Origin of the sequence: Streptomyces sp. NBC_00086 (assembly GCF_026343255.1) — a bacterium.
GTDB lineage: Bacteria > Actinomycetota > Actinomycetes > Streptomycetales > Streptomycetaceae > Streptomyces.
In genome coordinates, this window is record NZ_JAPELZ010000001.1 from 6,707,901 (window position 1) to 6,822,581 (window position 114,681).

The 114,681-nt window shown below is 71.6% G+C and carries 105 protein-coding genes (1 of these 105 cut by a window edge); 75 read left to right on the plus strand and 30 right to left on the minus strand.

Features of this window, described 5'->3' with window-relative positions; translation table 11 throughout:
• Nucleotides 1-6 precede the first annotated feature (6 nt).
• Together OG276_RS30430 and OG276_RS30435 are read right to left on the minus strand one after the other, a co-directional pair.
• Entirely contained in the window at nt 7-789 is a 783-nt protein-coding gene (locus OG276_RS30430; RefSeq protein ID WP_266910116.1) for an MIP/aquaporin family protein, read from the minus strand.
• Nucleotides 790-1,118: 329 nt separating this feature from the next.
• Complete coding sequence (locus tag OG276_RS30435) at nt 1,119-1,886, minus strand: IclR family transcriptional regulator (protein ID WP_266910118.1); 768 nt, start codon at nt 1,884-1,886, stop codon at nt 1,119-1,121.
• A gap of 263 nt (nt 1,887-2,149) precedes the next feature.
• Between OG276_RS30435 and metH the strand changes: the two genes are divergently transcribed.
• From metH to OG276_RS30455, 4 genes are all read left to right on the plus strand, one after another.
• The gene (gene metH / locus OG276_RS30440; protein WP_266910120.1) at nt 2,150-5,659 is read left to right on the plus strand and encodes a methionine synthase; all 3,510 of its coding nucleotides are present in this window, start codon (nt 2,150-2,152) and stop codon (nt 5,657-5,659) included.
• A gap of 209 nt (nt 5,660-5,868) precedes the next feature.
• Nucleotides 5,869-6,570, plus strand: a complete 702-nt coding sequence (locus OG276_RS30445; protein WP_266910122.1) for an HAD family phosphatase — start codon at nt 5,869-5,871, stop codon at nt 6,568-6,570.
• 480 nt (nt 6,571-7,050) lie between these two features.
• Complete coding sequence (locus OG276_RS30450) at nt 7,051-8,655, plus strand: ABC transporter substrate-binding protein (protein WP_266910124.1); 1,605 nt, start codon at nt 7,051-7,053, stop codon at nt 8,653-8,655.
• Nucleotides 8,656-8,780: 125 nt separating this feature from the next.
• On the plus strand, nt 8,781-10,361 hold the full coding sequence (locus OG276_RS30455) for an ABC transporter substrate-binding protein (RefSeq protein ID WP_266910126.1): 1,581 nt from the start codon (nt 8,781-8,783) through the stop codon (nt 10,359-10,361).
• A 103-nt stretch (nt 10,362-10,464) separates the two neighbouring features.
• Here the strand turns inward: OG276_RS30455 and OG276_RS30460 are convergent, their stop codons facing one another.
• Together OG276_RS30460 and OG276_RS30465 are read right to left on the minus strand one after the other, a co-directional pair.
• Complete coding sequence (locus OG276_RS30460) at nt 10,465-11,139, minus strand: response regulator transcription factor (protein WP_266910128.1); 675 nt, start codon at nt 11,137-11,139, stop codon at nt 10,465-10,467.
• Nucleotides 11,140-11,232: 93 nt separating this feature from the next.
• A complete protein-coding gene (locus OG276_RS30465) occupies nt 11,233-12,015 on the minus strand; it encodes a PD-(D/E)XK nuclease family protein (protein ID WP_266913250.1) in 783 nt (260 codons plus the stop codon).
• Nucleotides 12,016-12,392: 377 nt separating this feature from the next.
• On the opposite strand from OG276_RS30465, the gene OG276_RS30470 reads away from it, so the two are divergent.
• The 3 genes from OG276_RS30470 to OG276_RS30480 all read left to right on the plus strand — a co-directional run bounded on the left by OG276_RS30470 (nt 12,393) and on the right by OG276_RS30480 (nt 15,384).
• Entirely contained in the window at nt 12,393-13,526 is a 1,134-nt protein-coding gene (locus OG276_RS30470; protein WP_266913252.1) for a site-2 protease family protein, read from the plus strand.
• A gap of 18 nt (nt 13,527-13,544) precedes the next feature.
• Nucleotides 13,545-14,510, plus strand: a complete 966-nt coding sequence (locus OG276_RS30475; protein ID WP_266910130.1) for a tRNA (adenine-N1)-methyltransferase — start codon at nt 13,545-13,547, stop codon at nt 14,508-14,510.
• Nucleotides 14,511-14,757: 247 nt separating this feature from the next.
• Nucleotides 14,758-15,384, plus strand: coding sequence for a hypothetical protein (locus tag OG276_RS30480; protein ID WP_266910132.1), 627 nt, complete (start codon nt 14,758-14,760; stop codon nt 15,382-15,384).
• A 4-nt stretch (nt 15,385-15,388) separates the two neighbouring features.
• Here OG276_RS30480 and OG276_RS30485 read toward each other — a convergent pair whose 3' ends face one another.
• Complete coding sequence (locus tag OG276_RS30485; protein WP_266910134.1) at nt 15,389-15,709, minus strand: ferredoxin; 321 nt, start codon at nt 15,707-15,709, stop codon at nt 15,389-15,391.
• Between the two features lie 265 nt (nt 15,710-15,974).
• Here OG276_RS30485 and arc point away from each other — a divergent pair, with 265 nt between their 5' ends.
• The 6 genes from arc (at nt 15,975) to prcA (ending at nt 22,135) form a co-directional block, all read left to right on the plus strand.
• Nucleotides 15,975-17,741, plus strand: a complete 1,767-nt coding sequence (gene arc, locus OG276_RS30490) for a proteasome ATPase (RefSeq protein ID WP_266910136.1) — start codon at nt 15,975-15,977, stop codon at nt 17,739-17,741.
• Between the two features lie 251 nt (nt 17,742-17,992).
• Entirely contained in the window at nt 17,993-19,504 is a 1,512-nt protein-coding gene (gene dop, locus OG276_RS30495; protein WP_266910138.1) for a depupylase/deamidase Dop, read from the plus strand.
• A 194-nt stretch (nt 19,505-19,698) separates the two neighbouring features.
• Complete coding sequence (locus OG276_RS30500; RefSeq protein WP_133898495.1) at nt 19,699-19,911, plus strand: ubiquitin-like protein Pup; 213 nt, start codon at nt 19,699-19,701, stop codon at nt 19,909-19,911.
• A 204-nt stretch (nt 19,912-20,115) separates the two neighbouring features.
• Complete coding sequence (locus OG276_RS30505; RefSeq protein WP_323182416.1) at nt 20,116-20,535, plus strand: endonuclease VII domain-containing protein; 420 nt, start codon at nt 20,116-20,118, stop codon at nt 20,533-20,535.
• A complete protein-coding gene (gene prcB / locus OG276_RS30510; protein ID WP_266910142.1) occupies nt 20,487-21,326 on the plus strand; it encodes a proteasome subunit beta in 840 nt (279 codons plus the stop codon). Before OG276_RS30505 ends, prcB begins: the two co-directional genes overlap by 49 nt.
• 44 nt (nt 21,327-21,370) lie before the next feature.
• The gene (prcA, locus tag OG276_RS30515) at nt 21,371-22,135 is read left to right on the plus strand and encodes a proteasome subunit alpha (RefSeq protein WP_254384775.1); all 765 of its coding nucleotides are present in this window, start codon (nt 21,371-21,373) and stop codon (nt 22,133-22,135) included.
• A 65-nt stretch (nt 22,136-22,200) separates the two neighbouring features.
• Here prcA and OG276_RS30520 read toward each other — a convergent pair whose 3' ends face one another.
• Nucleotides 22,201-23,202, minus strand: a complete 1,002-nt coding sequence (locus OG276_RS30520; RefSeq protein ID WP_266910145.1) for a LacI family DNA-binding transcriptional regulator — start codon at nt 23,200-23,202, stop codon at nt 22,201-22,203.
• Nucleotides 23,203-23,347: 145 nt separating this feature from the next.
• Between OG276_RS30520 and OG276_RS30525 the strand changes: the two genes are divergently transcribed.
• The 13 genes from OG276_RS30525 to OG276_RS30585 all read left to right on the plus strand — a co-directional run bounded on the left by OG276_RS30525 (nt 23,348) and on the right by OG276_RS30585 (nt 36,445).
• Nucleotides 23,348-24,649 carry an MFS transporter gene (locus OG276_RS30525; RefSeq protein WP_266910147.1) on the plus strand — a complete coding sequence of 434 codons (1,302 nt, stop codon included), beginning with the start codon at nt 23,348-23,350 and terminating at the stop codon, nt 24,647-24,649.
• Nucleotides 24,650-24,774: 125 nt separating this feature from the next.
• On the plus strand, nt 24,775-26,136 hold the full coding sequence (gene pafA, locus OG276_RS30530) for a Pup--protein ligase (RefSeq protein WP_053678744.1): 1,362 nt from the start codon (nt 24,775-24,777) through the stop codon (nt 26,134-26,136).
• 136 nt (nt 26,137-26,272) lie between these two features.
• Entirely contained in the window at nt 26,273-27,211 is a 939-nt protein-coding gene (locus OG276_RS30535; RefSeq protein WP_266910152.1) for an FKBP-type peptidyl-prolyl cis-trans isomerase, read from the plus strand.
• Between the two features lie 48 nt (nt 27,212-27,259).
• Nucleotides 27,260-27,637, plus strand: coding sequence for an FKBP-type peptidyl-prolyl cis-trans isomerase (locus OG276_RS30540; protein ID WP_266910154.1), 378 nt, complete (start codon nt 27,260-27,262; stop codon nt 27,635-27,637).
• 170 nt (nt 27,638-27,807) lie between these two features.
• Nucleotides 27,808-28,764: a YafY family protein gene (locus OG276_RS30545; RefSeq protein ID WP_266910156.1), complete on the plus strand. Its 957-nt coding sequence runs from the start codon at nt 27,808-27,810 to the stop codon at nt 28,762-28,764.
• A gap of 103 nt (nt 28,765-28,867) precedes the next feature.
• Nucleotides 28,868-29,881 (plus strand): YafY family protein, encoded by a 1,014-nt coding sequence (locus OG276_RS30550; protein ID WP_266910158.1) that lies wholly within the window; start codon nt 28,868-28,870, stop codon nt 29,879-29,881.
• 22 nt (nt 29,882-29,903) lie between these two features.
• Nucleotides 29,904-30,116 carry a CpXC domain-containing protein gene (locus tag OG276_RS30555; RefSeq protein WP_243334037.1) on the plus strand — a complete coding sequence of 71 codons (213 nt, stop codon included), beginning with the start codon at nt 29,904-29,906 and terminating at the stop codon, nt 30,114-30,116.
• Between the two features lie 26 nt (nt 30,117-30,142).
• On the plus strand, nt 30,143-30,343 hold the full coding sequence (locus OG276_RS30560; RefSeq protein ID WP_266910160.1) for a hypothetical protein: 201 nt from the start codon (nt 30,143-30,145) through the stop codon (nt 30,341-30,343).
• A gap of 170 nt (nt 30,344-30,513) precedes the next feature.
• Complete coding sequence (tatA, locus tag OG276_RS30565) at nt 30,514-30,813, plus strand: Sec-independent protein translocase subunit TatA (RefSeq protein ID WP_266910162.1); 300 nt, start codon at nt 30,514-30,516, stop codon at nt 30,811-30,813.
• 61 nt (nt 30,814-30,874) lie between these two features.
• Nucleotides 30,875-31,840, plus strand: a complete 966-nt coding sequence (gene tatC / locus OG276_RS30570; RefSeq protein ID WP_266910164.1) for a twin-arginine translocase subunit TatC — start codon at nt 30,875-30,877, stop codon at nt 31,838-31,840.
• Nucleotides 31,841-31,877: 37 nt separating this feature from the next.
• Nucleotides 31,878-32,786, plus strand: coding sequence for a diacylglycerol kinase (locus OG276_RS30575; protein WP_266910166.1), 909 nt, complete (start codon nt 31,878-31,880; stop codon nt 32,784-32,786).
• Nucleotides 32,787-32,851: 65 nt separating this feature from the next.
• Entirely contained in the window at nt 32,852-35,704 is a 2,853-nt protein-coding gene (locus OG276_RS30580; RefSeq protein WP_266910168.1) for an RNA helicase, read from the plus strand.
• A 90-nt stretch (nt 35,705-35,794) separates the two neighbouring features.
• Entirely contained in the window at nt 35,795-36,445 is a 651-nt protein-coding gene (locus tag OG276_RS30585) for a TetR/AcrR family transcriptional regulator (RefSeq protein WP_266910170.1), read from the plus strand.
• Here the strand turns inward: OG276_RS30585 and OG276_RS30590 are convergent.
• From OG276_RS30590 to OG276_RS30605, 4 genes are all read right to left on the minus strand, one after another.
• A complete protein-coding gene (locus OG276_RS30590) occupies nt 36,442-37,434 on the minus strand; it encodes an RluA family pseudouridine synthase (protein WP_266910172.1) in 993 nt (330 codons plus the stop codon). The genes OG276_RS30585 and OG276_RS30590 overlap by 4 nt on opposite strands.
• A gap of 30 nt (nt 37,435-37,464) precedes the next feature.
• A complete protein-coding gene (locus tag OG276_RS30595; RefSeq protein WP_266910174.1) occupies nt 37,465-39,009 on the minus strand; it encodes a serine hydrolase in 1,545 nt (514 codons plus the stop codon).
• A 227-nt stretch (nt 39,010-39,236) separates the two neighbouring features.
• Complete coding sequence (locus OG276_RS30600) at nt 39,237-40,085, minus strand: siderophore-interacting protein (RefSeq protein ID WP_266910176.1); 849 nt, start codon at nt 40,083-40,085, stop codon at nt 39,237-39,239.
• 61 nt (nt 40,086-40,146) lie between these two features.
• A complete protein-coding gene (locus OG276_RS30605) occupies nt 40,147-41,052 on the minus strand; it encodes a 5'-3' exonuclease (protein ID WP_266913253.1) in 906 nt (301 codons plus the stop codon).
• 291 nt (nt 41,053-41,343) lie between these two features.
• Between OG276_RS30605 and OG276_RS30610 the strand changes: the two genes are divergently transcribed.
• A complete protein-coding gene (locus OG276_RS30610; RefSeq protein WP_266913255.1) occupies nt 41,344-41,892 on the plus strand; it encodes a helix-turn-helix domain-containing protein in 549 nt (182 codons plus the stop codon).
• Nucleotides 41,893-41,896: 4 nt separating this feature from the next.
• Complete coding sequence (locus OG276_RS30615) at nt 41,897-42,616, plus strand: helical backbone metal receptor (RefSeq protein WP_266910178.1); 720 nt, start codon at nt 41,897-41,899, stop codon at nt 42,614-42,616.
• On the opposite strand, the gene OG276_RS30620 is transcribed toward OG276_RS30615, so the two are convergent.
• Nucleotides 42,613-43,752 carry a TDT family transporter gene (locus OG276_RS30620; RefSeq protein WP_266910180.1) on the minus strand — a complete coding sequence of 380 codons (1,140 nt, stop codon included), beginning with the start codon at nt 43,750-43,752 and terminating at the stop codon, nt 42,613-42,615. The genes OG276_RS30615 and OG276_RS30620 overlap by 4 nt on opposite strands.
• Before the next feature lie 70 nt (nt 43,753-43,822).
• Here OG276_RS30620 and OG276_RS30625 point away from each other — a divergent pair, with 70 nt between their 5' ends.
• A complete protein-coding gene (locus tag OG276_RS30625; RefSeq protein ID WP_266910182.1) occupies nt 43,823-44,764 on the plus strand; it encodes a LysR family transcriptional regulator in 942 nt (313 codons plus the stop codon).
• Between the two features lie 870 nt (nt 44,765-45,634).
• On the opposite strand, the gene OG276_RS30630 is transcribed toward OG276_RS30625, so the two are convergent.
• From OG276_RS30630 to OG276_RS30640, 3 genes are all read right to left on the minus strand, one after another.
• Nucleotides 45,635-46,327, minus strand: coding sequence for a gamma-glutamyl-gamma-aminobutyrate hydrolase family protein (locus tag OG276_RS30630; RefSeq protein ID WP_266910184.1), 693 nt, complete (start codon nt 46,325-46,327; stop codon nt 45,635-45,637).
• A 45-nt stretch (nt 46,328-46,372) separates the two neighbouring features.
• Entirely contained in the window at nt 46,373-47,845 is a 1,473-nt protein-coding gene (gene eat, locus OG276_RS30635; RefSeq protein WP_266910186.1) for an ethanolamine permease, read from the minus strand.
• Nucleotides 47,846-48,000: 155 nt separating this feature from the next.
• Nucleotides 48,001-48,747, minus strand: a complete 747-nt coding sequence (locus OG276_RS30640; protein ID WP_266910188.1) for a FadR/GntR family transcriptional regulator — start codon at nt 48,745-48,747, stop codon at nt 48,001-48,003.
• Nucleotides 48,748-48,824: 77 nt separating this feature from the next.
• On the opposite strand from OG276_RS30640, the gene OG276_RS30645 reads away from it, so the two are divergent.
• The 4 genes from OG276_RS30645 to OG276_RS30660 all read left to right on the plus strand — a co-directional run bounded on the left by OG276_RS30645 (nt 48,825) and on the right by OG276_RS30660 (nt 53,913).
• The gene (locus OG276_RS30645) at nt 48,825-50,204 is read left to right on the plus strand and encodes a glutamine synthetase family protein (protein ID WP_266910190.1); all 1,380 of its coding nucleotides are present in this window, start codon (nt 48,825-48,827) and stop codon (nt 50,202-50,204) included.
• A gap of 139 nt (nt 50,205-50,343) precedes the next feature.
• On the plus strand, nt 50,344-51,708 hold the full coding sequence (locus OG276_RS30650) for an aldehyde dehydrogenase (protein ID WP_266910192.1): 1,365 nt from the start codon (nt 50,344-50,346) through the stop codon (nt 51,706-51,708).
• A gap of 5 nt (nt 51,709-51,713) precedes the next feature.
• Nucleotides 51,714-52,508 (plus strand): 3-oxoacyl-ACP reductase, encoded by a 795-nt coding sequence (locus OG276_RS30655; protein WP_243334068.1) that lies wholly within the window; start codon nt 51,714-51,716, stop codon nt 52,506-52,508.
• Nucleotides 52,509-52,617: 109 nt separating this feature from the next.
• Complete coding sequence (locus tag OG276_RS30660; protein WP_266910195.1) at nt 52,618-53,913, plus strand: haloacid dehalogenase-like hydrolase; 1,296 nt, start codon at nt 52,618-52,620, stop codon at nt 53,911-53,913.
• 28 nt (nt 53,914-53,941) lie between these two features.
• On the opposite strand, the gene OG276_RS30665 is transcribed toward OG276_RS30660, so the two are convergent.
• Nucleotides 53,942-55,144: an amino acid deaminase/aldolase gene (locus tag OG276_RS30665; protein ID WP_266910197.1), complete on the minus strand. Its 1,203-nt coding sequence runs from the start codon at nt 55,142-55,144 to the stop codon at nt 53,942-53,944.
• Between the two features lie 252 nt (nt 55,145-55,396).
• On the opposite strand from OG276_RS30665, the gene OG276_RS30670 reads away from it, so the two are divergent.
• From OG276_RS30670 to OG276_RS30680, 3 genes are read left to right on the plus strand one after another with little or no spacing between them, the layout of a single operon-like run.
• Nucleotides 55,397-56,257 (plus strand): hypothetical protein, encoded by an 861-nt coding sequence (locus OG276_RS30670; protein ID WP_266910199.1) that lies wholly within the window; start codon nt 55,397-55,399, stop codon nt 56,255-56,257.
• A gap of 11 nt (nt 56,258-56,268) precedes the next feature.
• Nucleotides 56,269-57,438, plus strand: coding sequence for a type VII secretion-associated serine protease mycosin (mycP, locus tag OG276_RS30675; protein WP_266913257.1), 1,170 nt, complete (start codon nt 56,269-56,271; stop codon nt 57,436-57,438).
• Between the two features lie 12 nt (nt 57,439-57,450).
• On the plus strand, nt 57,451-58,191 hold the full coding sequence (locus tag OG276_RS30680; protein WP_266910202.1) for an SseB family protein: 741 nt from the start codon (nt 57,451-57,453) through the stop codon (nt 58,189-58,191).
• A 95-nt stretch (nt 58,192-58,286) separates the two neighbouring features.
• On the opposite strand, the gene OG276_RS30685 is transcribed toward OG276_RS30680, so the two are convergent.
• Entirely contained in the window at nt 58,287-58,667 is a 381-nt protein-coding gene (locus tag OG276_RS30685; RefSeq protein ID WP_266910204.1) for a DUF1844 domain-containing protein, read from the minus strand.
• Nucleotides 58,668-58,990: 323 nt separating this feature from the next.
• On the opposite strand from OG276_RS30685, the gene infC reads away from it, so the two are divergent.
• The 9 genes from infC (at nt 58,991) to OG276_RS30730 (ending at nt 69,284) form a co-directional block, all read left to right on the plus strand.
• Nucleotides 58,991-59,785, plus strand: coding sequence for a translation initiation factor IF-3 (gene infC, locus OG276_RS30690; RefSeq protein ID WP_266913259.1), 795 nt, complete (start codon nt 58,991-58,993; stop codon nt 59,783-59,785).
• A 105-nt stretch (nt 59,786-59,890) separates the two neighbouring features.
• Nucleotides 59,891-60,085, plus strand: coding sequence for a 50S ribosomal protein L35 (rpmI, locus tag OG276_RS30695; RefSeq protein ID WP_215021864.1), 195 nt, complete (start codon nt 59,891-59,893; stop codon nt 60,083-60,085).
• Nucleotides 60,086-60,188: 103 nt separating this feature from the next.
• Complete coding sequence (rplT, locus tag OG276_RS30700; protein WP_214948116.1) at nt 60,189-60,575, plus strand: 50S ribosomal protein L20; 387 nt, start codon at nt 60,189-60,191, stop codon at nt 60,573-60,575.
• Between the two features lie 127 nt (nt 60,576-60,702).
• Nucleotides 60,703-61,563, plus strand: coding sequence for an RNA methyltransferase (locus OG276_RS30705; protein ID WP_266910209.1), 861 nt, complete (start codon nt 60,703-60,705; stop codon nt 61,561-61,563).
• Nucleotides 61,564-61,619: 56 nt separating this feature from the next.
• Nucleotides 61,620-62,924 (plus strand): ATP-binding protein, encoded by a 1,305-nt coding sequence (locus OG276_RS30710; protein ID WP_266910211.1) that lies wholly within the window; start codon nt 61,620-61,622, stop codon nt 62,922-62,924.
• Nucleotides 62,925-63,076: 152 nt separating this feature from the next.
• Nucleotides 63,077-64,204 (plus strand): phenylalanine--tRNA ligase subunit alpha, encoded by a 1,128-nt coding sequence (gene pheS / locus OG276_RS30715; RefSeq protein WP_266910213.1) that lies wholly within the window; start codon nt 63,077-63,079, stop codon nt 64,202-64,204.
• Nucleotides 64,204-66,732, plus strand: a complete 2,529-nt coding sequence (gene pheT, locus OG276_RS30720) for a phenylalanine--tRNA ligase subunit beta (RefSeq protein WP_266910215.1) — start codon at nt 64,204-64,206, stop codon at nt 66,730-66,732. Before pheS ends, pheT begins: the two co-directional genes overlap by 1 nt.
• 583 nt (nt 66,733-67,315) lie before the next feature.
• Nucleotides 67,316-68,653, plus strand: coding sequence for a transcriptional regulator (locus OG276_RS30725; RefSeq protein WP_266910217.1), 1,338 nt, complete (start codon nt 67,316-67,318; stop codon nt 68,651-68,653).
• A 100-nt stretch (nt 68,654-68,753) separates the two neighbouring features.
• Nucleotides 68,754-69,284 (plus strand): NUDIX hydrolase, encoded by a 531-nt coding sequence (locus OG276_RS30730; RefSeq protein WP_266910219.1) that lies wholly within the window; start codon nt 68,754-68,756, stop codon nt 69,282-69,284.
• Between the two features lie 43 nt (nt 69,285-69,327).
• Here OG276_RS30730 and OG276_RS30735 read toward each other — a convergent pair whose 3' ends face one another.
• Entirely contained in the window at nt 69,328-70,224 is an 897-nt protein-coding gene (locus OG276_RS30735) for a 3-hydroxybutyryl-CoA dehydrogenase (RefSeq protein ID WP_266910221.1), read from the minus strand.
• A 151-nt stretch (nt 70,225-70,375) separates the two neighbouring features.
• Between OG276_RS30735 and OG276_RS30740 the strand changes: the two genes are divergently transcribed.
• Nucleotides 70,376-71,665, plus strand: coding sequence for a glycoside hydrolase family 10 protein (locus OG276_RS30740; protein WP_266910223.1), 1,290 nt, complete (start codon nt 70,376-70,378; stop codon nt 71,663-71,665).
• Nucleotides 71,666-71,701: 36 nt separating this feature from the next.
• Here the strand turns inward: OG276_RS30740 and OG276_RS30745 are convergent, their stop codons facing one another.
• Together OG276_RS30745 and OG276_RS30750 are read right to left on the minus strand one after the other, a co-directional pair.
• The gene (locus tag OG276_RS30745) at nt 71,702-71,899 is read right to left on the minus strand and encodes a DUF1918 domain-containing protein (RefSeq protein ID WP_266910225.1); all 198 of its coding nucleotides are present in this window, start codon (nt 71,897-71,899) and stop codon (nt 71,702-71,704) included.
• Between the two features lie 49 nt (nt 71,900-71,948).
• Nucleotides 71,949-72,890: a DMT family transporter gene (locus OG276_RS30750; protein ID WP_266910227.1), complete on the minus strand. Its 942-nt coding sequence runs from the start codon at nt 72,888-72,890 to the stop codon at nt 71,949-71,951.
• Between OG276_RS30750 and OG276_RS30755 the strand changes: the two genes are divergently transcribed.
• From OG276_RS30755 to OG276_RS30765, 3 genes are all read left to right on the plus strand, one after another.
• Entirely contained in the window at nt 72,889-74,322 is a 1,434-nt protein-coding gene (locus tag OG276_RS30755) for a PLP-dependent aminotransferase family protein (RefSeq protein WP_266910229.1), read from the plus strand. The two genes, OG276_RS30750 and OG276_RS30755, sit on opposite strands and share 2 nt — an antisense overlap.
• A 31-nt stretch (nt 74,323-74,353) precedes the next feature.
• Nucleotides 74,354-74,929 carry a histidine phosphatase family protein gene (locus OG276_RS30760; protein ID WP_266910231.1) on the plus strand — a complete coding sequence of 192 codons (576 nt, stop codon included), beginning with the start codon at nt 74,354-74,356 and terminating at the stop codon, nt 74,927-74,929.
• Nucleotides 74,930-75,122: 193 nt separating this feature from the next.
• Nucleotides 75,123-75,821 carry an N-acetyltransferase gene (locus OG276_RS30765; RefSeq protein ID WP_266913261.1) on the plus strand — a complete coding sequence of 233 codons (699 nt, stop codon included), beginning with the start codon at nt 75,123-75,125 and terminating at the stop codon, nt 75,819-75,821.
• A 14-nt stretch (nt 75,822-75,835) separates the two neighbouring features.
• On the opposite strand, the gene OG276_RS30770 is transcribed toward OG276_RS30765, so the two are convergent.
• Together OG276_RS30770 and OG276_RS30775 are read right to left on the minus strand one after the other, a co-directional pair.
• Nucleotides 75,836-76,420 carry a carbohydrate-binding module family 14 protein gene (locus OG276_RS30770; RefSeq protein WP_266910233.1) on the minus strand — a complete coding sequence of 195 codons (585 nt, stop codon included), beginning with the start codon at nt 76,418-76,420 and terminating at the stop codon, nt 75,836-75,838.
• Nucleotides 76,421-76,762: 342 nt separating this feature from the next.
• The gene (locus tag OG276_RS30775) at nt 76,763-77,542 is read right to left on the minus strand and encodes a LysR family substrate-binding domain-containing protein (protein ID WP_266910235.1); all 780 of its coding nucleotides are present in this window, start codon (nt 77,540-77,542) and stop codon (nt 76,763-76,765) included.
• A 58-nt stretch (nt 77,543-77,600) separates the two neighbouring features.
• Here OG276_RS30775 and OG276_RS30780 point away from each other — a divergent pair, with 58 nt between their 5' ends.
• The 3 genes from OG276_RS30780 (at nt 77,601) to OG276_RS30790 (ending at nt 79,011) form a co-directional block, all read left to right on the plus strand.
• On the plus strand, nt 77,601-78,005 hold the full coding sequence (locus OG276_RS30780; protein WP_266910237.1) for a DUF5997 family protein: 405 nt from the start codon (nt 77,601-77,603) through the stop codon (nt 78,003-78,005).
• A 148-nt stretch (nt 78,006-78,153) separates the two neighbouring features.
• The gene (locus OG276_RS30785; RefSeq protein WP_266910239.1) at nt 78,154-78,585 is read left to right on the plus strand and encodes a helix-turn-helix domain-containing protein; all 432 of its coding nucleotides are present in this window, start codon (nt 78,154-78,156) and stop codon (nt 78,583-78,585) included.
• A gap of 9 nt (nt 78,586-78,594) precedes the next feature.
• Nucleotides 78,595-79,011, plus strand: a complete 417-nt coding sequence (locus OG276_RS30790; protein WP_266910241.1) for a VOC family protein — start codon at nt 78,595-78,597, stop codon at nt 79,009-79,011.
• Between the two features lie 35 nt (nt 79,012-79,046).
• On the opposite strand, the gene OG276_RS30795 is transcribed toward OG276_RS30790, so the two are convergent.
• The gene (locus OG276_RS30795) at nt 79,047-79,757 is read right to left on the minus strand and encodes a DUF6215 domain-containing protein (RefSeq protein WP_266910243.1); all 711 of its coding nucleotides are present in this window, start codon (nt 79,755-79,757) and stop codon (nt 79,047-79,049) included.
• Nucleotides 79,758-79,915: 158 nt separating this feature from the next.
• On the opposite strand from OG276_RS30795, the gene argC reads away from it, so the two are divergent.
• The 6 genes from argC to OG276_RS30825 all read left to right on the plus strand — a co-directional run bounded on the left by argC (nt 79,916) and on the right by OG276_RS30825 (nt 85,807).
• Complete coding sequence (gene argC, locus OG276_RS30800) at nt 79,916-80,944, plus strand: N-acetyl-gamma-glutamyl-phosphate reductase (RefSeq protein WP_266910245.1); 1,029 nt, start codon at nt 79,916-79,918, stop codon at nt 80,942-80,944.
• A complete protein-coding gene (gene argJ / locus OG276_RS30805; protein ID WP_266910247.1) occupies nt 80,941-82,113 on the plus strand; it encodes a bifunctional glutamate N-acetyltransferase/amino-acid acetyltransferase ArgJ in 1,173 nt (390 codons plus the stop codon). Before argC ends, argJ begins: the two co-directional genes overlap by 4 nt.
• On the plus strand, nt 82,110-83,087 hold the full coding sequence (argB, locus tag OG276_RS30810; RefSeq protein ID WP_266910248.1) for an acetylglutamate kinase: 978 nt from the start codon (nt 82,110-82,112) through the stop codon (nt 83,085-83,087). Before argJ ends, argB begins: the two co-directional genes overlap by 4 nt.
• On the plus strand, nt 83,084-84,283 hold the full coding sequence (locus OG276_RS30815; RefSeq protein ID WP_266910249.1) for an acetylornithine transaminase: 1,200 nt from the start codon (nt 83,084-83,086) through the stop codon (nt 84,281-84,283). The genes argB and OG276_RS30815 overlap by 4 nt, the downstream gene beginning before the upstream one ends.
• A 22-nt stretch (nt 84,284-84,305) precedes the next feature.
• Nucleotides 84,306-84,842, plus strand: coding sequence for an arginine repressor (locus OG276_RS30820; RefSeq protein ID WP_266910251.1), 537 nt, complete (start codon nt 84,306-84,308; stop codon nt 84,840-84,842).
• A gap of 62 nt (nt 84,843-84,904) precedes the next feature.
• On the plus strand, nt 84,905-85,807 hold the full coding sequence (locus OG276_RS30825) for a hypothetical protein (RefSeq protein ID WP_266910253.1): 903 nt from the start codon (nt 84,905-84,907) through the stop codon (nt 85,805-85,807).
• On the opposite strand, the gene OG276_RS30830 is transcribed toward OG276_RS30825, so the two are convergent.
• The 3 genes from OG276_RS30830 to OG276_RS30840 are packed head-to-tail and all read right to left on the minus strand — an operon-like array spanning nt 85,794 to nt 90,069.
• Nucleotides 85,794-86,462, minus strand: coding sequence for a L,D-transpeptidase (locus OG276_RS30830; RefSeq protein WP_266913263.1), 669 nt, complete (start codon nt 86,460-86,462; stop codon nt 85,794-85,796). The two genes, OG276_RS30825 and OG276_RS30830, sit on opposite strands and share 14 nt — an antisense overlap.
• Nucleotides 86,463-86,495: 33 nt before the next feature.
• Nucleotides 86,496-87,077, minus strand: coding sequence for a pyridoxamine 5'-phosphate oxidase family protein (locus tag OG276_RS30835; protein ID WP_266910255.1), 582 nt, complete (start codon nt 87,075-87,077; stop codon nt 86,496-86,498).
• Nucleotides 87,078-87,120: 43 nt separating this feature from the next.
• Nucleotides 87,121-90,069, minus strand: coding sequence for a hypothetical protein (locus OG276_RS30840; protein WP_266910257.1), 2,949 nt, complete (start codon nt 90,067-90,069; stop codon nt 87,121-87,123).
• Between the two features lie 134 nt (nt 90,070-90,203).
• On the opposite strand from OG276_RS30840, the gene OG276_RS30845 reads away from it, so the two are divergent.
• Both OG276_RS30845 and argH read left to right on the plus strand, forming a co-directional pair.
• Nucleotides 90,204-91,397: an argininosuccinate synthase gene (locus OG276_RS30845; RefSeq protein ID WP_266910259.1), complete on the plus strand. Its 1,194-nt coding sequence runs from the start codon at nt 90,204-90,206 to the stop codon at nt 91,395-91,397.
• Between the two features lie 109 nt (nt 91,398-91,506).
• Nucleotides 91,507-92,937: an argininosuccinate lyase gene (argH, locus tag OG276_RS30850; RefSeq protein ID WP_266910261.1), complete on the plus strand. Its 1,431-nt coding sequence runs from the start codon at nt 91,507-91,509 to the stop codon at nt 92,935-92,937.
• A 55-nt stretch (nt 92,938-92,992) separates the two neighbouring features.
• Here argH and OG276_RS30855 read toward each other — a convergent pair whose 3' ends face one another.
• A complete protein-coding gene (locus OG276_RS30855) occupies nt 92,993-93,502 on the minus strand; it encodes an HAD domain-containing protein (protein ID WP_266913265.1) in 510 nt (169 codons plus the stop codon).
• 121 nt (nt 93,503-93,623) lie between these two features.
• Between OG276_RS30855 and OG276_RS30860 the strand changes: the two genes are divergently transcribed.
• The 3 genes from OG276_RS30860 to OG276_RS30870 all read left to right on the plus strand — a co-directional run bounded on the left by OG276_RS30860 (nt 93,624) and on the right by OG276_RS30870 (nt 97,264).
• Nucleotides 93,624-94,175 (plus strand): TetR/AcrR family transcriptional regulator, encoded by a 552-nt coding sequence (locus tag OG276_RS30860; protein WP_266910263.1) that lies wholly within the window; start codon nt 93,624-93,626, stop codon nt 94,173-94,175.
• Complete coding sequence (locus OG276_RS30865; RefSeq protein WP_266910265.1) at nt 94,172-95,716, plus strand: MFS transporter; 1,545 nt, start codon at nt 94,172-94,174, stop codon at nt 95,714-95,716. The genes OG276_RS30860 and OG276_RS30865 overlap by 4 nt, the downstream gene beginning before the upstream one ends.
• Nucleotides 95,717-95,785: 69 nt before the next feature.
• Nucleotides 95,786-97,264: a membrane-associated oxidoreductase gene (locus OG276_RS30870; protein WP_266910267.1), complete on the plus strand. Its 1,479-nt coding sequence runs from the start codon at nt 95,786-95,788 to the stop codon at nt 97,262-97,264.
• 7 nt (nt 97,265-97,271) lie between these two features.
• Here OG276_RS30870 and OG276_RS30875 read toward each other — a convergent pair whose 3' ends face one another.
• Nucleotides 97,272-97,901, minus strand: coding sequence for a 1-acyl-sn-glycerol-3-phosphate acyltransferase (locus OG276_RS30875; RefSeq protein ID WP_250744673.1), 630 nt, complete (start codon nt 97,899-97,901; stop codon nt 97,272-97,274).
• Nucleotides 97,902-98,208: 307 nt separating this feature from the next.
• Here OG276_RS30875 and OG276_RS30880 point away from each other — a divergent pair, with 307 nt between their 5' ends.
• The 3 genes from OG276_RS30880 to OG276_RS30890 all read left to right on the plus strand — a co-directional run bounded on the left by OG276_RS30880 (nt 98,209) and on the right by OG276_RS30890 (nt 100,612).
• Nucleotides 98,209-99,396, plus strand: a complete 1,188-nt coding sequence (locus OG276_RS30880) for a glycerophosphodiester phosphodiesterase (RefSeq protein WP_266910269.1) — start codon at nt 98,209-98,211, stop codon at nt 99,394-99,396.
• Nucleotides 99,397-99,510: 114 nt separating this feature from the next.
• Nucleotides 99,511-100,068, plus strand: a complete 558-nt coding sequence (locus OG276_RS30885; protein WP_266913267.1) for a sigma-70 family RNA polymerase sigma factor — start codon at nt 99,511-99,513, stop codon at nt 100,066-100,068.
• A 37-nt stretch (nt 100,069-100,105) separates the two neighbouring features.
• Nucleotides 100,106-100,612, plus strand: a complete 507-nt coding sequence (locus OG276_RS30890) for a GNAT family N-acetyltransferase (protein ID WP_266910271.1) — start codon at nt 100,106-100,108, stop codon at nt 100,610-100,612.
• A 41-nt stretch (nt 100,613-100,653) separates the two neighbouring features.
• Here the strand turns inward: OG276_RS30890 and OG276_RS30895 are convergent, their stop codons facing one another.
• Nucleotides 100,654-101,088, minus strand: a complete 435-nt coding sequence (locus OG276_RS30895; RefSeq protein WP_266910273.1) for a hypothetical protein — start codon at nt 101,086-101,088, stop codon at nt 100,654-100,656.
• Entirely contained in the window at nt 101,081-101,449 is a 369-nt protein-coding gene (locus OG276_RS30900; RefSeq protein WP_266910275.1) for a hypothetical protein, read from the minus strand. The genes OG276_RS30895 and OG276_RS30900 overlap by 8 nt, the downstream gene beginning before the upstream one ends.
• A gap of 67 nt (nt 101,450-101,516) precedes the next feature.
• On the opposite strand from OG276_RS30900, the gene OG276_RS30905 reads away from it, so the two are divergent.
• The 9 genes from OG276_RS30905 (at nt 101,517) to OG276_RS30945 (ending at nt 113,685) form a co-directional block, all read left to right on the plus strand.
• On the plus strand, nt 101,517-102,206 hold the full coding sequence (locus OG276_RS30905) for an HAD-IA family hydrolase (RefSeq protein ID WP_266910277.1): 690 nt from the start codon (nt 101,517-101,519) through the stop codon (nt 102,204-102,206).
• A 374-nt stretch (nt 102,207-102,580) separates the two neighbouring features.
• Nucleotides 102,581-103,690 (plus strand): methionine ABC transporter ATP-binding protein, encoded by a 1,110-nt coding sequence (locus OG276_RS30910; RefSeq protein ID WP_266910279.1) that lies wholly within the window; start codon nt 102,581-102,583, stop codon nt 103,688-103,690.
• Entirely contained in the window at nt 103,687-104,355 is a 669-nt protein-coding gene (locus OG276_RS30915; RefSeq protein WP_266910281.1) for a methionine ABC transporter permease, read from the plus strand. Before OG276_RS30910 ends, OG276_RS30915 begins: the two co-directional genes overlap by 4 nt.
• A 101-nt stretch (nt 104,356-104,456) precedes the next feature.
• On the plus strand, nt 104,457-105,320 hold the full coding sequence (locus OG276_RS30920; RefSeq protein WP_266910283.1) for a MetQ/NlpA family ABC transporter substrate-binding protein: 864 nt from the start codon (nt 104,457-104,459) through the stop codon (nt 105,318-105,320).
• A gap of 242 nt (nt 105,321-105,562) precedes the next feature.
• Entirely contained in the window at nt 105,563-106,291 is a 729-nt protein-coding gene (locus tag OG276_RS30925) for a GNAT family N-acetyltransferase (RefSeq protein WP_266910285.1), read from the plus strand.
• A 107-nt stretch (nt 106,292-106,398) separates the two neighbouring features.
• Nucleotides 106,399-107,616: a precorrin-6y C5,15-methyltransferase (decarboxylating) subunit CbiE gene (gene cbiE / locus OG276_RS30930; protein WP_266910287.1), complete on the plus strand. Its 1,218-nt coding sequence runs from the start codon at nt 106,399-106,401 to the stop codon at nt 107,614-107,616.
• A 228-nt stretch (nt 107,617-107,844) separates the two neighbouring features.
• The gene (gene cobT / locus OG276_RS30935; protein ID WP_266910289.1) at nt 107,845-111,048 is read left to right on the plus strand and encodes a nicotinate-nucleotide--dimethylbenzimidazole phosphoribosyltransferase; all 3,204 of its coding nucleotides are present in this window, start codon (nt 107,845-107,847) and stop codon (nt 111,046-111,048) included.
• A gap of 537 nt (nt 111,049-111,585) precedes the next feature.
• On the plus strand, nt 111,586-112,806 hold the full coding sequence (cobA, locus tag OG276_RS30940) for a uroporphyrinogen-III C-methyltransferase (RefSeq protein WP_243334181.1): 1,221 nt from the start codon (nt 111,586-111,588) through the stop codon (nt 112,804-112,806).
• 66 nt (nt 112,807-112,872) lie between these two features.
• The gene (locus OG276_RS30945) at nt 112,873-113,685 is read left to right on the plus strand and encodes an RNA methyltransferase (RefSeq protein WP_266910292.1); all 813 of its coding nucleotides are present in this window, start codon (nt 112,873-112,875) and stop codon (nt 113,683-113,685) included.
• Nucleotides 113,686-113,704: 19 nt separating this feature from the next.
• On the opposite strand, the gene OG276_RS30950 is transcribed toward OG276_RS30945, so the two are convergent.
• Nucleotides 113,705-114,681: the 3' portion of a serine/threonine-protein kinase gene (locus tag OG276_RS30950; protein WP_266910294.1), read on the minus strand. The gene runs 277 nt beyond the window's last position; only the last 977 of its 1,254 coding nucleotides appear in the window; its start codon lies beyond the right edge, outside the window; the stop codon is at nt 113,705-113,707.

Sequence of the window (114,681 nt, forward strand, 5' to 3'; positions counted from 1 at the left end):
TGCTGATCAGGCGAACGCGATGTTGTACAGACCGCCGGCGAGCGCGGCGCCCGCGAGGGGGCCGAGCACCGGGATCCAGGAGTAGCTCCAGTCCGAGCCGCCCTTGTTGGGCAGCGGCAGCAGGGAGTGGACTATGCGCGGGCCGAGGTCGCGGACCGGGTTGATGGCGTAGCCGGTCGGGCCGCCGAGCGAGAGGCCGATGCCGACGACGACGAACGAGGTGATCAGGACGCCGATGACGCCGAGGCCCTTGCCGTCGTCCTGCAGGCCCTGGGTCAGGATGGCCAGGACCAGGACGGCGGTGCCGATGATCTCGGTCGTCAGGTTCTGGACGACGTTGCGGATCTCGGGGCCCGTGGCGAAGATCCCGAGCACCGGGCCGGCCACGTCGTGCGGGTGCGGGTCCTCGGGGCCGAGCTTGGCGTCACGGATGTGCTCCGGGTCGGCCAGGTGCGCCCGGAACTGGCCGTAGTAGGCGAGCCACATCAGCACCGCGCCGATCATGGCGCCGAGCAGCTGGCCGGCGAAGTAGACCGGCACGTCGCCCCAGGCGCCGTCCTTGATCGCGATGCCGACGGTGACCGCCGGGTTGAGGTGCGCACCGGAGAGCGGCGCGGAGACGTAGGCGGCGATCAGGACGGCGAAACCCCAGCCGAAGGTGATCGCGAGCCAGCCGGCGCCCCGGGCCTTGGAGCTCTTGAGCGTCAGTGCGGCGCACACGCCGCCACCGAGCAGGGTGAGCAGGGCGGTACCGATGGTCTCGCCGATGAAGATGTCGGAGCTGGACACCCGCGACTCCTTTGTCGTTCAGGGGTGGTGGCCGCCGGGTCCCTCCGGCGGTCCACGCACTCGGTGAGTGCTGCACCGGTCCTTGGCCTTGCCACACCCTAACGCGTATTGCCGGTAGGTGTTCGGCATTGCCGACCGATGAACGGCAGTTTTCCGCCCAGGTGAAGCGGGCGTCAAGGGTTGACCAGGCCAATGAGCCGGATCGTTACCGGCCGGTGCGATCGAACAAATCACGCCATTCAGTGATCATCAAACGCCAAAAACCACCCAAATGCCACTTTTGTGTGGCCGTTGGGTGGTTCGGGCGGAGCGATGCGGTCAGGCCAAGGTCAGAACCGGCCCGCCCCGAGATCGCGCGAAACCGACCGCGCGCAGTCCCGTACGGACGCCACCAGGGACGGCCGGGGCTCCCCGGACTCCCCGCACACCCGCTCCACCGCGCCCGCGAGGGCCACCGCGCCGACCGGCATCCTGCGGCGGTCGTGGATGGGGGCCGCCACCGAGGCGATCCCGTCCCAGGTCTCCTCGATGTCGCTGGCCCAGCCCCGGGCCCGGATGAGACCCAGGACCTCCTCGAAGCCGTCGCCGTCGGTGACCGTGCGGGGGGTGAACGCCTCCCGCTCCACTTCCATGACCTGCGTGTGCGCCACCGGGTCGTACGCGGACAGCACCTTGCCCAGGGCCGTGGAGTGCAGTGGCTGCATGGCCCCGACCTCCAGCACCTGACGGCTGTCGTCGGGCCGGAACACGTGGTGCATGATCAGCACCCCGCTCTTGTGCAGCACCCCCACGTACACGCTCTCCCCGCTCGCGCGGGCCAGATCGTCCGTCCACACCAGGGCGCGCGCCCGCAGCTCGTGGACGTCCAGATAGCTGTTGCCCAGGCGCAGCAGCTCCGCGCCCAGCTGGTAGCGGCCCGACGCCGGGTCCTGCTCCACGAAACCCTCGGCCTGCAGCGTGCGCAGGATCCCGTGCGCCGTTCCCTTGGCCAGGCCCAGGGAAGAGGCCACGTCCGAGAGCCCCAGCCGGCGCTCGCCGCCCGCCAGGAGCCGCAGCATCGCAGCGGCTCGTTCGAGCGACTGGATGTTCCGTGCCATCGCGCAGCCTCCTGCTGACGTAGTTCGACAATGCTGAACACTATCGGTCGATGCCGACTTTGTGCATGATGAGGGCAGAGTCCACCGATACGAGTGGCCCAGGACACCCCGGCCGGAAGTCGCCATCCCCCGGGCACAGAATGCAGTCCGCCACGTGGGACGGCCTCACCGGGGCCGGGTCTCCCCCGTTACCCTGGCCGCGTGCACCCTTGACACAGAGGGGGTGCAAAGCCGACAGCCGTCGCATCCCAGGGAGCTCACCCATGGCCTCGTTGCCTAACCCGCCCGCAGACACCCAGACCCGGGCCGATGCCCTCCGCCAGGCACTGGCGACCCGCGTGGTCGTCGCCGACGGAGCCATGGGAACCATGCTGCAGGCCCAGGACCCCACCCTGGACGACTTCGAACAGCTCGAAGGCTGCAACGAGGTCCTCAACGTCACCCGCCCCGACATCGTGGCCAACGTGCACCGCGAGTACTTCGAGGCCGGCGTCGACTGCGTCGAGACCAACACCTTCGGCACCAACTACGCCGCCCTCGCCGAGTACGACATCGCGGACCGCAACCACGAGCTGTCGCTCGCCGGCGCCCGGATCGCCCGCGAGATCGCCGACGAGTTCACCGCCTCCACCGGGCAGCAGCGCTGGGTCCTCGGCTCGATGGGCCCCGGCACCAAGCTCCCCACCCTGGGCCACATCGACTACGGAACCATCCGCGACGCCTACCAGATCAACGCCGAAGGCCTGATCACCGGCGGCGCCGACGCGCTCCTCGTCGAGACCACCCAGGACCTCCTCCAGACCAAGTCCTCCATCGTCGGCGCCCGCCGCGCCATGGAGGCCCTCGGCGTGTCCGTCCCGCTGATCTGCTCCGTGACCGTGGAAACCACCGGCACGATGCTGCTCGGCTCGGAGATCGGCGCCGCGCTGACCGCGCTGGAGCCCCTGGGCATCGACATGATCGGCCTGAACTGCGCCACCGGCCCCGCCGAGATGAGCGAGCACCTGCGCTACCTCGCGCGCAACTCCCGCATCCCGCTCTCCTGCATGCCCAACGCGGGCCTGCCGGTCCTCGGCAAGAACGGCGCCCACTACCCGCTGTCCGCGAGCGAGCTCGCCGATGCCCAGGAAACCTTCGTCCGCGAGTACGGCCTCTCCCTCGTCGGCGGCTGCTGCGGCACCACCCCCGAGCACCTGCGCCAGGTCGTCGAGCGCGTCCGCGGGTTGAACCCGGCCGTCCGGGAGCCCCGCCCCGAACCCGGCGCGTCCTCCCTCTACCAGACGGTCCCCTTCCGCCAGGACATCTCGTACATGGCGATCGGCGAGCGCACCAACGCCAACGGTTCGAAGAAGTTCCGCGAGGCCATGCTCGAAGCCCGCTGGGACGACTGCGTCGAGATGGTCCGCGACCAGATCCGCGAGGGCGCGCACATGCTCGACCTGTGCGTGGACTACGTCGGCCGCGACGGCGTCGCCGACATGAAGGAACTCGCCGGACGCTTCGCGACCGCCTCCACCCTGCCGATCGTCCTGGACTCCACCGAGGTCCCCGTCCTGCGGGCCGGCCTGGAGAAGCTCGGCGGGCGCGCCGTCATCAACTCCGTGAACTACGAGGACGGCGACGGCCCCGAGTCCCGCTTCGCGAAGGTCACCCGCCTCGCCCAGGAGCACGGCGCAGCCCTCATCGCCCTGACCATCGACGAGGAGGGCCAGGCCCGCACCGTCGAGCACAAGGTCGCCATCGCCGAGCGCCTCATCGACGATCTCACCGGGAACTGGGGGATCCTCGAGTCGGACATCCTCATCGACACCCTGACCTTCACCATCTGCACCGGCCAGGAAGAGTCCCGCAAGGACGGCATCGCCACGATCGAATCGATCCGCGAACTCAAGCGCCGCCACCCCGACGTCCAGACCACGCTCGGCCTCTCCAACATCTCCTTCGGCCTCAACCCGGCCGCCCGCGTCCTCCTGAACTCCGTCTTCCTCGACGAGTGCGTCAAGGCCGGCCTCGACTCCGCGATCGTCCACGCCTCCAAGATCCTGCCGATCGCACGGTTCACCGGGGAGCAGGTCACCACCGCCCTCGACCTGATCTACGACCGGCGCGCCGAGGGCTACGACCCGCTGCAGAAGCTGATGGCCCTCTTCGAGGGCGTCAACACCAAGTCGATGAAGGCCGGCCGCGCCGAGGAACTCCTCGCCCTGCCGCTGGACGAGCGCCTCCAGCGCCGCATCATCGACGGCGAGAAGAACGGCCTGGACGCCGACCTCGACGAGGCCCTCCAGACCCGCCCCGCCCTCGACATCGTCAACGACACCCTCCTGGAGGGCATGAAGGTCGTCGGCGAACTCTTCGGCTCCGGCCAGATGCAGCTCCCCTTCGTGCTCCAGTCCGCCGAGGTCATGAAGACCGCGGTGGCCCACCTGGAACCCCACATGGAGAAGAGCGACGACGAGGGCAAGGGCACCATCGTCCTGGCCACCGTCCGCGGCGACGTCCACGACATCGGCAAGAACCTCGTCGACATCATCCTGACCAACAACGGCTACAACGTCGTCAACATCGGCATCAAGCAGCCGGTCTCCGCGATCCTCGAAGCCGCGCAGGAACACAGGGCCGACGTCATCGGCATGTCCGGCCTGCTGGTCAAGTCCACCGTGATCATGAAGGAGAACCTGGAGGAGCTCAACCAGCGCAAGCTGGCAGCCGACTACCCGGTCATCCTCGGCGGCGCCGCCCTCACCCGCGCCTACGTCGAACAGGACCTCCACGAGATCTACGAGGGCGAAGTCCGCTACGCCCGTGACGCCTTCGAGGGCCTGCGCCTCATGGACGCCCTCATCGCCGTCAAGCGCGGAGTCCCCGGAGCCTCCCTCCCCGAACTCAAGCAGCGCCGCGTCGCCAAGCGCGACACTCCCGTCCTCGCCGAGGAGACCGACGAGCCCGGCGGCCGCTCCGACACCTCCACCGACAACCCCGTGCCCACCCCGCCGTTCTGGGGCACCCGCGTCGTCAAGGGCATCCCGCTCAAGGACTACGCCTCCTGGCTCGACGAAGGCGCCCTCTTCAAGGGCCAGTGGGGCCTCAAGCAGGCCCGCGCCGGCGGGGCCACCTACGAGGAACTCGTCGAGAGCGAGGGCCGCCCGCGCCTGCGCGGCCTTCTCGACAAGCTGCACACCGAGAACCTCCTCGAAGCCGCCGTCGTCTACGGCTACTTCCCCTGCGTCTCCAAGGGCGAGGACCTGATCATCCTCGACGACGCCGGCAACGAGCGGACCCGCTTCACCTTCCCGCGCCAGCGCCGCGGCCGCCGCCTGTGCCTCGCCGACTTCTTCCGCCCCGAGGAATCCGGCGAAACCGACGTCGTCGGCCTCCAGGTCGTCACCGTCGGCTCCAGGATCGGCGAAGCCACCGCCAAGCTCTTCGAGTCCGACTCCTACCGCGACTACCTGGAGCTCCACGGCCTCTCCGTCCAGCTCGCCGAGGCCATGGCCGAGTACTGGCACGCCCGGGTCCGCGCCGAGCTCGGCTTCGGCGGCGAGGACCCCGCCAAGGTCGAAGACATGTTCGACCTGAAGTACCGCGGCGCCCGCTTCTCCCTCGGCTACGGCGCCTGCCCCGACCTGGAGGACCGCGCCAAGATCGCCGACCTCCTCCAGCCCGAGCGCATCGGCGTCCACCTCTCCGAGGAATTCCAGCTCCACCCCGAGCAGTCCACCGACGCCATCGTCATCCACCACCCCGAAGCGAAGTACTTCAACGCACGCTGAGACCCGCCTCAACGCACGCTGAGGCCCACCTCAACGCACGCGGAGAAGCACCCCCCACGCACACAGACGAATAATCCACCGCACATCGAGACGGACCGGCGTACACTAGTCGGTCCCATACAGGCCGGTCACCTGTCCCCCCGGGCACGCCCCCGGAGGCGAGGTGACCGGCCTTCTCGTCCCCAACGGACCCCCGGAAAGGTGCGCGCATGACGAGCACAGTCCCCGCCCCCGTCGCCCGTACGGCCGACGGACACGCCCTGCAGGCGGTGCTGCTCGACATGGACGGCACCCTCGTCGACACCGAGGGCTTCTGGTGGGAGATCGAAGTCGGCGTCTTCGCCGAACTCGGCCACCGCCTCGACGAATCCTGGCGGGACGTCGTCGTCGGCGGCCCCATGACCCGCAGCGCCGGCTTCCTCATCGAATCCACCGGCGCCGACATCGGCCTCGCCGAACTCACCGTCCTGCTCAACGAGCGCTTCGAAGCCCGCATCGCCGACCGCGTACCCCTCATGCCCGGCGCCGAACGCCTGCTGAGCGAACTGGCCCGGCACAACGTCCCCACCGCCCTGGTCTCCGCCTCCCACCGGCGCGTCATCGACCAGGTCCTCCTCACCCTCGGCCGCGACCGCTTCACCATGACCGTCGCCGGCGACGAAGTCCCGCGCACCAAACCCCACCCCGACCCCTACCTCCTCGCCGCCGGCGCCCTCGGCGCCCACCCCTCCCGCTGCGCCGTCATCGAGGACACCGCCACCGGCGTCGCCGCCGCCGAAGCCGCCGGATGCCGCGTCGTCGCCATCCCCTCCGTCGGCCGGATCGCACCCGCCCCGGGCCGCACCATCGTCCGCTCCCTCGAAGACGTCGACCTGCCCTTCCTGCGCTCCCTCATCACTCCGCTGAACTGACCGCGCACGCTCCGTACCGGGAGATCCGACCCCAGGACCAACGTCCCACGGGCGGATCTCCCGCGCACTTCCCCGGAGGCCGAAATTCCATCCCTACCGGGGGAGTTGTCCCGGGTGACCTTTGTCACCCGCAAAGACCCCTTCGCACCACTGCGCGCCCTCCCAACCCACCCCTTGTGTCCCCATTGATCAGCACCTGACCGAATCTGCGCACCGCCCCGCGCACACCCCGGGTCAACTCCCGCAACGGAGCGACAACACCCCCGATCCACACGGTTCAAGCCACCCCTCCGCAGGCCACTAATGTCGATCCGGGCACTGCGCCGCACCTCAGCCGTCCCGGACACACACCCCTGTTCCGGAACCGCGTGGACCGATCGTCACACCACCGGCCCGATCGTTCCGCCCAGAACGGGCGACCGTCGCAATGCCCTCCACACCAGCTTTGAACAAGTGCCGGGTCGAGGGAGTACTTCCAGCATGAACCGCAAGACCATGGCGCTGACGGCAGCCGCCGGACTGCTCACCCCCGCACTGACCGCCTGCGGCAGCACCAGCGGAGCAGGAGCCGGATCCGGAGCGATCGTCGTCGGCACCACCGACCGGTTCGAGGCGGCCGAATACGCCCCCGCCCCGCTCGACCCCGCCTACGCCTACGACGCCGGCAGCTGGAACATCCTCCGCCAGACCGTCCAGACCCTGATGCACACCCCGCGCGGCGGCGGCAAGCCCGTCCCCGAAGCAGCCACCGACTGCCGCTTCACCGACACCGGCAACGAGAGCTACCGCTGCGTCCTGCGCCCCGGCCTCACCTTCGCCGACGGAAACCCGCTCACCGCCCAGGACGTCAAGTTCTCCATCGAGCGCGTCCTCGCCATCAAGGACGAGAACGGCCCCTCCTCGCTGCTCTCCACCATCGACACCGTCGAAACCAAGGGCACCGACACCGTCGTCTTCCACCTGAAGACCGCCGACGCCACCTTCCCGTACAAACTCTCCACCCCCGCCGCCGGCATCATCAGCTCCAAGAAGTACGACGCCAAGAAGCTCCGCGCGGGCTTCGCCGTCGACGGCTCCGGCCCCTACACCATGAAGGCCGAAGTCAAGGGCAACCGCCTCGTCCACGCCGTCTTCAGCAAGAACCCGAACTACAAGGGCGATCTGAAGCTCCAGAACGACAAGGCCGAACTGCGCACCTTCGACGACTCCGCCGCCATGGGCCAAGCCCTGGAACGCGGCACCGTCCACGTGGTCTCCCGCACCCTGTCGCCGGCCCAGATCACCGAGCTCTCCACCAAGCCCCCCAAGGGCATCAAGCTCGTCCCCCTGCCCGGCCTGGAGATCCGCTACCTCGGCTTCAACACCGACGCCCCCGGAATCAAGGACAAGGCCGTACGCCAAGCCCTCGCCGCCGCCGTCGACCGCAGGGGCCTCATCGACAAGGTCTACGGCAGGTCCGCGCAGCCCCTGTACTCCCTGGTCCCCACCACCGTGACCGGCCACGGCACCCCGTTCTTCGACAAGTACGGCGAGGCCAACACCGCCAAGGCCGCCGACCTGCTGAAGGCCGCCGGGATCAAGACCCCGGTCAAGCTGACCCTCAACTACACCAACGACCACTACGGCGACGCCACCGCGGCCGAGTTCGAAGCCCTCAAGACCCAGCTGAACTCCACCCAGCTCTTCGACATCACCGTCCAGGGCGCCGACTGGGCCGACTTCAGGCCCGCCCAGAAGAAGGGCGACTACGCCGCCTACGGCCTCGGCTGGTTCCCCGACTACCCCGACGCCGACAACTTCCTCGCCCCGTTCCTGGAGCAGGACAACTTCCTGGGCACGCCGTACGCCAACACCAAGGTGCGCACCAAGCTCATCCCCGAATCGCGCCGCGCCATCGACCGCGGCGTCGCCGGTCCGGCGATCACGGAGATGCAGGACATCGTCGCCGAGGACGTCCCCGTCCTGCCCCTGTGGCAGGGCAAGCAGTACGTCGCCGCACGCGACGGCATCACCGGAGTGGAGTGGTCGGTCAACGCCATCTCCGACCTCCAGCTGTGGGAACTCGGCCGCGGCGTCAGCGGCTGACACCCCGGCACCGGGCCCCGGCCCCACGCCGGCCCAGCCCCACCCCCGGCCCGTGACCCCACCACGGGCCGCAACACCAGCCAGACAGAACCAGACGAGCCAGTGAGACTGAGAAGGACGTTCGCGTGAAGACACGGAACCAGTGGTTGGCCGCCCCGCTCGGAGCGGTCACCGCCGCCGCGCTGCTCAGCGGCTGCGGTGCGACGGACGGCTCCACCGCCGGCAGCGCCAAGGGCGTCGTCATGGGCATATCCGACAAGGTGAAGGCCACCGACCCGGCCTCGGGCTACGACCCGGGCTCCTGGCTGCTCTTCAACAACGTCTTCCAGTCCCTGCTCAACTTCCCCAAGGGCGGCACCACCCCCGAACCCGACGCCGCAGAGGCCTGCGGGTTCGAGGGCAGCGGGAGCACGACCTACGTGTGCACCCTGCGCGGCGGCCTGAAGTTCAGCAACGGCAACGCCCTCACCTCCAAGGACGTCAAGCACTCCTTCGAGCGCACGCTCAAGATCAACGACGAGAACGGCCCCGCCGTCATGCTCGCGTCGATCGGCACCATCGACACCCCCGACGACAAGACGGTGGTCTTCCACCTCAAGGCCCCCGACGCGACCTTCCCCAGCAAGATCGCATCCGGTGCGGGCTCCATCGTCGACCACACCGAGTACCCCGCGGACAAACTCCGCACCGACGGCAAGGCCTTCGGCTCCGGCGTCTACAAGCTGGACTCGATCAACGACAAGAGCGCCTCCTTCTCCGTCAGCGACACCTACAGCGGCAAGGCCAAGCCGAAGAACAGCGGCGTCACCATGAAGTTCTTCAACGAGGACCAGGCCGCCCTCAAGAAGGTCCTCGAAAGCGGAGACGTCGACTTCGCCTTCCGCGGCCTCGCCGCCAAGGACATCGCCGGCCTCGCCTCCCAGGCCGGAGACCAGAAGGTCGAGGTCATCCAGGGCGCCGGCGCCGAAGTCGAACACCTCGTCTTCAACACCAACGACCCCGTCGCCGGAAAGCTCCCCGTCCGCAAGGCCATCGCCTACCTCGTGGACCGCGAAGCCCTCGTCAAAGAGGTCTACGACGGCACCGCCACCCCGCTCTACTCCATCGTCCCGGCCGGCATCGCCTCCCACACCACCCCCTTCTTCGACCGCTACGGCGGCACCCCCCAGCCCGAGAAGGCCAAGGCCACCCTCCGCGCCGCCGGCATCAAGGACAAGGTGAAGATCACCCTGTACTCGACGCCCTCCCGCTACGGCCCCTCGACCGACGAGGAATTCCACCTCATCGCCAAGCAGCTCAACGACAGCGGCCTCTTCGAAGCCGACGTCAAGTCCGTCGAGTTCGAGCAGTACGAGAAGGACATCCAGGCCGGCAAGTACGGCGTCTACGTCAAGGGCTGGGTCCCCGACTACCCCGACGCCGACAACTTCACGCAGCCCTTCTTCGGCCCCGACAACGTCCTGCACAACAACTACGACAACAAGGAGATCACCGGGACGATCATCCCGGCGACCTCCGCGAAGTCCGACCGCAGCACCGCCGGCAACGACTACGCCCGCCTCCAGGACATCGTCGCCGAGGAGATTCCGATCCTCCCGCTCTGGCAGGGCAAGCAGTACGCCGTCACCCGCCCCAACGTGACCGGCCTGCAGTGGTCCCTCGACGCCTCCACCGTCTTCCGCTTCTGGGAGATCAGCAAGGGCTGAGCCCCCAGGGGCAACCACAACGGCAACGGGCCCGCCTCCGCACCCAGCGGAAGCGGGCCCGTACCCGTACCTGCGACCTCGACGACAGCGGCCCCGGGGCCGCCTACTGACCGGCCCCCGGACGCACCAGACCGCTCTCGTACGCGTACACCGCGGCCTGCACCCGGTCCCGCAGACCCAGCTTCGTCAGCACATGACCCACATGCGTCTTCACCGTCGTCTCGCTCACGAACAGATCCGCCGCGATCTCCGCGTTCGACAACCCACGGGCCACCAGCTTCAGCACCTCGACCTCACGCTCCGTCAACGAGGCGATCATGTCCGGAACGCTGTCCTCACCCGACGGCAGATGCCCCGCGTACTTGTCCAGCAACCGCCGCGTGATGCTCGGCGCCAGCATCGCCTCGCCACCCGCCACCACCCGGATCGCCTGCACCAGCTCCGCCGCCGGCGCATCCTTCAGCAAGAACCCACTGGCCCCCGCCCGCAGCGCCTCCACCACGTACTCGTCCAGATCGAACGTCGTCAGCACCAGCACCTTCGCCGGACCGTCCCGCCCCGGACCCGTGATCTGCCGCGTCGCCTCCACCCCGTCCATCCGCGGCATCCGGATGTCCATCAGCACCACGTCGGGCTGCAGCGCCCGCACCTGGTCCAACGCCTGCAGACCGTCCCCGGCCTCACCGACCACCGCCACATCCTCTTCGGCCTCCAGGATCATCCGGAAACCGGTACGCAGCAGCGGCTGATCGTCGACCAGCAGTACGCGGATCGCCACGGGGTCTACCTCGTATTCATCGGGTGCATCGGGTGCATCGAGTTCATCGGGACAGCAACGGGAAACCCCGCCCATTCTGCCCTGACCCCAAGATCAGGACTCGCCCCGCCCGGCGGACGGCAGCGCCAGCGGATACACCGGGGGAGTACCACCGAACTCCGGACACACCGCCTGATGATCACACCAGCCGCACAGCTTCGACTGCCGCGGCCGCCAGTCACCCGTCTCCGTCGCCTCACGGATCGCCTCCCACAGCGCCAGCAGCTTGCGCTCCATCCGCTCCAGATCCTCGATCACCGGGTCGTACGTGATCACGTCCCCACTGCCCAGATACACCAGCTGCAGCCGCCGCGGCACCACCCGCTTCAGCCGCCACACCACCAGCGCGTAGAACTTCATCTGGAACAGCGCACCCTCCGCATACTCCGGCCGCGGCGCCTTCCCCGTCTTGTAATCGACGATCCGCACCTCACCCGTCGGCGCCACGTCCACCCGGTCGATGATCCCGCGCAGCCGAAGCCCCGACTCCAGCTCCGTCTCCACGAAGAACTCCCGCTCCACCGGCTCCAGCCGCGTCGGGTCCTCCAACGTGAACCACCGGTCCACCAACGACTCGGCCTCACCCAGCCAGCGCGTCAGCCCCGCCCCGTCGTCACCCGCCGGGAACAGCTCCGTCAGCTCCGGCTTCGACTCCAGCAGCCGGTCCCACTGCCCCGGGATCAACGCCTTCGCCCGCGGCGCCGTCCGCTCCTCGGCAGGGTGATCGAAGAGCCGCTCCAGCACCGCGTGCACCAGCGTCCCCCGCGTCGCCGCCGCACTCGGCTTCTCCGGCAACTTGTCGATCACCCGGAACCGGTACAGCAACGGACACCGCATGAAGTCGCTCGCCCGCGAAGGCGACAGCGAAGAAGGAGCCACGGCCACCGCTTGCGCGGGCACACCACCGGGCACGGGACTGGGTACGGGACCGGTCACTGCATCGTCCGGATCGCCACCGGGGCTCGTCGTCATAGACAAAACCCTACGACCCGCCACCGACAGCACGCGCATACCATCGACGCCGACCCCCCTCGCACTGCATGATCGGAGCATCACACCGCGCAACGGCGCACCCCGACACCACGGGAAAAAGACACCAGAACCACCGGCGCACCACCGCACCGGACAGCAGCGAACGAAGGACAACCGTGGCAGACACCGACGAAACCGGCGAGCGCGCGGGCCGGCGCTCAGGACCGGGCGGCGGACTCCTCATGGGCCGCCCCTTCGGCGTGCCCGTCTACGTCTCGCCCAGCTGGTTCCTCGTCGCCGCCCTCATCACCTGGGTCTTCGGCGACCAGCTCGACCGGATCCTGCCCGACCTCGGCACCCTGCGCTACCTCGTGGCCCTCTTCTTCGCCGTCGCCTTCTACGCCTCGGTCCTCGTCCACGAACTCGCCCACACCATCGCCGCCCTCCGCTTCAAACTCCCCGTACGCCGCATCCAGCTCCAGTTCTTCGGCGGCGTCTCCGAGATCGAGAAGGAATCCGAAACCCCCGGCCGCGAATTCGTCCTCGCATTCGTCGGCCCCCTCCTCTCCCTCCTCCTCGCCGGCGCCTTCTACCTCGGCATGAAAACCGTCGAACCCGCCAGCGTCCCCGGCGTCCTCCTCGCCGGCCTCATGATCTCCAACCTCCTCGTCGCCGCCTTCAACCTCCTCCCCGGCCTCCCCCTCGACGGCGGCCGCATGCTCCGCGCCGTCATCTGGGGCATCACCGGCAAACCCATGACCGGCACCATCGCCGCCGCCTGGGCCGGCCGCGCCCTCGCCGTCGCCGTCCTCCTCGGCCTGCCCCTCCTGAACTACACCGGGACCATCGGCAACCCCACCGACGACATCGGCGGCATGGACACCGTCATGGACGCCCTCCTCGCCGCGATCCTCGCCGGCATCATCTGGACCGGCGCCGGCAACAGCCTCCGCGTCGCCCGCCTGCGCGAACACCTCCCGGAACTCCACGCACGCAAACTCACCCGCCGCGCCATCCCCGTCGAGAACGCCACCCCCCTCTCCGAAGCCCTCCGCCGCGCCAACGAAGCAGGCGCCCGCGCCCTCGTCATCGTCGACGGACTCGGAGACCCCACCGGCATCGTCCGCGAGAGCGCCATCGCCTCCGTCCCCGAACACCGCCGCCCCTGGGTCGCCGCCGGCACCCTCGCCCAAGACCTCACCGACGGCATGAAGGTTTCCGCGGACCTCACCGGCGAAGAACTCCTCGACCACCTCCGCACCACCCCCGCCACCGAATACCTCGTCCTGCAGACCGACGGCGCGATCTACGGAGTCCTCTCCACCCTCGACGTCGAAAAGGCCTTCGTGAAGGCCATGGCGCGGCCCCAGTCCTGAAGCCAATACACTGGTCACATGTCCGAACCGACCGGTGCCGCCCGCCGACGCGGGCCCTTCGAGGTCGGGGACCAGGTACAGCTCACCGACCCCAAGGGCCGCCACTACACGTTCACGCTCGAAGCCGGGAAGAATTTCCACACCCACAAGGGTTCCTTCCCGCACGACGAGCTGATCGGCTCCCCCGAGGGAAGCGTTGTCCGTACCACGGGCAACGTCGCCTACCTCGCGCTGCGTCCCCTGCTCCCCGACTATGTCCTGTCCATGCCCCGCGGTGCCGCCGTGGTCTACCCCAAGGACGCGGGCCAGATCCTGGCCTTCGCCGACATCTTCCCCGGCGCCCGCGTCGTCGAAGCAGGTGTCGGCTCGGGCTCCCTGAGCAGCTTCCTGCTGCGCGCCATCGGCGACCAGGGCATGCTCCACAGCTACGAGCGCCGCCCGGACTTCGCCGAGATCGCCACGGCCAACGTCGAGCGCTACTTCGGCGGCCCGCACCCCGCGTGGCAGCTGACCGTGGGCGACCTCCAGGACAACCTGTCCGACACGGACGTCGACCGCGTGATCCTCGACATGCTCGCCCCCTGGGAGTGCCTGGAGGCCGTCTCCAAGGCGCTGGTCCCCGGCGGCATCCTCTGCTGCTACGTGGCCACCACCACCCAGCTCTCCCGGACCGTCGAATCCATCCGCGAGTTCGGCTGCTACGCCGAACCGCAGCCCTGGGAATCGATGATCCGCAACTGGCACGTCGAGGGCCTGGCCGTCCGCCCGGACCACCGCATGATCGGCCACACCGGCTTCCTCGTCACCGCCCGCCGCCTCGCCGACGGCGTCGAGCCGCCCATGCGCCGCCGCCGCCCCTCCAAGGGCGCCTACGGCGAGGACTACGACGGCCCCGGCAGCCAGTCCGCGGCCAAGACCGCGGAGACCACCGCCACCGCCACGGCCGCCGCCGACACCACCGCCGACACCGGCGACGGCGCCTGAGCAGCTGAGGCCCCGAGCGCCTGAGGACCGCCCCGCCACCCGGCGGGGCGACCCGCACCACCAACACGAAGACGCTGTGCCGCAGTTCCCCGGAACAACCGGGAACTGCGGCACAGCGTCTTTTCGTTGCCCTACGGGACGGACCCGCGCCGGCACCCCGGCCGGCCCGGACCCACCCGTTCCACCCCGGTGTGAGGTGTGGCACGATGCTGGCTCCCCGTCACCCTTCGCACAGGAGACACCCCGCGTGCCGCACAGCCCCGCCGAGCCGGCGCCGAGCACCCCCACCCCGGCGCACCACCGGGCCCGGCCCGTCCACTGGCTCGCCACGGCCTCGGCTCTGGCCGCCGTCATAGCCGGCGCCGGACTCCTGCAGCCCGCCCCGGCCACCGGAGCCTCCGCGCAGCCGGTACGCCCCGCGACCCCCGCAAGCCCGCAGAGCCCCGTGAGCGGCCCCGAGGCGGCCGCCCCCGACGCGCACGCGGTCGCGTACCCACTGGACTGCAAGGGCGCCCCACAAGCCGTCACGGCCACCGCCGAAGGCGACCTCGACGGCGACGGCCGCCCCGAAACCGTGGCCGCCGTCCGCTGCGACGCCGGCTCGGGCACCCCGCCGCACGCCATCTACGTCCTCGCGCAGGACACCGCGAAAGCCGCGAAGCCCCGCGTCGTCGCCACACTCCTCGAAGCCGGCCGCAAGCAGACCGCGACCGACCTCACCATCCGCGACGGGCTCGTCACCGCGACCCTCCTCGGGTACTCATCGCCCGAAGTGCCCCGCTACAGCCCCGACACCGAGCAGCTCGCCAAGTGGCGCTGGACCGGCGGAAAATTCCGCCAGGAGCTTACGGATTCGACGCCCACAGGAGTTTGAACCGTCACTCCGCGTCGGGACCGAAGACTTCCACCCTGTCCGAAACCCGCCTTACGTGGATGCAATCCCCGGGACATTCCTTCGCGGAATCCACCACGTCCTGAAGCAGCACCAGCGGAACCGGAGTGGTCGCCCCCGCCTCCACGAGCAACTCGTCCGCAGGGCTCTTCACGTACGCCAGACCATCGATGTCCAGCTCGAACACCTCCGGTGCGTACTGCACACAGATGCCGTCGCCAGTGCAGAGGTCCTGGTCGATCCAGACCTCGAGCGGCTCTCCGGCCACGCCGGACCCCCCCGCGGACACCTCCTGCTGCACGGTCATATCTCCTGCCGTTCCCTGCCTCGAGTGATCCATCCCGGTCAGATACTCGCGGCAAGTCGCACGAGCTCTGACGGGTGTTGAACAGTTCGACCTTACAACCGGCTGCTTCCCGAGTTTGATGGGTGGGTATTTCCTTGACGGGAGGGAGTACGCAAGGGTGAAGATCGGACACACCCCTACCGTCTTTGTGATCTAGGGGTTTCAATCACCACCAGCCCAGGTAGGGTCAGAAAGCGTCCAGCTCCCCTTGGAGGAGGTGAGGACCGTGGCAGCCCACGACGACGACATCAACCGCGGCATCCGGCCCGGGCGAGGGTCTGAGGACCCCGCCGGCCAGGTTGCCTATCTCGAGCAGGAAATCGCCGTCCTGCGACGTAAGCTCGCCGACTCTCCGCGACACACGAGGATTCTCGAAGAGCGGATCGTCGAGCTCCAGACAAACCTGGCAGGCGTCTCCGCACAGAACGAGCGGCTGGCGAACACCCTGCGCGAGGCCCGCGACCAGATCGTGGCCCTCAAAGAAGAAGTCGACCGGCTCGCACAGCCGCCGGCCGGCTTCGGAGTCTTCCTGCAGTCGAACGAAGACGGAACCGTCGACATCTTCACCGGCGGCCGAAAGCTCCGAGTGAACGTGAGCCCCAGCGTCGAACCGGAAGACCTCCGGCGCGGCCAGGAGGTCATGCTCAACGAAGCCCTCAACGTGGTCGAAGCCATGCAGTACGAGCGGGCCGGGGACATCGTCACCCTCAAGGAAATCCTCGAGGACGGCGAGCGCGCCCTGGTGGTCGGGCACACCGACGAGGAAAGGGTGGTGAGGCTCGCCGAGCCGCTCCTGGACGTCACCATCCGCCCCGGCGACTCCCTGCTGCTCGAACCCCGCTCCGGCTACGTCTACGAGATCGTCCCCAAGAGCGAGGTCGAAGACCTCGTCCTCGAAGAGGTCCCGGACATCGACTACGACAAGATCGGCGGCCTGGGCGACCAGATCGAACTGATCCGCGACGCCGTCGAGCTCCCCTACCTCTACCCCGACCTCTTCAAGGAACACGAACTGCGGCCCCCCAAGGGCATCCTGCTCTACGGCCCCCCCGGCTGTGGCAAGACGCTCATCGCCAAGGCCGTGGCCAACTCCCTTGCCAAGAAGGTCGCCGAGGTCACCGGACAGCCCACCGGGAAGTCCTACTTCCTCAACATCAAGGGCCCCGAACTCCTCAACAAGTACGTCGGCGAGACCGAGCGGCACATCCGCCTCGTCTTCCAGCGTGCGAGGGAGAAGGCGAGCGAGGGCACCCCCGTCATCGTCTTCTTCGACGAGATGGAATCCCTCTTCCGCACCCGCGGATCCGGAGTCAGCTCGGACGTGGAGAACACCATCGTCCCCCAGCTGCTCGCCGAGATCGACGGCGTGGAAGGCCTGGAGAACGTCATCGTCATCGGCGCCTCCAACCGCGAGGACATGATCGACCCGGCCATCCTGCGCCCCGGCCGGCTCGACGTGAAGATCAAGATCGAGCGCCCCGGCGCCGAGGCCGCGAAGGACATCTTCGCCAAGTACCTCAAGGCCACCCTGCCCCTGCACACCGACGACCTCGGCGAGCACCAGGGCTCCACCGCCGAAACCGTCCACAGCATGATCCAGACCGTGGTCGAGCAGATGTACGCGGAAACCGAGGAAAACCGCTTCCTCGAGGTCACGTACGCCAACGGCGACAAGGAAGTCCTCTACTTCAAGGACTTCAACTCGGGCGCGATGATCCAGAACATCGTGGACCGTGCGAAGAAGATGGCCATCAAGGCCTTCCTCGAGCACAACCAGAAGGGCCTTCGCGTCGCCCATCTCCTCCAGGCTTGCGTGGACGAGTTCAAGGAGAACGAAGACCTGCCCAACACCACCAACCCCGACGACTGGGCCCGAATCTCCGGAAAGAAGGGCGAGCGGATCGTATTCATCCGAACCCTCGTCACCGGAAAGCAAGGCGCGGACACCGGACGCTCCATCGACACGGTGGCCAACACCGGTCAGTACCTCTGACAAAGCCGGCCGGCTGCGGGTGCCCGGCAAGGGCACCCGCAGCCGACTGCTTTACCAAACGCTCTTTTCAGCCGGTGACAGGGCAAAGTCAATGACTGAAATGATCTCCCCACCAGCGCGGAGTGGTTCTAGGCTCTTCCATACCGCAGGTCGCGCAGTGCGGGGACGGGCACCGCACACGACGCACCGGAGCACCAGCGGTACTTGAGCGCCGCTCCCGAACGGGAGCGCCGCCGGGCAAGGAGGGCCGCATGACCGTACGGCGAGTAATGGGGATCGAGACGGAGTACGGGATCTCCGTCCCGGGGCACCCGAACGCCAATGCCATGCTCACCTCGTCCCAGATCGTCAACGCCTACGCGGCGGCGATGCACCGGGCGCGACGCGCCCGCTGGGACTTCGAGGAAGAGAACCCGCTGCGGGACGCCCGCGGCTTCGACCTCGCCCGCGAGGCCGCCGACCACAGCCAGCTCACCGACGAGGACATCGGCCTCGCCAATGTCATCCTCACCAACGGCGCACGCCTCTACGTGGACCACGCACACCCCGAATACAGCTCCCCGGAGATCACCAACCCGCTCGACGCCGTCCTCTGGGACAAGGCCGGCGAGCGGATCATGGCCGAGGCCGCCGTCAGGGCCGCCCAGCTCCCCGGGGCCCAGCCCATCCACCTCTACAAGAACAACACCGACAACAAGGGCGCCTCCTACGGCACGCACGAGAACTACCTGATGAAGCGGGAAACCCCCTTCTCGGACATCGTGCGCCACCTCACCCCCTTCTTCGTCTCCCGCCTCGTCTTCACCGGAGCCGGCCGCGTCGGCATCGGCCAGGACGGCCGCGAACACGGCTTCCAGATCAGCCAGCGCGCCGACTACTTCGAAGTCGAGGTCGGCCTGGAGACCACCCTCAAGCGCCCCATCATCAACACGAGGGACGAGCCGCACTCGGACGCGGAGAAGTACCGCCGCCTCCACGTGATCATCGGCGACGCCAACCTCTCCGAGATCTCCACCTACCTCAAGCTCGGCACCACCGCACTGGTCCTGTCCATGATCGAAGACGGCTACATCAACGTCGACCTCGCCGTGGACCAGCCCGTACGCACCCTCCACCAGGTCTCCCACGACCCCGACCTGCAGCACCTCATCACGCTGCGCAGCGGCCGGACGCTGACCGCCGTACAGCTCCAGATGGAGTACTACGAGCTGGCCAGGAAGTACGTGGAGGAGCGTTTCGGCTCCGACGCGGACGAGCAGACCAAGGATGTGCTGGCCCGCTGGGAGGACGTACTGGGCCGGCTGGAAACCGACCCGATGAGCCTGTCGGGAGAGCTCGACTGGATCGCCAAGCGGGAGATCCTGGAGGGCTACCGGCGCCGGGACGGCCTCGAATGGGACGCGGCCCGTCTCCACCTGGTGGACCTCCAGTACGCGGACGTACGGCCCGAGAAGGGGCTGTACAACCGCCTGGTGGCCCGCGGCAAGATGAAGCGGCTGCTGGACGAGACGGCGGTGGAGCGGGCGCAGAGCAAGCCGCCGGAGGACACCCGGGCGTACTTCCGGGGGCGGTGCCTGGAGCAGTACGCGGACGACGTGGCGGCGGCCTCGTGGGACTCGGTGATCTTCGATCTGCCGGGCCACGACTCCCTCCAGCGGGTCCCGACCCTGGAACCCCTGCGGGGTACGCGGGCCCACGTGAAGGAGCTCCTGGACCGCTGCCGCACGGCGGAGGACCTGGTCCGAGTGCTCTCGGGGCGGTAAGCCCTTTCCCGGTCCCCGGGCGGGGGCTGAAAGGCCCCCCGCCCGGGAATCATGAAGACATCCGGACGTTATGAAAGTACCGGGACGGATGTCGGACCCTCCTTGTAGGGTCCGACGTAGAGTCTGATCTTGAGGGATCCCGAATTCGCGGGGTCTTTCACGTGAGCGTGCGAACCGAGCGGGGTGAGCTAGACATGGCGACCAAGGACACCGGCGGCGGACAGCAGAAGGCGCAGCGCTCGACCGAGGAGGTCGAGGAGGCTGCGGTCGAAGAATCGACCGACCTCAAGGAGCGACAGGAAAAGCTCTCCGACGACGTCGACTCCGTACTCGATGAAATCGATGATGTGCTCGAGGAGAACGCCGAGGACTTCGTTCGAAGCTTCGTTCAAAAAGGTGGCCAGTAGCCTTTGAATCGAAGGTGAACGGTGGGGTGGATGCTCAGAAGTGCAGGGTTGAAGCGTTGTGTGCGGTGCGGTGAAGAACGGCCGCACGCAGCCTTCGGCATCAGGCGGTCGAACATGGATGGCCTGCAGAAGTACTGCAGGGACTGCGCTTCGACGCACCACGTCAAGGCGCCGTCGGGGGAAAACGGGACGTCCCGCCCATGCATGGAAGTACCTGAAGGGCACAAACTTTGCACCCGCTGCGGGGGCGTCAAGCTGCACTCTGACTATCACCGCAAGGCATCCGCCCGCGATGGCCGCAATGCGCGCTGCAAGGCGTGCCGGGCCGTCGACGGTCGGGTTGGTCACCTCAAACGCAAGTATGGAATCACCGAGGCTGAGCGCGACCAGATGATCGCAGATCAGGGCGGTCTCTGTTGTCTCTGCCTCCGAGCCGCAGCCGTACATGTGGATCACTGCCACAAGACGGGTAGGGTCCGGGGCGTACTTTGCTTCAACTGCAATACGGGCCTTGGCCTATTGGACGAAGATCCCGACTGTGCCCGTCGGGTAGTCGAATATCTGGAAGGAAACCTGTGGAACCCAACATTCGAAGCACAGGGCGTCTGCCGGCAGCCTTCCTGACGCCGGGGTCGTCGTCCTTCATGGACTTCTTGGGCGCGCACCAGCCCGAGATGCTCCCGGGCAACCGGAAGCTGCCCGACGGGGTCATCGAGGCGCCGCACGGGACGACCATCGTGGCCGCCACCTTCCCCGGCGGGGTGGTCCTCGCCGGTGACCGGCGGGCGACCATGGGGAACATGATCGCCCAGCGGGACATCGAGAAGGTGTTCCCGGCGGACGAGTTCTCCGCCGTCGGCATCGCCGGCACCGCCGGTCTGGCCGTGGAGATGGTGAAGCTGTTCCAGCTGGAGCTGGAGCACTTCGAGAAGGTCGAAGGGGCGACGCTCAGCCTCGAAGGTAAGGCGAACCGGCTGTCGACCATGATCCGGAGCAATCTGGGGATGGCGATGCAGGGTCTGGCCGTGGTCCCGCTCTTCGCGGGGTACGACGAGGCCAAGGAGAGGGGCCGGATCTTCTCCTACGACGTGACCGGCGGCCGCTCCGAGGAGCACGGGTACGCCGCGACCGGGTCGGGCTCGATCTTCGCCCGCGGTTCGATGAAGAAGCTGTACCACTCCAAGCTGACGGAGGAGGAGGCCACGACGCTCGTCGTGCAGGCGCTGTACGACGCCGCCGACGACGACTCGGCGACCGGTGGCCCGGACCTCTACCGCCACATCTACCCCATCGTCACCGTCATGACCGACGAGGGATTCCGCAGGCTGACCGACGAGGAGTCCTCGGAGCTGGCCCGCAAGATCACGAACCGCCGGCTGGAGCAGCCCGACGGTCCGCGCGCCGCCCTGCTCTGACCCTCTGACCTCCTCGTCGTCCAGAAGAAAGGGACGGAAAGCCGGTGTCGACTCCGTTCTATGTGTCACCCCAGCAGGCCATGGCCGACCGGGCGGAATACGCCCGCAAGGGCATCGCCCGCGGTCGGAGCCTCGTTGTCATCCAGTACGCCGACGGCATCGTGTTCGTCGGTGAGAACCCGTCGCGTGCGCTGCACAAGTTCAGCGAGATCTACGACCGGATCGGCTTCGCGGCCGCCGGCAAGTACAACGAGTACGAGAACCTGCGCATCGGCGGTGTGCGGTACGCGGATCTGCGCGGATACACGTACGACCGTGACGATGTGACGGCCCGTGGGCTGGCGAACGTCTACGCGCAGACGCTCGGCACGATCTTCTCGAGTGCGGGGGAGAAGCCGTACGAGGTGGAGCTGGTCGTTGCCGAGGTCGGCGCGACGGCTGCCGGGGACCAGATCTACCGGCTGCCGCACGACGGGTCGATCGTCGACGAGCACGGGTCTGTCGCGGTCGGTGGCAATGCCGAGCAGATCAGTACCTACCTCGATCAGCGGCACCAGGACGGGATGACCCTGTCCGAGGCGCTGAAGCTGGCGGTGCAGGCGCTGTCCAGCCAGGCGAACGGTACCGACAAGTCGATTCCGGCGGAGCGGCTGGAGGTGGCGGTGCTGGACCGTACGCGGGCTCAGCAGCGCAAGTTCAAGCGGATCCGTGGCCGGCAGCTGTCGCGGCTGCTGGAGGCGGACGTTCCGGCGGCCGCTCAGGCGGATGCCGTCTCGAACGACGAGGCTCCGGAAGAGGAAGCCGAGTAGTCGTAGGAAGTGATGGGTGAGCGCCCCTGGCCTTCGGGTCGGGGGCGCTTTTCGCGTTCCCGGGCTCAGATGCGGGGTGCGGGCCCGGTGGAGTCGCGGACGACGAGGTGGACCGGGATGTCGACGGGGGTCCAGGGGGTGCCTTCGAGGACGGCGAGAAGGGCGGTCATGCCCTGTTCGCCGACGCGTTCGGCGGGGAGGTGGACGGTGGTGAGTTCCGGTTCGACGGCGGTGGCGAGGGCGAGGTCGTCGAAGCCGGTGACGGAGAGGTCTTCGGGGATGCGCAGGCCGAGGCGGCGGGCGGCCTTGCAGGCGCCGGCGGCCAGGATGTCGTCGTCGCAGACGACGGCGGTGGGGCGGCGGTCCGCGGGGGTGTCCAGGGCGGCTTCCATGGCCGTACGGGCGGCTTCCACGCTGAGGTGGGCCCGTACGGTGCGCAGCTCGGCGGGGGGCGGCAGGAGGGCGGCCAGGGCGTTCGCGCGGACGTCGAAGGTCCAGGAGTCGATGGCGGAGGCGAGGTGGAGGAAGCGGTGGTGTCCGTGGGTGAGGAGGTGTTCGGCGGTTTGGCGCATGCCGTCGGCGATGGCGAGGTTGACGTGGGCGTGGGCGGTGTCGGCGGTGGGGTCGCTGTCGAGCATGACGAGGGGGAGTCCGTCGCCGCCGAGGGCGTGGAGGGCGTCGGCGGCCATGGAGGAGGCGATGACTCCGTCGAGGGCGGCGCGGGCGGAGGCGAAGGGGTCGCGGGCGGGGCCGGTGCCGTCGGGGGAGGGGTAGAGGACGACGCCGAAGCCGTGTTCGGCGGCGATGCGGGCGGCGCCGGTGTAGACGCGGGCGAAGAATTCGTTGGTGAGGGCGGGGACGACGAGGAGGGCGGTGCGGGTGGAGCCGAGGCGGAGGTTGCGGGCGGCGAGGTTGGGGCGGTAGCCGAGTTCGGTGGCGGTGTGGCGGACGTGGTCGGCGGTGCGTTCGGAGACGCGGCCGCGCCATTTGTCGCCGAGGACGAGGGAGACGGTGGCCTGGGAGACTCCGGCGGCGGTGGCCACGTCGCGGCTGGTGGGTCTCGTCACACGGTGCTCCTGTAGTGCGAGGTCGCGGGGGGTGTGGGGGGTCGGGTGGGTGGACCGTCCGACATTGGTCATGGTACGTATGACCGGTCACGTTATACGTATTACTTGGTTGTTCCCGGCTGGGTCCGGGTGGAAGGGGGCGGACATGGCCGCGGGTTACGCGGAGCTGCTCAGGACCCGGCATGCCGCGAGGCTGCTGGTGGGCACGCTCATAGGCCGGCTGCCGAACGGGACGGGGCCGATCGCGATCGTGCTGTTCACCCGGGCGGAGGGTGGCAGCTACAGCCTGGCGGGGGCGCTGGCGGCCGTGTACGGGGTGTCGAACGCGGTGGGGCAGCCGTTGCTGGGGCGGGCGGTGGACCTGTTCGGGCAGCCGCGGGTGCAGTTGCCGGCGGCGGTGGTGTCGGCGCTGGGCATGGTGTGGCTGGCGTTGGCCGGTACGGGGTCGGTGGCGGTGGCGTACGCGGCGGTGGTGGTGGCGGGGCTGTTCACGCCGCCGCTGGAGGGCGGGCTGCGGGCGCTGTGGCCGAGCGTGCTGGGTGGCAAGGAGGAGCGGGTCCATGCGGCGTACGCGATGGACGCGGTGGCCCAGGAGGTCATGTTCACGGTGGGGCCGCTGCTGGTGACCTTGTGCGTGGCGCTGTGGGATCCGGCGGCGGCGCTGCTGGTGATCAACGGGATCGGGGTGCTGGGGGCGCTGTCGGTGGTGGTGTCGGAGCCTTCGCGCACGTGGCGTTCGGAGCCGCGGGAGGCGCATTGGCTGGGGGCGCTGCGTTCGCGGGGTCTGCTGGCGTTGCTGGGGGCGTTCTTCTTCGTGGGGACGGCGCTGGGGTCGATCACGGTGGCGGGTGTGGCGTACGCGGACGAGCACGGTGGTCAGGCGGTGTACGGCTGGCTGATGGCGGCGCTGGGTCTGGGTGCGCTGTTCGGTGGCGTGCTGTACGGGGCGCGGCAGTGGGCGGGTGCGGCGGAGCGGCGGCTGTGGTTGCTGGTGGCGTTGCTGGCGGTGTGTTATCTGCCGCTGATGCTGGTGCCGGGTGTGGTGGCGATGACGGGGTTCGCGGCGCTGGCGGGGGTGTTCCTGGCTCCGGCTCTGGCGTGTGCGTTCATCGTGGTGGACCGGCATGCTCCGGTGGGCACGGTGACGGAGGCGTTCTCGTGGCTGGTGACGTTCTTCGGGGTGGGTGCGGCGATCGGTACGGCGGCGGCGGGTCCTGCGGTGGAGGCTGGGGGTACGGCGGCGGGGTTCGCGGTGGCGAGTGTGGCGGGGGCCGCGGCGCTGCTGGTGCTGACGGTGACTCAGCGGGTGCTGGCGAGGCCGGGTGCGAGTCGTGCGGTGGCGGGTTCCGCGCCGGGGTCGGTGGCGGGGCAGTCGGCGGTGGGCTCGGGGGCGGGCTCGGCGGGGCCGTTGGAGGGCTCTGCGGAGGCCTCGGTGACGGGGTCTTAGGCGGGCCGGTGGGCGGGTGAGGGGCGGGCCGGCGGGCGGGTGGTGGGGTGGTCTCTCGGGAAAATGATCGAAACGGCGCCTGCGAACTCGGTTTCAGAACAGAGCAGAAGGCGTAATGTTCAGTCATGGACCGCCGCATTTTCGGGCTGGAGAACGAGTACGGCGTCACGTGCACGTTCAGGGGACAGCGCCGACTGTCTCCTGACGAAGTGGCGCGCTACCTCTTCCGCCGTGTTGTGTCATGGGGCCGCAGTAGCAATGTCTTCCTGCGGAACGGCGCCCGCCTCTACCTCGACGTGGGTTCGCATCCGGAGTATGCAACTCCCGAATGTGACAACCTGATCGAACTGGTCACCCACGACAAGGCCGGCGAGCGCATTCTCGAAGGCCTGCTCGTCGACGCCGAACGCCGCCTGCACGAGGAGGGAATCGCGGGCGACGTCTATCTGTTCAAGAACAACACCGACTCGGCGGGAAACTCGTACGGCTGCCATGAGAACTACCTGGTGGCCCGGCACGGGGAATTCTCCCGGCTGGCGGACATTCTGATCCCGTTCCTCGTCACGCGGCAGCTGATCTGTGGTGCGGGCAAGGTGCTGCAGACGCCCCGGGGCGCGGTCTACTGCGTGAGTCAGCGGGCCGAGCACATCTGGGAGGGCGTCAGTTCGGCCACGACCCGTTCGCGGCCGATCATCAACACGCGGGACGAGCCGCACGCGGACGCGGAGCGCTACCGGCGTCTGCACGTGATCGTGGGCGACTCGAACATGTCCGAGACGACCATGCTGCTGAAGGTCGGGGCGACCGATCTGGTGCTGCGCATGATCGAGGCGGGCACGGTGATGCGGGACCTGACGCTGGAGAACCCGATCCGGGCGATCCGCGAGGTCAGCCACGACATCACGGGTCAGCGCAAGGTGCGGCTGGCGAGCGGTCGGGAGGCCTCAGCGCTGGAGATCCAGCGGGAGTACTACGACAAGGCGGTGGACTTCGCGGAGCGCCGGGGCATCCGTACGGGTGTCGTGGACCAGGTGCTGGAGCTGTGGGGCCGGACGCTGGACGCGATCGACGCGGAGGACCTGGACCGGATCGGGACCGAGATCGACTGGGTGATGAAGTACCAGCTGATCGAGCGGTACCGGGCGAAGCACAACATGACGATGTCGAATCCGCGGGTGGCTCAGATAGACCTCGCGTATCACGACATCCACCGCAGGCGCGGGCTGTACTACCTGCTGGAGCGCAAGGGGCAGGCGGCGCGGATCTGCAACGACCTGAAGATCTTCGAGGGCAAGTCGGTGCCTCCGCAGACGACGAGGGCGAGGTTGCGGGGTGACTTCATCCGTCGTGCGCAGGAGCAGCGGCGGGACTTCACGGTCGACTGGGTGCATCTGAAGCTGAACGATCAGGCGCAGCGCACGGTGCTGTGCAAGGACCCGTTCCGGTCGGTGGACGACCGGGTGGAGAAGCTGATCGCGGGGATGTGAGGGTCTACAGGGCGCCGTGTGGCGCAGTGTGACATCGCACTGATCTTGGCCGGGGCCTCGTACGTATCTCGTACGGGGCCCTGTCCACGCCTTAGAGTGGCGACGACCTTTGTGCCGTCTGAGATCTGAGGAACACGTGCGCCGACTTGCCGGCCTGCTTGTCGTACCCCTTCTGCTGCTGTCGACAGCGGCCTGTGGCGACAGCGGCTCCGACTCCGCCCAGATGAAGAACGGGGCGCCCGCGATCACGGAGGGCGCCAAGTTCGGGGAGACCCCCGCCCTCGCGAAGGGCAAGGGCACCCCGCCGAAGGAACTGAAGGTGGTGACGATCAGCGAGGGTGACGGCCCGGCGCTGAAGAAGGGCGACATCGCCCAGGTCAACTACCTCGGCCAGGTCTGGGACGGTACGAAGCCGTTCGACCAGAGCTTCGGCAAGGGCAAGCCGTTCGACGTGACGATCGGTGCGGGCCAGGTCATCAAGGGCTGGGACCAGGGCCTGGAGGGCAAGAAGGTCGGCAGCCGTCTGGAGCTGGTGATTCCGCCGGACCTCGGTTACGGCGAGCAGGGCTCGGGCGAGACGATCAAGCCGAACGCCACGCTGGTGTTCGTCGTGGACGTCGTCAAGGCCACTTCCGTGCCGGTTTCGGCCACGGGCAAGGCGGTCCCGCAGACGGACGCGGCCCTGCCGAAGGTGGGCGTGAACACGGACGGCAAGGAAGTTTCCGTGGCCGTTCCGAAGGACGGCACGCCGCCGGCGAAGCTCGTGTCGAACTACGTCCTGGAGGGCGAGGGCGCGGTCGTGAAGGACACCGACAGCGTCGTCGTCAAGTTCAACGGCAAGACGTGGAAGGACGACAAGACGTTCGAGAGCACCTACGGCACCGACACGACGGTGACGTGGCCGCTCGCGGACCTTCAGGTCAAGGGCCTGAAGGACGGGATCGTCGGCAAGAAGGCGGGCAGCCGCATCCTGCTGGTCATCCCGGCGGACCAGGGTTTCGGTGACAAGGAGCAGGGCACCATCCCGGCCAACTCGACGCTGGTCTTCAGCCTCGACATCCTCGCCGTGGTGTAAGACTGTCCAGGTTGTCCCCCTGTTCGTAAGTTTTTGAGGAGCAGTTCCGTGAGCGACAAGCTCGAGAAGCCCGAGATCGACTTCCCCGAGGGCCCGGTCCCGACCGACCTCGTCATCGAGGACATCTGGGTCGGCGAGGGTGCCGAGGCCAAGGCGGGTTCCCGCGTCTCCGTCCACTACGTGGGCGTGGCCTTCTCCTCCGGCGAGGAGTTCGACGCTTCCTGGGGCCGCGGCGCGCCGCTGCAGTTCCAGCTCGGTGTCGGCCAGGTCATCTCCGGATGGGACCAGGGCGTCCAGGGCATGAAGGTCGGCGGCCGTCGCAAGCTGACGATCCCGGCCCACCTCGCGTACGGCGACCGTGGCGCCGGTGGCGCGATCAAGCCGGGCGAGACGCTGATCTTCGTGTGCGACCTGATGGCCGCCTGATCAGTCCGCTGTGGGCGGCGCCGTGAAGCGTCGCCGTGGAGCGTGTGGGGCCCCCGTCTCCGAGGCGGGGGCCCTCGCTTTTGCCCTGGACCATCGGGGCGGTACGGTCAGCGGTCACGAGGGTGTACCGGGGACACGACTCGAAGGTCTGGAAGGGCGGATGGGCGTCGATGGCGATTGCCAAGGCCGAGCGGCTGATGAATCTGGCGCTGTGTCTGCTGGGGACGCGTCGGCCGCTCAGCAAGCGGGAACTGCGCGGTTCCATCGAGGCCTACATGGAAGCCGGGAACGACGAGTCCTTCAACCGCATGTTCGAGCGGGACAAGGACGATCTGCGGGAGCTCGGGCTGGTCATCGAGACCGTCGAGAACCTGGAGGGCGACACCGGTTATCTGGCGCGCCGTGATTCCAACCGGCTGCCGCCCGTGGCGCTGGACGCCGAGGAGGCCGCGGCCCTGGGGCTCGCCGCCAAGGTCTGGCAGCAGGCCCGGCTCGCCGGGGCGGCCAGTGGCGCCCTGCAGAAGCTGCGTGCCGGCGGTATGCCGGAGGCCTCGGATCCGTACGAGGGCCAGCACAGTGCCATCGAACCGAGGATCCCGGTGCACGAGGCGGCCTTCGAGCCGCTGATGCTGGCCTGCCGCGATCGCCGCCCGGTCGTCTTCGACTACCGCAAGTCCACCGCCGCCCGTCCTGAGACCCGTCAGGTCGAGCCGTGGGCCCTGGAGTGCTGGCGCGGCCACTGGTACCTGGCGGGCTTCGACCGTGACCGCGGGGCGGAGCGCGTGTTCCGGCTCTCCCGGATCACGGGCAAGGTCCGCTCGCGGGCGGCCAAGTACACCGCCGAGGTCCCGGACGTGGTGACCGTGCGGGAGACCGTGGCGAGGTGGGCCGGGGAGAGCGCGGAGCGTTCGGCGCTGATCCGGCTGCGTGCGGGGGCGGGCTATCCGCTGCGGTCCAAGGCCACGGCGGTGCGCGAGGGCGGCGAGGGCTGGGACGAGCTGGAGATCCCGTACGGGCACGGGCTGGACGCCTGGCTGGTGGAGTTCGGCCCGGATGTCGTGGTGCTGGAGCCGGCCGACCTGCGGGCCGATGTGGTGGACCGGCTGCGGGCCGTGGCCAAGGGCTAGGGCCGGCCCGTCGTCGGGCCGCGCGGAGCCGTGCGGTGCCGCGCGGGAGCGGGTGGACCGGGCAAGATCATTGAGCAACGCCCTGAGGGGGAGACGTACCAGCATGGCTGCCAACGCCATCGACCAGACGCGCCGGATGCTGTCCCTGGTGACGTACCTGCGCGAGCGCCCGGGTGCGCACGTCGCGGACGTGGCCCGGGCCTTCGGGATCACCGAGGACGAGCTGATCTCGGACCTCGACGTGCTGCCCATGTGCGGGACCAGCTTCCGGGGCGGTGACCTGCTCGACATCGACACCGACGGGGAGCGCATCTGGTGGCGCAATCCCGACGCGTCGGGGGAGTCCACCGCCGAGCCGCTGCGGCTGGCCGCCGACGAGGCGACGGCGCTGCTGGTGGCGGCGCGGGCCGTGGCCACGCTGCCGGGGCTGCGCGAGGGGGACCGCCAGGCCCTGCTGCGGGCGACCGCGAAGCTGGAGGCGGCCGCGGGGGAGGTGGCCGGGGCCAGTTCCCGGCTGTCGGTGACCTTCGAGTCCGAGGGCGGGGTCTTCGCCGACGTGGACCGGGCCATCGCCGAGCGGCGCCGGCTGTGGCTGCGCTACTACTCGCCCGCGCGCGACGAGCTCACCGAACGCACGGTGGACCCGATCCGGCTGTTCGCCGTCGGGCACACCTACATGGAGGGGTGGTGCCACCTCTCGGAGGCCCGGCGCACCTTCCGGCTGGACCGGGTGGCCGAGATCCGGCTGCTCGACGAGCGGGCCGATCCGCCGGCCATCGAGCCCCGTGATCTGTCCGAGGGGCTGGTCCAGCCCGCCGCCGAGGATCCGGAGGTCGTGGTCGAGGTCGGTCCCGGCGGGCGCTGGGTGGCCGAGTACTACCCGCACGACAGTGCCGAGGAGCTGCCCGAGGGGGGCCTGCGGATCACCTTGCGGACCCCTGACCCGGGCTCGCTGCGGCGCCTGGCGCTGCGGCTGGGCCGTGAGGGTCGGATCGTGTCCCCCGTGGAGCTGGCGGACAGCGCCCGCAGGGCGGCCCGGGAGGCGCTCGCCGCGTACGAGGGCCAGGCGGTCGAGGACGTGGCCGCCGCGAGTGCCGCGGCCGGGGAACAGGGCTGAGGGCCGAGGGGGGATCCGCGCGATGTCGGTCGCGTTCAAGGCGTCCTGTCCCGACTGCCGGGCCCGTTTCGAGCTGGACGCGGGCTCCTTGCGCCTGGCCATCGGCGGCAGCCGGCGTACGACCTTCTACTCCTTCACCTGTCCCGAGTGCGGCGCTCCGGTACGCAAACCGGCCGGTGAGCGCATCGTGGAACTGCTGACCGGTGGCGGAGTGAGCACCCTGCGCAGCGTGTGAGGCGGGCGGTGGCCTAGGCTCGTCACATGCTGTGGCCGATGTTCGCAATCGCTCTGGGCTTCCTCGGGGTCGCCGTGCTCGCCGTGCTCGCCGTGCGGGTTTTCGTGGAGGTGCGCCGCCTCTCCGTGCAGGTCGCGGACGCCGGACGCCGGATCGCGGAGGCCTCCGCGGACCTGGAGCGGGCGGCGACGGGCCTGGCCAGAGCCGGGCGCTCCGTGCGGCCATAGCCATCGCCAGGCAACCGTCGTACTGTCTGACCACGCAAGCGGTGATGCCCCGGGGCATTGCCTGGCGTTAACCCCCGGGGGTTACGATCCTTGTCAGAACGGCTTACCGATCTCGGTCAGAGCCGTCTTGACTACCACAACCAGCCGTTTCGGTGAGAAGGAAGACACACATGATCGGCAACCTGAAGCCCCTCGAAATCCTCCTGATCGTCGCCGTGATCTTCCTGCTGTTCGGTGCCAAGAAGCTTCCCGACATGGCCCGCTCGCTCGGCAAGTCCGCCCGCATCCTCAAGAGCGAGGCGAAGGCGATGAAGAAGGAGGGGGAGGCGGAGGACGCCGCCACCGCTTCTTCCGTCGCCGACCCGGCGCCCCAGCAGCAGGCCACGGCCCCGCGCACGATCCAGGCCTCGCCCGGCGACGTCACCAGCGCCCGCCCCGTGAACGAGCCCAACCACACCACGCAGGGCTGACGGCGGCCGGTCCGCCGGCCGCGCGCGCACCAGTCAACTGCAACGAGACAAGGGACGTGGGTTGCTCAAGTCTGCCCGCAAGCAGGAGAAGCAGGAACAGAAGGCGAAGGACGCCGAAGGGCGGATGCCTCTTGTCGAGCACCTGCGTGAGCTGAGAAACCGGCTGATGAAGGCCGTCCTCGGGGTCCTCGTGGTCACCATCGTGGCCGCGTTCTTCTACAAGGACCTGATCGACTTCATGATGAAGCCGATCCTGGACTCCGTCGGCTGTTCCAACGGCGTGGTCACGCAGCGCAACGGGAAGCCCTGCGCCGCCATGACGGTCAACGGCCTCATCGCGCCCTTCTCCATCGCCCTGAAGGTCTCCCTCACCGCCGGTGTGGTGCTCGCCGCGCCGGTGTGGCTGTACCAGCTGTGGGCCTTCGTGGCCCCGGGGCTGCACAACCACGAGAAGAAGTACGCCGTGGCCTTCGTGGCGGTCGGCGCACCGCTGTTCGGCGCCGGCGCGGTCCTCGCGTACAAGGTCCTGCCGCAGACCGCGGTGATCCTGCTGGAGTTCACCCCCGACAACGCGAGCAACCTGCTGCCGGTCGACGACTACCTCGACCTCATCACGCGCATGATCGTGGTCTTCGGCCTGGCCTTCGAGCTGCCGTTGCTGCTGATCCTGCTCAACGTCACCGGGGTGCTGACCGCGAAGCGGCTCGCGAGCTGGTGGCGGGCCATGGTGCTGGGCATCACCCTATTCGCCGCGTTCGCGACGCCCAGCGGTGACCCGCTGACGATGCTGGCTCTGGCCACGCCGATCGTCGCCCTGTACTTCATCGCCCTCGCGGTCTGTTACCTCAACGACCGCAGGCGGGCACGGAAGGACCCCGACGCGGGCCTCGACGACGACGAGGCCTCCGCGGTGGACCTGACGCCGGCGGAGGTGGGTGCGGTCGAGGCCGTGGCGGCTCCGAACGCCCTGCCCGAGCAGGCCGACGGCGGCCGCCAGCGGATCAACGGCTACGACGACGCCACCTGATCGACGCGGGTCCGCCCTGGCAGGTACATTCCCGCGGGTGAGTGCTGAGATCACCCTCTTCGTCAATCCCACCGCCGGAAGCGGCCGGGCCGCGCACGCCGCGCAGCCGGCCGCTTCCGCGCTTCGCGAGGCCGGCTTCTCGGTGCGGACCGTCGTCGGCGGCGATGCCCCCGACGCCCTGGCCCGGTTGCGCACGGCGGTGCGCGAGGGCACCGGGGCGGTGATCGCGGTCGGCGGCGACGGGATGGTCTCCCTCGCGCTGCAGGCGCTCGCCGGCACGCTGGTGCCGCTCGGGGTGGTAGCGGTGGGCACCGGGAACGATTTCGCGCGCGCGATGGGCCTGCCGGTACGGGAACCGGCGCGGGCGGGCCGGCTGGCCGCCGAGGCGCTCAAGGAGGGCCGGGTCCGCGAGATGGACCTCGGCCGGGTGAGCAGGGGCGGGGACGGCGCCGGTGACACCTGGTACGGGACCGTGCTGTGCTCCGGCTTCGACTCGCGGGTCAACGATCGGGGCAACCGGATGCGGCTGCCGGTGGGCCGGTTCAAGTACGACCTGGCGATGGCTCTGGAACTGGCCGCCTTCCGGCCCTTCCCGTACCGGATCACCCTGGACGACGGCCCGGTCCTGGAGACCGAGGCCACGCTGGTGGCCGTCGGCAACGGTTCCTCCTACGGCGGCGGCATGCGCATCTGCGCGGACGCGGTCCCCGACGACGGCCTCTTCGACGTCACCGTCGTCGGCGACTGCAGCCGCACCACCCTGCTGAAGGTGTTCCCGCGGGTCTACAAGGGCACCCACCTCGACCATCCGAAGGTCACCGTCCACCGGGCCGCGAAGGTGACCCTGGAGGCGGCCGGCATCACGGCCTACGCCGACGGCGAGCCGCTGGGCCCGCTCCCGGTGAGCGCGCGGTGCGTCCCGGCGGCCCTGCGGCTCCTGGCGTAGGACGTCCGGGCCCGCGCAAAAGATCGCGACTGTTGTCAGGGGCGGCGGGTAGGCTCGATGACAAGATGACCGAAGAACTTTCTCCCGCCGAGCGGTACGCCGCTGCCCGGATCCGCGCCGCCGAAGAGGCCTCGGCCCTGGCGCCCTTCCGCGAGATGTACGAATTCGACCTGGATCCCTACCAGATCGAGGCCTGCAAGGCATTGGAGGCCGGCAAGGGCGTCCTCGTCGCCGCCCCGACCGGCTCGGGCAAGACCATCGTCGGCGAGTTCGCCGTGCACCTGGCCCTCCAACAGGGCCGCAAGTGCTTCTACACCACGCCCATCAAGGCCCTGTCGAACCAGAAGTACGCCGACCTCGCCAAGCGCTACGGCGCCGACAAGGTAGGTCTGCTCACCGGCGACAACAGCGTCAACTCCGATGCGCCGGTGGTCGTCATGACCACCGAGGTGCTCCGCAACATGCTGTACGCGGGCTCGCGGGCGCTGGTCGGTCTGGGCTACGTGGTGATGGACGAGGTGCACTACCTCTCCGACCGGTTCCGCGGAGCCGTGTGGGAGGAAGTGATCATCCACCTCCCCGAGTCGGTGACCCTGGTCTCGCTCTCCGCCACCGTCTCCAACGCCGAGGAGTTCGGCGACTGGCTGGACACCGTGCGCGGCGACACCCAGGTGATCGTCTCCGAGGAACGGCCCGTACCGCTGTGGCAGCACGTCATGGCCGGCCGGCGGATCTACGACCTCTTCGAGGAGGGGTCCGACCACGGCGGCCGCGGCTCCGCGCGCCGCGAGGTCAACCCCGATCTGCTGCGGATGGCGCGCGAGGAGAACAGCAGCCGGTACACCCCGAAGGACCGGCGGCGCGGAAAGATGGTCCGCGAGGCCGACCGCGAGCGCGAGCGGCGCTCCCGCGGCCGGATCTGGACCCCCTCGCGCCCCGAGGTCATCGCCCGGCTGGACGGCGACGGGCTGCTGCCCGCCATCAACTTCATCTTCAGCCGGGCCGGCTGCGAGGCCGCCGTCCAGCAGTGCCTGTACGCGGGGCTGCGGCTCAACGACGACACCGCGCGCCTGAAGGTGCGCGAGATCGTCGAGGAGCGGACCGCCTCCATCCCCACCGAGGACCTGCACGTCCTGGGGTACTACGAATGGCTCGAAGGCCTGGAGCGGGGCATCGCCGCGCACCACGCGGGCATGCTGCCCACCTTCAAGGAGGTCGTCGAGGAGCTGTTCGTACGGGGGTTGGTGAAGGCGGTCTTCGCCACCGAGACCCTGGCGCTGGGCATCAACATGCCGGCGCGCACGGTCATCCTGGAAAAGCTCGTCAAGTGGAACGGCGAACAGCACGCCGACATCACCCCCGGCGAGTACACGCAGCTCACGGGGCGGGCCGGGCGGCGCGGCATCGACGTCGAGGGCCACGCGGTGGTGCTGTGGCAGCGGGGCATGGACCCGGCGGGCCTGGCCGGGCTCGCGGGTACCCGTACGTATCCGCTGCGCTCCAGCTTCAAGCCCTCGTACAACATGGCCGTCAATCTGGTCCAGCAGTTCGGGCGGCACCGCTCGCGCGAGCTGCTGGAGACCTCCTTCGCGCAGTTCCAGGCCGACCGCTCGGTCGTCGGGATCTCCCGGCAGGTGCAGCGCAACGAGGAGGGCCTGGACGGCTACCGGGAGGGCATGACCTGCCACCTCGGTGATTTCGAGGAGTACGCGCGGCTGCGCCGCGACCTCAAGGACCGCGAGAACGACCTGGCCAAGCAGGGCGCCGCCCAGCGGCGGGCGCAGGCGGCCGCGTCGCTGGAGAAGCTCAAGCCGGGCGACATCATCCACGTGCCGACGGGCAAGTTCGCGGGGCTCGCCCTGGTGCTGGACCCGGGGGTGCCGGCCGGGCGGTCCAACGGGCACCGCGGGCACGAGTACACCGAGGGTCCGCGCCCGCTGGTGCTCACCGCGGAGCGGCAGGTCAAGCGGCTCGCCGGGATCGACTTCCCGGTGCCGGTGGAGCCCCTCGACCGGATGCGGATCCCCAAGACCTTCAACGCCCGCTCGCCGCAGTCCCGTCGGGATCTGGCCTCGCAACTGCGGACCAAGGCCGGCGACTTCAGGCCCGGCCGGGCACCCCGAGGCCGGGCGGCCGCGGCCGACGACCGGGAGATCACGCGGCTGCGCACCGCGCTGCGGGCACATCCGTGCCACGGCTGCGACGAGCGCGAGGACCACGCCCGCTGGGCGGAGCGCTACCACCGGCTCCAGCGGGACACACGGCAGCTGGAGCAGCGCATCGAGGGCCGGACGAACACCATCGCCCGCACCTTCGACCGGATCCACGCGCTGCTGACGGACCTGGACTACCTGCGCGAGGACGAGGTGACCCCGCACGGGCGCCGGCTCGCCCGGCTCTACGGAGAGCTCGACCTGCTGGCGTCGGAATGCCTGCGGGCCGGCATCTGGGAGGGGCTGAGCCCGGCCGAACTGGCCGCCTGCGTCTCGGCGCTGGTCTTCGAGGCACGGCAGTCCGACGACGCGGTCGCGCCGAAGGTGCCGGGCGGCGCGGCGAAGGCCGCGCTCGGCGAGATGGTCCACATCTGGGGCCGGCTCGACGCGCTGGAGGAGGAGCACGGCATCAACCAGGCGGAGGGCGTGGGCCAGCGCGAGCCGGACCTCGGCTTCGCGTGGGCGGTGTACCAGTGGGCCTCCGACAAGAGCCTGGACGAGGTGCTGCGCGAGGCGGAGATGCCGGCCGGTGACTTCGTGCGCTGGTGCAAGCAGGTCATCGACGTGCTGGGGCAGGTGGCCGCCGCGGCGCCTTCGTCTTCTGCGCCGCCTTCCTCGGAAGGCGGGAGCACGGTGGCCCGCAACGCCCGCAAGGCGGTGGACGCGCTGCTGCGCGGTGTGGTGGCCTACAGCTCGGTGGGCTAACCGGATTTGGATGTTCCTCCATAAGTGGTCATGGCCGGATCTCATCTCTTGCCATGATCACTTCGGCATGTCCTGTGGGAAAATCGGGCCATGACTGGTGGAACGGACGATGGGCCGAGACGGGTCGGTCGGCCGCGCGCCGATCAGCTGAGACCGGCGAGCGGGAGGCCGCCGCGCGAGGAACTCCTCTACGCGGCGGCCGAGTTGTTCACGGTGAAGGGGTATGCGGCCACCACCACGCGGGCGGTGGCCGAACGGGCCGGAATGCGCCAGGCCACGATGTACCACTACTTCGGCGGCAAGGAGGAACTCCTCGCCGAACTCCTGGAGTCCACGGTCGCGCCCTCCCTGGAGCTGGCCCGCCGGCTGGCCCGGGAAGCGGACCGGCCCGCCGGCCGCCGGCTCTGGGAGCTGTGCCGCTCGGACGTGATGCTGCTGTGCGGGGGGCCGTACAACCTGGGCGCGCTCTACCTGTTGCCCGAGGTCTCCGGTGCCCGCTTCGCGCGCTTCCGCCGGATGCGCCAGGAACTCAAGGACATCTACCGGGAGTTGCTCGACGGGACTGGCGCCGGAGTCGAACTCGCCGGTGACCGGGCCGGGTTGGTGCTCCGCAACGACATCGTCTTCGGTCTCATCGAAGGCGTGATGCTGATCCACCGCTCCGATCCGGCGCGCCCGGTGGCCGCCTTCGCGGAGGCCACCGCCGACGCGGCGCTGCGGATCGCGGACGTCGCCCGCTAGGGCCCGTCGGGGTCTTCGGTGCCCAGGTCCCCGGATCCCTCTTCCCAGCCGGGACGGTCCTCCCAGGCCCGCAGGGTGCGCCCGCTCTCGATGCGGTGCGCGATCCCGGTGGCCGGATCGGTGAACTCCAGGGTGCGGGCCAGCAGCTGGAGCGGACGCCGGTAGTCGTCGGGCGCCGGATCGCGGACCACCGGGTAGACCGGGTCGCCCAGGATCGGCAGGCCCAGGCTGTTCATGTGGACCCGCAGCTGGTGGGTGCGCCCGGTGTGCGGGGTCAGCCGGTAGCGCCCGGTGTCCCCCCGGACCGCGAGGAGTTCGGCCAGGGTCTCGGCGTTGGGCTCGGCGCCCGCGACCTCCGTCGCCGCCATCACCCCGCGCACCTTCTCGATGTGGCTGCGCAGGGTCCGGGGGAACTCCACCGCCGGGTCGTGGGGCGCGAGCGCCTCGTACTCCTTGCGGATCCGCCGCTCCTGGAACATCAGCTGGTACGCGCCCCGGTCCTCGGGCCGGATGCTGAACAGCACGAGCCCGGCGGTCATCCGGTCCAGCCGGTGCGCGGGGCTCAGGGCGGGCAGGCCGAGCTCCACCCGGAGCCGGGCCAGGGCCGTCTGGAAGACGTGGCTGCCGCGCGGGGTGGTGGCCAGGAAGTGCGGCTTGTCGGCCACCAGCAGGTGCTCGTCGCGGTAGACGACCCCGATGGGGAAGGGCACCACCGGCTCGGGCGGCATGTCCCGGTGGAACCACAGGAAGCCGCCGGGCTCGTACTGGTCCTGCGGCCGCAGCACCCGGCCGCCGGCGCCCAGCACCCGGCCGTCCCGCAGCAGGCGGGCCATGGACTCGGAGCCGCGCGTGCCCTCGTAACGTGCAGTGAGGTAGGAGCCGAGGTCAGGCCAGGTCCCGTCCGGGTCGGGGGGCAGCCGCATGCGGACCGGGTCGATGCCGGAGATCTGGGGCAGGGGCGCGTCGGGGATGTGGGATCTGCGCTTCACCGGGTACAGGCTATGCGGCCGGGGCCCGTCCTAGCCGCCGGTGAAGGTTCCCAGGTGGTCGGCGTCCAGGTACTCGATGCGGACCGTGCGGTCGGCAGGGGAGAAGAACACCCCGGTGCGGCCGACCGAGCTCTCCCCGGCGGTCTCGTAGCTGAAGGTGTCCCCGTCGTAGTGGGTGAGGGGGAAGACCATCGGCCCCGGGCCCAGGGACAGGGTCAGCTTGCCCTCGCTCGTGGCGGCGACGGTGGCCTTGCCGTAGTAGGGGTTGTCGTAGGTGCCGGTGTACGCGGAGTCCTCCTGGGCCGGCTTCGCCCCGGTGGGCGGGCGGGCGTAGTCGGTGGGGGAGCGGCCCTCCGCGTTGATCTGGGCGTAGAGGGCGCCCGTCAGGGCCAGCCAGTCGGTGGTGGCCTTCCCGTGTTCGGCGGTGTCGAAGAAGTCGGCGGCGACCGCGTCGGGGAGGCCGACGGGGGCGCCGTTGGTGAGGACGACGATGCCGAGCTTCTCCAGCGGGAGCATGCTCACGCTGGTGTTGGCGCCGAGGTCGAAGGCCCCGGAGTGGCTCAGGCGCAGGCGGCCCGCGTCGTCGTAGCCGACGTTCCAGCCCAGCCCGTAGAAGCCGGTGCGGCCGGTGGGGGAGGCGGGCGGCTGCGACACGATCTCGGGGAGATGGGTGCGGGCCAGGGTGTCGGCGGGGATGATCCGCTTGCCGTCGAGGGTGCCGCCGGAGAGCTGGAGCCGCAGCCAGCGGGACATGTCGCGGGCGGTGCTGCTCACTCCGCCGGCCGGGGCCTGGGCGTCGGGATCGCGGACGTAGCGCGGGCTCCAGGTGCCGGCCCCCTTCTGACCGGTGGTCCTGACGTGCGTGGCGGCGTGGTCGGGGGCGTCGACGAAGGCCTTGAACTCGGTGCTGGTGTGCGTCATGCCGGCGGGCCTGAAGAGGGTGTCGGCGCTGAGCTTTTGCCAAGTGGCGCCGTGGGAGCGGGCGATCGCCTCGGAGGCGGCGGTGAACCCGTAGTTGGTGTAGGCGTAGCTCGCGCGGAAGGGGGTCAGGGGCGCCAGGCGCAGGTGGTCGAGGATGTACGCCTGGTCGTAGCCGAGGTCTTCGAGGAGGTCGCCGGCGTGGTCGGGCAGGCCGCTGCGGTGGGAGAGCAGGTCGGCGGTGGTGACGTGGGAGGTCACCCACGGGTCCTTGAGCGCGAAGCCGGGCAGCTCCGTGCGCCGGTCGAAGTCGGCGGGGGCCTTGAGGACCCCGGCGGCGACGGTGGAGGAGATCGGCTTGGAGAGCGAGGCGACCTGGAAGATGGTGTCCGGGTTCACCGTGGCCGGGTCGCCGACGCGGCGCAGGCCGAAGCCCTTGAGGTAGACCACCTCGTCGTCGTGGACGACGGCGACGGAGAGGCCCGGGACGCCGGTGCGGCGCATCATCTCGGCGACCGTCGCGTCGAGGCTCCGCACCGCCGTGTCGACCTGGGCGTCGGTGAGCCGGGCGGTGGGCGCGGGAGGTGGGGTCGGGGCGGTGGCCGTGAGCAGGAGGGCGGCGGCTCCGACTGCCGTGAATGCGCGACGCGTACGCATGGGGCCATTGTCCGGCCGAACGGGTGATCCCGCCTTTCGGAGCGCCGCCGTCGGCCGTCCGCCGGCCCGCATGGGCCGGCGCGGCGCGGCGGGTGCCCTGCGGGGCCGGGTCCCCTACCCGCCCTTCCGCCGTTCCCCGGGCTCCGCCCGGACCCGCGCCTCGAACGCCGGCGGGGCTGACGTGGCTGAGGTCGGGCCGGCCCCCCGGACGTGCCGGGGGCCGTGCGTCAGGACGCGGCGCCGGCCAGGGGGCGTTCCTGCTCGGCTTCGACTTCCGCGTTCCAGTCCCGCTTGATCGCGCGCCAGCCCTCGTCGGTCTGGCCCAGGCGCCAGTAGCCGGAGATGGACAGGCGCTCGCGCGGGATGCCGCGGTCGATGCGCAGGTGGTGGCGGAGGGATCTGACGAAGCCGGCTTCGCCGTGCACGAACGCGTGTACGTCGGGGGAGGGGAAGGCCAGGGCCTGGACGGCCTCGGTCAGCGCCTCGCCGATGGGGCGGGAGCCGCGGTGGACCCAGACCGGGACGATGCCGTCGGGGGTGGCGATCTTCAGCTCGTCCTCCGGGCCCTGGACCTCCACGAGCGCGTGGACCCGCGCTCCGACGGGCATCCGCTCCATCGCCGCGCCGATCGCCGGCAGGGCGCTCTCGTCGCCGACCAGCAGGTGCCAGCCGGCGGTCGGGTCCGGGGCGTAGGCCCCGCCCGGGCCGAGGAAGCGTACGAGTTCACCCGGCTGGACGCGGGCCGCCCAGGGGCCGGCCAGTCCCTCGTCGCCGTGGACCACGAAGTCGAGGGTCAGCTCCAGGTGGACCGGGTCCCAGGTGCGCACCGTGTACGCACGCTGGCGCGGCCATTCCTCGCGGGGGTGGGCCGCCCGGATCCGGTCCAGGTCCCAGGGGGTGGTGTACGTGACCCCGGCCGGCGCGAAGAGCAGTTTCACGTAGTGGTCGGTGTACTGGCCCGCACCGAATCCGGCCAGCCCCGCACCGCCCAGCACGATCCGCACCATGTGCGGACTCAGCCGCTCGGTCCGCACGACGACTGCGGTGCCGACCTTGCGGGCGCGTCCTTCTGCCACGACGTCTCCCTGACTCTCCGACCCTGACTCCGTTAAGCTTAGGATTACCTAAGTTAGCACCTCAGGGGCGGAGTGCGCTGCACAGACGATCAACTGCTCCACTCAGGCCCCACCGGTGCGCGAGCGCCGCGACCAGATCCGGCTGCGCGGGAACGGCCGGGAGAGCCGGGTCGAACGGCGGAAGCGGAACGTCCGAGGCGACCTGGACCACCGTCGGGGCAACCGCCAGATACGGCCGTGATTCGTCCAGGCGCTTGCGCTGGGTGGGGGTCAGCTTCGACTTCGGGTCCTCGATGGCCGCGATGATCCCGGCCAGGTCCCCGTAGGCGTCCAGCAGCTTCGCCGCCGTCTTCTCGCCGATGCCGGGGACGCCCGGCAGGCCGTCGCTCGGGTCCCCGCGCAGCAGCGCCAGGTCCGCGTAGCCGGGGCCGTCCACCCCGTACTTCTCGCGGAGCCAGGCCTCGTCGGTGATCTGGAGGGTGCCCACGCCCTTCAGCGGGTACAGCACGCGGCGCTGCTTCGCGTCGTCGACCAGCTGGTAGAGGTCCCGGTCGCCCGTGACGATGTCCACGGGGCCGGTGGCGCGGCCGGTCAGGGTGCCGATCACGTCGTCGGCCTCGTAGCCGGCGACCCCCACCCGGGCGATGCCGAAGGCGTCCAGGGCCGCCTCGATGATCGGGACCTGCGGGGCCAGGGTGTCCGGGGTCTCCTCGACGTCCGGGCCGCTTTCCGTCTCCTGGGCGACCCGGTGGGCCTTGTAGGAGGGGATCAGCTCCACCCGCCAGTGGGGCCGCCAGTCGGCGTCCATGCAGGCGACCAGGTCGTCGGGCCGGTGGTCCTGCACGAGGCGGCCGATGAAGTCGAGCAGGCCGCGGACGGCGTTGACCGGAGTGCCGTCGGGGGCCTTCACGGAGTCCGGCACGCCGAAGTACGCGCGGTAGTAGAGGGAAGCGGTGTCCAGGAGCATCAGGCGTCGTGTCGTCGTCACGGTCACGATGATGCACCGAAGGAAAACGGAAAGTGGCGCAGGGACGGCCTCCTCCGCACTTGAGCGCGAAACCGGAGCCGGTTGCTGCGTAAGGTGCTTACAGCACACCGATGCGCGTTGTGCGATGGACCGGACCACCCGGAACAAGGGGAGGGCAGCCCCGCCATGGACGACAGGGACGGCACCGACGGCAAGAACGGCACCAGCGCGACGACCGGCGCGGACGACAAGGAGCGGGACCGGGACAAGGACTCCAAGGAACCGCTCCGGGTGGGCGTGGCCGTGCGCAAGAGACGCCGGGCCCTGCACCTCACCCTCGCCGCCGTGTCCGCGCGCAGCGGACTGTCGGTTCCCTTCCTGAGCCAGATAGAGAACGAGCGGGCCAGGCCCAGCATGCGGTCCCTCGAACGGGTCGCCGACGCGCTGGAGACCACGGCCGTCGATCTGCTGGCCGCCTCCGACACCGCGCGCACCGTGGACCTCGTACGGGCCGGAGACGAGTCCGCGCTGACCCCCGTGCCCGGCGTACGGCCCCTCGTGCGCGGGCACCACCAGTTGCACGCCCTGGAGTTCACCGGGGACCAGGCCGCGGGCCGTGAGTACCAGCACCGCAACGACGAGCTGATGTACGTGGTCTCGGGCGCCTGCCAGGTGGAGGCCGAGGGGCGGGCGTACCGGCTGGAGAACGGCGACGCGCTGTTCCTGTCCGGCGGGGTGCGCCACCGCTGGCGGGCCGTCACCGAGGACACGCGCATCCTGATCGTCGCGGTCGGCGAGCACATCCACGCGACCTCCGAGCCGCCCTCGCCGGGACACTGAGCGGATGCGGGTCGTTTCGCTGGTGCCGTCCCTGACCGAGGCGGTGGCCGTGAGCGCGCCCGGGGCGCTGGCCGGGGTGACCGACTGGTGCACGCACCCGGCCGCGCTGGGGGACGCGGCGCGCATCGGGGGGACGAAGAACCCCGACGTACGGGCGATCGCGGAGCTGCGCCCGGATCTGGTCCTCGCCAACGAGGAGGAGAACCGGGCCGCGGACCTGGCGGCGCTGCGGGAGGCCGGGCTGGAGGTCCTGGTCACCGAGGTACGGGACCTGCCGCAGGCGTTCGCCGAGCTGGACCGGGTGCTGGTGGGGGCCATGGGGCTGGAGCGGCCCCGGTGGCTTTCGGAAGCGGAGGCCGCGTGGGCCCGCGTGGAGCCCGCCGGGCAGCTGCGGACGGCCTTCGTGCCCGTCTGGCGCCGGCCCTGGATGGTGCTGGGCCGCGACACCTTCGCGGGGGACCTGCTGGCTCGCCTCGGCGTGCGCAACGCCTACGCGGGGCACGCGGAGCGGTACCCGAGGATCCCGGCCGCCGAGCTGGCCGCCGCGGGCTGCGAGCTCGTGGTGTTCCCGGACGAGCCGTACCGCTTCACCCCCGGGGACGGGCCCGAGGCCTTCCCCGGCATCCCCGCCGCGTTCGTCGACGGCCGCCATCTGACCTGGTACGGGCCCTCGCTGGCCGGGGCCCCTGAGGTGCTGGGGGCTGCCCTGCGGGCGTCGCTCTAGCGGGGCGCGGCCAGGAGGCGGCCGGTGGCGAGGCCGCGCAGGGTGTTCGCCGCGGCCAGGAGCCAGGCGGTCAGCAGGGCCAGGAAGAGGGCCGCGGCCAGCCAGGAGAAGGCGGTGAGACCGGTGTGCCGGGCCAGTCCGGCGGCGCCGGTGACACAGGTGCCGACGGGGAAGGTCAGCGCCCACCAGGTCATGGCGAACCCCATGCCGTCGCGGGCGGCCCGCAGCAGCATCGCCGCGGCCAGCGCCAGCCAGAGCAGGGCGAATCCCATCACGGGGACCCCGTAGACGACCGCGAAGGCGGAGAAGGCGCCGGAGTAGGGGCCGGGCATCGACTGGGGAGCCATGTCCGCGAGGGAGTTCACCGCGGTGGTGGACTGGCCGAGGGGGCCCAAGACCAGGAACAGGGTCGGGGTCAGGGCCAGGGGGAGGGGGCCGCTGAAGATCAGCCGGCCGAAGATCAGGGGGAGCAGCAGCAGGGTGGCCAGCAGGCTGAGGCCGAACATCGCGTAGCAGCCGAGCAGCATGGCCTCGCGGGCCTGGCCGGCGGGGAGGTGGGGGATGAGCAGGGGGCCCAGCGCGGCGGAGACCATGGGGGCGACCACGGGGAGCAGCCAGACGGGGGTGGCCTGGTGGGCCTCCACCTTGTGGCGGACCACCATCAGGTAGGGGACGGCCACGGCCGCGAGCAGGCCTATCGCGGTGCCGGCGGTGAACAGGACCGTGTCCACGGCCACGGCGGCGGGGACGCCGATGAGGTCCTTGCCGACGATGAGCGCGCCGCCGCCGACGGCCAGCAGGGCCATCGAGAGGCACCCGTAGAAGGGGGCCACGGCGGGGTCCAGGAGATGGGTGCGGGCCTGGTCGCGGTGGTGGATCCAGTGGCCGGCCCGGGCGGTCAGCAAGGCCGCGAGGGCGGTGGCGGCCAGCACCCAGAAGATCTGGCAGACCACGCGCTGGCCGGGGAGCTGGTACGGGAGGGTCGCGCCGGCATTGGCGATGATCGCCGTGCCCATGACGGAGGCGTACCAGTTGGGGCCGAGGTGCCGAAGGGAGGGAGCCTTGTGGGCTGCGGCCTTGAGGGCTCCGCTGGTCCCGGAGGTGGTGGGACGGGGGCGTACGAGGGTGGTGGCCATGGATCCAGCGTCCCGCCGGGCGGGGCCGGACGGCAGAGGGTCTCTTCCTATGAGGGCATAAAGTGAAGTTATGGGTAATGGGCACGGTAATGAGGAGTGGGTCGAGGGGCAGCTTCCGCTGGCGCACCGGGTCCCCGACCTGGGGGCCATGGAACTGCTGCTCGCGGTCGCGCGCGTGGGCAGTCTCAGCGCCGCCGCGCGGCGGCTCGGGATCACCCAGCCCGCCGCCAGCAGCCGGATCCGGGCGATGGAGACCCGGCTCGGGGTCGCGCTCGTGGACCGCTCCCCGCGCGGCTCGACGCTGACCGCCGAGGGCGCTCTGGTCACGGACTGGGCCCGGCGGGTGGTGGAGGCGGCCGAGGCCTTCGACGCGGGCGCGCAGGCGCTGCGGGGCCGCCGCGACTCCCGGCTGCGGGTCGCGGCCAGCATGACCATCGCGGAGTACCTGCTGCCCGGCTGGCTGATCGCGCTGCGCGGGCAGCGGCCGGACACGGCGGTGTCGCTGCACGCGGGGAACTCGGCGGTGGTGGCGGAGCGGGTGCTGGCGCACGAGGCGGACCTCGGGTTCGTGGAGGGGCTGAGCGTGCCCGAGGGACTGGACTCGGTGGTCATCGCGCAGGACCGCCTCGTGGTGGCGGTGGCCCCCGGGCACCCCTGGGCCCGGCGCTCGCGCGGGGTGGAACCGGCGGAGCTGGCGGCGACCCCGCTGATCCTGCGGGAGCGGGGGTCGGGGACCCGGCAGGTCCTGGACGCGGCGCTGGCCGGATGCGGGGGGCTGGCGGAGCCGCTGCTGGAACTGGCCTCCACCACCGCGGTGAAGGCGGCGGCGGTCAGCGGGGCCGGGCCGTGCGTGCTGTCGGAACTGGCGGTCGGGGACGAGCTGGCGGGGCGGCGGCTGGTGTGCGTGCCGGTGCTCGGGGCGGGGCTGGAGCGGGAGCTCCGGGCGGTGTGGCCCGCGGGGGCGAGGCCGGCGGGGCCCGCGCGGGATCTGCTCTCGCTGACCCGGCGCTGACCCTGGGCGGGGGCGGGGGGCTGGCGCGGTGCCGGTCTCGTGGACCCGGCGTTGACCCTGGGCGGGGGCGGGGGGCTGGCGCGGTGCCGGTCTCGTGGACCCGGCGTTGACCCCGGGCGGGGGGCTGGCGCGGTGCCGGTCTCGTGGACCCGGCGTTGACCCCGGGCGGGGGGCGGGGGGCTTCGGCGGTGCCGGCCTCGTGGACCCGGCGCTGCCGCGCGCGGACCAGGTGTTCGCCCGGCGCGGGCCTGGTGCCGATCCCGTCTGGACGCGGGGATGGCCCGGCGCTGACGCTGCACCCACGGGGTCCGGGGCAGGGCCCCGGGGAACGGTGGAAGGGCGGGTAGGGGACTTCGCCCCTCCCACGGCCGCCCCCGCCCCGTACTCGGGGGCCGGCCGTGGGGGCTGGTGCGGAGTTTGTCCCCTACCCGCCCTTCCACCGTTCCCCGGGCTCCGCCCGGACCCGGTCCTCAAACGCCGGACGAGCTGGAGGGGGCGCCGGGCTGCGCCCGGACCCTTCTGGGGCTCCGCCCGGACCCGGTCCGCAAGTGTTGGAGGGGCTGGAGGGGGTGCCGGGCCCTTCTGGGGCTCCGCCCGGACCCGGTCCTCAAACGCCGGACGAGCTGGAGGGGGTGCCGGGCTCCGCCCGGGCCCTTCTGGGGCTTCGCCCCGGACCCGGTCCGCAAGTGCCGGAGGGGCTGGGAGGGGGTGCCGGGCTCCGCCCGGGCCCTTCTGGGGCTTCGCCCCGGACCCGGTCCGCAAGTGTCGGAGGGGCTGGAGGGGGTGCCGGGCTGTGCCCGGGGCCTTCTGGGGCTCCGGCCCGGACGCTGGTCCTCAAGTGTCGGACGGCTGGAGGGGGTGTGATCGGGGTCAGGGGTGGGTGGAGGCTGCTGTGATCAGGGCTGACATGACTCGGGTGTCCTTGTCCAGTTCCGGGTGCCATTGGACGCCCAGGGTCCAGGGGGAGGGGGCGGGGAGTTCGATGGACTCCACCGTGCCGTCGGTGGCGTGGGAGGAGGCGATCAGGCCCCGGCCCAGGCGGTCCACGGCCTGGTGGTGGTAGGTCGGGACCTCCGATTCCTCCGGGACCAGCGCCGCGTACAGCGTGCCGGGGACCGGGCGGACCGGGTGCCAGGAGATCACGCCCGGGCTCGCCACGTGGCCGTCGACGTGCTGGATCAGGGTGCCGCCCAAGGCCACGTTCAGTGCCTGCATGCCACGGCAGATGCCGAGCAAGGGCGTGCCCGAGGCCAGGGCCGCGGAGATCAGGGAGAGTTCCCACGTGTCGCGCAGGGTCGCCGCCGGCCCGGTGCGGGGATCGCGCGGAGCTCCGTAGCGGACCGGGTCCACGTCGGGGCCGCCCGCGACGACCAGGCCGTCCAGCCGGCTCAGCACCTCCGCCGCCGCCTCCGGTTCGTCCGGCGGGAGCAGGACGGCGGTGCCGCCCGAGGCCTGGACGAGCTCGTAGTACCCGGTGGGGATGAGGGAGGTCGGGACGTCCCACACCCCGTAGCGGGTGGATTGCTCGACGTAGGTGGTGATGCCGATGAGCGGCCTGGGCACGGGGGAAACCTCCGGAGGACAGGGGCAGAGGGCTGGGGGCTGCGCTCAGTCGCGGGAGAGCTCGGCTTCGGCTTCCGCCAGCGCCGCGAACTCCTCCTCCGGAGCGGAGGCCACCAGGTGGTGGCGACTGTAGAACGCGAAGTAGGCGAGGGCGACGGCGTACACGGCCAGTGCGATGAATGCCGCGTCCTTGTCCACCAGGAAGGTGGCGACCAGGGCCGAGAGGGCGAGGACGAAGGCCACCGAGGAGGTCACGATGCCGCCGGGCGTGCGGTACGGGCGCTCCAGGCCGGGCTCGCGGCGCCGCAGCACGATGTGGGAGAGCGCCATGAGGGCGTAGGAGATGGTCGCGCCGAAGACCGCCATGTTCAGCATGCGCGGGCCGTTGCCGGTGGCGGCGGCCAGCGCGAAGCCGATGGCGCCGGGGATGAGCAGGCCCAGGTACGGGGCCTTGCGCTTCGAGGTCAGGGACAGGAAGCGGGGGAGGTAGCCCGCCCGGGAGAGGGCGAACAGCTGGCGGGAGCCGGCGTAGATGAGGGAGAAGAAGGAGGCCACCAGTCCGGCCAGGCCCGCGTAGTTGACGAAGGTCTTCAGCCAGGAGAGGCCGGGATCGCCCTCCAGGGCGACGACGAGCGGGTTGCCCGCGTCCTTGATGGCGTCGGCCCCGCGCGCGCCGGTGGAGGCGAGGAAGGTGACCAGGGCGAGCAGGACCAGGATGCCCATGGAGATCGACAGGGCGCGCGGTACGGAGCGGACCGGGTCCTTGGCCTCCTCGGCGGCCAGCGGCACGCCCTCGACCCCGAGGAAGAACCACATGCCGAACGGGAAGGCGGCCCAGATGCCGAGGATGCCCAGCGGCAGCCAGGAGCTCGCGCCGGCGGCGGTGGTGTCGACGGCGATGTTGTCGAGGTTGGCGGGGTCGAACTGGGTGAAGGCGCCGACGGCGAAGACGACCAGCGCGATCACGGCGATGGCGGTGACGACGAGCGAGAAGCTCAGGGCCTCGCCCACGCCCCACAGGTGGATGCCTATGAAGACGACGAAGCAGGCGAGGTAGACCGGCCAGCCCGAGGTGAGGCCGAAGAGGTTGAGGGACTCCACGTAGTCGCCGATGAAGATGGCGATGGCGGCCGGGGCGAGGATGTACTCGATGAGGATCGCGGTGCCGGTGAGGAAGCCGCCCCAGGTGCCGAGCGCCCGGCGGGCGAAACCGTAACCGCCGCCCGCGGTGGGCAGGATCGCCGACAGTTCGGCGAGGGAGTAGACCAGGCACGCGTACATCGCGCCCATCAGGACGGTGGCGATGGCGAGGCCGCCGAAACCGCCCTGGGCGAGGCCGATGTTCCAGCCGGAGAAATCGCCGGAGACCACGTACGCGACACCGAGACCGGTCAGCAGCAGCCAGCCGGCGCTGCCGCGGCGCAGGGTGCGGCGCTCCAGGTAGCCGTCGGTGCCGTTCTCGGGGGACTGTGCGGGTTCGGGCACGGCTGCCAGCCGTGCGCCGGTGTCGTCGGCCATGTGCGCTCCTGCCTAGGGCAATGGTTGTGGGGCGTACCTTTGCCGCTCGGGCATGGCGGGCGCAAGACCCCTGCGTTAAACGGGGGTTACGAATGCCTCTCGGTCGGGGCGGCCGGGGCGGCCGGGGCGGCCGGGGCGGCCGCGGTGGGTCCGGATCAGGTCAGGAACCCCCGCAGCAGCGCCGCAGTGCCGCAGCAGTGCTCGCGCATCACCTCGCGCGCCGCCTGCGGGTCCCGGTCCAGCACCGCCTCCACCAGCGTGCTGTGCTGCTGCTGCGAGTGCTCCAGGTTGCGCACCAGCAGCGGGATGCAGTCCAGCAGGTCGTTCACGGTGGCCCGGACGGCCGCGTACTGGGCCGTCAGGGTGGCGGATCCGGCGAGTTCGCACAGGGTGAGGTGGAAGAGGGTGTCCTGGCGGCGGTAGTCCGGCAGCGGGGCGTCGTGGGTGGCGGTCAGCGCGCCGAGCAGCCGGTCGGTGTCCCGCTCGGACAGGCCCTGGGAGGCGCACAGGCCGGCCGCGCCCACCTCCAGGACCTCGCGGAAGCGCAGGACGTCCTCGATGTCCACGCCCGCGACCCGGCGCCGCAGCTCCTCCTCGGTGCCCCCGGCCGGTGTGTCGGGGCGGGGCAGGACAAACGTTCCGCCGTACCGTCCGCGCCGGGCCTCCACCAGGCCCTGGTCCTGGAGTACCTTCAGCACCTCGCGGAGCGTCACCCGGCTGATCCCCATCCGCTCGGCCAACTCGCGCTCCGGCGGAAGCCGTTCCCCGCCCGGCACCAGTCCGAGCCGGACCACCTGGAGGATCTGCTCCAGCGCCTCCTCGAAACCGTTGCCCGCCCGCACCTGTCGCAGTACGGGATTGAGCCGCCGGGCGGCCTCGTCCTCGCTCGCCGTATCGGTCATCTCGCCTCCTCCCCTTCCCAAGCAATGGTTCTATTCAATACCTTAGGCCCCCTCGGCTCACCGAAGGAGAGAATCCCGTGGTAGACCGCAAGCCGCCGCTTTCGACCGAGGAGCTCCGCGCCCTCGTCGCCAGCGGTGAGATCGACACAGTGGTCCTGGCCTTCCCCGACATGCAGGGACGCCTCCAGGGCAAGCGGTTCGCCGCACAGTTCTTCCTCGACGAGGTCCTCGGACACGGCACCGAGGGCTGCAACTACCTCCTCGCCGTCGACACGGACATGAACACCGTCGACGGGTACGAGATGTCCTCCTGGGACCGGGGCTACGGCGACTTCGCCATGCACCCCGACCTCGCCACCCTGCGCCGGATCCCCTGGAACCCCGGCAGCGCCTTCGTCCTCGCCGACCTCGCCTGGAACGACGGCTCGCCCGTGGTCGCCGCGCCCCGGCAGATCCTGCGCCGCCAGCTGGAGCGCCTCGGCGAACACGGGTACACCGCGATGGTGGGCACCGAGCTGGAGTTCATGGTGTTCCTGGACACCTACGAGCAGGCCTGGAACTCCGACTACCGCGGCCTGACCCCCGCCAACCAGTACAACACCGACTACTCCATCCTCGGGACCGGCCGCGTCGAACCGCTGCTGCGCCGCATCCGCAACGAGATGCAGGCCGCCGGCCTGGTCGTCGAATCGGCCAAGGGCGAGTGCAACCTCGGCCAGCACGAGATCGTCTTCCGCTACGACGAGGCGCTGACCACGTGTGACCAGCACTCCGTCTACAAGACGGGGGCCAAGGAGATCGCCGCCCAGGAGGGCGTCTCGCTCACCTTCATGGCCAAGTACGACGAGCGCGAGGGCAATTCCTGTCACATCCACCTCTCGCTCAACGATGCCGACGGACGCAGCGCGATGGCCGCCGAGGGCCCGGACGCACACGACCACGACGGCATGTCGCCCGTGATGCGCCACTTCCTGGCCGGCCAGCTCGCCGCGCTGCGCGACTTCTCCCTTCTCTACGCCCCCAACATCAACTCCTACAAGCGTTTCCGGCCGGGATCCTTCGCGCCGACCGCCGTCGCCTGGGGCGTGGACAACCGGACCTGCGCGCTCCGAGTCGTCGGCCACGGCCGCTCCATGCGCTTCGAGAACCGCCTGCCCGGCGGCGACGTCAATCCGTACCTCGCCGTCGCCGGCCTGGTCGCGGCCGGGATCTACGGCATCGAGAACCGGCTGGAGCTGCCCGAGGCCTGCGCCGGCAACGCCTACACCGCCGACTTCGCGCACGTCCCCACCACCTTGCGCGAGGCCGCCGAGCTCTGGGAGAACAGCGAGATCGCCAAGGCCGCCTTCGGCCCCGAGGTCGTCGCCCACTACCGGAACATGGCCCGCGTCGAACTGGACGCGTACGACTCCGCCGTGACCGACTGGGAACTGCGCCGCTCCTTCGAGCGCCTCTAGGGCCGCAGGCATGCCGCAGGCATGCCGCAGGCATAACGCAGGCATAACGCAGGCGTACCGCAGGCATGCCGCAGTCCCCGCACACCCCATTACCGGACCCACCGCACCCACCGCACCCGAACGTCTGAAAGGCCACCACGTGTCCGATGCGCTGGAAGTCTTGAATCCGGCCACCGAGGAACTCGTCGCCGTCGTCCCGGCCGCCACACGGGACGACGTCGACGCCGCCGTCGTACGGGCCACCGCGGCCCAGCGGACCTGGGCGGCCGCCGCCCCCGGCGACCGGGCCAGGCTGCTGCGCCGCTTCGCCGCGGTCGTCGACGGGCACATCGAGGAACTGGCACAGCTGGAGGTCCGGGAAGCGGGCCACACCATCGGCAACGCCCGCTGGGAAGCCGGCAACGTCCGTGACGTGCTCGACTTCGCCGCCGGGGGAGTGGAACGGCTCTCCGGCCGCCAGATCCCCGTCGCCGGCGGCATCGACGTCACCTTCCTCGAACCCCTCGGCGTCATCGGCGTGATCGCGCCGTGGAACTTCCCCATGCCGATCGCCGCCTGGGGCCTGGCCCCGGCGCTGGCCGCCGGCAACGCGGTCATCCTCAAGCCCGCCGAGACCACCCCGCTCACCGCGCTGCGCCTCGCCGAGCTCGCCCTGGAGGCCGGACTCCCCGAGCACCTGTTCCAGGTGCTGCCCGGCCGGGGCGAGGTCGCGGGCGACGCCCTCGTCGAGCACCCGGGGGTGGCCAAGATCGTGTTCACCGGCTCCACCCGCGTCGGCAAGCGGATCATGGCCAAGTGCGCCGACCGGGTGAAGCGCCTCACCCTCGAACTCGGCGGCAAGAACCCCAACATCGTCTTCGCCGACGCGGACCTGGAGGCGGCGGCGGCCGCGGCCCCGATGTCCTTCCTGGACAACACCGGGCAGGACTGCTGCGCCCGCACGCGGATCCTCGTACAGCGCTCCGCCTACGACCGGTTCATGGAACTGCTCGTGCCCGCCGTCGAGAAGGTCGTCGTCGGGGACCCGTACGACGAGAACACGCAGCTGGGACCGCTGATCTCGCGGGCGCAGCTGGACCGCGTACGGTCCTACGTCACCGACGACCTCACCGTCGTTCGGGGCACCGCCCCCCAGGGCCCCGGCTTCTGGTACCCCCCGACCCTCGTCACCGGCGTCGACCCCACCGCCGCCGTGGCCACCGAGGAGGTCTTCGGACCGGTCGCCGTCGTCCTGCCCTTCGAGGACGAGGAGGACGCCGTACGCCTCGCCAACGCCACCGACTACGGCCTCGCCGGCTCCCTGTGGACCCGCGACGTGGGCCGCGCGCTGCGCGTCTCGCGGGCCGTCGCCGCGGGCAACCTGTCGGTCAACTCCCACAGCAGCGTCCGCTACTGGACCCCCTTCGGCGGCTACAAGCAGTCCGGACTCGGGCGCGAGCTCGGACCCGACTCCCTCACCGCTTTCACCGAGACCAAGAACGTCTTCATCAGCACGGAGGCCTGAAGAACATGAGCATCGAGCCCACCGAAGAGATCGTCTGCCGCCGTCTGGTCGGCCGTACCGCCGTCATCACCGGAGCCGGCAGCGGCATCGGACTGGCCACCGCCCGCCGACTGGCCTCCGAAGGCGCCAACGTCGTCTGCGGCGACATCGACGAGACCGCGGGCAAGGCCGCCGCGGAAGAGGTCGGCGGCACCTTCGTCAAGGTCGACGTCACCAGCCCGGAGGAGGTCGAGGCCCTGTTCAAGACCGCCTTCGACACCTACGGCTCCGTGGACATCGCCTTCAACAACGCCGGCATCTCGCCCCCGGACGACGACTCGATCCTCACCACGGGCCTGGAGGCCTGGAAGCGGGTCCAGGACGTCAACCTGACCTCCGTCTACCTCTGCTGCAAGGCCGCCCTGCCCTACATGCAGCGCCAGGGCCGCGGCTCCATCATCAACACCGCCTCCTTCGTGGCCCGGATGGGCGCCGCCACCTCGCAGATCTCCTACACCGCCTCCAAGGGCGGCGTGCTCGCCATGTCCCGCGAGCTCGGCGTGCAGTTCGCCCGCGAGGGCATCCGCGTCAACGCGCTGTGCCCGGGGCCCGTCAACACCCCGCTGCTGCAGGAGCTCTTCGCCAAGGACCCGGAGCGCGCCGCCCGCCGGATCGTGCACATCCCGCTGGGCCGGTTCGCCGAGCCCACCGAGATCGCCGCCGCCGTCGCCTTCCTCGCGAGCGACGACTCCTCCTTCATCAACGCCACCGACTTCCTGGTCGACGGCGGCATCTCCGGCGCGTACGTCACCCCGCTCTAAACGTCCACATCCCCACCACCCACCCGACAGCCGGGCGTCGCACGACGCCCGGCTGTCGTGCTCCACCGTCCGCGACGATCTTGAAGAAGAACCAGGAGAACCCACCTCAGTGACCCGACTCAGCTCCGTGCGGCGGCTCCAGGCCGCAGGCGCCGCCGCCGCGATAGCCGCCGGCGCCCTCGTGGCCGCCGCCCCCGCCGCCCAAGCGGCCCGCCCCGGCCACTGCACCACCCCGCAGCTCAAAGCTGCCTGGTACGGGGACAACCAGGCCCGGCTGCAGCAGCTCATCGAGGACTACGGCAGCTGCAACCCGTACCGGCCGAACCGCAACAAGCCCGTCGCCGTCTTCGACTGGGACAACACCGTCGTCAAGAACGACGTGGGCGACGCGCAGATGTTCTGGCTGCTGCGCAACGGCAAGATCCGCCAGCCCGCCGGGGGCGACTGGAGCGGCACCAGCCGCTTCCTGACCCCGGCCGCCGCCCGGGCCCTGGCCGAGGCCTGCGGCGCCCTCGCGAAGCCCGGCGCCCCGCTGCCCACCGGAACCCCCGAGGGAGCCGGCTGCGCCGACGAGATCAACGCCGTCTACGGCACCGCCGCCACCCGCGCGGCCGCCCCCGCCTTCGCCGGCTGGGACCGCCGTACGACCGAGCCCGCCTACGCCTGGCTGCCGCAGCTCATGCAGGGATGGACCGCGCGCGAGATCCGCGGCTTCACGGCCGCCGCGCGGGCCGAGAACCTGGCCGCCCCGGTCGATGCCAAGCAGCAGGTCGGCTCCACCACCGCCACCGGCTGGGTGCGCTACTACGACCAGCAGAAGGAGCTCATCGCCGCCCTGCAGAAGGCCGGCTTCGACGTCTGGATCAGCTCGGCCTCGCCGCAGCCGGTCGTCGAGGTGTGGGCCGAGGGCGTGGGCATCGACGCCGGGCACGTCATCGGCATCCGCAACACCACCACGTACGGCGGGAAGTTCACCTCCCACCTGCAGGGCTGCGGGTCCGTCGCGGACGGCGCCGACACGATGATCACGTACATCGACGGCAAGCGCTGCTGGATCAACAAGGAGATCTACGGGGTCCGCGGCGCCGCGGCCGAGAAGGTCCAGCCGGCCGCCCGCCGCCAGGTGTTCGCCGCGGGCGACTCCGACACCGACATCTCGTTCCTGCGCGACGCGACCGTGCTGCGGCTCGTCGTCAACCGCAACAAGAACGAGCTGATGTGCCGCGCCTACGACAACAGCGACGGCAAGTGGATCGTGAACCCGATGTTCATCCAGCCCAAGAAGCAGAAGGCCGCGCCGTACCCCTGCGCGACCACCGGCTTCACCGGCCGCGACGGCACCCCGGGGCCCGTGCTCCGGGGTGACACCAGCGTCATCCCGGACCAGACGGACTCCGTCTTCTAGAGGACCGTTCCTCCAGGAGACCCTGCCTCTAGAGGAAGGTGCGGCCCTCGCCCCGGTAGGTCGGGGCGGTGGCCGTCACCCGGTCGCCCTGGACCAGGTGCAGCGTGTCGAAGCGCTCGCACAGTTCACCGGCCTTCGCGTGCCGGAACCAGACCCGGTCGCCGATCAGCAGATCGTCGGCCGGGCTGCCGAGCAGCGGGGTCTGCACCTCGCCGGCCCCCTCCTGCGCGTCGTAGCGCAGTCCCTCGGGGAGGTACGGAACCGGCAGCCGGTCCGCGCCGGGCGCGCCGGAGGCCGGGTAGCCGCCGCCGAGCACCGTGACCACCCCGACCCCGGGCCGGCGGACCACCGGCTGGGCGAAGAGCGCCGCCGGGCGGCCGCTGAACGAGGTGTAGTTGTCGAACAGCCGCGGTACGTACAGCCCCGACCCGGCGGCGATCTCGGTGACCGCGTCCTCGGCGGCGGTCTGCTGGACGCTGCCGGTGCCGCCGCCGTTGACGAACTCCAGGTCCGGGACCACCGCGCGCACGGCCCGTACGGCCTCGCCGCGGCGGGCGGCCAGCTCCTTGCGGGCCGCGCCCTGCATCAGCCGGATGGCGCGCGACCTCAGCGGACGCCCCAAGAGGGCGTCCCCGACCCCGGCCACGTGGCCCTCGTAGCCCATCAGCCCGACCACCCGGAAGCCGGGCCGGGCGCTCACCGCGCGGGCCAGCTCGGCGAGCTGCGCGGGCTCGCGCAGCGGGGAGCGGCGGGCGCCGACGCGCACCCTGCCGCCGAAGAGGTGCAGGGCGGTGTCCAGTTCCAGGCAGACCCGGATCTCCTGGCCGCCGCCGTCGCGGGCCCGGTCCACGAGTTCCAGTTGCGCGAGGTCGTCGACCATCACGGTGACGGCGGCGGCCAGCTTCGGGTCGGCGGCGAGTTCGGCGAAGCCGGCCCGGTCGGCGGACGGGTAGGCGAGCAGCACGTCCTCGAAGCCCGAGCGGGCCAGCCAGATCGACTCGGCGAGGGTGTAGGACATGATCCCGGCGAACCCGGGCCGCGCCAGGACCCGTTCGAGCAGCGCCCGGCACCGTACGGACTTGCTCGCCACCCGGACCGGCTTCCCGCCGGCTCGGCGCACGAGATCGTCGGCGTTGGCGTCGAACGCGTCGAGATCCACGAGGGCGAGCGGAGCGTCGAGATGGGCGGTGGCCCGGTCGTAACGGGCCCGGTCGGCGGCGGGGGAGTTCATGGGCGGCAGCCTGCCAGATGGGTGTACTCGTGGGTAGGGGGTTCGCGGAGTCGCCGGACGCCCCACCCAGGTCAGAGGCTCGGGGGGTGCTGCGGTCACATCTCGGTCTCGACTTCCGGATGCCCCTTTTGGGCAGGGAGACGGCAGTTCGAACGCGGGTACCGTCGCTCCTCCCCGGCCGACGTTCCAGGTGCGGACGGGCGCGTAAAGTAGGGGCAGGCAGCCGACGGGAACGGGGGGCTTAGCCGCCGGATGAGTACGTCCACACCGCACGGCGGGGTCCTGACCACGCCCGACCACGTTCCGGCACCGCCACGGCGACGCCGGGGAGCGGTCCTCGCCGCCGCCCTGTGCGGCCTCCTCGGCCTCGGTCTCACCGGTGCGGCCGGCTACAAGGCCGTCTCCGACCACCGGGCCGCACAGCGCCCCGTGGACCCCGCCGAGGCGTACCGCAAGGCCGCGTCCCTCTGGCACAGCACCCCCGTCGACACCCTCTTCCCGCCCGTCCTCGACGGCCAGGACGCCGGGCCGGGCGGCGCCGACCGCACGTGGACCCGGATCACCCCCGCCGCCGACGCGGCCTGTTCCGAGGCGCTCGCCGCCGACTGGCAGGCCCTGTTCGCCGAGACCGGGTGCACCCGCGTGCTCCGCGCCACGTACACCGACGCCACCCGCAGCTCCCTGGTCACCGTCGGCATGGTCTTCACCCCCGCCGAGGCCGCCGCCATGGACCTGCTGCGCGGCAAGCTGACCGCCCCGACCGGCTACAAGATCCGCGACAACCGCCGGGCCGCCTGGACCGCCACCGTGCTCGCCGACGCCCCGGTCGTCGTCTACACCGTCTCCGCCTTCGCCGACGGCCGCCGTCTCGGCGCCCCCAGTCCCGCCGAGGACAAGATGGCCGAGGACGCCCGCGGACGCGTGGCCCAGGCAGGCCTCGGCCACGAGGCCAAGGCCGTGGCCGACCTCGTGGAACGCACCCTGAGCACCCTCGCGACCTCCCCGCAGGGCAAGCCGGGCACGCCGTCCGCGGAGCCGTCGCAGAACCCGCCGGCCTCGCAGGACCCGCAGCCGTCACAGGCCCCCACGGCGACCCCGGAGGCCGGCCCGTGACCCGCCGCGCCCTGTTCCCGGCGGCCCTCGCCCTCGGAGCCCTGTTCGCCGTCACCGCCGCGCCGCCGGCCGCCGCCGACGCCATCCGCGACCGCCAGTGGGGGCTGACGGCCCTGCGCGCCGAGGAGGCGTGGGGCATCACCGAGGGCAAGGGGGTCACCGTGGCCGTCCTCGACACCGGGGTCGACCCGACCCACCCCGACCTGGTCGGGCAGGTACTGGAGGGCACCGACCTCGTCGGCATGGGCGCCAAGCGCGGCGACCGTGCCTGGGCCCGCCACGGCACCGCCATGGCCGGGATCATCGCCGGGCACGGACACGGCAGCCTCCGCCTGGGCGGCGTCCGCGGCATCGCCCCGAAGGCGGACATCCTCCCGGTCCGGGTGATCCTGGAGGAGGGCGACCCCGGCCGCGACAAGGCCCGCGACAGCAAGGGCGGCGCCCTCGCCGAGGGCATCCGCTGGGCCGCCGACCACGGTGCCGACGTGATCAACCTCTCGCTCGGCGACGACAGCAGCTCCGCCCACCACGAGGCCGCCGAGGACGAAGCCGTCCAGTACGCCCTCGGCAAGGGCGTGGTCCTCGTCGCCTCCGCCGGCAACGGCGGCAAGTCGGGGGACCGGGTCTCGTACCCGGCCGCCTACCCCGGGGTCATCGCCGTCACGGCCGTCGACCGCAAGAACAAGAAGGCGTCCTTCTCCACCCGCAGCTGGTACGCGACCGTCAGCGCCCCGGGCGTTGGCGTGGTCATCGCCGACCCCGACCGCTCCTACTACGAGGGCTGGGGCACCAGTGCCGCCGCCGCCTTCGTCTCCGGCGCGGTCGCCCTGGTCAAGGCCGCACACCCCGACCTGTCCCCGGCCCAGATCAAGAACCTGCTGGAGGACACCGCCTCCGGTTCCCCGCCCGGCGGCCGCGACGACTCCCGCGGCTTCGGCCTGGTGGATCCCGTCGCCGCCCTCCAAGCCGCCGACGGGATGCCCCCCGAGCCGGTGCTGCCCCAACCCGTCGCGGCCGGGAGCCCCTACTTCGGCCCCGGCCCCGACCCGGTGCCGGGCCCCGGGCTCCGGGACCGCTTCGGAGCCCCGGCGGGCGTGGCCGCGGGGCTGGCACTGCTCGTGGCGGGCGGCGTACTGGCCCGGCGGCCCCGGGCCGGACGGCAGGATCCCGACGCGGGATAGGCTCGGGGAACTGTGGCGAACAAAAACATTCCCGACCCCGGTTTCTCCGACGACGACGGCTCCGCCGACCCCCGGCTGAGTGCGGCCCTGGCCGCCTGGGCCGAGGACAGAGCCGAGGAGCCCCAGGTGCTGGCGGCCCTCAAGGACGCCCGCCTGCTGGTTCCCGTGGTCGCGGTCCTCGGCGAGGTCGAGACCGACCCCGAGACCGGACTGAGGCGCGAGAAGACCAGCGACATGGCCGTCCCCACCCTGCGGGCGGGGGACCGGCGGGCCCTGCCCGCCTTCACCTCCATCGCCTCGCTGGCCCTGTGGGACCCGGCCGCCCGCCCGGTGGCGGTGCCGCTGCACCAGGCGCTGGCCGCCGCCGCGCACGAGAAGGCCGACACCATCGTCCTGGACCTGTCCGGACCGGTCCCGTACCAGCTCGCGGGCCCCGCGCTGCTGGCGCTCGCCGAGGGCCGCACGGACGCGGGCCCGCTCGCCGACCCCGCCGTACGCGAGGCCGTACGGGCCGTCGTGGCCGCCGAGCCGGCCGTACTCGCCGCCCACCTCGGCCCGGGCGGCGCGGACGCCGACGGAACCCTGGCGATCGTGCTGGCCGCCGGTCCGCAGGCCGCCGCGGCGGCCCGCCGGGTGGCCGGGGCCCTGGCGGCCGACGAGACCCTGCGCGCACGCCTCGTGGGCGGGCTGGACCTGGCGCTGCTCCCGGAGGGGGCCCCGGTCCCGCCGGGCGAGCCGCTCTTCGCGCGCTGAACGACCCGGAACGCCGAAGGGCCCGACCACACCTGAACGTTGAGGTGTGGTCGGGCCCTTCGGCGTGGTGGCGCCGCGGTGAAGCGTTGCCCCGGTTACGCGTACACGGGACCCGTGAACTTCTCGCCCGGGCCCTGCCCCGGCTCGTCCTGCACCAGCGAGGCCTCGCGGAAGGCCAGCTGGAGGGACTTCAGGCCGTCGCGCAGCGGGGCGGCGTGGAAGGAGCTGATCTCGGTGGCGCTCGCGGTGACCAGCCCGGCCAGGGCGGTGATCAGCTTGCGGGCCTCGTCGAGGTCCTTGTATTCGGAGTCCGGCTTGTCCAGGCCCAGGTTGACCGCTGCCGCACTGAGCAGGTGGACGGCCACCGTGGTGATGACCTCGACGGCCGGCACGTCCGCGATGTCGCGGGTCAGGTCGTCGTAGTCGGGAGCGGCCGGGGATGCAGAGGTGGAACCGGAGGGCGTCGCGTCAGTCATGTGCCCCACGATATGCCGTGCGGCGGGCTTGCAACGCGGGTGCTAGTATGTACTTCGACCGGCCGGACACTTATGTGCCCGGCCCACAAGTGGAGGCTCCGATTCTCCCACCCAGCCGCCCTCACGGGAGGCGGGTCACCGGTCTGGTGGTATCCATCGTTCCGTACGGACGATGGAAAGCTGCCCGATTTTGCGCCCCGCGGTTCGCACGCGACGGTGCTCCGGTTGTATTGGAGCCCTCGTCTGTGCCCGGCGGGGCTTTTTTCATTCCCCGCCGCGGTCGGTCTGACGGAAAAACGTCAGCGGCTGTCCTCCAGGCAGCCGTGTGGTGCTACCGAGGAGGATCCATCAGCACCGAGCCCCGCATCAACGACCGGATTCGCGTTCCCGAGGTACGACTCGTCGGCCCGAGTGGCGAGCAGGTCGGCATCGTGCCGCTTGCCAAGGCGCTCGAGCTCGCGCAGGAGTACGACCTCGACCTGGTCGAGGTCGCGGCGTCCGCACGCCCGCCGGTCTGCAAGCTCATGGACTACGGCAAGTTCAAGTACGAGTCGGCCATGAAGGCCCGTGAGGCGCGCAAGAACCAGGCGCACACGGTCATCAAGGAAATGAAGCTCCGGCCGAAGATCGACCCGCACGACTATGACACCAAGAAGGGTCACGTCGTTCGGTTCCTCAAGCAGGGCGACAAGGTCAAGATCACGATCATGTTCCGTGGTCGCGAGCAGTCCAGGCCGGAACTCGGCTACCGACTGCTGCAGCGTCTGGCTTCGGACGTCGAGGACCTCGGGTTCATCGAGTCGAACCCGAAGCAGGACGGCCGAAACATGATCATGGTTCTCGGTCCGCACAAGAAGAAGACCGAGGCGATGGCCGAAGCCCGCGAGGCGCAGGCCGCCCGCAAGGCCGAGCGCCAGGGTGCTGTGGCCAGCGACGAGAGTGGTGACGAGGCCCTGGCCGCCGACGCCGCGCTCGAGGCGGAGAACGCTGCACTCGAAGCCGAGGACGTGGACGTCGACGTGGAGGACGCTTCCGACGAAGCGGCCGACGCGACCGACGCGGCCGAGGCCGGCACCGACGAGGCAGCCGCCTCGGACGAGGCCTCTGCCCAGGCCTGATTCCGAGGCAGCCCGTCTCGGATCACCGATACAACATGACGCTCCCGTGAGCCGGCCCCCCACCAGGGCCGGTGGGGGCGCCACCGACGAGGAGATAACGGCGCCATGCCGAAGAACAAGACGCACTCCGGGACCAAGAAGCGCTTCAAGATCACCGGCTCCGGCAAGGTGCTCCGCGAGCGCGCCGGCAAGCGCCACCTGCTCGAGCACAAGTCGTCCCGTGTCACCCGCCGCCTGACCGGCACCGCGGAGATGGCCCCCGGCGACGCCAAGAAGATCAAGAAGCTTCTCGGCAAGTGACGTCCTCCGCTCCCCTTCCGGGAGCGGGAGCACGTCAAGACCGGGACCCCATCGAATTCGGGCCGTGTGAACACTTCCACGGCCCCGCTACAAGGAGTACACAGTGGCACGCGTCAAGCGGGCAGTAAACGCGCACAAGAAGCGTCGGGCAATCCTCGAGGCGGCGAAGGGTTACCGCGGTCAGCGTTCGCGCCTGTACCGCAAGGCCAAGGAGCAGGTCACCCACTCCCTGGTCTACAACTTCAACGACCGCAAGAAGCGCAAGGGCGACTTCCGTCGTCTCTGGATCCAGCGCATCAACGCGGCTGCCCGTCAGAACGGCATGACGTACAACCGCCTCATCCAGGGTCTGAACGCCGCCAACATCGAGGTGGACCGCAAGATCCTCGCCGAGCTGGCCGTCAACGACGCCAACGCGTTCGCCGCGCTGGTCGAGGTCGCGCAGAAGGCCCTCCCGGCCGACGTCAACGCCCCGAAGGTCGCTGCCTAAGCAGCACGCCCTCAAGGCTGCAGTAACTTGCCCGGACCCGCAGGCCTCGCGCCTGCGGGTCCGGTGCGTTGAGCACCGAGTTCGACCGAGTTCCACCCGCTGTACGTACGGAAGCGAGCCGACCGCCATGGGCACCCCCGCCGAGCTGATCTCCCCCCGGTCCACCCGGGTGGCCGCCGCCAGGCGACTGGCGCGACGCAATTTCCGCACCAAGGAGCGCCGCTTCATCGCCGAGGGCCCGCAGGCCGTGCGCGAGGCCGTGGAGCACCGCGGCGCCGGCGGCGAGTCCACGCTGATCGAGCTGTTCGCGACCGTGGAGGCCGCCGAGCGCTACGCCGACATCGTCGACGCCGCGTACGCCGCCGGGGCCCGGGTCCACTACGCCTCCGACGAGGTGCTCGCGGAGGTCTCGCAGACCGTCACCCCGCAGGGCCTGGTCGGCGTCTGCCACTTCCTGGACTCCCCGTTCGAGGAGATCCTCAAGGCCCGGCCCAAGCTCGTCGCCGTCCTCGCGCACGTCCGCGACCCCGGCAACGCCGGTACGGTGCTGCGCTGCGCGGACGCCGCCGGAGCCGACGCGGTCGTGCTGACCGACGCCTCCGTGGACCTGTACAACCCCAAGTCGGTACGCGCCTCCGTGGGCTCCCTCTTCCACCTTCCGGTGGCCGTCGGCGTGCCCGTGGAACAGGCCGTCGAAGGGCTGCGCGCGGCCGGCGTGCGGATCCTGGCCGCCGACGGGGCCGGTACGGACGACCTCGACGCCGAGCTCGACGCGGGCACCATGGGCACCCCCTCGGCCTGGATCTTCGGCAACGAGGCCTGGGGCCTGCCCGAGGAGACCAGGGCGCTCGCCGACGCGGTCGTACGGGTCCCGATCCACGGAAAGGCCGAGAGCCTGAACCTCGCCACGGCCGCCGCGGTGTGCCTGTACGCCTCCGCGCGTGCACAGCGGGCGCCCGGAGGGTGCCGCTCCGTGACCCCCAGCTAGTAATGTGGCGGCCCGGGGGGCCCACTGTGCTACTCGGAGATGTGGGGTACGGGGACATGACCGTCGGTACGAACAGCTCGCCAGGTGCCGCCAAGGCGGCCGGCGCACCGGTCCTGGCGACCGTGTCCCAGCTGGCCGCGCCCGCCGCCCGGGTGCCGGTGCAGCATCCCCAGGCGGCTTCCGCCGCCACCGCCCCGCCCGCGCGGGCCCTGCCCGCGCCCGCGAGCCCCGTAGGCCCCGCCGCAGAGGGGCCGGACGCGCCGGAGGACTCCGACGGGCACGGCGAGTACGCCGCGCTCGGGATCGACCCCGACGACCTGCCCGACGGGCTGGTGATCGCGGACGCCACCGGCCGGGTCATCTGCTTCAACTCCGCGGCGGCCCGGATCACCGCCCTCGTGGCGGGCGAGGCCCTGGGCCTGGAGATCGAGCGCGCACTCCCTCTGGAGGACCTCGAAGGCCGCCGCTGGTGGGCGCTGACCGACCCCTACGGAGGCCTCGCCACCCGGCGCGGACAGCCCGAGCGCAACCTGCTGCTCCCCGGCGGCCGCGAGGTGCTCGTCTCCGCCCGCTACGTGCGCACCCACCCCAAGGGCCCGGTGCGCCGGCTCGTGGTGACCCTGCGCGGCACCGAGGCCCGGCGGCGCACCGAGCGCAGCCACGCCGAGCTGATCGCCACCGTCGCGCACGAGTTGCGCTCCCCGCTCACCTCCGTGAAGGGGTTCACGGCGACCCTGCTCGCCAAGTGGGAGCGGTTCACGGACGACCAGAAGCGCTTGATGCTGGAGACGGTCGACGCCGACGCGAACCGCGTCACCCGGCTCATCGCCGAGCTCCTGGACATCTCCCGCATCGACTCGGGCCGTCTGGAGGTCCGCCGCCAGCCGGTCGACATCTCCACCGCCGTGGGCCGCCACGTCCAGGCGCTCACCGCGAACGGACAGGCCCCGGAGCGGTTCCTGGTCAGCGTGAGCCGACCGCTGCCCGACTTGTGGGCGGACCCGGACAAAATTGACCAGATCCTCGGCAACCTGCTCGAAAATGCGGTGCGGCACGGCGACGGAACCGTCACCATCGACGTGACGCCGACCAGCTTCGCGAATGCCGCGGGGAAGACCGAGAAGGGAACCGCCGTCACCGTGACCGATGAAGGCCCTGGTATCCCCGAGGAGTCGATGGGCCGCGTCTTCACCCGTTTCTGGCGGGGCAGCAAGCGCGGCGGCACCGGTCTGGGCCTCTACATCGTCAAGGGCATCGTGGAAGCCCACGGCGGCACCATCAAGGTCGGCCGCGGCCCCGGAGGCGGCGCCGAGTTCCGATTTATCCTGCCCGTCGGCGCCCCGGCGTACCTCACGCAGTAGCCCTGCGGAGCGTCTCGCCAGGCGGCCCACGGGCTCCTTCACCCCCAGCGACCTTTAGACTCGACCTTTGGCACCTTTGTGTCCTTGTGCCGAGCGCGTCCTGCGCGTCGCGCGGGGGACCCACCAGCCAGCCATCGGAAGTACGGGAAGAGATGTCGGCACCGAACAAGTCGTACGACCCTGTCGAGGTCGAGGCACTGAAACCGGAAGAGATCGAGCGCATGCGGGACGAGGCGCTCGCCGCCTTCGCCGCCGCCGGCGACCTCGACGAACTTCGGGAGGCGAAGACCGCGCACATGGGCGACCGCTCGCCCCTGGCGCTCGCCAACCGAGAGATCGGCGCGCTGCCCCCGCAGGCCAAGGCCACCGCGGGCAAGCTCGTGGGTCAGGCCCGGGGCGCCGTGAACAAGGCCTTCGGGGCCCGCACGGTCGCGCTCGAAGCCGAGCGCGACGAGCGGGTGCTGGTCGAGGAGGCGGTGGACGTCACGCTGCCCCACGACCGCGTGCCCGCCGGCGCCCGGCACCCCCTGACCACGCTGATGGACCGCATCGCGGACATCTTCGTGGCCATGGGGTACGAGGTCGCGGAGGGCCCCGAGGTCGAGGCGGAGTGGTTCAACTTCGACGCCCTCAACTTCACGCCCGACCACCCCGCGCGCCAGATGCAGGACACCTTCTTCGTCCGGGGGCCGGAAGGCACCGAGGGCGACGAGTCGGGCGTCGTGCTGCGCACCCACACCTCCCCGGTGCAGGCGCGCTCGCTGCTGGAGCGCAAGCCCCCCGTCTACATCGTGTGCCCGGGGCGGGTGTACCGCACCGACGAGCTCGACGCGACGCACACCCCGGTCTTCCACCAGGTCGAGCTGCTCGCCGTGGACGAGGGCCTGACCATGGCGGACCTCAAGGGCACCATGGACCACATGGTCCAGGAGCTGTTCGGCGAGGGCACCACCACGCGCCTGCGCCCGCACTTCTTCCCCTTCACCGAGCCGTCCGCCGAGATGGACATGCAGTGCTACGTGTGCCGCGGTGCGTCGGTGGGCAACCCCGACCGCCCGTGCCGCACCTGCTCCAGCGAGGGCTGGATCGAGCTCGGCGGCTGCGGCATGGTCAACCCGAAGGTGCTCATCGCCTGCGGTGTGGACCCGGAGAAGTACAGCGGGTTCGCCTTCGGCTTCGGCATCGAGCGGATGCTGATGTTCCGCCACAACGTAGAAGACATGCGAGACATGGTCGAGGGTGACATCCGTTTCACCCGGCCGTTCGGGATGGAGATCTGATGCGGGTCCCGCTTTCTTGGCTGCGGGAGTACGTCGACCTCCCCGCGGGTGAAACCGGTCGCGACGTGGCCCACAAGCTCGTCGACGCCGGCCTCGAGGTCGAAACCGTGGAGCAGCTCGGCGGCGGGCTCAAGGGCCCGCTCGTCGTCGGCCAGGTGCTGACCATCGAGGAGCTCGAAGGCTTCCGCAAGCCGATCCGCTTCTGCACGGTGGACGTCGGCCAGGCCAACGGAACCGGCCTGCCGCAGGAGATCGTCTGCGGCGCCCGGAACTTCTCCGTCGGCGACAAGGTCGTCGTGGTCCTGCCGGGCGCGGTCCTGCCCGGCGACTTCGCGATCGCCGCGCGCGAGACGTACGGCCGCACCTCGCACGGCATGATCTGCTCCGGCGACGAGCTGGGCATGGGCGACGACGGCACGCACGGCATCATCGTGCTGCCGCACGAGCACGAGGTCGGCACCGACGCGATCAAGCTCCTGGAGCTGGTCGACGAGGTCCTCGACATCGACATCACCCCGGACCGCGGCTACTGCATGTCCATGCGCGGTGTGGCCCGCGAGGCCGCCACCGCGTACGGCCTGCCGCTGCGCGACCCGGCGCTGCTCGACGTGCCCGCGCCGAACTCGTACGGCTACGCCGTCAAGATCGACGACCCGCGGGGCTGCGACCGCTTCACCGCGCGCACGGTGACCGGCCTCGACCCCGAGGCGCGCTCCCCGATCTGGCTCACGCGCCGCCTCCAGAAGGCGGGCATGCGCCCGATCTCGCTCGCCGTGGACATCACCAACTACGTGATGCTGGAACTCGGCCAGCCGCTGCACGCCTACGACCGCTCGCGGATCGACGGCGCCATCGGCGTCCGCCGGGCCGAGCAGGGCGAGAAGTTCACCACCCTGGACGGGGTCAAGCGCACGCTCGACTCCGAGGACCTGGTGATCACCGACAACAGCGGCCCGATCGGGCTCGCCGGTGTCATGGGCGGCGCCAACACCGAGATCGCCGACTCCGTCACCGACCCCGAGACGGGCGCCGTCACCGGCACCACCGAGGTCGTCGTGGAGGCCGCGCACTTCGACTCCGTGTCGATCTCGCGCACCGCCCGCCGCCTCAAGCTGTCCTCCGAGGCGTCCAAGCGCTTCGAGCGCGGCGTCGACCCGCAGGCCGCCGCCGCTGCCGCGCAGCGCACCGTCGACCTGCTCGTGCTGCTGGCGGGCGGCACCGCCGAGGCCGGCGTCACCGAGCTCACCGCCCCGGGCGCCCCGCGCACCATCGCGATGAGCGCGGACCACCCCGACAAGGTCGCGGGCATGCAGTACGGCCGGGAGACCGTCGTACGCCGCCTGCAGGAGGTCGGCTGCGACGTCTACGGCCAGGACGAGCTCGTCGTCACGGCGCCCTCGTGGCGGCCCGACCTCGCCGAGCCCAACGACCTCGCCGAGGAAGTCATCCGGCTGGAGGGCTACGGGAACCTTCCCTCCACCCTCCCGCAGGTGCCCTCCGGCCGCGGTCTGACCGCCCGGCAGCAGCTGCACCGCCGGGTGGGCCGCGCGCTGGCCGGCGCGGGCTACGTCGAGGCGCTCAGCTACCCGTTCCTGGGCGAGGGCGTCTTCGACCAGCTCCAGCTGCCCGCGCACGACGCCTCCCGCCAGGTCGTCAAGCTGGTCAACCCGATCTCCGACGAGGAGCCGGCGCTGCGCACCACGCTGCTGCCGGGTCTGCTCGGCGCGCTGCGCCGCAACGACAGCCGGGGCAGCCACGACCTCGCCCTCTTCGAGACCGGCTCGGTCTTCCGGGCCGCCGCGCAGCCGGGCGTCGCCGTACGCCTCGGCGTCGACCGGCGTCCCACCGACGAGGAGATCGCCACCCTGAACGCGGCCCTGCCCGCGCAGCCGCGCTACGCCGCGGTCGTGCTGGCCGGGGCCCGCGAGCAGGCCGGCTGGTGGGGCAAGGGCCGTCCGGCCGACTGGGCCGACGCGGTCCAGGCGGCGCGCTCGCTGGCCGTCGAGGCCGGTGCGGAGCTCGTCGTGCGCCAGGGCCAGTACGGTCCCTGGCACCCGGGCCGCTGCGCCGAGCTGCTCGTCACCCTGGACGGGGTGGAGACGGTCATCGGGCACGCCGGTGAGCTGCACCCGCGCGTGGTCAAGGCGATGGGTCTGCCGGCCCGCACCAGCGCCATGGAGCTCGACCTGGACCGCCTCGCGGCGGCCGGCGGCGAGGCCCTCCAGGCTCCCCGGATCTCCTCCTTCCCGGTGGCGACCCAGGACGTCGCGCTGATCGTGGACGCGTCGGTGCCGGCATCCGCCGTCGAGGACGCGCTGCACAAGGGCGCCGGTGAACTGCTGGAGTCCCTGCGGCTGTTCGACGTGTTCGAGGGCGAGCAGGTGGGCGAGGGCAAGAAGTCCCTCGCGTACGCGCTGCGCTTCCGCGCGACCGACCGGACGCTGACCGCCGAGGAGTCCACGGCGGCCCGCGACGCGGCGGTCGCCCTGGCGGGCGAGCGCACGGGCGCGGTACTGCGCGGCGCGTAGCCGCTGCCGCTTGCTGTGCCGAGGGGGTGCATCCCGGTTCCGGGGTGTGCCCCCTCAGTCGTTCCCGGCTGCGCGGGGTGGCGGGGCGGCCCTGCGGGGCTGGTCCCCTACCCACCCTTCGCCCGTTCCCCGGGCTCCGCCCGGACCCGGTCCTCAAACGCCGGACGGGCTGGAAAAATCCAGCCTCGCCGGCGTTTGAGGCGCGGGGTCTGGGGACGGGGCCGCGGGCGTCCGCGCCGGTGGCGGGACCACGCGGGCCGGGCCCGGTGGGTGGGCCCGGCCCGCGTTCGGTCCGGCTCGGCCGGGGCCCGGCGACCAACCAGGACCCGGCGGAGCCGAAGCGCGCCGCCCGCCTGCCGTGGAGTGTCGGGCAGACAACAGGACGGGCGGCGCGGTTGACGGGTCGTCGCACTGTACGAGGGGGAGCCGACGACCCGAGCTACCTCTTGGCGAGGCCCTTAAGTGAAGCGCTCGGACGGGCCCGCGCGGCAGGGTGCGTATCGCATTTATGCGCGTACGGCGTTCACACCCCGTGTGAACCCCGCACCCACTAGCCTGGTTGCCACGAGCCCTTGGAGCGGCCATGCAGCCCAATGCACTGCTCGACGCCCTCCTCGCCGAGGCGGGAATGTCCCACGCCGGACTCGCCGCGTACGTGAACCAGGCGGGCCGCTCCCGCGGACTCGCCCTGCGCTACGAACACACCGCCGTGGCCCGGTGGTTGAAGGGTCAGCGTCCGCGCGGTCAGGTCCCGGACCTGATCTGCGAGGTGATCGGGGGCCGGCTGCGGCGGCCGCTCTCCCTGGACGACGTGGGCTTCGGCGTGCCCGGGCAGTCCGCAGATCTCCACGGGTCCGCGCTCAGCGGCTTCGTCGACCGGGCCGCCGCCCTGTGGCGCTCCGACGGCAACGGCCGCCAGCCCCTCGACGCCGGCGCCCTCACCGGTACTCCCGCGGTGATGCCCGTGTGGGAGTGGGAGAACCCGCCCGAGGACGCCGACGTGTCCCGCGAGGGACCGACCCGGGTCGGCCCCGAGCACGTGGAGATCCTGAAGGCCGCCCGCGCGCACTACGAGCTGATGTACCGCCGGGCCGGCGGCGTGGCCACCCGCGACCGGGTGGTCCGCTTCCTCGGTACCGAGACCGCCCCGATGCTGCGCGGCAGTTACTCCGACGGGCTGGGCCGCAGCCTGCACCGGGCCGGTGGTTCCCTGGTGGCGGTGGCGGGGATCTGCGCGTACGACTCGGACGCGCACGGGCTGGCCCAGCGCTACTTCCACCAGGCGCTGAGGCTGGCCAAGGCCAGCGGGGACCGGGGGCTCGGGGCCTATGTGATCGCGCTCATCGTCAACCAGTCCCTGCATCTACGGGAGTTCCGCCAGGCCGTGGCCTTCGCCGAGGCCGCCCTGCGCGCGGCCGGCCGGCACACCACCCCGGCCCTGGCCGCGGACCTGTACGCCATGCAGGCCAAGGCGTACGCCCAACTCGGCGATACAGGAGCCGCGTTGGCCTGCATCCGCAAGGCCGAGGCGGCGGCGGAGCGGATCCGCCCCGGCACGGAGCCGGACGAGACGGGGTACGTACAGCCCGGGCTGGTCAACGTACAGGTGGCGGAGGCGCTGCTGGGTCTGGGTGATCTGCGGGCGGCCCGGGAGCAGGCCTCGGCGGCCGTCGGCACTCCCGCGCACGACCGGGGCCGGGTGCACCGGCTCGCGATGCTGTGCGAGATCCAGCTGCGCCAGGGCGAGGCCGATCAGGCGATGGCCTCGGCGGCCGAAATGGCCGAGCGGGCCAAGGGGATGGAGTCCCTGCGCCTGCGCGACCGGCTGCGCGCGGTCCGGGAGCAGCTGCTGACCAGCGGTTGTTCGGGGGCCGAGGACGCGGCCGAGCTCATCGACGGGGCGCTTCGCGTTCCGCTGTGACATCCCCGCGGCGTTCTCTGCGCCGCCCTTTGCGCGTTCCCCTGGGCAGGGGTGAACTGCTGCCATGTTGCCACCTACTCGATCGGAAGGTGGCAGAACCGTGCAGTGGATGAACTTGAGTGAGCAAACCGTGTACACGAACCGCTGGTTCGATGTGAATCTCGCCGATGTGGAGCTTCCCGACGGCCGGCACCTGGACCACTTCGTCATCAGGCTGCGCCCGGTCGCCATCGCCACGGCCGTCAACGAGGCGGGCGAGGTGCTGCTGCTGTGGCGCCACCGCTTCATCACCGACAGCTGGGGCTGGGAACTGCCCGCCGGGGTCGTCGAGGACGGGGAGTCCATCGAGCGGGCGGCCGCCCGGGAGATGGAGGAGGAGTCGGGCTGGCGGCCCGGCCCCCTCCACCACCTGATGACCGTCGAGCCGTCCAACGGGCTGACCGACGCCCGCCACCACCTCTACTGGGCGGACGGGGCCACGTACACGGGCCATCCCGAGGACGACTTCGAGTCCTCGCGCCGCGAGTGGGTACCGCTCAAGCTGGTCCCCGACATGATCGCGCGCGGCGAGATCCCGGCCGCCAACATGGCGGCCGGGCTTTTGCTGCTGCACCACCTGCGGCTCGGCTGAGCCGCAGGCGGTCGCCCGAGGCCGGCCGCAGGGGCCGTACGGCTCAGCTGTACGGGTAGAAGCCCGAGCCGGTCTTGCGGCCGAGGCGGCCGGCGTCGACCATGCGCTGGAGCAGCGGGGGAGCCGCGTACAGGGGCTCCTTGAACTCCGCGTACATCGAGTCGGCCACCGAGGCCACCGTGTCCAGACCGATGAGGTCCGCGAGCTTCAGCGGGCCCATCGGATGGGCGCAGCCCAGCTCCATGCCGTTGTCGATGTCCTCGCGACTCGCGATGCCCGACTCGAACATCCGGATCGCGGACAGCAGGTACGGGATGAGGAGCGCGTTGACCACGAAGCCGGAGCGGTCCTGGGCGCGGATGGCGTGCTTGCCCAGCGCGCCCCCGACCAGGGCCTCGGCGCGCTTGATGGTCTCGTCGCTCGTCGTCAGCGCAGGGATCAGCTCGACGAGCTGCTGCACCGGGGCCGGGTTGAAGAAGTGGATGCCGATGACCTGGTCGGGACGCGAGGTCGCGACGGCCAGCTTGACCAGCGGGATCGAGGAGGTGTTGGAGGCGAGGATCGCGTCCGGGCGGGTGACCACCTGGTCGAGGACCTGGAAGATCTCCGTCTTGACCTGCTCGTTCTCGACGACCGCCTCGATCACGAGGTCGCGGTCGGCGAACTCGCCGAGATCGGTGGTGAACGACAGGCGGGCCAGGGTCTCGTCCCGCTCCTCCTCGCTGATCTTGCCGCGTTCGGCGGCCCGGGTCAGGGAGGTGTGCAGCCGGGTCCGCCCGAGTTCGAGGGCCTCGCCGGTGGTTTCGGCGACCATCACCTCGAGCCCGCTCCGGGCGAACACCTCCGCGATGCCCGCGCCCATCTGGCCACAGCCCACTACGCCGACGCGTGCGATGTCGTCTGGGAGGTCCGTCACATCGTGCCTTTCGCTGCTCTCCATCGCGGGTCCCCCGTACTCGTGCAGTGGTAACTGCGTTCCGGCGCCCGCCACGCCCCCCGACGTTACCCCCGTCGTTGCCCGGCGTGTCGGGCCGGGGCGGGCATGCTGGGCGGACACGAGGCAATGTCACGCAGTGGAACGGAGTCGTCACATGGCGTCCATCGGGAGGCGGTCCACCGGGAGGCGGCCCATCGGGAGGCGGGGAGTGCTGGCCGCGGCGGCGGGGGTGCTGGCGGCGGTGGCGGCGGCCCCCGCGCGGGCGGTCGGGCCGTCGCAGGAGGGCGGGGGGAGGCGGGGGCGCGGAGCGGGCGAGCCCGAGTTCCGTGGGATGTGGGTCGCCTCCGTGCAGAACGTGGACTGGCCCTCGCAGAGCGGGCTTTCCGCGCGGGAGCAGCGCGCCGAGCTGCTGGCCCTCCTCGACACCGCCGTCGCCCGCCGCCTCAACGCGGTGATCCTCCAGGTCCGGCCGACCGCCGACGCGATGTGGCCCTCGGCGCGCGAGCCCTGGTCGCAGTGGCTGACCGGCGAGCAGGGAGTCGATCCCGGCTGGGACCCGCTCGGCACGGCCGTCGCCGAAGCGCACGCCCGGGGGCTGGAACTGCACGCCTGGTTCAACCCGTACCGGGTCGCCAACCACACCGACCGGAGCCTGCTCGCAGCCGGGCACCCGGCCCGCCGCAACCGGACCTGGACCGTGCCCTACGGCGGCAAGCTGTACTACAATCCGGGGCTGCCGGAAGTGCGCCGCTTCGTGCAGGACGCGATGCTCGACGCCGTCGCCCGCTACCCCCTCGACGGGGTGCACTGGGACGACTACTTCTACCCGTACCCCGTCGAGGGCCGCGATTTCGACGACGACGCCGCCTACGAGCAGTACGGCCGTGCCTTCGCGACCCGCGGGGCCTGGCGCCGCCACAACACCGACACCCTGGTCCGCGAGATGTCCGAGCGGCTGCGGGCACTGCGCCCCGCGACGCGCTTCGGCATCAGCCCCTTCGCCGTCTGGCGCAACTCCGACCGCGATCCGCTCGGTTCGCCGACGCAGGCGGGCGTCGCCACGTACGACGATCTCTACGCGGACACCCGCAAGTGGGTGCGCGAGGGCTGGATCGACTACATCGTGCCGCAGGCGTACTGGCAGATCGGTCACCCGGCCGCCGACTACGCCGCCATCGTCCCGTGGTGGGCGAAGACCGTCGCCGGCACCCGCGTCCAGCTCTACGTGGGGGAGGCGCTGTACCGCTGCGACGCGGAGAGCTCTACCGCGGCCTGGCGCGATCCGCGCGAGCTGTCCCGGCACCTGCGGTTCGCCGCCGGATACCCCGAGGTCCGCGGCCACGTCTACTTCTCGGCGAAGCAGGTGGTCGCGGACCCCAACGGGGCGATGGCCAGGGTGGTCGCCGACCACTATCCGACGGCGGTGGCCGTGCCACCGCGCTGACCCGGCCGTCTGACGACGGGTTCTAGGGGCAGCCCGTCATTGGTCGTGGTCGGCGGGGTGCTTCACGATGCAGTCGGGGCCGGGGGACATGACGGCCTCGTGTCCGTCCGTGAAGCGGACGCGGTAGGGAGGGGTGCCGTTCTCTCCCAGGACCTGGGTGATCTCACCGACCTTGTCGTGCTGGCCCACGATCCTGCCGTGCTGAACCAGCTGGTCGCCCTCGGTCGCGCGCATGCTGACCTCCTCGGTGGCGGTCCGATCCGGTGCTAGCAGTTTAGGTCGTTCAGCCCCTTTTTGACCCATCGGGCCGCTGCGTCACCGCGATGCAGACGAGCACCGCGCAGGCGGCGACGGGCGCGGCCGGGGACAGGTGTTCGCCGAGCAGCAGCACCGACCACATGAGGGTCAGCAGCGGCTGTGCGAGCTGGAGCTGGCTCGCGCGGGCCGCGCCGATCTCGGCCATGCCCCGGTACCAGACGTAGAGGCCGAGGAAGGCGGAGCCGACCGCCACCCAGACGAGCCCGGCCACCCCGCGGCCGGTCAACTCGACCGGTTCGTACGCGAGCCCGAGCGCGGAGCCGACGACGCCGATGGGCAGGCACAGCACCAGCGCCCAGGCGATGACCTGCCAGCCGGGCAGCAGCCGGGCCAGGCGCCCGCCCTCGGTGTACCCGGCCGCGCACACCAGCAGGGCGGCGAAGAGGAGGGCGTCGCCGGCCGAGAGGGCGCCGCCGCTCTGGGCCACGGTGAAGCCGAGGACGATGACCGCGCCGGCGACGGCCGCGGCCCAGAAGCGGCGCGAGGGCCGGGCTCCGGTGCGCAGCGAGGAGACGATCGCGGTGGTGAGCGGCAGCAGGCCGACCACCACGGCGGCGTGCGAGGTGGTGGAGGTCTGCAGGGCGAGGGTGGTGAGCAGGGGGAATCCGACGACCACACCGCCCGCGACGACGGCCAGTCCCGCCCAGTGGGCGCGGGCCGGCACCGGGACCCGCAGGGCCAGCAGGAAGGCGCCGGCCGTCAGGCCCGCGAGGAGACAGCGCAGGCCGAAGAGGGACCACGGGCCGAAGCTCTCCAGGCCCCAGGCGGTGCCGGGGAAGGTCAGCGAGAAGGCGACGACTCCGGCCGCTGCGAGGGTGGTGCCCCCGAGGGCGGGCCGGGGCCGACGTGCTGCCGTACCTCGAACTGCTATCGCGTTGGGGAGAGTAGCGCTATTCTGTGCTGTCATGTACGAGCGTAGCAGTGTGGCGGAATTGGCGGAATCCCTTCGAGGCGAGCTGGACCGCTACTCGATAGGTGGAAAGCTGCCGTCGAGCCGAGCCCTGGTCGAGCAGTACCGGGTCAGTCCCGTCACCGTCTCCCGGGCCCTCGCCCAGCTCGCCGCCGAAGGCCTGGTGGTCACCCGTCCCGGAGCCGGGGTCTACCGCGCGCAGCCCCGTACGCACACCCAGGAGCCCGGCGACACCTCCTGGCAGGCCGTCGCCCTGAGCGCCGAGGACTCCGGCGAGGTGGTCCCGCGCTCCGTGGACGCCTCCGGGGTGCTCGTCACCCTGGCCGCCCCGCCCGCCGGGGTCATCCCGCTGCACAGCGGCTACCTGCACGAGACGCTCCAGCCCGAGCGGGCCATGGCGGCGGCCCTCGCCCGGGCCGGCCGGCGGCCCGGAGTGTGGGGGCGGCCGCCCGTGGAAGGCCTGGCCGAGCTGCGGGACTGGTTCGCCCGCGAGATCGGCGGGGCCGTCGCGGCCGGGGACGTGCTGGTGACCGCGGGCGGCCAGAGCGCGCTCGCCACCGCGCTGCGGGCGCTCGCCCCGCCGGGGGCGCCGATCCTCGTCGAATCCCCGACCTACCCGGGACTGCTGGCCATCGCAAGGGCCGGTGGGTGCCGGCCGGTGCCCGTCCCGGTGGACGCGGACGGGGTCCGGCCGGAGCTGCTGGCCGCCGCCTTCGAAGCGACCGGGGCGCGGGTGTTCGTATGCCAGCCGTTGTTCCAGAACCCGACCGGTGCCGTGCTGTCCGCCGAGCGGCGGGGAGAGGTGCTGCGGATCGCGCGCGCCGCCGGGGCCTTCGTGCTGGAGGACGACTACGCGCGGTCCCTGGCCCACGAGGACCTGGGCCCGCTGCCCGCACCGCTCGCCGCCGAGGACCCGGACGGGGTGGTCGTCCACGTGCGGTCGCTGACCAAGGTCACCTCGCCCAGCCTGCGGGTGGGGGCCCTCGCGGCCAGGGGCCCGGTCTTCGACCGGCTGCGCGCCATCCAGGTCGTGGACACCTTCTTCGTGCCCCGGCCGCTCCAGGAGACCGCCCTCGAACTGGTCGGCGCACCCGCCTGGCCGCGCCACCTCAAGGCCGTGGCCACCGAGCTGCGCCACCGCCGGGACGTCCTCACGGGGGCGCTGCGGCGGGAGCTGCCGGAGCTGGAGGTGCCCCATCCGCCACGCGGCGGCTACCAGTTGTGGGCGCGGCCCCGCGGGGGCGGCGACGACGCGGCCTTCGTGGCGGCCGCCCTGCGGGCCGGGGTCGCGGTCGCGCCGGGACGGCCGTACTTCTGTGCGGAGCCGCCCGGTCCGTTCGTCCGGCTGAGCTTCGCCGGGGTGTCCGGCGCAGGCGAACTGACCGAGGCCGTCCGGCGGCTGCGATCCGGGCTTCGTCTCGACGCTTGACCCCGTGCGACCCGGGGATCACCATCGCCGCATGCATGTTCGGGTTTCGCTAGTCGCAGCAGCCCGTGGTACCTCGCTGCTCGCCGAGCGCTTCGACGACGACCGTCCCCTCGACGTGGACGGCTGGCGCGCGGTGGAGTCCGCCGCGCGCGGGCTCGTACCGCTGGGCTCGGCCGAGCTCCGCTACTGTTCGCCGACCTCGCGCAGCCGGGCCACCGGGACCGCCCTCGGCTACGCCCCGATGGCGCAACCCGCCCTGCGGGAGTGCGACATGGGCCGCTGGCGCGGGCTCACCCTGGCCGAGGTGGCGGCCCGGGACCCCGCGGCCGTGGACCTCTGGCTCACCGATCCGCACGCCGCCCCGCACGGCGGGGAATCGCTGCTCGCCTTCATCGCCCGGATCGGCGGCTGGCTCGACACCCGGCCGGCCGACGACGGGGGAGCGATCGTGGCGGTGGCGGAGCCGTCGGTGGTCCGGGCAGCCCTCGTGTACGCACTGAACGCGCCGCCGCTGACGTACTGGAACGTGGACGTCCGCCCCTTGTCCACGCTCACCCTCGCCGGCGGACCGCGGCGCTGGCACCTCTCCCTCCAGGCGCCCGTGTGAACCGTCTGAATCGCCCGAACCGCCCGCACCGGCTAAATCGGTTGAGGCGCAGGTGGGGCGTGCCTAGCCTGCGGGCATGGACGACATCACAGACATAGACGGCGCGGGCGTGGGCGGTACGGACCCGGGCGATGCGGGCGTCCGGATCACCACGCTCGCGGAGCGGCCCGAACTGGCCGCCCGGCTCTGGGACATGAAGGACTCGTGGCCCGAGTTCGCCCAGCACGATGCGCTCGCCTGGCTGCTGTACCCGCGGATGGTGGCCGAGTTCGCGGAGTACGTCCTGGTCGCCACGGACGGCGACACGGTCGTCGCCCGGGGTTTCAGCGTGCCCTTCGCGCAGCACGCGCCGGGCCGTGACGGGGCGCTGCCCGCGCAGGGCTGGGACCGGATCCTGATGTGGGCCTTCTCCGACCAGCGGCGCGGAGTCGAGGCCGACACCGTGAGCGCGATCGAGATCAGCGTCGCCACCGACCGGCAGGGCGAGGGTCTGTCCGGCCGGATGCTCGCAGCGATGCGGGAGAACGCCCGGGCGCGCGGCTTCACCGAGGTGGTGGCGCCGGTGCGGCCCAGCGGAAAGCCGGCCGAGCCGGACACCTCGATCCACGAGTACGCGTACCGCACCCGCGAGGACGGCCTCCCGCACGACCCGTGGCTACGGGTCCACGTGCGGGCGGGCGCCGTCATCGACTCGGTGGCCCCGCTGTCGATGACGATCACCGGCTCCCTCGCGCAGTGGCGCGAGTGGACCGGCCTGCCCTTCGACACGGCGGGCCCGGTCCGCGTGCCGGGCGCCCTGTCCCCGGTCCACTGCGAACCGGAGCAGGGCTTCGCGGTCTACGTGGAGCCGAACGTCTGGGTCCGGCACGCGCTGGCGTCCGCCGGGGCCTAGCGCCGGCCACGGCACTAGAGGAGCGCGATGGGGGCGGTGGCGGAGGAGGGGAGGTAGATGCCGCCGATGCCCGCGTAGGTGGCCCGGTAGCCCCGCAGGAGTTCGTCCAGCGGGATCGTCAGCCGGGCCGGTGTGTCGCAGCGGGCTGCTCCGAACTGGTCGGTGACGGCGGTGCAGAGCGTCCGGCCGCCCACGGTGGTGAAGGTGACCGGTACGCCGTCCAGCCCGGCCGGAGCGTCCGCGATGCGCACCGTGGTGCTGAGGTTCTTGACCCCGAAGAGCAGCCCGTTCAGCTTCGCCGGACCGGCCGTGGTGACCGTGGCCACGGCGGGCCGGACCAGCTCGGGGGCCTCGCAGAGCTGCGGGCCGGGAGAGTAGACCTGCCCGGTGGGGCAGGCCACGACGGTGGCGACCCCGCCCGCGCACTGCACGTAGAAGCGGTGGTCCTGCAGTCGCGGCAGCCGTCCGGCGGCGCCGCCGGCGCACGAGCCCTCGGCGGCGCTCGCGGGCACGGCCCCGACTCCCAGGGCGAGGACCGCCCCGGCGGCCAGTGCGGCGAGCGAGGCCAACCCCTTGGCGGCCGGTCCCCTGACGGTCAATCCCTTGAGGGACGGTCCCTTGCCGACACGTAACACCCTTGCCCCCAGCTCACTCAGTGTGACGAAATGAATACGAAGTGACTATAGGGACGGCCGTGCGGCGGGCGCAACGCCTTCAGGTCATCGCCAGGGAGTGCGAATTCCCGGCGGCTTGGACGCGTTCGAGCGGGCCGGGCGGCAGGGGCGCGCATGACGGGGATCGCGGCCCGCCCCCCGGGCGGGACGCGCCGGGCGGCGTCGTCGCGCTGCGCCGGGCACGGGCGCGCCCCTCTGAGCCGGGCAGGCGCTCGCGTGAGCCGGGCAGGCGCTCGCGTGAGCCGGGCAGGCGCTCGCGAGCGTGGTTCAGCGCCCGCGGGGCTTCCCGCGCTTGCCGGTGGACTTGGCCGTGGCCTTGCCGCCCTTGGGCGCACCGGAGCGCGGGTTCTTGGCGGCCGGCTTGCCTCCCGACCGGGGGGCCGGCTTCCGCGCCGGCTTCGCCTTCTTCTGCTCGGGCTCGGGCTGCGTACGGCCGCGTCCGCGCGAGCTGTTGACGGTCCGCCCGCGCACGATGCCGATGAACTCCTCGACCAGCTCGGGAGTCTCGTCCGCCTCGGGCCACGACAGCGCGACACGCGACTCGGGGGCGTCCAGCAGGGTCCGGTAGGTGAGGTCCTTGCGGTGGTGCAGCCGCGCGAGCGACTGAGGCACGATCAGGACCCCGATGCCCGCCGCCACCAGCTCGATCGCGTCGGCCGTGGTCTCCGGGCGCTGGAGCGCGGCCTTGCCCGGCAGCTGCTCCCATTCGAGGGTGTCGTCCAGCGGGTGGAGCACGATGTCGTCGGCCAGCTCCGCGAGGGACAGCTCCTCGGCCGCGGCCATCAGGTGGTCCTTCGGGATCACGACGACCGTGGTCTCGGTGTAGAGCGGGATCGCGCTGAGATCCGTACGGTCGATCGGCAGCCGGACGAACCCGGCGTCGGCGCCGCGGCCGCGCAGGAGAGCTGGAGCCTCGGCGGGAGTGACCTGGACGAGGGTCAGCGGAACGTCGGGCAGCCGCTCCTTCCAGATCCGGACCCACTTCGTGGGAGTCACCCCGGGGACGTATGCGAGCTGGAACGACGGGGGTGTCCGGGAGTCTGTCACCCGGCCAGATTACCGGCCGTGGTCGGAGGTGGCGCACATGCTCGATACCCTGGACCCCATGACGTCGCACCAGACCACCCAGACCATGAAGCCCGCTACTGCGGCGAAGAAGCTGGGTGTGTACCTCGAGGCCACCCCCGCAGAGTTCCAGGAGGGTGTCGTCTCGCGCACCGAGCTGACCGCCCTCCAGGCCGAGCCGCCCCAGTGGCTGCAGGACCTCCGGAACAACGGCCCGCACCCCCGTCCGGTGGTCGCGTCGAAGCTCGGCATCTCCATCGCCGGTCTGGCGCGCGGCGGTGTCACCGAGGCGCTCACCACGGAGCAGATCGAGGCCCTGAAGCAGGAGATGCCGGAGTGGCTCGCGAAGGAGCGCGCCACCCAGGCCGACGTCCGCAAGGAGACCGTCCGCATCAAGCAGATGCAGGCGGAGAAGGCCGCCAAGGCCTCGAAGACCGAGAAGTAGGCGACGAGCAGTCGACAGGCCGTCGACAGGCAGCCGGGAGGCCGCCGGGAATCCGGCGCGTTCCCGGCCTCGCGGCTCCGCCCGGGGGCGTGTCCCCCGGCCTCCGTCGGCCCCCTCGGCCGGCACCGGCCGTGAGATGCTGGTGCGCGTGACGATCGAGGACCTGGTGCGACTGCGGCGCGCCCGGGACGTGATGGACCGCGACTACGCCGAGCCGCTGGACGTGCCGGCGCTGGCGTCCGTCGCCCTCATGTCGCCCGGGCACTTCTCCCGCAGTTTCCGGGCCGCCTTCGGCGAGACCCCGTACAGCTATCTGATGACCCGCCGCGTCGAGCGGGCGAAGGCGCTGCTGCGCCGCGGCGACCTGAGCGTCACCGAAGTCTGCTTCGCGGTCGGATGCACCTCGCTGGGGTCGTTCAGCTCGCGCTTCACCGAGCTGGTCGGCGAGACCCCCAGTGCCTACCGGGCCCGGCGGCACGAGGCCGGAGCCGCCATCCCGGCGTGCGTCGCCAAGGTCTTCACCCGGCCCGTCCGCAACTCCGCGGGCGGCGGGGGAGCGGGATCCGCGGCCGCGTCGTAGCTTCGGGGCATGACCATCAAGCTCTCGCAGTGCTTCATCGCCGTCGACGACCACGACAAGGCCCTCGCCTTCTACCGCGACGCCCTCGGCATGGAAGTCCGCAACGACGTCGCGTTCGAGGGGATGCGCTGGGTGACCGTCGGCTCGCCCGAGCAGCCCGACGTGGAGATCGTCCTCGAACCGCCGCTCGCCGACCCCGGCGCCTCACCGGCCGACCGGCAGGCGATGGCGGAACTGCTGGCCAAGGGCGTGCTCCGTGGGGTGATCTTCTCGACGGACGACGTGGACGCCACCTTCGAACGCATCCGGGCCGCCGGCGCCGAGGTGCTCCAGGAGCCCGTCGACCAGCCGTACGGGGTCCGCGACTGCGCCTTCCGCGATCCGGCCGGCAACATGCTCCGCTTCAACCAGCCGCGCAGCAGCTGACCCCGAAAGCCCCTGACCCGCGCTCCCGCGGGGCCTCACCCGGCGGCGGCCCACCCCGGGACCGTCGGCAGCACCGTCTCGGCGACGCGCAGCACGACCGCGTCGTCGGGCACCGCGCCGTCGGAGCGCCACAGGGTCAGCTCGTAGGAGCCGCCGCCGTCCTCCGGGCCCCGGGCCACCACCAGGGTGCGGGTCGGGACACCGGAGCCGGTGCTGGCATCGCCGCCGCCCAGGTTGAAGCTGATGCTGATGGTGCGGTCCGAGTAGTAGGCGGCCGGGCGCCCCAGGACGGTCAGCGGCAGCGTGCCGTCTCCGAGGAACTTGGCCACGGTGGCGACCCTCAGCCCGTCGTACGAGGCCCTCAGGTGCACGGTGTAGGTCTCGAACTCGATCTCGCCCGAGGGGGTGTGGATCTCCTCGTCGCTGCCGACGGGCTTGAAGGTGCTGCCGCCGCCGTTCGCGTTCTTCACGGCCTCCCCGGGAGTGCCCAGCAGATCGGCGAGATCCGGACGGTGCAGCGCCTCGCACAGCTGGGCGCCGGAGACGTGCCCCGCCTCGACCGGGGTCGGCGCGGGCGTCTTCTCGGGCTCCCCGTGCGAGCAGGTGACGGGCTTCGGCTCCCCGCTCGCATTCACCGATTCCCCGCCCACCCAGAGGGCGATTCCCATGGCCCCGAGCACCGCCACGGCCGCGAGGCCCTGGCGTATCGCGGCGCCCTTGGTGATCGTCAGCCCGTCGTCGCTCATGTCCCCCACCTGCTGTGATCCCCCGATATGTGCCCGGGGAACGTAACCCGTGATCATCGGACGGACAAGCGAGTAACACTGGGGGAGCAAGGCCGGATGACTGCTTTGCATAAACGTGCGGTCGTACGTATAGTCATGCCATCGAGGAGGAGGGTCCGATGGTGGTACGTGTAGCGGTGGCCGGTGCGAGCGGATACGCGGGCGGGGAGGTGCTGCGCCTGCTGCTGGCCCACCCCGAGGTCGAGATCGGCGCGCTGACCGCGAACTCCAACGCCGGGCAGCCGCTAGGCGCCCTCCAGCCGCACCTGGTGCCGCTGGCCGGACGCATCCTGGAGCCGACCACGCCCGAGGTGCTCTCCGGTCATGATGTCGTCTTCCTGGCCCTTCCGCACGGGCAGTCCGCCGCCGTGGCCGCCCAGCTGGGCGAGGAGGTCCTCGTCGTCGACATGGGCGCCGACCACCGGCTCCAGGACTCCGCCGACTGGGACAAGTTCTACGGCGCCCCGCACGCCGGGACCTGGCCCTACGGCCTTCCCGAACTGCCCGGCGCCCGTACCGCCCTGGCCGGCAGCAAGCGCATCGCCGTCCCCGGCTGCTACCCGACGGCCGTCTCGCTCGCGCTGTTCCCGGCCTACGCCGCGCAGCTCGCCGAGCCCGAGGCCGTGATCGTCGCCGCCTCCGGCACCTCCGGCGCCGGCAAGGCCCTCAAGCCGAACCTGCTCGGCTCCGAGGTCATGGGCTCCATGAGCCCGTACGGGGTCGGCGGCGGCCACCGCCACACGCCCGAGATGGTGCAAAACCTCAGCCCCGTCGCCGGGCAGCGGGTCTCCGTCTCCTTCACGCCCACGCTGGCGCCGATGCCCCGCGGCATCCTGGCCACCTGCAGCGCCAAGGCGCTGCCGGGCACCACGGCCGACGCGGTCCGCGCCGCGTACGAGAAGGCCTACGCGGACGAACCCTTCGTGCACCTGCTGCCCGAGGGGCAGTGGCCGGCGACGGCGTCCGTCTACGGTTCCAACGCCGTTCAGATCCAGGTCGCGTACGACGAGGCCGCGCAGCGGATCATCGCGATCAGCGCCATCGACAACCTGACCAAGGGCACCGCCGGCGGCGCGGTCCAGAGCATGAACATCGCCCTGGGGCTTCACGAGAGCCTGGGTCTTTCCACGATCGGAGTCGCACCGTGAGCGTCACGGCAGCACAGGGGTTCACGGCGGCCGGCATCGCCGCCGGGATCAAGGCGAACGGCAATCCCGACCTGGCCCTCGTGGTCAACAACGGGCCGCGCCTGGCCGCGGCGGGCGTCTTCACCTCCAACCGGGTCAAGGCCGCGCCCGTCCACTGGTCCGAGCAGGTCCTGCGCGGCGCCACCGTCAGCGCGGTGGTCCTCAACTCCGGCGGCGCCAACGCGTGCACCGGGCCCAAGGGCTTCCAGGACACCCACGCCACCGCCGAGAAGGTCGCCGAGGCCCTGAACGGGCTCGGCGCGGGCGGCGAGGTCAACGCCGGCGAGGTCGCCGTCGCGTCCACCGGCCTGATCGGCGTCCTGCTCCCCATGGACAAGCTGCTGCCCGGCATCGAGACCGCGGCCGCCGCGCTCTCCGCCGACGGCGGCGAGGCCGCCGCGATCGCCATCAAGACCACCGACACCGTGCACAAGACGGCCACCGTCTCGCAGGACGGCTGGACCGTCGGCGGCATGGCCAAGGGCGCGGGCATGCTCGCACCGGGCCTGGCGACCATGCTCGTGGTCCTCACCACCGACGCCGACGTGGACAGCGCCACCCTCGACAAGGCGCTGCGCGGCGCGACCCGCACCACCTTCGACCGGGTCGACTCCGACGGGTGCATGTCCACCAACGACACGGTGCTGCTGCTCGCCTCCGGCGCCTCCGGCCAGGTGCCGGCGTACGAGGCGTTCGCGGAGGCCGTACGCACGGTCTGCGACGACCTGGCCCGCCAGCTGATCGGTGACGCCGAGGGTGCCAGCAAGGACATCCGCATCGAGGTCATCGGCGCGGCCACCGAGGAGGACGCGGTCGAGGTCGGCCGGTCCATCGCCCGGAACAACCTGCTCAAGTGCGCCATCCACGGCGAGGACCCCAACTGGGGCCGCGTGCTGTCCGCGATCGGCACCACCAAGGCCGCCTTCGACCCGGACCGGCTGAACGTCGCCATCAACGACGTCTGGGTCTGCAAGAACGGCTCGGTCGGCGAGGACCGCGACCTGGTCAGCATGAAGGGCCGCGAAGTCCGCATCACCGCCGACCTGGCCACCGGTTCCGAGTCCGCGGTCATCTGGGCCAACGACCTGACCGCCGAGTACGTCCACGAGAACAGCGCGTACTCCTCATGAGCACTGCACGCAGGCACACCGCACTGCCCAAGGCCGAGATCCTCATCGAGGCCCTGCCCTGGCTGACCCGGCACAACGGCAAGGTCGTCGTCATCAAGTTCGGCGGCAACGCCATGATCGACGAGGACCTGAAGGCCGCCTTCGCCCAGGACGTCGTCTTCCTGCGCCAGGCCGGCCTCAAGCCGGTCGTCGTGCACGGCGGCGGCCCGCAGATCAACGCCCAGCTCGACAAGCAGGGCCTGGTCAGCGAGTTCAAGGCGGGTCTGCGCGTCACCACGCCCGAGGCGATGGACGTCGTACGGATGGTCCTGGCCGGGCAGGTCCAGCGCGAGCTGGTCGGGCTGCTCAACCAGCACGGGCCGCTGGCCGTCGGGATGACCGGCGAGGACGCGCACACCATCACCGCCACCAAGCACCTGCCCGAGATCGACGGCGAGAGCGTCGACATCGGGCGGGTCGGCGAGATCACCGCCATCGACACCGGCGCGATCGAAGCGCTGCTGGCGGACGGCCGGATCCCGGTCATCTCCTCCATCGCACGCAGCGCCGACGACCACCACGTGTACAACGTGAACGCCGACACGGCCGCCGCGGCGCTCGCCGCCGCGCTCGGCGCCGAGACGCTGATGGTCCTCACCGACGTGGAGGGGCTCTACGCGGACTGGCCCAACAGCGACGAGGTCATCAGCAGGCTCACCGTCAGCCAGCTGGAGAAGCTGCTGCCCGAGCTGTCCAGCGGCATGGTCCCGAAGATGGAGGGCTGCCTGCACGCCGTCCGCAACGGGGTGACCACCGCCCGCGTGATCGACGGGCGGGTCCAGCACTCGATCCTGCTGGAGATCTTCACGGACGAGGGAATCGGCACGATGGTCGTGCTCGACGACCAGGGTGCACAGGCAGTCGGCACACAGGCAGTCGGCACGCAGGCAGTTGACACACAGGCAGTCGACACACAGGGAGGGGACCCCGCATGACCGGCAACCAGGAGTTCGCCGCCCGCTGGCAGGGCGCGCTGACCAATAATTACGGCACCCCCGCGCTGGCCCTCGTACGCGGCTCCGGCGCCCAGGTCTGGGACGCGGACGGCAAGCAGTACACCGACTTCGTCGGCGGCATCGCGGTCAACGCCCTCGGCCACGCGCACCCGGCCATCGTCACCGCGGTGACCGAGCAGATCTCCACCCTGGGCCACGTCTCCAACCTCTACGCCTCCGAGCCGGTCCTCGCGCTCGGCGAGCGGCTGCTCCAGCTCTTCGGCCGCCCCGGCAAGGTTTTCTTCTGCAACTCCGGTGCCGAGGCCGTCGAGGCCGCCTTCAAGATCGGCCGGCTGACCGGGCGGACCCACATGGTCGCCACCGACGGCGGCTTCCACGGCCGCACCATGGGCGCCCTGGCGCTCACCGGCCAGCCCAAGAAGCAGGACCCGTTCCTGCCGCTGCCCGGAGACGTCACGCACGTTCCGTACGGCGACGTGGAGGCCCTGCGGGCCGCCGTCACCGAAGAGACCGCGTTCGTGATCATCGAGCCGATCCAGGGCGAGAACGGCGTGGTCGTACCCCCGGCCGGCTACCTCACGGCCGCCCGTGAGATCACCCGGGCCACCGGCACCCTGCTCGTCCTCGACGAGGTGCAGACCGGCATCGGCCGCTGCGGCCAGTGGTTCGAGCACCAGGCCCACGAGGGCGTGGAGCCCGATGTCGTCACACTCGCGAAGGGCCTGGGCGGCGGTCTGCCGATCGGCGCCGTCGCCGCCTTCGGACCCGTGGCCGACCTGCTCCAGCCCGGCCAGCACGGCACCACCTTCGGCGGCAACCCGGTCGCCTGCGCCGCCGGCCTCGCCGTGATCGACACCATCGCGGCCGACGGGCTCCTCGACCAGGTCAAGGAGCGCGGCGAGCGGCTGCGGGCCGGAATCGAAGGATTCGCACACCCGCTCGTCTCGCACGTCCGCGGCGCGGGCCTTCTGCTGGGTATCGTGCTGACCGAGCCGCTCGCACCGCAGGTCCAGCGCGCGGCTCAGGACGCCGGCTTCCTGGTCAACGCGCCCGCCCCCGACGTCGTACGGCTCATGCCTCCGTACGTGCTCTCCGAGGCCGAGGTGGACGCGTTCCTGCAGGCCCTGCCCGGCGTGCTGGACGCAGCGAAGTCCGCCGCGGACGTGGACGGATGATCAATCGGGGAATGGGACGACGATGAGTCAGGCGCAGGAACACGAGCAGAACGGCCAGTCCGTCCCGCAGACCCGCACCGCCCGCCACCGCCGGATCGTGGACATCCTCAACCGGCAGCCGGTCCGCTCCCAGAGCCAGCTGGCCAAGCTGCTCGCCGACGACGGGCTGAGCGTCACCCAGGCGACGCTCAGCCGCGACCTCGACGAGCTCGGCGCGGTGAAGATCCGCAACACGGGCGGAGAGCTGATCTACGCGGTCCCCAGCGAGGGCGGCTTCCGCACCCCGCAGGCACCGCTCGGCGAGTCGGCGAAGGAGGAGCGCATGCGGCGCCTCTCCGGTGAGCTGCTGATCTCGGCCGAGGCCTCCGCGAACCTCGTGGTCCTGCGCACCCCGCCGGGTGCGGCCCAGTTCCTCGCCTCCGCGATCGACCAGGCCGAACTCCAGGCCATCCTCGGCACCATCGCGGGCGACGACACCCTGATGCTGATCAGCCGCGACCCGGCGGGCGGCCAGGCCCTCGCCGACCACCTGCTGAGGCTGGCCCAGAAGGAGAGCTGAGCCGCCGCGGGCCCGCCGGAAACCTGGTGCCGGTCCGGCGCCGCCGCACATAGCCTCGGGGCGTGCTCCAACTCGTCCTCGTACTTGCGGTGTTCGTCATGAACGCCGCCGTCTACGGGCCCCTCGCCCTGCGGTGGCGGCGCCGGGCCCGGATCCGGCGCGAGATCCTCCGGCTGGTCGCCGGCCTGGACCTCGGGCCGTACCACGTCGCCGCGATGGCGCACGGGCAGGCGGTGGCGGCCGCCGCCGAACTGCTCCTCGACGGGTACCTCGGCATCGACGGCGAAGGCGCCGTGCTCCTGACGGAGGCGGGCCGCGATCCCGCCCGTACCCCCTCCCACCCGCTGCCCGCAGCCCTGCTGGAGGCGGTGCGGCGACACGATCCCGAGCCCGTGTCGATCGGCTGGATCGACCGGAACGACGAGGCGTACGGGGCCCGGCGCACCGCCCACCGCGCCGAACTGGACGCCCTGCTGCCCGAGCTCCCGCGCATGCCGCAGGACGAGGAGCGCGGGTGCCTCCGGGGCTGCTGCGGCTGCGTGGGCCTGATCCTGCTCATGGTGTGCTGGATGGTGGTGGGCGAGCTGCTGGTGTTCTCCCGCCCGCACGGACCGGTGCAATGGGCGTCGGCTGCCGTGACCGCGCTGGGCCTGATGTCGCTCTGCTACGCCGAAGCCGCCCGCCGGGCCGTCCTCACTCGCACGGAGTGCGGCGACCCCTTGGGTGACCGGATGCGGGCCGAGGTCCACCCCGCCGTGGCCGCGCTGGACGAGGAGCAGCGGGTCCACGTGCACCGCAGCGCCGACGACTACGGCCGTTGGCGCGGGGCGGACCGGGTCGTCTCCGAGGACGGGGACGACGGGGGCGCCTGGGGCGACGGGGACGACTGGTGGGAGGACGCCTACCACTACCGGGCCTCCGACGAGCCCGCCGACGACTCCGGGACCCGGCCTAGTAGCGGGTGACGTCGAGCGGGCCGGACTCCGTGCCGATCGCGATGTGCGGCTGCCTCTGCGGGTTCGCCCAGCGCAGCACCGCGCGCATCGCGTCCTCGGGGACCGAGACGCAGCCGGCCGTCGCACCCTTGCCGTTCACGTGCAGGAAGATGCCCGCGCCCCGGCCCCGTACCGGGTGCTCGTAGTTGAAGGCGATGACCAGCGCGTGCGCGTACTGCTTCTCGTACGTGGTCAGGTGCTCCGCCTCGCCGGGCGCGCAGTCCGCCGGCAGCGGCTCCACCCAGCGGTTGTAGCTTTCCGAGGCGTTGTCCTGGCACCACCAGGAGTCGGGGGTCACCCGCCGGTAGCGGTACGCGGTACCGGCCGGGGCGTGCGCGATGCCGAAGGCGTAGGGGAGCGCGTACAGGCCGGCCGGGGTGGTGTTCGTGCCCTGGGTCCGGGTCGCGCCCTCGGTCAGCCCGTTCGCGCCGAACCGGGCCGGGGCGCTGCCCGCCGCGTGCCAGCGCCCCGCCCGCCGGTCCCACCAGGTCAGGCGCCCGGTCGTGGAGCCGGGGGCCGGGGCCACGGCGGTGATCAGCTGGCTGCCGCCGCCGGTGTCGGCGAGCAGGACGGGCAGCGGCGGGTCGCCGTGGGGGCCCTGTACCAGCAGGCTGGTGACGATCAGTGAGGCGGCGAGGAAGGCGGTACGCAGCACACGTCAGACGGTACGGGGCGGAAGGGGCAGCGGCAGCGCAGGCAGGCCGTCGACGCTCACTCCGATGAACTCCTTCTTCTCGCAGTACTCGTTGAACTCCTCGTCCGTCTTGCGGCCGAAGTACTCCGCGTGGAGCGTGCGCTCGCCCTGGTAGTCCATCAAGGGCACGGCGAACCCGCACACGGTGGCGATCCGCCGGGTCCTCACGAGGATGACGGCGCGCGCCGAGGGCCCGTCGGCGTCCCCGAACCGCTCGATCAGCCCGTCCCAGCGCGGGTCGTCGCGGAAGACCGCCTCACCGTCGCCGTGGATGCGCACGATGTTCGGCGGCCCGCTGAACGCGCACCACATCAGCGTGATGCGGCCGTTCTCGCGGACGTGCGCGATGGTCTCGGCGCCGCTGCCGCCGAAGTCCAGGTAGGCGAGGGTCGTTTCGTCGATGACGACGAGCGTCCCGGCGCGGCCCTTGGGGGAGAGGTTGACATGCCCGTCGCCGGACAGCGGGGCGGTGGCGGTGAAGAAGATCGGCTGTTCTTCGATGAAGGTGCGGAGCCGGCTGTCAATGCGATCGTAGAGCTTTCCCATGGTGTGATTATCGGTGCGGCGAGGAGGGGGCGGGACCGCATTTTCACCAGAAGAAACGCGTCCTGCGCATCTCGGCCCAGTCGAGCTTGAAGTAGTACTGCTTGTAGAGAGCCCGCAGCTGTGGCCGTTCGATGGTCTCCCGGCGGGCCGTCGCCTGCCAGTCCCATCCACGCAGCAGGTCCAGCGCGATCCGCCGCAGTGCCGGGTCGGGGTCGTCCAGCGCGGCGGTCAGCGCCGGCAGTCCCTCGTCGGCGCCCCGGGCGGCCAGCAGCCGCAGGGCCGCCCGGCGGATGTGCGCGGGGCGCTCCGGCAGGGTGCGTGCCACCAGCGGGCCCACCGGGAGCCGGTCGGCCAGCGGGCGCAGCGAGCGGGTCGCCTCCCGGACCACCGCCGCCGACGGGTCGTCCAGCAGTGCGGTCAGTGCCTCCGTGCCGGGTCCGGGCCCGTCGAGCAGTCGCAGTCCCGCGACGGCCGCCGCCCGGACCGTGCCGTCCCGGTGACCGAGCAGGCCGGTCAGCACGGCGGAGTCCGCCCGTTCGCCGCACTCGGCGAGCCCGAGCACGGCCCCGGGCTCCGGGGAGTCGGCGCACAGCCGCAGGTACGCGGCGCGCGCGTCGGCCCCGTCCCGCCGGAGCAGCCACCGGGCGCAGGCCCGGACCGTCCCCGACGGGTCGGCGAGGTGGCGGGGTGCCTCGTCGGCGCGCCCGGCCGCGCGCAGGCCGGTGACGCCCGCCGCCCGTACGAACCCGCTGCGGGAGGCCAGCAGCGCGTCGAGCGCGGAGTCGTCGGGGCCGCGCGCGGCCATGGCGGCCAGCGCGGCCCGCGTCCACAGGTCCCGCAGGACCGCGTCCGGTTCCGCGGCGGCGCGCCGGGCCAGGTCGGGGGCCGTGAAGGAGTCCGCGGCCTCCAGGGTGATCCGTACGGCCGCCCGGCGGGTCCGCAGGTCGCGGTGGGAACACAGCTCCGCCAGGGCCGCCGCGTACCGGGGCTCGCGCAGAGCGGCCTCGAACGCCCCGACGGCCCAGCGGCCTTCGCGCCGCTTCGCCAGGTGCAGGACCATCGGGGTCAGGGCGCGAAGGGTCTCCTCCCCGGCCTCCCGGAGCGCCTCCGTGATGACGTGCCGGGCGGCCGCCCGGACCTGCGGGGTCCAGTCGGCGCAGCGCAGGACGACCAGCGGCAGCAGCTCGGGGGTGCCCGCGGCTTCGGCGACGGCGCGCTCCCGGATCCGCCCGTCCCAGTGGCACAGGGCGGTCGCGGTGCGGGCGGCGAAGGGCTCGGCGTCGGAAGAGGCCATGTGACGCACCCCGATGTCCAGCGCGGTCCAGGCGGCCGGGTCCTCGGTGTCGACGACTTCGTTCAGGGGTGTCCCCGTCCAGTCCTTGAAATCCCGCGCCGCGTCCCGGCCCTGGTACAACCCCCATTTCAGGCGCTGCTGCAGCAGCTGCCGGGCCCAGCCGCGCACGGCCGGGTCGCGGTGGGAGGTCAGGGACCGGGCGACCCGGCGCCGGACCAGCAGCGGGCGCAGCTCGAGCAGGATCAGGGCCGCGGCCCGCACGGGCTCGGGCCGGCCGGGCGCGAACAGCTCCAGCAGCCAGGACTCCGGCCGGGTGTCCGCGTACGGCACCACCAGCGAGCGTGCCGCCCGGGCGGCGGGCGGATGCGGATCGGCCAGGTACGGCAGCAGCTCTTCCGCTGTCGTGGCGCCGTGCCTGCGCAGGCCGTGGACGGCCGCGGCCCGCACGCGCCCTTCGGGGGACCGGGCGAGGAGCCGCAGCAGGGGCAGGTCCGAGGCGTCCCCGGCCTCGGCCAGCCCGAACACCTCCCCGGGCACCGGGGAGTCCGCGCACCGTGCGCGGTAGTGGGCCAGCGGGTCCTGCCCGGCGGCGCGCAGCTCCCCGCGGGCCGCCTCCCGTACCCGCGCCGAGGGGTCGGCCAGGTGCGCGGGCAGTTCGCCGGCCCGCCCGGCCGGGCGCAGGGCGCGGACCGCGGTCGCCCGCAGGGACGCGCGGCCGTGGAGGGCGAGCAGGGAGTCGATGAGGGGGCCGTGGAGCGAGGCGGATCGGGCGTCCAGGGCCGGCCGGGCGGCCGCCTCGCACCGCCTGCGCACCACGCGGTCCCGGCTCGCGGCGGCGGTTTCCAGCAGCCGCTCGGGCGTCAGGATCCCGCCCTCCAGGGCCAGGTCGAGGGCCTCCCGCCGGACCTCGGGGGTCAGCCCGGTGAGCACGAGCCGGGCCGTCCGCTCGGCCGGGAGCTCCCCGGAGCGCAGCGCCGCGAGGCGGTTGCGCGCGTCGGGGTCCCCGGTGAGGTCCGCGACGCGGTCCGCCGGGAGCAGCCCGTGGGCCAGCGCGGCCCGGACGGCGGCGAAGCGCATCCCCGCGTCCGCGTCCTGCGCCAGCTCGACGATCAGGGCGGCGGGCGGCGAACCGAGCCGTTCCAGGCACAGCTCCCAGGCCCAGGCGCCGTACCGGCGCGTGCTCGCGAGCAGGGCGAGGGGCGCCAGGGCGCGTAGGAGGTCCGCCGCGTCCGCGGCCGCGTCCAGTTCCGCGGTCAGCACCGCCCGCGCCCGCTCCCGTACGGGCTCCTCCCCGTCGGCGCACCGAATCAGCACCAGGGCCAGGACCTCGGGCCGTCCGGCCGCCTGTTCGAGGGCGGCCTCCCGTACCCGGGGGTCGGCGTGGCACAGGCAGAGCGCGAGCTCGGGGGCGGCCGGGGGCGCGGCGGCCCAGGTCACCCCGTGTCCGTCGTGCCAGTGCGGGGCGGTGCTCCAGTCGGCGATCTCACGGTCGTCGAACCAGTGCACGCCCACCCGGACGGTGCCGGAGGAGGTCCACCCCTTGTAGCGCTCGAAGGTGGAGAAGTTGACGCTCGTGTCGAGCTCCGCCCATGCCTGCGGGCCGCCGCCGTCGAGGGCGCGCGCGGGGCTCTTGCCGTGCAGCAGTCGCTCTGCGGGTGAGCGGAATGTGGTCCGGGACAGGGGCGGAAGCATCTCCATCCGCGCACTCTAGGCGGTCGACACCCCCGCTGACCTCCTGTTATCCCGTCGATTGACGAAACATGCAGACCAGTGCATAGTTATGCCTACCGCTGTTGGACGTAACGGCGGATGCACCGTGTAAGGAGAACCCCGTGGCCGAGCGCGTCGTACTCGCCTATTCAGGCGGTCTGGACACCTCCGTCGCCATCGGCTGGATCGCCGAGGAGACGGGCGCCGAGGTCATCGCGGTCGCGGTGGACGTCGGCCAGGGCGGCGAGGACCTGGACGTCATCCGCAAGCGGGCGCTCGCCTGCGGTGCGGTCGAGGCCGAGGTCGCCGACGCCAGGGACGAGTTCGCCGACGAGTACTGCCTCCCGGCGATCAAGGCGAACGCCCTCTACATGGACCGCTACCCGCTGGTCTCCGCCCTCTCGCGGCCGGCCATCGTCAAGCACCTCGTGGCCGCCGCCCGCAAGCACGGCGCGAGCACCGTCGCCCACGGCTGCACCGGCAAGGGCAACGACCAGGTCCGCTTCGAGGCCGGCATCGCCGCCCTCGGCCCCGACCTCACCTGCATCGCCCCGGTCCGCGACTACGCGATGACCCGCGACAAGGCCATCGCCTTCGCCGAGAAGGCGGACCTGCCGATCGCGACCACCAAGAAGTCCCCGTACTCCATCGACCAGAACGTCTTCGGACGCGCCGTCGAGACGGGCTTCCTGGAGGACATCTGGAACGCGCCGATCGAGGACATCTACGAGTACACCGCGGACCCGGCCCTGCCGCGCGAGGCCGACGAGGTCGTCATCTCCTTCAAGGAGGGCGTCCCGGTCGCCATCGACGGAAAGCCCGTCACCGTGCTCCAGGCCATCCAGCAGCTCAACGAGCGCGCCGGGGCCCAGGGCATCGGCCGGATCGACATCGTCGAGGACCGGCTCGTGGGCATCAAGTCCCGCGAGGTGTACGAGGCCCCGGGCGCGATCGCGCTGATCACCGCCCACCAGGAGCTGGAGAACGTCACCGTCGAGCGCGAGCTGGCCCGCTACAAGCGGCAGGTCGAGCAGCGCTGGGGCGAGATGGTCTACGACGGCCTGTGGTTCTCCCCGCTGAAGCGGGCCCTGGACGGTTTCATCAGCGAGGCCAACCAGCACGTCAGCGGCGACATCCGGATGACCCTGCACGGCGGCCGCGCGGTCGTCACCGGCCGGAAGTCGGACGAGTCGCTGTACGACTTCAACCTCGCGACCTACGACTCGGGCGACACCTTCGACCAGTCCAAGGCCCAGGGCTTCATCGAGATCTTCGGCCTCTCCTCGAAGATCGCGGCCCGTCGCGACCTCGCCTGACGCCAGACCGTAGACCGTAGACCGTAGTACGAACCGCCTCCCCGTTACCTCCGCGGCGGGGAGGCGGTTGCACATCCGAAGCCATGCACGTTCTTGAGGAGCAGTAGCTGTGAGCAGCAACAACGGTGGTGACGTCCGGCTCTGGGGCGCCCGGTTCGCCGACGGCCCGGCCGAGGCCCTCGCGAAGCTGTCCGCGTCGGTCCACTTCGACTGGCGCCTGGCCCCGTACGACATCGCGGGATCCAAGGCCCACGCCCGCGTGCTCGCCAAAGCGGGCCTGCTCACGGCCGACGAGCTCGGCCGCATGATCGCGGGCCTGGACCAGCTCGCGGTCGACGTGGAGAACGGCTCCTTCACCGGCACCATCGCCGACGAGGACGTCCACACCGCGCTGGAGCGGGGCCTGCTGGAGCGGCTCGGCGCCGACCTCGGCGGCAAGCTGCGCGCCGGCCGGTCGCGCAACGACCAGATCGCCACCCTCTTCCGCATGTACCTGCGCGACCACGCCCGGATCGTGGGCGGGCTGATCGCCGACCTCCAGGACGCGCTGGTCGGCCTCGCCGAGGCGCACGCCGACGTGGCCATGCCCGGCCGGACCCACCTGCAGCACGCGCAGCCGGTGCTCTTCGCCCACCACGTACTGGCCCACGTGCAGGCCCTGTCCCGGGACGCGGAGCGGCTGCGCCAGTGGGACACCCGGACCGCGGTCTCCCCGTACGGCTCGGGCGCCCTGGCGGGCTCCTCGCTCGGCCTGGACCCGGAGGCGGTCGCCGCCGACCTGGGCTTCGAGCGGGGCTCGGTCGGCAACTCCATCGACGGCACGGCCTCGCGCGACTTCGTCGCCGAGTTCGCCTTCGTCACCGCGATGATCGGGATCAACCTGTCCCGGATCGCGGAGGAGATCATCATCTGGAACACGAAGGAGTTCTCCTTCGTCACCCTGCACGACGCCTTCTCCACCGGGTCGTCGATCATGCCGCAGAAGAAGAACCCGGACATCGCGGAGCTGGCGCGCGGCAAGTCGGGCCGCCTCATCGGCAACCTGACGGGCCTGCTGGCCACCCTGAAGGCCCTTCCCCTGGCCTACAACCGTGACCTCCAGGAGGACAAGGAGCCGGTCTTCGACTCCTGCGACACCCTCGAAGTCCTGCTGCCGGCCTTCACCGGGATGATGGCCACCCTCACGATCAACCGGGAGCGGATGGAGGCGCTGGCCCCCGCCGGCTTCTCGCTCGCCACCGACATCGCGGAGTGGCTGGTCAAGCAGAATGTGCCGTTCCGGGTGGCGCACGAGGTGGCCGGCGAGTGCGTCAAGGAGTGCGAGGGGCTCGGCATCGAGCTCGACGAGCTGACGGACGAGCAGTTCGCGAAGATCTCGGAGCACCTGACCCCGGAGGTCCGCAAGGTCCTCAACGTCAAGGGCGCGCTGGCCTCCCGCGACGGCCGCGGCGGCACCGCCCCGTCGGCGGTCGCGATCCAGCTCACGGAGCTGAAGGCCGACCTGGTCATCCAGCACGCCTGGGCGGCGCACAAGAACTGACGGTCTGCCCGGAGGGGCGGTCGGAGCCTTTCGGGCCCCGGCCGCCCCTGCGGCGTTACCGGGCCCAGTCCGCCAGGGCGTCGAAGTCGGCCCGGACCAGCCCGATCCGCTCGTCGATCCGCAACAGCAGCGCGTGCGCGGGGTGGCGCTGCTCCACGTAGGCGCGGTCCATGTCCGTGATGTCGTCGTCGATCCAGGCGAAGGGCCGCTCGCCCGCGTACTCAAGGATGTACTGGGTCTTCCAGAACGTCCCGCGCGGTGCGCGCCCGTGCATCTGCGGCCAGTCGATCCAGGGCAGTTCGGGCAGCCCCAGGTGCGGGCCTATCCACTCGTTCGCCTCGCCCTTCCAGGTGGTCGCCCAGACCAGTTCGTACGCCTCCGCGAGCGTGAGCAGCTCGTCGCCGTGGCCGGGATTCAGCCAGACCCGCAGCGGCTTGGCGCTCTCGGCCTGCGTCCAGCCGGTCGGCCGCATGCGGTGGGTGGTGTACCCCTCGGGGCGGCGCTGCGGCTTGGCCGCGTAGGGGTTCAGCGGGCCGTCCACGTCGATGAGCAGCAGCGGCTTCATGGTCGTCTTCCCCGTTTTCCCCGTCATCCTGATCATTCCGGAAGGATTCCTCTCGTCGCCCCGAGGGGCAGCTCATTTATTCGATGAGACGGCAACGTCTCATTTGGGTTATGCTTGTCTCATGGCCATGGATCGTGATCAGGTGCTCCGCGCCGCCGCCGCCCTGCTCTCCCGCAAATCGACCGCCACGATGGACGAGGTCGCGAGGGCCGCCGGCATCGGCCGCGCGACCCTCCACCGGCACTTCGCCGGGCGCGACGCCCTCGTACGGGCGCTCGAAGAGCTCGGGATCCGGGAATTCGAGGTGGCCTTCGACAACGCCCGCCTCGGCGAGGGCACGGCGATCGACGCGCTCCGCAGGCTCATCGCCGAAGCGGAGCCCAACGCCGAGCTGCTGGCCTTCCTCGTCACCGAGAACCAGCTCTTCGAGGGAGACCAGGTCAACGAGGGCTGGTCCCGCCTCGACGCACGCGTCGGCGAGCTCTTCCGGCGCGGCCAGCGCGAGGGCGACATCCGGATCGACCTGAGCCCCGCCTGGCTCACCGAGGCCCTTTACAGCCTCATCGGCGCCTGCGCCTGGGCCGTCATGGACGGCCGGGTCGCGGCCAAGGACTTTCAGTACATGATCACCGAGTTGCTGCTCGGTGGCGCACGACGGAGTGTGGAGAAATGAGCCGTACCGAACAGCTGACCCTGACCAAGGGTGCCCAGGGCCGGAGCCCCGGGCGCTGGCTCGCGCTCTCCGTGCTCGTGCTGGCCGTCCTGCTGGTCGCCGTCGACGCCACCGTGCTCGGTCTCGCCACGCCCGCCCTCAGCGAGGACCTGAAGCCGTCGGGCACCCAGCTCCTGTGGATCGGCGACATCTACTCCTTCGTCATCGCCGGCCTGCTCGTCTCCATGGGCTCCCTCGGCGACCGGATCGGCCGCAAGAAGCTCCTCCTCGTCGGCGCGACCGCCTTCGGCGCCGTCTCGGTCCTCAACGCCTACGCCACCAGCCCCGAGATGATGATCATCGCCCGGGCCCTGCTCGGCGTGGCCGGCGCGACCCTGATGCCCTCCACCCTCGCGCTGATCCGCAACATCTTCCACGACCCCAAGGAGCGCAGCCTCGCCATCGGCATCTGGGGCGCCACCGCCTCGGCCGGCGCGGCCGTCGGTCCGGTGGTCGGCGGAGCCCTGCTCCAGCACTTCTGGTGGGGCTCGGTCTTCCTCATCAACGTCCCCGTGATGATCGTCCTGGTCATCGTCGGCATCAAGCTGCTGCCCGAGTCCAAGAACCCGGTCGCCGGCCCCTGGGACCTGTTCAGCGTCGGCCTCTCCCTCGTCGGCATCATCGGCGTGGTCTACGCCGTCAAGCAGGTCGCCACGCACGGCATGGGCTGGGAGGTGTGGGCGGCCGCCGTCATCGGAGCGGGCGCGCTCTACACCTTCGTACGCCGCCAGTTCACGCTGCCGGCCCCGCTCCTCGACATGCGGCTGTTCAAGCACCGCGGCTTCTCCGGCGCGGTCCTCGCCGACCTGCTCACCGTCTTCGGCCTGTCCGGACTGGTCTTCTTCCTCTCCCAGTTCCTCCAGCTCGTCCAGGGCCGCGACCCGCTGGAGGCGGGCCTCGCCGAACTGCCCGCCGCCGTCGGCGCCGTGGTCACCGGCCTGGTCGCGGGCAAGTACGCCCGCAAGTACGGGGTACGGGCCATCGTGACCGGAGGCCTCGCCGCCATCGGCATCGCCCTGGCCGCGCTGACCGTGATCCACAAGGAGACCGGCTACCCGCTGCTCGGCGCGGCCCTGCTCCTCGTCGGACTCGGCGCCGGCTTCTCCTTCACCGTCACCGCCGACGTGATCCTCTCCAGCGTCCCCAAGGAGCAGGCCGGTTCCGCCTCGGCCGTCTCCGAGACCGCATACGAACTGGGCGCCGCCCTCGGCATCGCCCTGCTCGGCTCGGTCGTCACCGGCGTCTACCAGGGCTTCACCGCCCCCGCCTCCGTCAGCGGCCCCGTCGCCGACGCCGCCCACGAGTCGCTCGGCGGCGCGGTCGAAGCGGCCAAGTCGCTGGACCCGCAGACCGCCCAGCAGATGGTCGGCGCCGCCCAGGAGGCCTTCGTGGACGGCCTGCGACTGGCCTCCGGCGTCGGCGCGGCCGTCCTGCTGGCCACCGCCGTGGCCGCCTGGTTCCTGCTCAAGGGGCAGGAGCTCCAGGACGGCATCGAGCACTGACGCCACGCCAGAGGGTGGTGTCCCGCACGGAGTTGACAGTCCGTGGAGCCGCGGGACACCATCCCGGCGATGGAGATCAACGACTTGACCCCGGCGGAGCGCCGCGTATGGGACGCCTTCCCCCGCGGGGAAGGCGTCGATTTCCGGGAGGACCGCAACGAGGAGGCCGTTGACGGCGCCTCGTGGGGACCCGGCCGGACCGTACGCGCCGAAGTCCTCGCCCACTTGCTGCTGCGCGGCGCGGCCCCGCTCGACGGGCAGGTCCCCGGACTCAATGTCCGGGGCGCCCGGATCACCGGCAAGCTCAACCTCAAGTACGCCGACATCGAGCACGCGATCCGGCTGCGGGCCTGCTGGTTCGAGCGCAAACCCATTCTCTACGGCGCCCGGTTGAGGATCGTGTCACTGAGCGACTCGGCCCTGCCCGGCCTGACCGCCTCCACCGTCAGCGTCGACATAGCGCTCAAGCTGTCCTGCTGCCGCATCACCGGGCCGGTACGCCTCGCCGGTGCCCGGATAGCAGGCGGACTCTTCCTCCAGAAGGCGGTCATCGGCACGGCGGGCCCGGCCGAGGAGGGCCAGGAGGCGGCGCTCCAGTTCAACCACGCCGACATCGGAACCGACGTCATCGCCATGGACCTCACCGTCCACGGCCAGACCCGCATCAACGGCGCCACCGTCGGCGGCCAGATCAACCTGAACAACGCCCGGCTCCTCGCCCCCGGAGCGATAGCCCTGCACGCCGAAACCCTGACCGTCGGCACCGACGTGCGGGCAAGGGGGCTGGAGTCGCGGGGAATGTTCAACCTCACCGGATCCAAGATCCCCGGCCAGCTCTACCTGGCCGACGCCCGGCTCATCCAGCCCGGCGGCGTCGCCCTGCGCGCCTCCAGCTGCGCGATCGGCGAGGTGTGGCTGAGCGGCCGCGAGTGCGTCCAGGGCACGATGAACCTGCGACGCTCCCAGTTCGACCTGCTGCACGTACCACCCGAGACCTGGCCCCGGCGGATCCGCATCGAGGGACTCACCTACCGCGCCCTCAGCCCGCACGTCCCAGCCGAGCAGCGGCTGCCCGCCCTGGAGCGCGAGGAGTCGGGCTACCTCCCGTACGCCTACGAACAGCTCGCCGCGGCCTACCGCACGGTCGGCGACGAGGCGGGCGCCCGGACCGTACAACTCGCCAAACTGCGTCGCCACCGTCGGACGCTGCCCCGGCACGCCAGGGTCTGGGGGCTGCTCCAGGACGCCACCGTCGGCTACGGATTCCGGCCGCTGCGCGCCGCCGGCTGGCTGCTGGCGCTGCTGCTCACGGGGACGGCCGCCTACTGGTTCCACCCGCCGCGGGAACTGAAGGCGGGGGAGTCCCCGGAGTTCAACCCGGTCTTCTACACGATCGACCTGATGGTGCCGATCATCAGCTTCGGCCAGGAGGCGGCCTACACGCCGAGCGGCTGGTACCAGTGGCTGTCGTACCTGCTGATCGTGACCGGCTGGGTCCTCGCCACGACGACCGCGGCGGGCGTCAGCCGGTCACTGCAACGGCAGTAGCCCGGCTTCAGGCCGCCTTGGCCTTGGTCGCGTACATGTCCACGTACTCCTGGCCGGAGAGCCGCATGACCTCGGCCATCACCGAGTCGGTGACGGCGCGCAGCACGTAGCGGTCGCGGTCCATGCCCTCGTAGCGGGAGAACTCCATCGCCTCGCCGAACCGGACGGTGACCCGGCCCGGGCGCGGCATGCCGGCGCCGCCGGGCTGGAGCTTGTCGGTGCCGATCATCGCGAAGGGGACGACGGGCGCGCCGGTCATCAGGGTCAGGCGGGCGATGCCGGTCCGGCCCCGGTAGAGGCGGCCGTCGGGGGAGCGGGTGCCCTCCGGGTAGATGCCGAAGATCTTGCCCTCTTCGAGGATCCGGCGGCCGGTCATCAGGGCGGCGACTCCGCCGTTGGCACCGTCGCGGTCCACGGGGATCATGCCGGCGCCGGTGAAGAACCAGGCCATGGCCCGGCCCTTGATGCCCTTGCCGGTGACGTACTCGTCCTTGCCGATGAAGTGGACCGTGCGGTCGCACACCAGCGGCAGGATCATCGAGTCGATGAAGGTGAGGTGGTTGCCCGCGAGGATCACCGGACCGGTGCCCGGAATGTTCTCGATGCCCTCGACGCGAGTGCGGAACATCAGGCGCATGACGGGTCCGACAGTGGCTTTGATCAGGCGCGTACGGAACAACGTGGGCCCTCCGGCATCGAAAAGCTAGGGTTCTCGCACCCACCACGCGGCGGTAGTGCAGGTGAGGACGATACTCGCGGGTCAGCTCTGATCGCACATCGGGTTCACGAGGTGGATACGCAGTGTTGACGCACGTTTCCGCCATGTTCCGCCCGCGCACCCCCGCCCGCCATCGGCGCTTGCCTACCATCGGCACGCGGATTCGGACCGTAGGCCCCGGAGATCCCGGGACGCCCGGCCCTGGTTCCGAGGGGGAGTGGCACACATGACGCAGGGTGGGGCAGCGCGGCGCACTGTACTGGGCGCGGCCGTCGTCGCGGCGGGCGGAGCCTTCGGCGGGCTCGTCGCGGGCGGCGGTCCGGCCGCGGCGGCGGAGAGCGGCCACGGGGGAGGCGCGGGAGGCGGTCGGGGCGGCGGCTACCGGGACCTGCCGGTGCCCACGGTCATCGGGCACCGGGGAGCCAGCGGCTACCGGCCCGAGCACACGCTCGGGTCCTACCAGCTCGCGCTCGACCTCGGCGCCGACGTCGTCGAACAGGACCTCGTGCCCACCAAGGACGGCCACCTGGTGTGCCGCCACGAGAACGAGATCGGCGGCACGACGGACGTCGCCGACCACCCCGGGTTCGCCGCCCGCAGGACGACCAAGACGATCGACGGGGTCACGGTCACGGGCTGGTTCACCGAGGACTTCACCCTCGCCGAGCTGAAGACCCTGCGCGCGAAGGAGCGCATCCCCGCCCTCCGGCAGCGCAACACGCTCTACGACGGCCGCTGGGACGTCCCCACCTTCGAAGAGGTGCTCCGCTGGGCCGACCGCGAGGGCCGGCGGCGCGGCAAGCGCGTGTGGCTGCACGTGGAGACCAAGCACCCCAGCTACTTCCGCGGCCTGGGCCTCGCCTTGGAGGAGCCCCTCGCCAAACTGCTGCGCCGCTACGGACGCGACGGCCGGGGCGCCCCGCTCTTCCTGCAGTCCTTCGAACCCTCCAGCATCCAGCGGCTCTCCCGGCTGGTCTCCAGCCCGCGCGTGGTGCTCCTCTCGGCGGCCGGCAGCCGCCCGTGGGACTTCGAGCTGGCCAAGGACCCGCGGACGGTCGCCGATCTGGTCAAGCCCGAGGGGCTGCGGTGGATCGCCGGCTTCGCCCAGGGCATCGGGCCGACCATGGACCTGATCCTGCCGCGCGATGCGGCCGGCAAGCTCGGCGCCCCGACCACCCTGGTCGCCGACGCCCACGCGCAGGCGCTGATCCTGCATCCCTACACCGCGCGCAACGAGAACAGCTTCCTGCCGGCCGACTACCGCAAGGGCACCGACCCGACGGCCTACGGGGATGCCTTCGGCGCCTTCAAGGCGTACTTCGAGCAGGGCATCGACGGCATCTTCACCGACCACCCCGACACCGGACTGCTCGCGGCGGAGGCCTTCCGCCCGGGCCGCGGCGACAGGGGCTAGGCGCCGACGGCAGACCGCCGACGGCTGACGTCAACGGCCGGCCGGAGCTTCTCGTACGAGTGGGCCGTGCCCGGCGGGGAAACCGCCCGGCACGGCCTTCGCGTCCCGCCCGGCATGGACCCGCTGAAGGCTGATCTCCCCGACCTGTTCGAAACGCTCCGCCCGCTGCTCTCGGCCGAAGCCGCCGCCGAGACCGCGGGCACCGGGGTGGACGCCGCCGACCTGGAACAAGCCGTCTGGGTCAGGCTGCTGGAGCACCGCCGCATCCCCGCCGAACCCGCCGACTGGCTGCGCCGGGCGGTGCGCGGGGAGGCCCGCCGGGCGCGGCGCCGGGCCCGGCACGAAGTCCCGTACGGCCACCGTCAGCACTCGGCGGAGGGCGGGTCCGGCGCGGGGGCCCGTACCAGTACGGGCACGGAACCGGAAGACGCCCTGCTGCACGGCGAGGAGAACCGGGCCCTCCGATCGGCGGTCGCCCGATTGCCCGGAAGGTGTCCGGAGCTGATGAGGGCACTTCTATCGCCCAGGGACCTCACCTACCGTGAAATCGCAGGAGAGTTGGGTATCTCACAAGGAAGTTTGGGGCCCGTCCGTTCCCGATGCCTGGGATGTCTGCGCAGAATGCTGGCCGTAGAGGTTGCGGCTCCGGCCCTTCGGGGAATGGAGCGGTAGACCAACAGGCCACCAGGTGAGCGGGAGGCATGCGCACATGGGCATGAGCGTGACCATTTCGGCGGCAGACGCCGAGGATGCCGAGCAGATCATCAAGCTGCAGTATCTGGCGTTCCAGAGCGAGGCCGAGCTGTACGGCAACTACCGCATCCAGCCGCTCACCCAGTCCCTGGACTCCCTCAAGGCCGAGCTCGCCACGGACACCGTCCTGGTCGCCCGGCTCGGGGAGGAGATCGTCGGAGCCGTGCGCGGCACCGTCGACGAGGAGGGCACCGGCAAGATCGCCAAGCTCTGCGTGCACCCCCGGCTCCAGGGTCACGGCCTCGGCGCCCGGCTGCTGAGCGCGGTCGAGGTGGCGCTGTCGGGGAACGACGCGACCACCCGCTTCCGGCTGCTCACCGGCCACAAGAGCGAGTCGAACCTGCGGCTCTACCGCAAGGCCGGCTACACCCAGGTCGGCGGGCGCACCGCGTCCGACGGCGTCCGCCTGGTGATCCTGGAGAAGGAGGCCAAGGAGGCCACCGACTTCGCGGTCAGCGCCTGAGCACCTCTGAGTACCTGCGCCTGACGCCTGACGCCTAACGTCTAGCGCTTCGCGCGGAGCCAGAGCATCCCGGTGATCGGCAGGATCACCGGGATGAACAGGTAGCCCATCCCGAAGTCCGACCACACGGTCGCGTCGGGGAAGGCCTCGGGCCGCGCCAGGGTCCAGGCGCCCACGACGAGTACGCCGGTCAGCTCGGCGGCGCAGCAGATCAGCGCCGCCTTGCGGGCCGTCTCCCCGCCGCGCACCAGCGAGTACGTGATGAACGCGTAGACCAGCGCGGCCGCGCCCGACAGCGAGTACGCGAGCGGCGCCCGGTCGAACTCGGTGGAGATCTGGTAGATCGAGCGCGAGACCGCGCCGACGGTGATCACTCCGTAGAGCCAGACCAGCAGCACTCCCGGCCCGGTGACCAGGCGCTTTCGCCCGCCGGGCGGGGTGGCGGTGGCCGTGGCGTCCGTGTCGGTATCAGGCACCGGTGTTTCCCCAGATGTCGTAGAGCCGTACTTCGAGCACGGCGAGGACGACCGCTCCCGCGGCCACCGTCACCGAACCCCATTTGGTCCGCTCGCTCAGCGAGAGCAGCCCCGCGGCCGGGATGGTCGCGAAGGCGCCCACCAGATAGGCGAGGAAGAGCACCGTGCCCTGGCCGGGCTTCTCTCCCCGGGCCAGCTGGACCAGGCCGATCACCAGCTGGGCCAGGACCAGGACGGTCACCACGGCCATGCCGATGAAGTGCCAGTCCTTGGTCGGCTGGTCCCGCGAGGCGGCGAATCCGCACCAGGCGGCGAGGGCGAGTGCGGCCACGCCGATGGCGAGCGTCAGGGCGTCGAGCATGCAGCGAGGGTATTACGGGCCGAAAGACCCGATGCGCTCACCCCTGCCCCGGGCTTTCCTTGAAAGCATGAACCTGCTGCACGGGAAGCTCGGTCCGCAATTCGACGCGCTGCTGTTCGACAACGACGGCACGCTCGTCTCCTCGATGGAGTCGGTGCACCGCTGCTGGACCCGCTGGGCCCGGGAGTACGGGATCACCGAGGAGGCCTTCGCCGCGGTGGAACTCCACGGCCGCCCGGCCGTGGAGATCATCGCCGACCTCCTGCCCGAGGACGTACGGGCCGAAGCGCTCGCCCGCATCGAGGTGCTGGAGACCGAGGACGTGGCGGGCGGCGTGGTCCTGCTCCCCGGCACCAAGGAGCTGCTCTCCGCCCTGCCCGCCGGCCGCTGGGCCGTCGTCACCTCCGCGACCCGCCCGCTGGCCGAGGCCCGGCTGCGGGAGGTCGGCATCGCCGCCGGGAAGGAGGGGGGCGCGGAGCTGGTGGCCGCCGACGACATCACCCGCGGCAAGCCCGACCCGGAGCCCTTCTTGCTGGCGGCCGCCCGGCTCGGGGTGGACCCGGCACGCTGCGCGGTCTTCGAGGACGCCCCCGCCGGCCTGGCCGCGGGCCGCGCCGCCGGGATGACCACCGTGGCCTTGACCACAACGCACCCGGCCGCCGAACTCGACGCGGACGTGGTCGTACGGGACCTTTCGGCCGTGTCCGTGCTGGTCGGAGCCGATGGCCTGACGATCGAGACGGACGATCGGCCCTGACCGGTGTTGTCCGGTATGCGGCCGAAATCCGTCCGCTATTCGGACGGCTTTGATCGGTGACGGGGAACGTCTGGTTTACTGGGCCCATGACCACGACGAGCAGCCGCACCCTTGCGACCGAGGCGACGATGACGCCCGGTGCTCGTTGTATGTGTCGAATGCGCGCCTTCTGAGGGCCCCTGCCCCAGGTCTCACGCCCCGAAGCGAGACCGGCCGAGCAGCTCCCGGCACCCCCGTGTGAACCCGGAACGCTCCTGCCCCGCGCATGCGCCGAAGCCGTCGATTTCCGATGGTTCGCCCCGTATCGCGTCCCCAGATGTATGCCCCGTGCCCGGCACCCGCTGCGCCGCGCACTCGACAGCGACGGAAATCCTGTGATCACCACATCGGGCCTCACGAAGGTCTACCAGTCCCGTGGCCGCGAGGTCACCGCCCTGGACGGCGTCGACCTGCACGTCCGCCAGGGCGAGGTCTACGGAGTCATCGGCCAGAGCGGCGCCGGAAAGTCCTCCCTGATCCGCTGCGTGAACCTGCTGGAGCGCCCCACCACCGGCACCGTGTCCGTCGACGGGGTCGACCTCACCGCCCTCGCCGGCCGAGGCCGCCGCGCCGGCAAGGAGCTCCGCGAGGCCCGCAGTCGCATCGGCATGGTCTTCCAGCACTTCAACCTGCTGTCCTCGCGCACCGTGCAGGGCAACGTCGAGCTGCCCCTGGAGATCCTCGGGATATCCGGCCGCGAGCGCTCCCGCAAGGCCGCCGAACTGCTCGACCTCGTCGGCCTCGCCGACAAGGCCAAGTCCTACCCCGGTCAGCTCTCCGGCGGCCAGAAGCAGCGCGTCGGCATCGCCCGCGCCCTGGCCGGCGACCCCAAGGTGCTGCTCTCCGACGAGGCCACCAGCGCTCTGGACCCCGAGACCACCCGCCAGATCCTCCAGCTGCTGCGCGACCTCAACCGCCAGCTGGGCCTGACCGTCCTGCTCATCACGCACGAGATGGACGTGGTCAAGTCCGTCTGCGACTCGGCCGCCCTCATGCGGCAGGGCCGGATCGTCGAGGCCGGCAAGGTCACCGAGCTGCTGGCCACCCCCGGCTCCGAACTCGCCCACGAACTGTTCCCGCTGACCGGTTCCGCGACCACCGCGGAGCACACGGTCATCGACGTCACCTTCCACGGCGAGACCGCGACCCAGCCGGTCATCTCCCAGCTGGCCCGGACCTACAACATCGACATATCGATCCTCGGCGCCGCGATGGACACCGTCGCCGGCCGCCAGATCGGCCGCATGCGCATCGAACTGCCCGGCCGCTACGAGGACAACGTCGTACCCGTCGGCTTCCTGCGCGAGCAGGGCCTGCAGGTGGACGTGGTGGAAGCGGACACGTACCCGGCCCCCTACACGGACGTGGACGTGGACGCAGACGCGGACGCGGGGACGGACGTCGACGGCGAACTGGCCGAGCTGGTCAAGGATGGTGCGAAGTGACCTGGTCCGAAATGCAGCCGCTGCTCACGCAGGGCACCTTCGACACCCTCTACATGGTGCTGTGGTCCGCCCTGGTGACCATCCTGGGCGGGCTGCCCATCGGCATCCTGCTCGTCCTGACCGACAAGGGCGGCCTGCTCCAGAACCGCGCGGTCAACAAGATCCTCGGCGTGATCGTGAACATGGGCCGCTCGCTGCCCTTCATCATCCTGCTGATCTTCCTGATCCCGGTCACCACGGCGATCGTCGGCACCTTCATCGGCCCCACCGCCATGATCGTCCCGCTTGCCATCGGTGCCATCCCCTTCTTCGCCCGGCTCGTCGAGACCGCCGTCCGCGAGGTGGACCACGGCCTGGTCGAAGCCGTCGAGTCCATGGGCGGCGGCATCCCGACCCTGGTCGGCAAGGTGCTCCTCCCGCAGGCGCTGCCCTCGCTGATCGCCGCCGTCACCACCACCGTGATCACCCTGATCGGCTACTCGGCCATGGCCGGCGCGGTCGGCGGCGAGGGCCTCGGCTCCAAGGCCATCACGTACGGCTTCCAGCGCTTCGAGACCGGCTTCATGATCGCCACCGTGGTGGTGCTGATCGTGCTCGTCACGGTGATCCAGCTCATCGGCGACGGCGTGGTACGCCTCCTCGCGCGGCGCGGTCGGACAGCCTGAACCGGCCCGAGCCGGACATCACAGACTTTTTCCCCAGAAAGCCCGCACTTGTCGTGCTTGGGCCGTCATCCATACAGCAAGACGCAAGAAAGGCACTCTTCGTGCGCAAGAACATCAAGCTCACCGCCCTCGCCGCCACCGTCTCGGCGCTCGCCCTCGGCCTCACCGCCTGCGGCAGCTCCTCGGACCCGTCCTCCACCAAGGCCGACGGCGGCAAGACCGACGAGAGCAAGCCCCTGGTCGTCGCGGCGTCCCCGTCCCCGCACGCCGACATCCTGAACTTCGTGAAGGACAAGCTGGCGGCCAAGGAAGGCCTCAAGCTGGAGGTCAAGGAGTTCACGGACTACGTCCTGCCGAACACCGCCACCCAGCAGGGCCAGGTCGACGCCAACTTCTTCCAGCACGTGCCGTACCTCGACGACTTCAACAAGAAGAACGGCACCGACATCGTGCCCGTCGTGAACGTGCACCTGGAGCCCCTGGGCCTCTACTCCAAGAAGTTCAAGGCACTCACGGACATCAAGGCCGGCCAGACCATCGCCGTCCCCAACGACCCCACCAACGAGGGCCGCGCGCTCCAGCTGCTCGCCGCGAACAACCTCATCACCCTCAAGGAGGGTGTCGGCACCGCCGCCAAGCTGTCCGACATCACCGACAAGAAGGGCCTGGAGTTCAAGGAGCTGGAGGCCGCCACGGTCCCGCGCGCCCTGAACGACGTGGACGCCGCCGTCATCAACGGCAACTACGCCATCGAGGCCAAGCTCGTCCCGGCCAAGGACGCGCTCGTCCTGGAGAAGGCCGAGGGCAACCCGTACGCCAACATCCTGGCGGTCAAGAACGGCAACCAGGACGACCCCCGGGTCCAGAAGCTCGCCAAGCTCCTGAACTCCGACGAGGTCAAGAAGTTCATCGACGAGAAGTACCAGGGCTCGGTCATCCCGGCCTTCGGCAAGCCGGCCGCCTGACCCCCGCGAGCGGCACCGGGACGGCCCGATCCGGCCGCCCCGCCCGGCCCCGTCCACCCCGCCGGTGTACGGGGCCGGGCGCTGCCCGCTTCCGGGCAGCCCGGCCCTGCACATCACCAGGCCAATGCTGCATGCTGTGGCCTACGACCCGCGGCCGCGGACCGTATACCCCGTGTATGCCGTCCCGCGCCACGGTCGCCTCGCATCACGGTCGCACCACGGTCTCAGGCTTGGAGCTGCGCATGACTACCACCTTCCCGGACGTCACCATCAGCACGGACCGGCTGGTGCTGCGCCCCTTCGAGGAAGAGGACGTCACCGCGCTCGCCGAGATGATGAACGACGAACAGGTCACCGCCTGGACCTCCGTCCCGCAGCCCTACACCTACGCCGACGCGGTCACCTGGGCCACGCGGACCGCCCACACGGAACGCACCGAGGGCCGCGGCATCGTCTTCGCCGTCACCGAGTTCCTCACCCAGCGGCTCGTCGGCATCGTCCACTTGCAGGACACCGACTGGCGCACCCGCACCACCGAGGTCGGCTACGTCACCGCCCCCTGGGCCCGCGGCGAGGGCTACGCCAGCGAGTCCGTCCGCGCCGTGGCCCGCTGGCTGTTCACCGACCAGGGCTTCGAACGCCTCGAACTGCGCACCGCCGCCGACAACACGGCCTCCCAGCAAGTGGCCCAGAAGACCGGTTGCATCAGTGAAGGCGTCCTGCGCAACGCCTGCATAGTGCGCACCCAGAACCCCGACGGCTCCTGGGCCGACACCCGCAGCGACCTCATCGTCTGGGGCCTGGTTCCCGAGGACGTGGACGAGGACGCCGAGGACTACGGGGACGGTTACGCCGACGGCTACTCCGTGGGCTACGCGGAGCCCCGCGACGACGTACGCGACGGCTACCGGATCCACCCCGCCCGCGCGAACGACGCGAACGGCTACGCCGTCTTCTCCGACCGGAACTGACCGAACCACCGGGTAGTCTCACCAAGCCCGCCCCCCTCGACGAAGCCTCGCCCTGCCCCCGGCCACCGCCGGGAAGGGCCCCCTCCCACATCAGGAGACTGACGACGATGGCCGACCGGGTCACGGTGATCGGCTGGGACGGCTCCCCCCTGACCGCGGCCGCCCGGTCCGCGCTCTCCGCCGCCACCCTGGTGGCCGGCGCCGCCCACCACCTCGCGCTCCCCGAAGTCCCGCCCACCGCCGAACGCGTGCGCCTGGGCAGCCTGTCCATCGCCGCCACGCGGATCGCGGGCCACCGCGGCACCGCCGTCGTCCTCGCCGACGGGGACCCCGGCTTCTTCGGCGTCGTACGGGCCCTGCGCGCCCCGGAACACGGCCTGGAGGTGGAGGTCGTACCGGCCGTCTCCGCCGTCGCCGCCGCCTTCGCCCGCGCCGGGATGCCCTGGGACGACGCCCAGGTCGTCGTCGCCCACCGCCGCACCCTGCGCCGGGCCGTCAACGTCTGCCGCGCCCACTCCAAGGTCGCCGTCATCACCTCGCCCGGCGCCGGCCCCGCCGAACTCGCCCTGCTGCTCGAAGGCGTCCACCGCACCTTCGTCATCTGCGAGGAACTCGGCACCGACAAGGAACAGGTCACCGTCCTCACCTCCGACAAGGCCGCCGACCACAGCTGGCGCGACCCCAACGTGGTCATCGTCATCGGCGGTACGGGACCGGCCTCGACCGCCGCCGAACCGGCCTGGCTGCTCGGCCGGAGCGCGGCCCCGGCCACGGGACGCGGCTGGGCCCGCCCGCAGATCGACGTGGGAGAGGGCGAGGCCACGCAACTGCGCGCGGCCCAGCTCGCCCGGCTCGGCCCGCGCACCGGGGACCTCGTCTGGGACATCGGCTCCGGCTCCGGAGCCCTCGCCGTGGACGCCGCCGCCCTCGGCGCCGCCGTCATCGCCGTCGATGCCGACCGGCACGCTTGCGAACGCACAACCGCCGCCGCCCGCGCCCGGGGTGTGCAGCTCCAGGTCGTCAACGGCCGCGCCCCGCACGTCCTGGAGACCCTGCCCGAGCCGGACGTCGTCCGCGTCGGCGGCGGCGGGGCCGCGGTCGTCGCCGCCGTCGCCGACCGGCGCCCCGAACGGATCGTCAGCCACGCCTCCACGCGCGACGAGGCGGAGGCCATCGGCCGGGTCCTGACCGAGGGCGGGTACGCCGTCGAGTGCGCCCTGCTCCAGTCCGTCGCCCTGGACACCCGTACCTGGACCGAACAACAGCGCACCGTGGCGTTCCTGCTGGCCGCCGAACGCCCCGTTAACCGCCCGGACCGTACCTAGCCACGAGCCCGGGGTAGGCTGGCCGATCGTCGCACCGCCCGGACGATTCGGGCATGCGGCTCCGGCTGGACGCGCGACGTGGCGCAGTCCACAGAGGACCGTGGCGGTTATGGCCGACACGGTGACGAACGGGCAGGACAATACTTACTGGTTGTCGTGCGGCCGTACGTGAGGCCTCGTGGGCGACCGGGCAGTCGAAGAGGCAACACCGATGGGCGAGGGGTACGCATGACTGACACCGGCCAGGTTCCGGGCGAGGGTCTCCCGGACAGCACGGGCATGGTGGATCAGCAGGGCGTCCCCGCCCCGGTTCCCATGTCTTCCCCGGCAACCGGGAACTACGCCTTCCAGGACCTCGTGGACAACCCGGCCGAGCCGGAGGACGAGGAACTGCTGCTGATGCCGAGCAGCCAGGGCGCGTGGAGCGACCCCCAGGTCGTCCCGCCGGTGCCCGCCTTCCCCGACTTCCCCGAGCCCTCCGCGTACGCGGACGCCCCGTACGCCGATTTCGGCGGGGCCCCCGAGTACCAGCAGCCCCACCCGGGCCGGCTCCCGGTCCCCGACGCGCCGCTCGGCTACGAGCCCGCCGGCTACCCGCAGCAGCCCTTCGACGGGCAGCAGTTCGCGGAGCAGTCGTCCTTCGCGGACGCCTCCTTCGCCGACGCCTCGTACGGCGCCGGTGTGCACGAGGCCGGCGGCCGGGATTCCGGCGCCCTGGACCTCGGCGGCCTCATGGCCCCGCAGCCCGTCTCCCAGCCCCAGTCCCCGGCGGCCCCCGTCGCGGCGGCCCCGGTGCGGCGGCCGCTGCACATGGGCCCGCCCGTCCCCGAGGCCACCGGCGGAGTCGTACGGTCCCTCGCGGACCGCGGCCCGGCCGCTGCGCCCGCCGCCGCCCCCGTGCAGGCCCAGGCTCCGCTGACACCGGCCGCGCCCGTTCCCGTCCCGGTCGCCTCGGTGCCCTCCGGCTCCGAGCCCGCCGCCCCTGATCTGAGCACCCCGGCGACGCCCGTCCCGGTGCGCCAGTCCGGGCCGCCGACCACCGGGCCCGAGTACCTGGACTTCACGCAGGCCGAGGCCGAGCACGTGCCGGGCCCGGCGCAGCAGCCGGTCGAGATCCCGGTCCAGGCCGGGACGCCGTGGACCGCGGAGCCGGCTCCGGAAGCCGCGGCGCAGCCCGTCGTGGAGCCGGTGGCCGAGCCCGTCGCGGAGCCTGCCGCCTTCGCCGAGCCCGTCGCGGCTCCCGTCGCCTTCGCCGAGCCCGAGGCGGTCCTCGTGGCCGAGCCGGTGTCCGTGGCCGTGGCGGAGCCGGAGCCGGTGCAGGTGCCGGTCGCCGTGGCCGAGCCGGTCCTGGTGGAGCCCGTCGCCGAACCCGTCGCCTTCGCCGAGCCCGAGGCCGCCGTGGTACCGGCGCCCGAGCCCGTCGCGGTGGCCGAGCCCGAGGCCGAGGCCGTCGCAGTCGTCGCCGTCGCGCCGGAGGCGGAGCCCGTCGTGGAGAGCGTGCCGCAGCCCGCAGAAACGGTGGTTCAGGCCGAGGAGCCGGAGCCCCTGGCCGAGCCCGTGGCCGCCGTGATCGCCGAGATCCCCGAGCCCGAGCCGGTCGCCGTGGCGCAGGCCGACGTACCGCTGGAGGCCGGACAGGCCCCCGAGGCCGGAACCGAGCCGGAAGCCGAGCCCGAGGCCGAGCCCGAGGCCCCCGTCACCGAGGCGGCCCCCGGATACGCCGACGCCGAGCGCGAGGCCGTCCTGCGCGTCATGCGCGAGCGCCGTGACATCCGCAAGGGCTTCCGCCGCGACCCCATCCCGCACGAGGTGCTGCTGCGCGTCCTGGAGGCGGCCCACACCGCGCCCAGCGTCGGCCACTCCCAGCCGTGGGACTTCGTCGTCATCAAGTCCGCCGAGACCCGCCGGACGATGCACGAGCTCGCCGAGCGCCAGCGCGAGGCCTATGCGAAGTCGCTGCCCAAGGGCCGCGCCAAGCAGTTCAAGGAAATCAAGATCGAGGCCATCCTCGACACCCCGGTGAACATCGTGGTCACCGCCGACCCCACGCGTGGCGGCCGCCACACCCTCGGCCGGCACACCCAGCCGCAGATGGCTCCGTACTCCTCGGCCCTCGCCGTGGAGAACCTCTGGCTCGCCGCGCGCGCCGAGGGTCTGGGCGTCGGCTGGGTCAGCTTCTTCGACGAGCGCGAGATGGTCCGCGAGCTCGGCCTGCCGGAGCACCTGGAGGTCGTCGCGTACCTGTGCATCGGGTACGTGGACGAGTTCCCCGACGAACCCGAGCTCGCGCAGGCCGGCTGGTCGCAGCGCCGGCCGCTGGCGTGGGTCGTGCACGAGGAGACGTACGGGCGCCGCGCGCTGCCCGGCGAGGAGCCGCACGACCTGCTCTCCGAGACCGTCGCCAGCATCCGCCCGCTCGACGCGAAGGCGCTCGGCGAGGCGTGGGAGCGGCAGAAGCGCATGACCAAGCCCGCCGGGGCCCTGGGCATGCTCGAAATCATCTCGGCCCAGCTGTCCGGCCTCTCGCGGGTCTGCCCGCCGCCGATCCCGGAGCCCGCCGCGGTGGCGATCTTCGCGGGTGACCACGGCGTGCACGCCCAGGGGGTCACCCCGTGGCCCCAGGAGGTCACCATGCAGATGGTGGCCAACTTCCTGGGCGGCGGAGCGGTGTGCAACGCGTTCGCCAACCAGGTGGGCGCGGAGGTCTGCGTGATCGACGTGGGCGTCGCCGGCGACCTGCCGGCCACGCCGGGCCTGCTGCCGCGCAAGGTCCGCCCGGGTACGGCCGACCTGTCGGTCGGGCCCGCGATGACCCGCGAGGAAGCCGTCGCCGCGATCGAGGTCGGCATCGAAACGGCCCGCGACCTGGTCGCTGCGGGGAACAAGGCCCTCCTGACGGGCGAGATGGGCATCGCCAACACCACGGTGTCGGCGGCGCTGATCTCGGTCTTCACCGGGGTGGACCCGGGTGAGGTCACCGGCCGGGGCACGGGCATCAACGACGAGACGCACGCCCGCAAGGTCGAGGTCGTACGTCGCGCCCTGGAGCTCCACCAGCCGGACCCGGCGGACCCGATCGGCGTCCTCGCTGCCATCGGCGGCCTGGAGCACGCGGCGATCGTGGGCCTCCTCCTCGGCGGAGCCTCCCTGCGGACCCCGGTGATCCTGGACGGCGTCAGCGCCGGCGCGGCCGCGCTGGTGGCTCGCGCGATCGCCCCGGAGTCGCTGTCCGCGTGCATCGCGGGACACCGCAGCGCGGAGCCGGGCCACGTGGCCGCCCTGAACAAGCTCGGGCTGCGCCCGCTCGTCGACCTGGACCTGCGCCTCGGCGAGGGCACGGGGGCGCTGCTGGCGCTGCCGCTGGTGCAGAGCGCTGCGCGGGCCATGCACGAGGTGGCCACGTTCGACTCGGCGGGTGTCACGGAGAAGTAGCCGGGGCTGCGGGGCCGGGGTGGGGTGTCGTCCGGGACTCATGATTTATGGCGCCCTGTGCGCGCTGCGTCATGGTCGGGCTTCCTTTCGCGCCAACACATCACGTTTTACGTCCCGGACGACACCCCACCCCGTCCCCGTCACCGGCGGACCAATCCAGCCCCTCCGGCGTTTGAGGAGCGGGGGTCCGGGGGCGGAGCCCCCGAAGGGGTCCGGGGTGGAGCCCCGGTTTCGAAGGGGCGGGGTGGGGAAAGCCCCGCAGGGCCCCCGATGAGCCCCGTCGGCCCGTCAGCCTCATTCCCGCCTCGGGAGCGAGCCCCGTACGGGCCGGGGATCATGGGGCATGGCCCCTGGCCAGGGGTGGAGCCCGGGGTGGGGCAGGTCACCGCCCGGCCAGGGCAATGGCCCCCGAGGCGACCACCGCGCAGGTGGGTCGTATCGTGGACCCCGGACGGGCCACCGCACGTCACCGCCCGATCAGCCGCTCCAGCGACGCAGCGGCCCGCCGTCACCGCCGCATCAGGAGCCGCAACCGCCATGGGACACCCGGCACACCCCGCCTACCCCGTCGGACTCCGTCTGACGGGCCGCCGCGTCGTCGTGATCGGCGGTGGCCAGGTCGCCCAGCGCCGCCTGCCCGCGCTCATCGCGGCCGGCGCCGACATCGTCCTGATCTCGCCCTCCGCCACCCCCTCCGTGGACGCGATGGCCGAGACCGGTGAGATCCGCTGGGAGCGCCGCCGCTACGAGGACGGCGACCTGGCCGGCGCCTGGTACGCCCTGGTCGCCACCCGGGACCGCGCCGCCAACGACACCGCCTCCGCCGAAGCCGAGCGCGAGCGGATCTGGTGCGTCCGCGCCGACGACGCCGAGGCCGCGAGCGCCTGGACCCCGGCCACCGGCCGGGTGGAGGGCGTCACCGTCGCCGTACTGAGCGGCAACGACCCCCGTCGCTCCGCCGCCGTCCGCGACGCGGTCGTCGAGGGGCTGCGGGACGGCTCCCTGACCGCGGCCCGCCCGCACACCCCCGGCGTGTCCCTGGTCGGCGGAGGCCCCGGCGACCCGGACCTGATCACGGTCCGCGGCCGGCGCCTGCTCGCCGAGGCCGACGTGGTCATCGCCGACCGGCTGGGCCCCCGCGACCTCCTCGACGAGCTCCCGCCGCACGTCGAGGTCATCGACGCCGCGAAGATCCCGTACGGCCGTTTCATGGCGCAGGAAGCCATCAACGACGCCCTCATCACGCACGCCAAGGCCGGCAAGGCCGTGGTCCGGCTCAAGGGCGGGGACCCGTACGTCTTCGGCCGCGGCATGGAGGAGCTCCAGGCCCTCGCCGAGGCGGGCATCCCCTGCACGGTCGTGCCCGGCATCTCCAGCTCCATCTCGGTGCCCGGCGCGGCCGGCATCCCGGTCACCCACCGGGGCGTGGCCCACGAGTTCACCGTGGTCAGCGGTCACGTCGGCCCCGACGACCCGCGTTCCCTGGTGGACTGGGCCTCGCTGGCCAAGCTCACCGGCACCCTCGTCATCCTGATGGGCGTCGACAAGATCGGCCTGATCGCCGAGGCGCTGGTGCGCCACGGCCGCCCCGCCGACACCGCGGTCGCCGTCATCCAGGAGGGCACCACCGCCTCCCAGCGCCGCGTGGACGCCACCCTGGCCACGGTCGGGGAGACCGTGAAGGCCCAGGAGGTGCGGCCGCCCGCCGTCATCGTGATCGGCGACGTGGTGAAGGTCCACCGGCCCGCGGCCGAGTGACACTCCGCAATCCCGCAACCCCGCAGAGCCGTTGGCACCGCACCCAGGACAAGGCAGTATCACCCTGTGGCTGATCTCATCACCGTCGAGGACCCCGACGACCCGCGCCTGCGCGATTACACGGGCCTGACCGACGTAGAACTCCGGCGCAGGCGCGAGCCCGCGGAAGGCCTCTTCATCGCCGAGGGCGAGAAGGTGATCAGACGCGCCAAGGACGCCGGGTACGAGATGCGCTCGATGCTGCTCTCCGCCAAGTGGGTCGACGTCATGCGCGACGTCATCGACGAGCTCCCGGCCCCGGTCTACGCCGTCAGCCCGGAGCTCGCCGAGCGCGTCACCGGCTACCACGTGCACCGCGGCGCCCTCGCCTCCATGCAGCGCAAGCCGCTGCCCACGGCCGAGGAACTGCTCGCCACCACCCGGCGCGTGGTCATCATGGAAGCGGTGAACGACCACACCAACATCGGCGCCATCTTCCGCAGCGCGGCCGCCCTCGGCATGGACGCGGTGCTGCTCTCGCCCGACTGCGCGGACCCGCTGTACCGGCGCTCCGTCAAGGTCTCCATGGGCGCGGTGTTCTCCGTCCCCTACGCCCGGCTGGAGGCCTGGCCCAAGGGCCTCGACTCGGTCCGCGAGGCCGGCTTCAAGCTGCTCGCCCTCACCCCGCACCAGAAGGCCTCGCCGATCGACGTGGCGGCTCCTCAGGACCTGGAGCGGGTCGCGCTGATGCTCGGCGCGGAGGGGGACGGGCTGTCGACGCAGGCACTGGTCGCGGCCGACGAGTGGGTACGGATCCCGATGGCGCACGGGGTGGACTCGCTGAACGTGGGCGCGGCCGCGGCCGTCGCCTTCTACGCGGTGGCCAGCGGCCGCCCGTAGTCCGGGGGGCTCTTCCGGGCTAGAGCTTCTGGGCCAGCGCGATGCCCAGCGCCACGAGCAACGTCACCACGACGAAGACGATCAGGCGCTGGCGCATCAGCTTGGGGTCCGGCCGTGACGGCCGCCGCCCCGTGCCCGTCGTACGGGGAGCCGGACGGCCGCCCGTACGCCCGGCGGTGGAGCCGGGTCCGCGCGAGCCGGTGCCCCGGGCCGAAGAGGGCCGCGAGTCCGGCCCGCCGCGGGGCCCCTGGCCCTTGGCCGGAGCCTTGCCCTGGCCCGCTCCGGTTCCCGTACCCGCTCGTCCCGGCACGGGAGTGCCGGCGCTACGGCGCTCCGTGCGCTGCTCGGCGTACCCCTCGGTGCCCTCGGCGTACCCCTCGGGCAGCCGGCCCGTCGGCCGCTCGGTCCGTGCCCGCTGCGCGGGCGGGCGGCCGTCGCCCATCCCGTGTGCCTCGCGGGCCGCGATCTCCTTGAGCCGCATCGACAGCTGGAGCGTGCTGGGCCGCTCGTCGGGATCCTTCGCCAGGCAGGCCCGTACGAGGGGTGCGAGCGCGTCCGGAACACCCTGGAGGTGGGGCTCCTCGTGCACGACGCGGTAGAGCATGACCTCGGAACTGCCGTGTCCGAAGGGCGAGTCGGCGGTGGCCGCGTAGGCGAGGGTGGCGCCGAGCGAGAAGACGTCGGTGGCGGGGGTGACGGCGGCTCCGCGGACCTGCTCGGGCGCCAGGAAGCCGGGGGAGCCGACGGCCGTTCCCACGTGGGTGAGGGTGCTGGCGCCGGTGGCCCAGGCGATGCCGAAGTCGATGATGCGGGGGCCCTTGGGCGACAGCAGGATGTTCGAGGGCTTGAGGTCGCGGTGGACCACCCCGGCCTCGTGTACGGCGACCAGTCCCTCGGAGAGCGCCGCGCCGATCGCGGCGATGGCCGCGGCCGTCAGGGGGCCTTCCTCGGCCACCTTGTCGTGCAGGGAGGGGCCGGGCACGTACTGCGTGGCGA

Excerpts from the sequence above, each read along its gene's own strand:
- OG276_RS30820 (WP_266910251.1), top strand. The coding sequence starts at position 84,306 with ATGAGTCAGGCGCAGGAACACGAGCAGAACGGCCAGTCCGTCCCGCAG.
- OG276_RS30435 (WP_266910118.1), bottom strand. The coding sequence starts at position 1,886 with ATGGCACGGAACATCCAGTCGCTCGAACGAGCCGCTGCGATGCTGCGG.
- OG276_RS30555 (WP_243334037.1), top strand. The coding sequence starts at position 29,904 with ATGTCGGTCGCGTTCAAGGCGTCCTGTCCCGACTGCCGGGCCCGTTTC.
- argC (WP_266910245.1), top strand. The coding sequence starts at position 79,916 with ATGGTGGTACGTGTAGCGGTGGCCGGTGCGAGCGGATACGCGGGCGGG.
- eat (WP_266910186.1), bottom strand. The coding sequence starts at position 47,845 with ATGGCCGACGACACCGGCGCACGGCTGGCAGCCGTGCCCGAACCCGCA.
- cobA (WP_243334181.1), top strand. The coding sequence starts at position 111,586 with ATGGGACACCCGGCACACCCCGCCTACCCCGTCGGACTCCGTCTGACG.
- OG276_RS30900 (WP_266910275.1), bottom strand. The coding sequence starts at position 101,449 with ATGCTCGACGCCCTGACGCTCGCCATCGGCGTGGCCGCACTCGCCCTC.
- tatA (WP_266910162.1), top strand. The coding sequence starts at position 30,514 with ATGATCGGCAACCTGAAGCCCCTCGAAATCCTCCTGATCGTCGCCGTG.
- metH (WP_266910120.1), top strand. The coding sequence starts at position 2,150 with ATGGCCTCGTTGCCTAACCCGCCCGCAGACACCCAGACCCGGGCCGAT.
- OG276_RS30640 (WP_266910188.1), bottom strand. The coding sequence starts at position 48,747 with ATGACCGATACGGCGAGCGAGGACGAGGCCGCCCGGCGGCTCAATCCC.
- OG276_RS30550 (WP_266910158.1), top strand. The coding sequence starts at position 28,868 with ATGGCTGCCAACGCCATCGACCAGACGCGCCGGATGCTGTCCCTGGTG.
- OG276_RS30620 (WP_266910180.1), bottom strand. The coding sequence starts at position 43,752 with ATGGCCACCACCCTCGTACGCCCCCGTCCCACCACCTCCGGGACCAGC.
- OG276_RS30585 (WP_266910170.1), top strand. The coding sequence starts at position 35,795 with ATGACTGGTGGAACGGACGATGGGCCGAGACGGGTCGGTCGGCCGCGC.
- OG276_RS30860 (WP_266910263.1), top strand. The coding sequence starts at position 93,624 with ATGGCCATGGATCGTGATCAGGTGCTCCGCGCCGCCGCCGCCCTGCTC.
- OG276_RS30875 (WP_250744673.1), bottom strand. The coding sequence starts at position 97,901 with ATGCGCCTGATGTTCCGCACTCGCGTCGAGGGCATCGAGAACATTCCG.
- OG276_RS30835 (WP_266910255.1), bottom strand. The coding sequence starts at position 87,077 with ATGGGAAAGCTCTACGATCGCATTGACAGCCGGCTCCGCACCTTCATC.
- OG276_RS30885 (WP_266913267.1), top strand. The coding sequence starts at position 99,511 with ATGGACCCGCTGAAGGCTGATCTCCCCGACCTGTTCGAAACGCTCCGC.
- argB (WP_266910248.1), top strand. The coding sequence starts at position 82,110 with ATGAGCACTGCACGCAGGCACACCGCACTGCCCAAGGCCGAGATCCTC.
- OG276_RS30925 (WP_266910285.1), top strand. The coding sequence starts at position 105,563 with ATGACTACCACCTTCCCGGACGTCACCATCAGCACGGACCGGCTGGTG.
- OG276_RS30500 (WP_133898495.1), top strand. The coding sequence starts at position 19,699 with ATGGCGACCAAGGACACCGGCGGCGGACAGCAGAAGGCGCAGCGCTCG.
- OG276_RS30665 (WP_266910197.1), bottom strand. The coding sequence starts at position 55,144 with ATGAACTCCCCCGCCGCCGACCGGGCCCGTTACGACCGGGCCACCGCC.
- OG276_RS30475 (WP_266910130.1), top strand. The coding sequence starts at position 13,545 with ATGTCCGAACCGACCGGTGCCGCCCGCCGACGCGGGCCCTTCGAGGTC.
- OG276_RS30780 (WP_266910237.1), top strand. The coding sequence starts at position 77,601 with ATGACGTCGCACCAGACCACCCAGACCATGAAGCCCGCTACTGCGGCG.
- OG276_RS30840 (WP_266910257.1), bottom strand. The coding sequence starts at position 90,069 with ATGGAGATGCTTCCGCCCCTGTCCCGGACCACATTCCGCTCACCCGCA.
- OG276_RS30750 (WP_266910227.1), bottom strand. The coding sequence starts at position 72,890 with ATGACAGCACAGAATAGCGCTACTCTCCCCAACGCGATAGCAGTTCGA.
- OG276_RS30485 (WP_266910134.1), bottom strand. The coding sequence starts at position 15,709 with ATGACCGTGCAGCAGGAGGTGTCCGCGGGGGGGTCCGGCGTGGCCGGA.
- OG276_RS30880 (WP_266910269.1), top strand. The coding sequence starts at position 98,209 with ATGACGCAGGGTGGGGCAGCGCGGCGCACTGTACTGGGCGCGGCCGTC.
- OG276_RS30795 (WP_266910243.1), bottom strand. The coding sequence starts at position 79,757 with ATGAGCGACGACGGGCTGACGATCACCAAGGGCGCCGCGATACGCCAG.
- pafA (WP_053678744.1), top strand. The coding sequence starts at position 24,775 with ATGGACCGCCGCATTTTCGGGCTGGAGAACGAGTACGGCGTCACGTGC.
- OG276_RS30470 (WP_266913252.1), top strand. The coding sequence starts at position 12,393 with ATGGGCCGCCCCTTCGGCGTGCCCGTCTACGTCTCGCCCAGCTGGTTC.
- OG276_RS30465 (WP_266913250.1), bottom strand. The coding sequence starts at position 12,015 with ATGCGGTGTCCGTTGCTGTACCGGTTCCGGGTGATCGACAAGTTGCCG.
- OG276_RS30870 (WP_266910267.1), top strand. The coding sequence starts at position 95,786 with ATGGAGATCAACGACTTGACCCCGGCGGAGCGCCGCGTATGGGACGCC.
- OG276_RS30705 (WP_266910209.1), top strand. The coding sequence starts at position 60,703 with ATGGGCACCCCCGCCGAGCTGATCTCCCCCCGGTCCACCCGGGTGGCC.
- OG276_RS30525 (WP_266910147.1), top strand. The coding sequence starts at position 23,348 with ATGGCCGCGGGTTACGCGGAGCTGCTCAGGACCCGGCATGCCGCGAGG.
- rpmI (WP_215021864.1), top strand. The coding sequence starts at position 59,891 with ATGCCGAAGAACAAGACGCACTCCGGGACCAAGAAGCGCTTCAAGATC.
- pheT (WP_266910215.1), top strand. The coding sequence starts at position 64,204 with ATGCGGGTCCCGCTTTCTTGGCTGCGGGAGTACGTCGACCTCCCCGCG.
- OG276_RS30580 (WP_266910168.1), top strand. The coding sequence starts at position 32,852 with ATGACCGAAGAACTTTCTCCCGCCGAGCGGTACGCCGCTGCCCGGATC.
- OG276_RS30815 (WP_266910249.1), top strand. The coding sequence starts at position 83,084 with ATGACCGGCAACCAGGAGTTCGCCGCCCGCTGGCAGGGCGCGCTGACC.
- OG276_RS30765 (WP_266913261.1), top strand. The coding sequence starts at position 75,123 with ATGAAGGACTCGTGGCCCGAGTTCGCCCAGCACGATGCGCTCGCCTGG.
- OG276_RS30595 (WP_266910174.1), bottom strand. The coding sequence starts at position 39,009 with ATGCGTACGCGTCGCGCATTCACGGCAGTCGGAGCCGCCGCCCTCCTG.
- OG276_RS30905 (WP_266910277.1), top strand. The coding sequence starts at position 101,517 with ATGAACCTGCTGCACGGGAAGCTCGGTCCGCAATTCGACGCGCTGCTG.
- OG276_RS30545 (WP_266910156.1), top strand. The coding sequence starts at position 27,808 with ATGGCGATTGCCAAGGCCGAGCGGCTGATGAATCTGGCGCTGTGTCTG.
- OG276_RS30445 (WP_266910122.1), top strand. The coding sequence starts at position 5,869 with ATGACGAGCACAGTCCCCGCCCCCGTCGCCCGTACGGCCGACGGACAC.
- OG276_RS30735 (WP_266910221.1), bottom strand. The coding sequence starts at position 70,224 with ATGGAGAGCAGCGAAAGGCACGATGTGACGGACCTCCCAGACGACATC.
- OG276_RS30745 (WP_266910225.1), bottom strand. The coding sequence starts at position 71,899 with ATGCGCGCGACCGAGGGCGACCAGCTGGTTCAGCACGGCAGGATCGTG.
- OG276_RS30605 (WP_266913253.1), bottom strand. The coding sequence starts at position 41,052 with ATGCTCCTGGACACCGCTTCCCTCTACTACCGCGCGTACTTCGGCGTG.
- OG276_RS30670 (WP_266910199.1), top strand. The coding sequence starts at position 55,397 with ATGAGTACGTCCACACCGCACGGCGGGGTCCTGACCACGCCCGACCAC.
- OG276_RS30560 (WP_266910160.1), top strand. The coding sequence starts at position 30,143 with ATGCTGTGGCCGATGTTCGCAATCGCTCTGGGCTTCCTCGGGGTCGCC.
- pheS (WP_266910213.1), top strand. The coding sequence starts at position 63,077 with ATGTCGGCACCGAACAAGTCGTACGACCCTGTCGAGGTCGAGGCACTG.
- OG276_RS30755 (WP_266910229.1), top strand. The coding sequence starts at position 72,889 with ATGTACGAGCGTAGCAGTGTGGCGGAATTGGCGGAATCCCTTCGAGGC.
- OG276_RS30760 (WP_266910231.1), top strand. The coding sequence starts at position 74,354 with ATGCATGTTCGGGTTTCGCTAGTCGCAGCAGCCCGTGGTACCTCGCTG.
- OG276_RS30615 (WP_266910178.1), top strand. The coding sequence starts at position 41,897 with ATGCGGGTCGTTTCGCTGGTGCCGTCCCTGACCGAGGCGGTGGCCGTG.
- OG276_RS30685 (WP_266910204.1), bottom strand. The coding sequence starts at position 58,667 with ATGACTGACGCGACGCCCTCCGGTTCCACCTCTGCATCCCCGGCCGCT.
- OG276_RS30790 (WP_266910241.1), top strand. The coding sequence starts at position 78,595 with ATGACCATCAAGCTCTCGCAGTGCTTCATCGCCGTCGACGACCACGAC.
- cbiE (WP_266910287.1), top strand. The coding sequence starts at position 106,399 with ATGGCCGACCGGGTCACGGTGATCGGCTGGGACGGCTCCCCCCTGACC.
- OG276_RS30505 (WP_323182416.1), top strand. The coding sequence starts at position 20,116 with ATGGAAGTACCTGAAGGGCACAAACTTTGCACCCGCTGCGGGGGCGTC.
- OG276_RS30710 (WP_266910211.1), top strand. The coding sequence starts at position 61,620 with ATGACCGTCGGTACGAACAGCTCGCCAGGTGCCGCCAAGGCGGCCGGC.
- OG276_RS30655 (WP_243334068.1), top strand. The coding sequence starts at position 51,714 with ATGAGCATCGAGCCCACCGAAGAGATCGTCTGCCGCCGTCTGGTCGGC.
- OG276_RS30450 (WP_266910124.1), top strand. The coding sequence starts at position 7,051 with ATGAACCGCAAGACCATGGCGCTGACGGCAGCCGCCGGACTGCTCACC.
- OG276_RS30865 (WP_266910265.1), top strand. The coding sequence starts at position 94,172 with ATGAGCCGTACCGAACAGCTGACCCTGACCAAGGGTGCCCAGGGCCGG.
- OG276_RS30725 (WP_266910217.1), top strand. The coding sequence starts at position 67,316 with ATGCAGCCCAATGCACTGCTCGACGCCCTCCTCGCCGAGGCGGGAATG.
- dop (WP_266910138.1), top strand. The coding sequence starts at position 17,993 with ATGACCGTACGGCGAGTAATGGGGATCGAGACGGAGTACGGGATCTCC.
- OG276_RS30890 (WP_266910271.1), top strand. The coding sequence starts at position 100,106 with ATGGGCATGAGCGTGACCATTTCGGCGGCAGACGCCGAGGATGCCGAG.
- cobT (WP_266910289.1), top strand. The coding sequence starts at position 107,845 with ATGACTGACACCGGCCAGGTTCCGGGCGAGGGTCTCCCGGACAGCACG.
- OG276_RS30855 (WP_266913265.1), bottom strand. The coding sequence starts at position 93,502 with ATGAAGCCGCTGCTGCTCATCGACGTGGACGGCCCGCTGAACCCCTAC.
- OG276_RS30625 (WP_266910182.1), top strand. The coding sequence starts at position 43,823 with ATGGGTAATGGGCACGGTAATGAGGAGTGGGTCGAGGGGCAGCTTCCG.
- OG276_RS30740 (WP_266910223.1), top strand. The coding sequence starts at position 70,376 with ATGGCGTCCATCGGGAGGCGGTCCACCGGGAGGCGGCCCATCGGGAGG.